This window comes from Bifidobacterium porcinum (assembly GCF_055378475.1).
In genome coordinates this window covers 978727-1094069 of sequence record NZ_AP029603.1, presented here as the reverse complement: position 1 = coordinate 1094069, position 115343 = coordinate 978727, and the positions used below count along the sequence as shown (strand labels likewise).

Genomic DNA, 115343 nt, shown 5'->3' with positions numbered 1-115343 from the left:
CGGCGAGTTTGGTCGTCACCCCGTTGTTGAGATTGGCCTCTGGATCAATGCCGAATCCGTCATGATGTGGTCTCCTTCTATATCGTCATGCAGTCCGCAGCGCAGCGTTCCATGCGGCGCATCTCCTCTCGGTTGGCATCCAGCCGTGTTTGCTTTCGATAACTTCACCGTAGGACTTCAAGTGCACTTGAAGTCAAAGCGCGACACGCCGAGGATGAGAGAAGTAGGCGGAAAAGGGAAAGCGGGGAGAAAGAGAGGAGATACGGGAAAGGAGATGACAAGAGATAGCGAAAAGGAATGAAATACAATGGAAAGCGAAGAAAAAGGGAAAGCTCGCCAACAATCGATACACATGGTGGCATGAGCTGCATCACCGCTGACGCTACGCATAGAACGCGACCCGCGGCACGCAAGACTGCCCAAGGGCAATCCGCCACAGACAACCGCTGAAGGACGATCCATGATGAATGAACTCCAGTCCGGGGACCCGCAAGACAACCGACACGATCCTCATTCAACAGGTGGCGCTACCGAAGCTGACACCGACACCACCAGCACCGCCACCGCAACCGGCGCTTCAACCGATGCCAAAACCACAACCACCGAATCCGCCAATGACACCGCCGCGACCGCCACCAACCCAGCCGCTTCGCACATTCACTTCCCTCTGCGTCAGGTGGCGACGGCGATTGTGAGCATCGGCGCGCTCGCCAGCCTGTGGTACGCCCGTGCGGTCTACAACACGCACACAGGCACGTCATTCTGGCTGTTCTGGGTGGCTTTTGCGCTCGCCCTCGGCGTGTGGGCTGCGGCGATCTGGTTCCATTGGTGGCGAGCGCTGCCCAATGCGGTGCGCATTCCCATCGGCATCGTGCTATGCGTCGCACTGTGCGGTTTTGGCGTGTCGCAAGCCGCCATTGCTTCTCATATGCGCGACGAAGGCGACCGGAACCTTGATTACATCATTGTGCTGGGCGCTCAGGTCCACCAAGGCTCCCCCAGCCTCGTGCTACGCTATCGCCTTGACAGGGCCGCCGAATACTTGCGTGCAAACCCTGACACGACGTGCATCGTCTCGGGCGGGCAGGGTCCCAATGAACCGTATACGGAGGCGCGGGGAATGGCGGATTATCTTGAGCATGACGCCGGCATCGATGCGTCGCGCATCATCGAGGAGCCCGATTCCACCACGACTGTGGAGAACCTGCGCAACAGCCGCATGATCATCGACCGCGCCAGCAACACAGGCAGCGCCGGAAGCGCCGCGTCCGAACCATCCATCGGCATCGTCACCAACGATTTCCACGTATTCCGCTCCCTGCACATCGCCCATGACCAGGGGTACACGGATGTGCACGGCATCGCGGCGGGCTCCCCGCGCGACATGCTTCTGAACAACATGGTGCGCGAGTCCTTCGCGGAAGCCAAATATCTGATCAAGCGCTGACCGGCCGGCCCGCCGTCTTCACCCGCCTCGCCGGCATCACCCGCCACCAGCCGCCAGTTTTGCCTTGCCAGCCGTGCCCCGCCTCAGAGGAACCTGCCGGTGAGGCTGTCGGGATTGCGGCGGATATCGTCCGGTGTGCCTTGGGCGACGATACGCCCGCCTTGCACACCTCCGAGCGGACCCATGTCGATGATCCAGTCGGCGTTGCGCATCACATCGAGGTCGTGTTCGATGACGATGACGGTGGCACCGTGGTCAATGAGCGTCTGAAACACGTCCAGCAGCGTGAGCACATCCTTGGGATGCAGACCGATCGTCGGCTCGTCGAACACGAACAGCGAATCGTCCTGGGCGCGCCCCATCTCGCTGGCGAGCTTGAGACGCTGCGCCTCGCCGCCGGAGAGTCCGGGCGTCTGCTCGCCGATCGTGAGATAGCCCAACCCCAGGTCATGCAGCGTCTGCAGGCGCTGGCGCAACAGCTTGAGCCCCCGGCCGGAATCGAACGCTTCGAGTGCTTCATCCACGCTCATGCGCATGAGTTGCGGCAGGCTGTATTCAACCGCGCCGTCCTTGGCTGCGCCGCCGAACGGGCGTCGTATCGCATCGGCCTGCTTGCCGTAGCGCGACCCATGGCAATCGGGGCAATCCACCTGCACATCGGGCAGGAACTGCACATCGAGCGAAATCTGGCCAGTGCCGTCACATGTGGGGCACCGCAGCTTCCCGGTGTTGTATGAGAAGTCCCCTGCCTTGAATCCCAGCCGTTTCGCATCATCTGTGCGTGCGAACGCCTTGCGCAGCTCGTCGTGGATGCCCGCGTAGGTGGCGACGGTGGAACGCACGTTGATGCCGATCGGCGTGGCGTCGATGAGCTTGGCATGCCGGATTCCCGGCGCCGAGATGCTCTGCACATGCGCAGGCAACATCACATCGGCCGGATCCGCTGCATCCGCGATCGCTTGGAGTGCCGGTACCAGACTTTCGAGCACCATCGTCGTCTTGCCGGACCCGGACACGCCGGTCACGACGGTGAGCCTGCCCTTGGGTATGCGCACGTCCAACGGATGCACGGTGTGAATGGCGCGGGTATGCATGGCTATCGTGCCCAGATCGAACACCATGTCCTCGGGCACCACTGGGCGCACGCGTTCCGCCGCCACGTCTGCACCGCCAGCCGCTGCACGCTCCCCGTCTCTGAATCCGACTTGCCGCGCGAGGAACGGGCCAATCACCGACCGGGCATCTCCCGCCAAGTCTTGCACCGTGCCCTGCGCGATCACCCTGCCGCCGTCCGCACCGGCGCCCGGCCCCATCTCGACGATCCAATCGGCATGCCCCAGCACCTGCGTGTCATGGTCCACCAGCACTACGGAATTGCCGTCGGCAACCAGATCGTCCATCACACCCACCAATCCCTGCAGATTGTAGGGATGCAAGCCGATGGACGGCTCGTCCAGCACGTACAGCACCCCGGTCGTGCGGTTGCGCACAGCACGGGCGAGTTGCACGCGCTGGCGTTCGCCGGTCGACAATGTGGAGCCTGCGCGGTCGAGCGACAGGTAGCCCAGACCCAGGTCCATCAAGCGGCGTGCCGTGTCGAGGAACGAATCGTCGATGTTCTTTGCCATCGGGCGCATCTTGGCGGGCAGCGAATCCGGCACGCCCTTGACCCACTCGATGGCATCGCTCAGCGTCATCGCCGTGGCGTCCGCCAACCCGATGCCCCGCAACCTCGGCGCCCGGGCCGCCTCGCTCAGACGCGTGCCCTTGCAATCGGGGCACGTGCCGTCCTTTAAATACTTGGCGACGCGTTTCATGCCACGCTCGTCCTTGACTTTGGACAGCGCGTTCTTGACGGTGTTGACGGCGCTGTAGTAGGTGAAGTCGAGCTCCCCGTCCTGCTGCGCGTTTTTGCTGACGTAATGGATGTGCTTCTTGACCATCGGCCCGTGGTAGACGATCTCTTTCTCGCGGTCGGTCAGGTCGCGGAACGGCACGTCGGTGCGCACGCCCATCTCGCGGCACACGTCCGTCATGAGCGACCAGATGAGGCTGCCCCATACGACGACGGCGCCTTCGTCGATGGTCTTCGACTGGTCGGGCACGAGGGTGGATTCATCGACGATGTGCGCGATGCCGGTGCCTTGGCAGGTCGGGCAGGCGCCGCGACTGTTGAAGGCGAGGTCCTCGGCCCCGGGCGCCTCGACCTGTGCCCCGCATTCGGGGCAGACAATCGGCTGCATGGCGGCGACGGCGAGGGTGGGCTCGACGTAATGCCCGTTGGGGCACCGGTGGCTTGCCAGGCGCGAAAACATGAGGCGCAGGCTGTTGAGCAGTTCGCTCATCGTGCCGAAGGTGCTGCGGATGCCGGGCACGCCGGGGCGCTGGTGCAATGCGAGCGCGGCGGGCACGTAGCGCACGTCGTCCACGTCCGCCCGTTCGGCCTGCGTCATGCGCCGGCGCGTGTAGGTGGAAAGGGATTCGAGGTAGCGGCGTGAACCTTCCGCGTACAGCACGCCGAGCGCGAGCGATGATTTGCCTGATCCGGAGACGCCGGCGATGCCCACGATTGTGCCGAGCGGCACGTCCACGTTGATGTTGCGCAGGTTGTGGACGCGCGCCCCGCGCACTTCGATGACGGCGGGCTTTCGGGATGGGGTGTGGGCCCACGTTTGGGCGCTCGTGGGATGTGCGGGGAACGACTTGTGGTTATCCGACGATGACGGCATCCGGTGTTTGTTCACAGTTACCTCCATGATTGCCGGTTCCATCCTTGCATGGCACCGTGACCGTCCGGAATGATTCAGTGATACGCTCAGCGATATGCTGAACACCGTGAACACAGCGCGAGCCGAATGCATCACTGCGGGCGGCGCTCGTGATAACGCGATGAGACGGGATTGATCATGGAACGGTTGACAGCGCAGCAGGTCTACGACAGACTGGTCGAAGGCTACGGCAAGCCGCGATGGTGGCCGGGCACGCCATACGAAATCATGGTCAGCGCCGTCCTCGTGCAGAACACGGCGTGGACGCAGGTGGAGAAGGCGCTTACCGCATGGGATAAACCGGAGCCCTCCACCGTGCTGACGATGCCTGTCGAGCAGCTGCAGGAGACGATTCGCCCGTGCGGTTTCATGAAGGCGAAGGCGGCGACGATCCGTGGCGTCACCGAATGGTATCGCGGGTATGGCTTCGACATCGAACAGGCGCGAACAGCAGACCAGCATCGGCTACGGCGCGAACTGCTGGGTTTGAAGGGTATCGGTGCGGAAACCGCGGACGCGATGCTCGTGTTCGCGCTGCACAAGCCGTCGTTCGTCATCGACGCCTACACGCGCCGCTTCCTTGACCGCATGGGGTACAGGTTCAGCGATGACCGGCAAATCCGCCGCTTCTTCGAATCCGGCCTGCCCGCCGATTACCGGGTCTACGGGTGGTACCACTGGCTGCTGCTCGAACATGGCAAGAACCATTGCCGCAAGCAGCCGGTGTGCGAAGGCTGCGTGTTCAGCGAGGTATGCCCTGGACGGGCTCTCTGAGCATGCCATCGGCGAAGCCTGAATGGCGTCTCGATTTCCGTGTCACCGGGCGGTATACGGCAGTTGCGCCTTCTATCGGCGCGTCACAGGTAATCGAACAGATGTTCGATGATGAGGTCGTTCAACAACCGGCCGCGTAGCGTGGGCACGGCGATGCACCCTTGACCGGCACGCGGACCGGGCGCCAATGTGATCAGCCCTTCGGATTGCAAAGAGACCCACGCTTCATCGGGAATGATGCCCGCGAAACGCGACGTGTCGAAGCCTTCTCGCAAGCGCAACCCCAGCATGAGCGTCTCCTCGCGGTCTTCCTGGGCCGTGATGCCTTCGCAGCCACCCCATGGCACGGTGCCGGCGTTGATCGCATGCGCCCAAGCGCGTGGATGGGCAATGTCCCAAGCGCGCAAGCCGACGGCACCGGCTGCCACCGATATGCTTGAGGTGCCGGGGGCGGCCGCCGCGGTCTTGCGGAACCCGGCATCATCATGACGCGCAACCGCATCATCTGCACCAAGATCCTTTGGCTTGGGATTGTCGCCAACCCCGCTTTCCAGGCTGCTGCTCGCCACCCCGGCAGCTTCCCCGCCCAACCGGTAATGCGAATGTGCGCCGGGCCCTATACCAGCCCAATCGACGTTACGCCAATACCCCAAGTTGTGGCGCGACTCGTAGCCAGGCCGCGCCCAATTGCTGATCTCATACCAGTGCAACCCGGCGTCGGCGAAAGCCTCATCGGCGATTTCGTATTTCGCCGCCTCATCATCATCACTGGGTTGGGGAAGAGCGCCGGCGGCGATCATCCTGCCCATCTTGGTGTGTGGGGCGATGGTCAGCGCATATGCGGAAACATGATTCACGCCAAAATCTATCGCCGTGCGCACGGATGTGCGCCAATCCTCCAAGCTCTCCCCCGGAGCCCCATAAATCAGATCCACACTGGAACGCAGCCCGCACGCATCGGCCGCCCGCAAGCCCGCCTCCACATTCGCTGGGGTATGCCGTCGGTCAAGGGTGGCGAGCACATGGGGCACGGCGGACTGCATGCCGAACGAAATCCTCGTGAACCCGCCGTCGGCAAGCCGTTTGATATAGTCGGCGTCGACAGTGTCCGGATTCGCCTCGGTCGTGATTTCCGCGTCAGGCTCAATCCCCCAGATGCGACGTACCGCGTCGAGCATGGCGACCAAGTCAGCGGCGGGAAGAATCGTGGGCGTGCCGCCGCCGAAAAACACCGTAGCCGCCTTCTGCTCACGGATGTCATGCGCTGCCTGCCGCGCACGCACCAGCTCCATCTCGCGAACCGCCATCCGCGCGTAATTGCCGCGAGACGCCCCCTCGCCCAAATCACGAGCTGTATAGGTGTTGAAATCGCAGTACCCGCAGCGCCTCATACAAAAAGGCACGTGGATGTACACCTCGAACGTCATACCATACCACAATCCACATCATGCCGTCGATCGATTCGTCTCATAGGCGAATCAGACGGCGCTCCCCCAGGCCCGCCGTGTCTGCGGGCCTGCCGTCTACTCAGTTATCCGCCTTCTGCGCAGCGCGGATCTTGTCTTTCGTATCGCGGTCATTGCCAGCCTCACCGGTGGAAAGCGCCGCGATGAACGCCTCTTGCGGCACTTCCACGTGGCCGAGCATCTTCATGCGCTTCTTGCCGGCTTTCTGCTTCTCCAGCAGCTTACGCTTACGCGTGATGTCGCCGCCATAGCACTTTGCCAGCACGTCCTTGCGCAAAGCCCTGATATTCTCGCGCGCGATGATCCTCGAACCGATTGCCGCCTGAATCGGGATTTCGAACTGCTGGCGGGGAATAAGCTCGCGCAGTTTCTTGGTCATCATGACGCCGTAGGAATACGCCTTGTCCCGGTGCACGATGGCGCTGAACGCATCGACCTTCTCGCCCTGAATCAGGATATCGACCTTGACCAAATCAGCCGCCTGTTCGCCGTCCTCATGGTAATCGAGCGAAGCATAGCCCTTGGTGCGGCTCTTGAGCTGGTCGAAGAAATCGAACACGATTTCGGCCAGTGGAATACGGTAATGCATCTCAACACGCTCAGGGCTCAGATATTCCATATCGCCCATCTCCCCGCGATGCTCCTGGCACAAATCCATCACCGAACCGATGAATTCCTTCGGCGTGATGATATCCGCGGCGACCATGGGCTCGACGATTTTCTTGATTTTGCCTTCGGGGAATTCGCTCGGATTCGTGACGTGATGCACGGTGCCGTCTTCAGCGGTGACCTCATACGGCACGCTCGGGGCGGTTGAGATGAGATCAAGCCCGAATTCACGTTCGAGGCGCTCGCAGACGATTTCCATATGCAGCAGGCCGAGGAAACCGCAACGGAAGCCGAATCCCAAGGCGACCGAGGTCTCGGGTTCGTAAATCAGCGCAGCGTCGTTGAGCTTGAGTTTGTCGAGCGCGTCTCTCAACTCCGGGAATTGCGCGTTGTCGATCGGGAACAGACCGGCATACACCATGGGTTTGGGGTCGCGGTATCCGGGCAACGGCTCGCTCGCCGGTTTGATAGCGGATGTGATGGTGTCGCCGACTTTCGACTGGCTGACATCCTTCGCTCCGGTGATCACATAGCCGACTTCCCCGGCGCCCAGCGCTTTCGTGGGAGTCATATCGGGGCTGATCACGCCGATCTCGATGGGATCGTGGGTCATGCCGATGCCCATCATGTGAAGCTTCTCGCGTGATTTCAGCTCGCCGTCCACCATACGGATGTACGTGACGATGCCGCGGTAGGAGTCGTAGACGGAATCGAAGATGAGTGCTCGGGCTGGCGCCTTGGGGTCGCCATGTGGTGCGGGCACATCCATGACGATGGTGTCGAGCAGATCGGCGACGCCCTCGCCGGTCTTGCCGGACACCCTGAGCACATCCTGGGGCTTGCACCCGATGAGGCCGGCGATTTCCTCGGCGTGTTTATCGGGTTCCGCGCTGGGCAAGTCAATCTTGTTGAGCACGGGGATGATGGTCAAGTCATGGTCAATCGCCATATAAAGGTTGGACAAGGTCTGCGCTTCGATGCCCTGCGTGGCATCCACCAGCAGTACCGCGCCCTCACAAGCCGCCAGAGCGCGCGAAACCTCATAGGTGAAATCCACATGGCCGGGCGTGTCGATCATGCCGAGGGTGTATTCCGTGCCGTCGACGGTCCACGGCACGCGGACGGCCTGTGACTTGATGGTGATGCCGCGTTCCTGCTCGATATCCATGCGGTCGAGGAAACGGTCGTGCATTTCACGTTGCGGGACGATGCCGGACAGTTGGAGGATTCGGTCGGCAACGGTGGATTTGCCGTGGTCGATATGCGCGATGATGCAGAAGTTGCGGATCAGCGACTGATCGGTATAGCCGGGTTTGTTCTTCGGTTCAATCACTGAGCGTTCTCCTTTTCCCGTACGTTGTGCGCCGGTTGGTTGTCGGTCGTGGGCGGTTGCCGCCCGTCTCCGCATGTCGGGGACATTCCAATTGTTCTAGTCTACCGGCTCCACACGGCAAAAGATTCCGCCGCGTTGCGCTATCGCGCGTCATTGTCGGCGCGTTATCCCGGTCCCGTGGTATCATAAACGCCTGTATGTCCTTATAGCAACCGTCGTTTGGAGTTACATTGGCAAACATCAAGTCGCAGAAGAAGCGCGTCCTGACTAATGAGAAGGCGCACAAGCGCAACGTGTCGGTGAAGTCCGGCCTGAAGACCGTCGTTCGTCGCACCCGTGAAGCCATCGCCGCTGGCGACAAGGCTCAGGCTGAAGAAGCGTACAAGCTCGCAGCTCAGAAGCTCGACAAGGCTGCCGGCGCAGGCGTGATTCACAAGAACCAGGCCGCGAACCGCAAGTCCGGTCTCGCTCGCGCTATCAACGCACTGTGACCTTTAAGCGCTTGCATCTTGTGAGCGCTGATGAGGTTTCCGAAACACGGATTCCGAACTGAGGGGTGTCCCGCATCGATCGCGGGGCACCCCTCATGTTTTCTTTCTCATCAGCAGCCATCAGGGTATCATCATGCGACTGGAACTATGCAACGGCGATGTCTCCGCATAGAAACTACTTTTTTGTTGCGCGGCTGATATTCGCTGTGTTGAGTCTGTTATTGCTGCTGCGCGTCATCGCCATGATGGTGATACGGGTGACGCATCGCTTCGGGTATGGAGACCGGGTGTTCCCTGGGTACGGCACCTGGAAGCTTGATATCGAACTTCACGGACAAGACACGCATGAGCACGACCAACACGACAATGGCCACATCGAACGCAATCTCACCGCCGTAGGTGATAATCGCATGCATTTCTAGACGATATGACAACACCGTCAACAGGCATCCCACCAACGAGGGGAAGGCATACCAGTGGCGGTCGCGGACGACCATCGGCACTTCATTGAGCAGCGTGTCACGAATCAGTCCGCCGGCCAAAGCAGTGAACATGCCAAGGAATACCGCTGCCATCCCGCTTGTACCGTACATCAGCGCCTTTTGCGTACCATTGACGGCGAAGAGCCCCAAAGCCAACGCGTCAAGGACCAGCATCAGCCATTTGAGCCGGTCCACCTCTGGGTGGATGACGGCGACAATCAGCCCTGCGGCAAGCGTGGTGAGTACCATGCCCTTATCCGAGATGCCGACCGGGGGAAGCGCTCCCAGCACCACATCGCGTACCAATCCCCCGCCCAACGCTGTCAACCATGTCGTCAGCACGATGGCGAATAGGTCGTAATGTTTGCGAACTGCGGCCAGCCCGCCCAGCAGCCCGCAACAGAACACGGCGACATATTCGATACCGAGGAAGAAGCCGTTGCTTTCAAGCGTGACGGTGACGGTCATGGTCATGCCTCCTGGTTGCACGGTGTTGTCGCAGCGGTGGGACACTGGGTGATTCGCGGGTGCTAACAAGCACGGGTTTCTTTCTATATACCGCAACAGGGCGACTCCCCCGAGGGGAATCGCCCTGTTGCTAGACTGCCGAAGCGGTATGGGTTTCGGCCAATGTGTTTGGTCTCAGCAGACCTTCCACATCCAGTTGTGCGGATCTTCAATCTCGCCAAGCTGAATGCCCAGCAGCTGGTTGCGCAGCTTCATGGTCAGTTCGCCGGAACCGCCGTCGGCGACGGTCACGTCGATGTCGTTGGACTTGAAGCGCCCGATCGGCGTGATGATCGCCGCGGTACCGCATGCGAACACCTCGGTGACTTCGCCGGACTTGATGTCCTCGACCAGCTGATCGAACTTGATCATGCCCTCAACCACATCGTGGCCGTCATCTTGCGCGAGCTGGATGATCGAACGACGGGTCACACCCGGCAGAATGTTGCCGGTGAGCGACGGGGTCTCGAGATGGCCGTCCTTGTGCACGATGAACATGTTCATGCCACCGAGCTCCTCAAGGTAGGTCTTGGTCGCGGCATCCACGAAGCACACCTGCTCGCAACCGTTCTTAATACCCGTATATTCGCCGAGCAACGAGGCGGCATAGTTGCCGCCGCACTTGGCGAAACCGGTGCCGCCGGGGCCGACGCGGAACCACTTGTCTTCGATCCAGATGCTGACCGGCTTCACGCCGCCCGGGAAGTACGGGCCGGACGGGGAGGCAATCACGCAATAATCGACTTCCTTCGGAGCACGCACGCCAAGGAACGGCTCGGAGGCGAACATGAACGGACGCATGTACAGAGTGTACTCACGGCGGGTAGGCACCCATTTGGCATCACGACGGACCAGCGCGGCTACGGAGCCGAGGAAATCGTCAATCGGCAGCTCAGGCAGATACAGACGCTTGGCGGAGTTCTGGAAACGCTCGGCGTTCGCATCCGGGCGGAACAGCCAGATCGAGCCGTCGGCGTGATGATACGCCTTGAGGCCTTCGAAGCATTCCTGGGCATAGTGCAGCACGGAAGCGCCCGGATCCATCTTGAGCGGGCCGTACGGTTCGATACGGCGATCGGACCAGCCTTCGCCGTCGGTCCACGTCATATGAGCCATGTTGTCAGAGAAAATCTGACCGAAAGCCGGCTTGTCGATCAGCTCCTGACGCTTGGCGTCCGAAGCCGGGTGATCGTTCGGCAGGACGGTGAATTCGTCGGCGAGCTTGTTGAGTTGCGCGGGATCATGATGTGATTGTTCAGTCATAATAACTTCTTCTTGAATCAACCGTTATCACGGTATTGCGTATGTTGCGCTGGTACTTGTGGCACCGGCTCTGAGATTACTCTCGCACAGGTCTGGGACGAATGTGTGAAGAGGTTCACATTATGAAAGAGCCGGAAAATGCGGAACCCCGCCATGAAGGCGGGGTCCTTGGACGGTACCGTCGCGGGCCTGGCATATGAACCGAAAGCCCCGACGGGTTCAATCACTTGTTGTCTGCTGCGGCGTCGTCAGCAGGGGCTGCGGCGTCAGCGGCAGGAGCGGCCGCAGTGGTGTCAGCAGTCTCGGCAGTGGACTCGGTGGCATCCTCAGGCACCTCGACGGTGACCACGGACTCTTCCGGATCGTCGATGTCGAGCTCGGCGCCTTCCGGCAGCTTGACGTCCTTGGCGAACACCTTGGTGCCGTCGGTCATGCCGTCAACGTCAATGACGATACGCTCAGGCAGGTTGGACACATCGGCGCGAACCTTGAGCTCCTGGATGTCGACGAATGCGACGGCAGCGCCCTTCGGGGTGCCTTCGACGAAGACTGGGACCTCGACGTCGATCTTCTCGCCGGCCTTGACCTCGTAGAAATCGACATGCTCGACGATGCGCTTGACAGGGTTGCGCTGCACGTCCTTGACGACTGCGATCTTGGATTCGCCGCCATAGTTGATGGTGAACAGCGCGTTAGTGTGACGCAGCGCCAGGGTGGTCTCCTTCATCGGGAGGGTGACGAACACCGGCTGGTTGCCACCGGCATAGATGGTGGCCGGGATCTTGTTGGCCACACGCAGACGGCGGGCGACGCCCTTGCCGAACTGGTCGCGGACTTCGCCTTCGAGGGTGATGGTGTTGGTTGCCATATGGCTCTCCTTCATAGTGATCTTCCGGAGCAAGGATTGTTCCAAGTCCGGTGTTGTTTCGGCGCGCCGACGCGCCGATTCCCGGACACCGAAAGATGCCGTGCCATCAGCCGAGTCGATAACGGAGACGTGCGCCTCCCTCGCCAAAGCGTGGCGAACAAGTCCGCCAAAGCAACTCTTCTTATATACACATGGGTATGGACGTGTTCGGCCACGATGCGACGCGCCATGGATGATTGACCCGCGGTTCGCATATATCGATTCCAGACCGTCACCATCATTAGAATAGAAGACAGTACATCGGCAAGGAACGGAGTGGACATGTCCGCGACTGAGAAGACTCACAGGTCAGCAATCAAGCATATCGGCATCGGTGCCGCTGCCACGTCGGCGGCCATAGGCGCTGGGATGTTCGCGCTTGGCGATGCGGCGTTCCGCACCGCTTGCGATGTGCGTTCGCCTTTGTTCATCAAAAGCAACAAGCGCGCGATTGAAGAGATTGGCGAGCAGCTCAAGCAGCAGGACAATGATGAACAGCGTAACGCGGTTCAGTGGTTCCAGGCGACCCGTCAGTCCCTGACTACTTACAGCGAAGACGGATTGCGTCTGCACGCATGGGTGTTGGATCCCGACAGGCTTGATCCGAAGCCGCATCTGTACGCGATATGCTGCCATGGTTTTTGTGGGGAACCGCAGGAAATGGCGAGATACGCCTTGCGGTACGCGCGTATGGGATGCACAGTACTGCTACCCGCTTTGCGGGCACATGAGCGCAGCCAAGGAAGATATGTCGGCATGGGGTATCTTGACCGGCGTGATGTGATGCGTTGGATCAATCTTGTGGTCAGAGGCGATCCGGATGCGCAGATCATTCTGCATGGCAACTCGATGGGTGCCGCGGCGGTGATGCTCGCCGCGGGCGAGCCTGATCTTCCTGCACAGGTGAAGGCGGTGATCGAGGACAGTGGGTACTCAGGCATCAACGACGAGATGCGGTATGTGACCAAGTCGATGCTCAGGTTGCCGCGGATTGTCGGACTACCCATGTTTGGCGCCATGAGCGTCATCTGCCGTATTCATGCGGGATTTGGGCTGACTGACGGCGACTGCGTGCGTGCAACGTCGCGTATCCACGTGCCGATGCTGTGCGTGCACGGGACAGCCGACCAATTGGTGCCGCATGAATTCATGGACAGGATCGTCAGCGCCTATCACGGGCGGCATTGTCTCACGCTCAGCGTAACGGGCGCCGGACACACGTTGTCGTCGGTGAAAGACCCGGACACCTACTGGCGTATGGTGCAGTCCATCGTCGAAGAAGGGTTGCGGATAGCCTGACCCTTTGCGGCGTCGAACTTTGCGACGAAAAGAAAAGGCGGCGCGTCATGCCCGCCGTTTGAACGGACTTGCCGACACCGCCAAATCACACACACGAACCGGCTTTTGGCCAGCAGTGTTCTGGTGCGCCGTCACGCTGTCGAGCTGGACATGAAACCTACCCGGAAGCCCAAGAACTGGAGGGCTTTCCCGCAACGGACGATAACCTTGATGTTGTAATTGAGATGCTACCAACCGGCGAGAAACCACTATTCAGAATGTCCACATCATGGTTGCGATTTTGGACACTCGTCCGATGCGGAAAGCAAACGGGCTTGGATACACCGCTATGAGCAGGCGTAGCCAAGCCCGTTTTCCGAGTCGCGGTACACGCGCAACCCCGTCCACCGGAGTTTTCCCTGTCAGTGTTCCAAGGCGCGGACACACATCAGGCCAACAGCTCCTTGACGGCCGCGATCACGGCTTGCAGTCCGGCTTTCGCATCGCCGAACAGCATCTGCGTGTTGTCTTCGAAATACAGCTCGTTCTCTATGCCAGCGTACCCGCGTCCTCGTCCGCGCTTCATGACCACCACATGCTGTGCCTGGTCAACGTCGAGGATCGGCATGCCCGAAACCGGTGTCCCAGGGCGGCGGGCCGCAGGATTGGTCACGTCGTTCGCGCCGACGACCAGAGCCACATTGGCGGATGGGAACTGCGGATTGATGTCATCAAGGTCCACCAGTTCGTCATACGGGACGTTCGCCTCGGCGAGCAGCACGTTCATATGTCCCGGCATACGGCCGGCGACCGGGTGAATCGCGTAGGACACTTCCACGCCATGCTCCTTGAGCAGCTCCCCGAGGTCGGCGAGCTCGCGTTGGGCCTGCGCCTGGGCGAGGCCGAAGCCGGGGACGAAGATGACCTTCTGCGCATACACGAGCTGGACGGCGACATCGTCTGCCGTGGTCTCTTTCATGGTGCCTTCGGGGCCGTTGTCGTTGGCGGATGCGTTCGAAGCGCCTCCGAATCCGCCGGCGAGCACGCTATGCAGCGGCCTGTTCATCGCTTGGGCCATGAGAATCGACAGGGTCACGCCGGCGGCACCCACGAGGGCGCCGGCGACGATGAGCGCGACGTTGTCAATGGCCAAGCCACTCATCGCTACAGCGGTACCCGTGCACGCGTTGAGCACGGAGATGACCACCGGCATGTCGGCGCCACCGATCGGGATGACGAAGACCAGACCGTACACCAGTGCGAACACTGTGGTGAGCACCGCCCACAGCAAGCGTTGCCCAGGCTGCACGCATAGCATCACGAAGGACGCGATGGTCAGCACGATGAACAGCACGTTGAGGAAGCCTTTGCCGGGCAACGTCAGCTTGCGCAGGAACTTCACGCCTTGCAACTTGCCTGCCGCGATCAATGAACCGGTGAAGGTGACCGAGCCGATAACCACGCCGAGCCCGGCGGTGATCAACACCACCAGCCCTGGCACCTTGGCGGGGGTGAGAATGTCGTTGAGCGCGACCAGTGCGGCTGCTCCGCCACCGACGGTATTGAAAATCGACACCAGCTGCGGCATGTCGGTCATTTTCACCTTTTTCGCGCTGACGACACCGGCGACCGCGCCGATCGCAATACCCAGCAGCAACAGGATGATCGCGATACTAGAACGGTATCCAGTGGCGAACAAGTGTACGAAAGCCATGATTACGGCGATCACCATGCCGACGGCGGAGATCTGGTTGCCGCGACGGGCGGTTTTCGGTGAATTCATGAAGTGCAGGCCGATGACGAACATCACGGCCGAGAGCAGATATACGAACCAGGCTACGGTATCGATGGCGTTCACTTGCCGGCCTCCTCGTCAGCGTCGGAATCATCCGCGGATTTCGTGGGTTTGGAGCTCTTGAACATCTCGAGCATGCGATCGGTGACCACATATCCGCCGACGACGTTCATCGTGCCCAGTACCGCGGCGAGGAACACGAACACGTATGCAAGCGGCGAATTCGCCTGCGCAGCGACGATGACCACGCCTACAATTACGATGCCATGAATCGAATTCGCGCCTGACATCAGCGGCGTGTGCAGCGTCGCCGGCACTTTGCCGATGACTTCGACGCCGATGAGCAACGCCAGGACGAACAACGTGATGGATACAACAAGCGGATCCATGGGTCACTCCCCTTTCTTTCCTGATTCTTCGGTTTCGGACGCTTCGAGCCCGGCGACCACAAGGGCGTCGTCCAGCTCGTCCCCGGCGACCGTTCTCAGACGCCCGTCGCGCACGAAGTGGGACAGCACGTCAGCCACATTGCGCGACAGCAGGTTCGAAGCTGTGTTCGCGACATCAGATGCCAGATATGGTGCTCCGATGATGGTGACACCGCCTTCGGTGACTTGCGTGCCGACCACAGAGCCTTCGACATTGCCGCCAAGGTCGCTCGCAGCGCAATCGACGATAACCGCTCCGCGATGCAACGCCTTGACGCCGGCCGCCGTGAGCAGCATCGGCGGCTTGCGGCCGGGAACTTTCGCGGTGGTGATCACGATGTCGAACTGGGCTGCCTTCTCATCAACCGCAGCCTGCTGCGCCGCCTGCTCCTCCTTGGTGAGCTGACGTGCGTAGCCGCCCTGCCCTTGGCCGGCTGAGAAATCAAGACCGAGATCGAGGAATTTTGCGCCCAGGGACTCGACTTCGCCTTTGGACGCCGGACGGACATCATACGCAGTGACGACCGCGCCGAGTCGACGGGCGGTGCCGATTGCTTGGAGCCCGGCGATGCCAGCGCCCAACACCAGCACCTTCGCAGGACGGATGGTGCCCGCTGCGGTGGTCATCATGGGAAGGAAGGACTGGTAGGCGTTTGCTGCGACGAGTGCCGCCTTGTAGCCCATGACGGAATTCTGCGAGGTCATCTCGTCCATGGATTGCGCCGCGCTCAGCTGCCTGGGCAGGCGTTCTATGGCGACGGCGGTCAGTCCGGCCTGCGCAAGAGACGCGATATACGCGTCATCGGTGAAGGATCCGAGCATGCCGATAACCCATTGCCCCGGACGCATCGCGGTAACCAGCGTGGCATCCGGCCGGGATACGAATCCGAAGGCGTCACACGTGGCAAGCACCGTTTGCCGGTCGCACACGCGAGCGCCGGCACGTTCGTAATCGGCATCCGTATATTGCGCGGCAAGTCCCGCTCCCTGTTCGATCAGACATCCGACGCCTTTTTTGCGCAGCCTTGCGACAGTGTCAGGCGTCAGTGCCACACGCCGTTCATGCTCGGTCGTCTCGTTGAAGACACCGAACTGCACGCCGGCTTCTGGTTGTTCAGCCATAGCAGCCCTTTCTAGCTTCATTACTATTGCGTACGTGGGGTACGGGCACAGTCTACCCTATTTCTCCGGTGTTGATGCCGGTCCTTCCGTCTGCCGGCCCTGCGGCCGCTTCAGCTACGCAACCGTAAGGTGACGGGGGGGATTTTTTCGACTATCATGACAAGGTTGATAGCTGAAGTGAATGCCAAGGAGCGAGACGTGTCCCTACTCAATTCCATCAAGGACCAAACGATGAGAGTCACCCGTAAGGCGCTGCGCCTTGGCGGGGATTTCACCCATCCGGTCAGTGACGACCAGCCGGGCGATCCTGACTACATCGATCCGCAGGATATCGAAGTCGCGGATATGCCGGTCAATCTGCCAAACAGCGCCGAATGGGGGCCGGGGTATCCCACAACCACGTTCATCGACCAGAAGACGGGTTGTCTGACAGCCTCCACCGCCGGCAATCCTCCACTGGACGACGGTTGGAGCATCTACGATATCTATGCCGACCGCGCCAAGCGCATGGGCGACAAGCCGCTGTACACATTCAAGGTCAACGGCGAATGGACGACGAAAACCGCCAACGAATTCCTTCATGAGGTGCGCGTGACGGCCAAGGGCCTCATGCATTATGGGCTGAAGAAGGGCGACGGCGTCGCGTTCATGTGCCGCACCTCTTATGAGTGGGATGTGTTCGACGCGGCGGTGATGGCGTGCGGCGGCGTGTTGGCCACCATCTATGACACTGATTCTGCGGAGCAGATCCGCAATATCGTGGATAATTCCGATGCACGCTTCTTGGTCGTACAGACCACTGACATGCGTGACAAGGCTGACGGCGCGATGGAGGAATGCCCCACGCTCGAGCAGATCTTCTGCTTCGAAACCGGCGGCCTGTACGAGCTGCAGGCGTATGCGGACGCGGTCAGCGATGAGGAGCTTGACGCCCGCATCGATTCGGTGAAGAAAACCGATCTGTGCTCAATCGTGTATACGTCCGGTTCGACCGCCGCGCCGAAGGGCGTGGAGATGACGCATGAGGATTATTGTGCGACCGCGCTCAACCTGCCGGACTACATGCCTGACCTGTTGCACGACGAAAAGAACACGATTCTGTTGTTCCTTCCGCAGGCGCATTCTTTCGCCCGTGCAATCAACTACATCTGCGTGGCGAGCCAGCTGCATATCTACATCGCCGAAGGCATCAAGACCATGATCAGCGATTTGCAGGTTTCCCGTCCGTCGGTGATGATCGTGGTGCCGCGTGTCCTCGAGAAGATTTACAACGCCGCTTCGCAGAAGGCTGGTCATGGCGCTAAGGGTGTCATGTTCGCCGCTTCGGTGGTCACCGCGCAGAAGTTCATGAAGGAGATCAGCGATCAAGGCAAGGCTTCGACGCTCACGCGTGTGGAGCGTGCTGCCTACGACCCGCTGGTGTACAAGTCCTTGCGAGAGGTGCTCGGCGGCCGCGCCAAGTGGATTGTCACCGGCGGCGCCCCGCTGGATCCGGATTTGCTCGCCTTCTTCCGCGGCGCTGGTATCCCGGTGTATGAAGGCTACGGTCTGACCGAAACCACCGCCCCCTGCGCATTCAATCCGTTGGGTGTTCCGTTCCATGAAGGTTCCGTTGGTATCCCGTTCCCAGGCTTCTCAATTCGTCTCGCTGACGACAATGAGATTCAGGTCAAGGGCGCGTCGGTGTTCCACGCCTATCACAAGAACGAGGAAGCGACGGAAACGTCCTTCACCCAGGATGGTTGGTATGCGACCGGCGATTTGGGTCATCTCGACGATAATGGATTCCTGTACATCATCGGCCGCAAGAAGGATCTGATTATCACCGCCGGTGGCAAGAACGTCTCCCCCGGCCCGATCGAGGAAACCATCCAGCGGTGCGAATTTGTTTCGCAGGCCCTGGTGCTCGGCGACAAGCGTCCGTTCATTTCGGCGCTTATCACGCTTGACGAGGATTCCCTGCGTCCTTGGCTCAAATCCAAGGGGCTCAACGCCGACATGTCGATGCAGGAGGCGGCCGGAAACGCCGTGGTCCGCGCCGAAGTCCAGAAATATGTCGATCTGGCCAACGAAGGCGTCTCCCGCGCTGAATCCGTACGCAAGTTCATTATCCTGCCCGAGGAATTCACCCAGGGGAACGGCCTGCTCACCGCTTCGATGAAGGTGATTCGCCCGAAGGTCATCAAGCGGTATGCGACCCTGCTCAACACGCAGATGTACACCAAGCGCAAGCAGCAGTAAGTAAGAGCAGCCTCGCGACGGTTATGATGATGGCCCGGTCCCCGCTATTGGGGCCGGGCCATCATCGTTGTTGTACGCGTTCAGCGCTTGACTTCGTGCTCACGGCAGGATCTTTAAGACCTCTTGCCACGCAAGCGTGCAGACGGATCCGGGACTCGACTGGAGTCCCGGATCAGAATCCAAGTCGTTCGAGCTTCTTCGGGTCGGACTGCCAGTCCTTGGCGACCTTGACATGCAGGTCGAGTTTCGCTTTCTGACCGACGATACGATTGACTGGCGTACGCAGTTTCTTGCGCACCTTGACCAGATGCTCGGCCTTGTGACCGATGATTATCGGCTTCTGCGAGTCGCGTTCGACATAAATCGAAACCAGAACATGGGCTTTGCCGTCGCTCTCGGGGTCATCGGGGTCGGGGTACTCGATGCTGTCCACGACGACCGCGAGCGAATGGGGCAGTTCGTCGTCAAGCTCCTCAAGGAAAGCCCAACGCACAAGTTCGGCGATAGTTGATTCGGGCTTTTCCTCGGTCAGCTGTTCCGCCGGGTACATTTGCGGGCCTTCGGGCATGTTCTCGATCAAGACGTCCCGCACTTCAGACACATTGTCGTGCTCAAGGGCGCTGACGGGGACGATATCCGTAAAATCGGCGAATTCATTGACCTGGATGAGTTTCTCGATCAGCTCCTGACGATTGAGCTCATCGATTTTCGTGACAATTGCAATCAGCGGAATCTTCCATGCGAAGCTGCCGTCATCGCGTTTTTTGGCGAATTGAGAGCGCAACCGGCTGAGGATACGTTTGTCGCCGGGACCGATTTCCTGGTCGGCGGGAAGCAGGAACGCGATTTCGTCGACATCGGCGAGGGATTCCTCAACGACATCATTGAGCCGCTGACCGAGCAAAGTCCGCGGGCGGTGGATACCAGGCGTATCGACCAACACCAGCTGGGCGTTATCGGTTGTGACGATGCCGCGTATTGCTTTTCGGGTCGTTTCCGGCCTTGATGAGGCAATGGCAATCTGTGTGCCGACCAAAGCGTTCATCAACGTGGATTTGCCGACATTCGGCCGTCCTACGACCGCGACGAATCCCGACCGGTAGACGTCGTGACCCTTGACGGGCTCGTGTTGGGCCGGTTCGTGTCCGGTACTGGTATCGCTTTCGCTCATGCTGCTCCTTGTTCGTGGCGGTTGGCGGTGTTGTCCTGTCCGTCTTGGGATGGATGGCCGTCCTGCTCCGTGTCATGTCGGTCATTGACGTGCTGACCGCCGATTTGCTGTTGTCCACCAGTGTCCTCGCCGGGCTCGACGTGTGCCGGTTCGACGACGATTGTCGAGACCTTTTTGCGTCTTCCTGCCGAATCCACTGCGGTCAGGCGCAGTCCACGGGTGACCGCCGAAGCGCCGACAATCGGGACACGACCAAGCAGTTTGGTGAGCAACCCGTAGACCGTATCGACATCGTCCTCGTCGATATCGACCTCGAAAATATCCTCCAGATCGGCGATTGGCGTCCTCGCGGGCATACGCCAGGTATGTTCGCCGATTTGCTCAGGTTCGCTGTGCTGGGTGCGGTCGTGCTCATCCTCAAGTTCGCCGACGATCTGCTCGATGGTGTCCTCGATGGTGACCATGCCGGCGATGCCGCCGTATTCGTCCACCACGATTGCGACATGCTGCCGGGTACGTTGCATTTCGTGGAACAGGTCATCGACCGGCTTGGATTCCGGAACAAGCATAGGATTTCGGATGATGCTTTCCACATCGCGGGTCATCGCATCAGGATTAAAGGCCGTGGCGCGTACGGCATCCTTGAGGTAGGCCATACCGACCAGATCGTCAACGTCGTCGCCGATGACCGGGACCCGGGAGAACCCGGATCTGGAGCACAATTGCAGGAAATCCTGAAGATTTTGGCCGCGTTCGATGCAGATCATATCGGTGCGCGGCACCATGATTTCGCGGGTCAGCGTCTCAGACAAGGTCAGTACATTGCGCAACATCTCGGAGACTTCCGGGTCGAAATCATTGGCTTCGACCAGCCGATCAATGGTTGCGCGCCCCTGTTCGAGCTGCAACTTCTCCAGTTCCTCGTCGTCGGACAGTTCGGATTGCTCATAGTGATGCCGTTTGTTGACTTTGTCGCCGCCAACCTTGGCGAACGGGGTCAACGCCACAGCCAATCCCACGACACGCACGTGCCTGAGCATGATATCGACCGGTTTGACGGCACCCGCGGAACGAGGACGGACAAGGATGGAGACCACACCGATAAACACGCCCGCCACGATGCCGCTGACCAGCTGCACCCACAGCACACCACCGCACAAAGACACGATGCTCGCCACCAGTACGCCGTCGAACACGTTGCACACGATACGGAAGAAAGCACATGATCCCGATGTGGCGAACCGGTCGGCGATAAGCCCCTGCACCTTGTGAATCTTATCGATTTTCTTCATGCGTGAGAACTGCGTGAGTTCCTGGTCGGTCTGGACTTCCAAAATCCGATTGTTCAGACTGGCTCGAGTGACGCGTGACACCGCGCCTTCCGCCGCCGCCATCGACAAAGACAGCCATACCAGAAGCGCCGCTACCACGGCCAGCAACGCAATCAAGACAATCGTAGTCATATCAGGCATTTCATTCCCCCTGAACCAAACTGGCCATCGGCGTCACGCCAACAGTCTTACTGTAATACATATCAGCTACACAGTCACTGATGATGCGCATCATCCGTTCGGCCTGCAGCCCCAGACCGAGCATGTCCGGCATCATATTCCGCAAGCATGTCACGCGCCCCGGAAGGCAGGGTCGCCGGCGGGACGTCCACTTGACGAACCGCCATATAGGTGAGCAGCAACTGGCGCTGCAAACCGAACATCTGACGTTCCTGTTCAGGGGTCACATGGTCGTATCCAAGAAGGTGGAGGATGCCGTGGATGGTCAGCAGCATCATTTCCTGCATGGTGCTATGGCCTGCGGCAAGGGCCTGTTGCCTCGCCACCCACGGGCATATGACGATGTCGCCGAGCACTCCCTCCATTTCGGTTGATCCGTCGCCCGGACGTAATTCATCCATCGGGAAGCTCATCACATCGGTCGGACCTTGCAGATTCATCCAGCGTTCATGCAACTGTGCGATGGGGTCGGGATCGACGAACAGGATCGTCAGATCCGATTGGATGCTCACGCGCATCTGGCTCATCACCCACACACCGAGCTGGGAGAAGACCTCCGGGTCGATGTTCCACACAGTTTCATTGGTTACATCAACGCTCATACGTTGTTATGCTCCTCATGATCGGAAAGGTTGTGGGTTTTGCTGTCAGCTGCGCCGAGGTTCTCATCGCCGTCTTGGGCGTTCTGTCTGTCGGCTTCGCTGTTGTGCTCTTCCGTACGTCCGGCCGGGCCACGCGGCGTATCGTTCTTGCGATGCCTGCGTCTGCCATGGTCCCCGGCGATGGCGGCATGCCGATCATACGCCTGGACGATTTTTCCGACGAGCGCGTGACGTACCACGTCTTCGGAAGCCAAGTGTGCGAAAGCGATACCGTTGATGCCATGCAGAATGTCTTCGATTGTTGCGAGGCCGGAACGCGGCACGGTCAAATCGACCTGCGTAATATCGCCCGTGATGATCATCTTGGTGTTGAACCCCAGACGGGTCAGGAACATCTTCATCTGCTGTTCGGTCGTGTTCTGTGCCTCGTCGAGGATGACGAAAGCGTCGTTGAGCGTACGGCCGCGCATATATGCAAGCGGGGCCACCTCGATCGTGCCGTCATCCATAAGCCGGTGCAACTGTTCTGCGCCGAGCATATCGGAGAGCGCATCATACAACGGCCGCAGGTATGGATCGACCTTCTCGCTCAACGTGCCGGGCAGGAAGCCGAGATTCTCCCCCGCCTCGACCGCAGGACGCGTGAGGATGATTCGACGGACTTCACCGTCCTGGAAGGCCCTGACGGCCTTCGCCACGGCGAGATAGGTCTTTCCAGTGCCGGCAGGGCCGATGGCGAAGGTGATCGTATTGGATTCAATCGTATTGACATAGGCGATCTGCCCCGGGGTTTTGGGACGGACCGGAACACCGGCGGCGAAAGTGATGACACCCGGCACATGGGCACGGCGGCGGTCCTGGTCGATTCGGCTACCCGACTCGACCATGGCATTCCGAGGCACCGCGGCAGCGGCTCCGAATTTACGGACATCATCCATACGCTGCGATCGTGCTCCATTGCGTAGCACGCGGCGGTCAAGCAGACGGCGTACCGTGTCAGCATCCATAGGCGCGGTATACGCCTCGTCGATCAAGGTGTGCATGACCTCTTCGGCTTGTGCGGCCTGGGCTTCGGTCTGCTTCGATCTGGATACGATTGCGACCCGATTGCCGCGCACGAGAATGGTCAGCTCCGGAAACGCCTGCTCAACTACGCGAATGACTTCGTCAATCGGGCCGAACACGGCGACAGGATCAAGCTCGGGGGGAACCGTAACAACGCGGGTAGTGGTAGCCACTTGCCGAAACCTACTCCTCGAACTTCTGGCCGGTCAGGACATGGGCATGGACGTGGAAGACCGATTGGCCAGCGTCTTTACCGGTATTGAACACCAAGCGATAGGCGCCGTGGAAAGCATCATCGGCAATATGCTGGGCGACTTCGACAATATGGGCGAGTGTCTTGGGGTCAGCCTTGGCAAGTTCAGCGGCATTCGCGTAATGCTTGCGTGGCACGATCAGAACATGCACCTTGGCTTTCGGCGCGATGTCCTTGAACGCGTACACCGTGTCGTCCTCGTACACCTTGGTGCTCGGAATTTCCCCCGCAATGATCTTGCAGAACAGGCAATCATCGGACTGGCTCATACACACTCCTTACCGAATGGGTCGTTGTACATGCTGTACACCGTCAGCTCCCATACTATTGAACCGTTCGGATAAGCGATGACATTCACGCCGATAACAAAAAAGGCTTCCTTTCGGAAGCCTTGCTTGTGTCCGGAGCGGGACTTGAACCCGCACGCCCGTTTAAAAATAGGCACTAGCACCTCAAGCTAGCGCGTCTACCATTCCGCCACCCGGACATGTGCCTTTAAGCAACAGAAAGAAACTATAGCACGACGCAAGCCTGACGCAAATCAGACCCCTCTTGGGCGTGTCGTTTTCCTGAGTAGCGACAATCTGCCCTGTGTCGCCTGCACATTCCAACAGAATGACAAACATGGCCACACCGCGCACAAGCTGCGGAACCTGACCCAGTGATAGCCTTGCAACCATGACTGATCCGCTGTTTCTGCTGCACCCCGAATCCGACGACGCGCCGGTGAACACCGACTCGCTGCGTGAAGGATGGAACATCACGCTACCCAAGTCCATCAGACGCCACGCCATCCAAGCCATGCGCCTGCACGACGGTGACACACTCCAGCTGTCTGACGGCCATGGACTGCGCATCCACACCACACTGGTCGACGCCGAACAGGGACAAGCGCAAGTCAGCGCGTTCAGCAAAGAGGAGCCGCCTGTCACCCGACTCGCGCTCATCCAGGCGCTCGCAAAAACCGGACATGACGAGCAGGCAATCGACATGGCCACCCAGATCGGGGTCGATACGGTTATCCCTTGGCAGGCGGACCGCTCCATCGCCAAATGGAAACGCGGACGGAGCGATCGCAAATGGTCACAAACCATCGATGCCGCAACAGAACAGTCACGCCGGGCATGGCGGCCGCAGCTTGACGATTGCATCTCCAGCAAGCAGCTCGTGGCCGTCTGCCGCCGGGCGATGGTATTCGGCGATATCGTCATCGTCCTGCACCAGGATGCGACCGCCAACTGGGAGCAGATCGAACAGGCGGTCGCGCATATGGAACAACGCTGCATTGAAGACGGTCGTACCCGCACGGTCAATGTCGTCGTCGGGCCAGAAGGCGGAATCAGTGAGCAGGAAGCGCGTCAATTCGCCGATGCTGGAGCCATGTGCACGTTGCTCGGGCATAATATCCTGCGCGCGTCCACCGCAGGGCCGGTCGCGTTGTCGCTGCTGTCACGGGCCATGGGACGATACGCCTGACATCGCACGGCCAAGGCGCCCGCATACTATGATGCAATAAAGGAAACGACGCGCCACGCCTTCGGAACACACCGCGATACACAGGCGAACCGGCACGCCATCACTATCGAGACAAGGGAGATCCTGTTTTCATGCGGCTGATTCATGTGGACAACATCGACGACGAGCGCATCGCCGCCTACACCAATCTCACCGAACTCCAGCTCCGCAACCGCCTTGAACCCGCAAAGGGGTTGTTCATCGCCGAATCCCCCAAAGTCATCGACCGTGCGCTCGCCGCAGGCCGTGAACCAATCTCCCTGCTGGTGGAAGAGCCATGGATCGCTGGCATGAGCGACGAGTTCGAATACATCGACCAGAATTGGGGGCCGGATATCCCCGTATATGTAGCCAGCCCCGAACAACTCAAACGGCTGACCGGATACCGTCTGCACCGCGGTGCGCTGTCGGCGATGAAACGTTGGCCACTGCCGAGCGTCGAAGAGGTCTGCCGTGGCGCTCGCCGCATCGCCGTCATGGAAAACATCGTCGATCACACCAATGTCGGGGCTCTGATGCGTTCAGCCGCTGCGCTTGACGTGGATGCGGTGCTCGTGACGCCCTCGTGCGGCGATCCGCTCTACCGCAGGGCGGCCCGTGTGTCCATGGGCACGGTGTTTCAGGTGCCGTGGACGCGCATCGGCGGCGATGACACGCATTTCTGGCCGGTCCAAGGTCTCGCCCAGCTCCGTGAGCTGGGGTTCGCTACGGCGGCAATGGCTTTGGATGACGATTCCATCAGTCTTGATGAGCTTGTCCGTCGGCTCGACAATGATCCAGCGTCCCCCGACCATATCGACAAGCTCGCCTTGATTTTCGGCACAGAAGGCGACGGGTTGTCCCATCGCACAATCTCCCATGCGGATCTCACCGTGAAAATCCCGATGAGCCACGGCGTGGACAGCCTCAATGTGGCAGCTTCCAGCGCGGTCGCGTTCTATGCGACACGGGTCAAGCACTGACGTACGCGATACAGAATACAGCGCTGCAAACAGTAATGCTTCCCGCTGCCTGATGAAAGGCGGCAAGGAAGCATATCAGCACCGGGTTCGTATACGGCGTGCGCCTTATGACGATCAATATTGCGGCATGGCATCGAGATTGAACCCGATGGCCGCAAGCTGTTCACGCCCCTCAGGGGTGATTTTGTCCACGGTCCAGCGCGGCTGCCATGTCCAGTCGATGCGGAATTCCTCGACGAGCCCGGCGAGCGTGCTCGCGCATTCGTCTTCGATGAGTTCCGTCAGCGGGCACGCCGGCGTGGTAAGGGTCATCGTGATGATTGCGCGTCCAAGATTATCGATTTCGATGCCGTACACCAAGCCGAGGTCGATGACATCAATGCCGAGTTCGGGATCAATGACTTGGTGCAGTGCTTCTTTCACGTCCGCGGCGGTTGCACGGCCAATATCGTCCACAGCGACCAGCGGGACATCATCCTCGTTGTCCGTCTCGTCCCTGTGCTTGCATTCCTGCTTGCTGTGCTTGCCACACGCGCAACGGTCGCCTTCGGATGCTGTGTCATTCCCCGGCTTGGTATCGGACGTGCTGTCGGTCTGGGCATCCAACGCGCCTAGCAGCTGCGGATTGGCCATGACCTTGCGCGCGGCGTTGTCATTGCCCAAAGCTTGGGAAACGGTATCGAAAATCGTGGATTGTGGTTCGGGGACCAGATTGCCCTGATCTGTCATCTTGCTCCTTATCGGCTCAGTCGGCTTCGCCGGCAGGTGTCTTGTCTTGCGAGGCCAAGGCCTTGGCGACGGCATCTTTCATGCCTTCCCAGCCGAGCAACGCACATTTGATACGCATAGGATACTTCGAAACGCCTTGGAACACCACAGCATCCTCAAGCTGTTCGTTCTCGGCGTCATCGGCAAGCCCCTTGCCTCGGGATTCCATGAGTTTGTGGAATGTGGCGCCCAGGTTCATGGCCTCATCGACGGTTTTGCCTTCGACCAGATCGGTCATCACCGACAGGCTCGCCTGGGAAATCGAACAGCCGTGGCCATCCCACTCGAGCTGTTCGATGCGATGCGGCTCGTCCTGCGAGACTTCGACACGGATGGTCGCCTCATCCCCACACGTCGGGTTGAATTGGTGGGATTGCCCTGTTTCGCAGTATTCGTGGTTCTGGCGTACGCTCGCCTCACCTTGGTCAAGCGAGGACTGGCCGGTCGCGGTGTCGTTCTCTTGGGCCAAATCCGGCGCGAAATGCGCTTTCCCGTGCGGATCGCGAGCCGCTTCGAGAATGACCTCCTGATACATCTGCTCGAGGTCATCGCCGCTCATGCCGAAATCATCACTCATGCCTGTTCCCTACTCTCGCTTACATGCTTGCGGGGGCATATCATACCCCCGCAGAGGCGTTACCACCATACCTGATAAGGGATACACCCAAAGCGCATTCATCGACTGCGAATTGGGCGTACCCGTCAGACCGGTCGGGCACGCATGTAACATGCTTCGAATGTCCACCAGCCTTGGCATCAGACCTTGAAGAACGGCCTGACCTTAGAAACCGCTTCGACTAGGGCCTGCGCATCCTCAACGCTGTTGTACACGCCGGTGGATGCACGGTTGGAGGCATACAGCCCGAAGTGACGGTGCACCGGCTGGGCACAATGATGGCCGACGCGGATTGCGATACCCAGCGAATCGATGAACTGGCCGACATCATGCGGGTGGACGCCCTGGACATCAAATGCCACGGTACCGATACGATCGACATTTTCACGCGGTCCCAAGATCCGGACCCCATCAATATCGCCGAGTTTCAGCAGTTCGCCGGCGATGGCCTTCTCATGCGCTTCGATGTTCTCCATGCCAATCGAACGCATCCAGTCGGCGGCAACGCCGGCTGCCACCACCTGGGCGACGGGCTGGGTCCCGGCTTCAAAACGTGCAGGCGGGGCCATATATTCTGCCGGCTTGTCCATCCACGCCAATTCGACCATGGATCCACCGAAATTGGCCGGCGGCAGGGCCTCCAGCAACTCACGCTTGCCATACAGGAAGCCCACGCCGGTCGGGCCATACATCTTGTGGGCGCTCCACGCGGCGAAATCAACATCCATCGCATGGAAATCAACCTTGAGATGCGGTACGGACTGGCAGGCGTCGAGAATGAAGACCGCCCCCACTTCATGGGCGCGGCGGACAATCGGCACGATATCCGTAATGGCGCCCGTGGTGTTGCCCACATGGGTGATTGCGACGACCTTCGTGCGTTCGGTGATGACCTGATCGGCGGTATCGGAACGGATGCGTCCGTCCTCGGTCAGATCGAACCATTTGAGGGTTGCTCCGGTACGGTAGGCGAGCTCCTGGAACGGCAGCAGCACCGAATGGTGTTCTGCTTTGGAGACCACAATCTCATCGCCGGGCTTCAAAGCGAATCGTTGGGCCGCCTTGCCGCCGCGGCCGAGGATCGCATTGCCGAACGCGGTCGCCAGTAGGTTCAATCCCGCGGTCGCACCTGCGGTGACAACGATTTCCTCCTCGCCTTCCTCGCTGTTGGCACCGACCAAGCGTGCGACCTTGGCACGCGCCTCTTCGAACGCCATCGTGCTGCGAGCAGCCAACTCGTGGGCACCGCGGTGGACACCTGCGTTGATGGTGCGGTAGAACTCGCTTTCGGCGTCGATCACGCACTGCGGCTTCTGCGATGTCGCAGCGGAGTCCAGATAGACCAGCGGATGACCGTGGATCTCTTGGTCAAGAATCGGGAACTGCTGCCTGATTGCAGCGAAATCAACATCTGCCATTGTGATCCTTGTCTTTCAGATTGTTCAGGCCAACGCCGATTCCGTACTGCCTTCCGGCAAGTACTCGTCATAGCCGTTCTCCTCCAGCTCGTCGGCAAGCTCCGGGCCTCCGGTCTTGACAAAATGACCGTCGGCAAAGACATGGACGATATCCGGCTTGATGTACTTGAGGATACGCGTGTAGTGGGTGACCATGAGAATGCCCAGATCGGTGTTCTCCTTGGCACGGTTCACGCCTTCGGACACAATGCGCAAGGCGTCGACGTCCAAGCCGGAATCGGTTTCGTCGAGGATGGCGAACTTCGGCTTGAGCAGTTCGAGCTGCAACACCTCAGCGCGCTTCTTCTCACCGCCGGAGAACCCTTCATTGACGGAGCGCATCGCGAACTTCGGGTCCATGCGCAGCCGCTTCATCGCCTCGTTGAGTTCCTTGGTCCATGTGCGGATTGACGGCGCTTTGCCGTCGACTTCCGTTTTCGCGGTGCGCAGGAAGTTGGTCATGGACACGCCCGGCACTTCGACCGGGTACTGCATGGCGAGGAACAGGCCTTCCTTGGCTCGCTCATCCGGCGTCTGCTTGAGGATGTCCACGCCGTCGAGCAACACCTGGCCGGAATCGACTTCGTACTTCGGGTGACCTGCCAGCGTGTAGGCGAGGGTGGACTTGCCGGAGCCGTTGGGGCCCATGATCGCATGGGTCTCCCCCGAATGGACAGTCAGATTGACCCCCTTGAGGATCTGCTTGCGTCCCTCCTTGGTTTCTACAGAGGCGTAGAGGTCCTTGATTTCGAGAGTATGCTGCATGTTACTTTTCCTCCAATACGGCTTGCATGGCCGCGTTCTCGCCTCGTGCCAGGCGACGGTCGATCACATTCATCAGGTGCTGTGCGATGGCGGGAACGCCGATTTCCTCGACGAGTTCCGCGAAGAATCCTTGGACCACCAGTTTGCGCGCCTCGGTTTCGCTGATGCCCCTGGATTCGAGATAGAACAGTTCCTCATCATCGAATCGGCCGACCGAGCTGGCATGGCCTGCACCGACGATGTTGCCGTTCTCGATTTCCAAGTTCGGTTCGGAATCCGCGATGGCACCCGGGGTAAGCACCAGATTCCTGTTGAGCTCGTAGGAGTCCGTGCCCGGGGCGGTCGGCTCAATCAGCGCGTTGCCAACCCATGTGGAATGCGCGCCCTTGCCGCTCAACGCACCCTTGTACACGACGCGGGACTTGCACTCAGGATAGTTGTGCACGACCATCGTCCGATGCTCGATATGCTCGCCCGGGTCGGCGAAATAGATGCCGAGCATGTTGAGATCGCCTTGGGCGCCGCCGAAATCTTGATCCATGCGGATACGCACGACGTCACCGCCGAGCGTCACCACGGAATGCCGCAACGAGGCTCCCGCCCCGACACGGATGCGGTGGTTGCCCACATGTTTGGAGCCTTTATCCCATTCCTGCACGAAGGTCGTGGAGATATGAGAATCCGCGCCCGTGGAGATTTCCACGCCTTCAGCGATACGGGCGAGACCGTCATGTTCGACGATGACATCGCCATGCGCACGATCCTCTGCGACGATGACCAGATGGACCGCATCAAGGTCATTGCCGCCGCCATGGATATGCACGAGCACCGGCGTGTCGATTTCGCCGCGCAAGCGTACCACAGTAGCCGCCTTGCCGCTGGCCCATTCAACCGCGGAAACCCGGTCGTTCGGCATCATCACGGTTCCTGAGGGCTGCTCCCCCATCGCGACCTGCGTCACATCAACATGCCCGGCATCGACGGGACGTCCCTCGGTGTCGGTGACTTCGATGCTCGTTTTGCCGCTCGGCTCGAACACGTCGAAGAATTCCTCGATGCGTTCAATCGGCGTGTATCGCCAATCCTCTTGTTTTCGGGTCGGCTGCTTGAAGTCGTCCACCTCGAAGGACCGCGGTTCACGGTCCGCACTCGACGGCATGGCCGCGGGGAACGCATACGGGTCATGCGGGTCGGCTTGCGGGACCTTGATTTCCGTATCCTTCGGCTGGGTTTGCGATTGTACGTCCTGTACGTTCTGCATTGTGTTCTGCTCTTGTTCTGCCATGGATCAGCCTACCGATCCTTCCATCTGCAATTCGACGAGCCTGTTGAGCTCAAGCGCGTATTCCATCGGCAGCTCGCGGCTGATCGGCTCGACGAAGCCGCGGACGATCATGCCCATGGCCTCCTTCTCTTCGAGACCACGGCTCATGAGATAGAACAGCTGGTCTTCGGAAACCTTGGAAACAGTCGCCTCATGGGCCATGGATACGTCATCCTCGCGCACATCGACATGCGGATACGTGTCGGAGCGAGAGAAATCATCAACCAGCAGGGCATCGCACACGACCGACGAGCTCGAGCCTTCGGCTCCGTCGACGATTTTCACGAGTCCACGATAAGCAGAACGACCGCCGCCGCGTGAAATGGACTTCGCCACAATCGTGGAGCTGGTGTGGGGGGCGAGATGAATCATCTTCGCGCCCGTATCCTGATACTGCCCCTTGCCGGCGAAACCGAGGGACATGGTGGATGCCTTGGCATACGGCTCGGCGAGGATGCATGCCGGGTACTTCATGGTTGCCTTGGATCCGATGTTGCCATCGACCCATTCCATTGTGCCGCCTTCACGCACGTATGCGCGCTGAGTGACGAGATTGTACACATTGTTCGACCAGTTCTGCACTGTCGTGTAGCGTACGCGGGCATGCTTCTCGACGACTATTTCGACGATGGCGGCATGCAGCGAGTCCGTGGAGTATATCGGCGCGGTACACCCTTCAACGTAATGCACGTAGGAGCCTTCGTCGGCGATGATGAGCGTGCGCTCGAACTGGCCCATATTCGGCGTGTTGATGCGGAAATAGGCCTGGAGTGGAATATCGACATGCACGCCCTTCGGCACGTAGACGAAGGAGCCGCCCGACCATGCCGCCGTGTTCAGTGCGCCGAACTTGTTGTCCTCCGGCGGCACGACCTTGCCGAAATACTTCCGGACCAAATCAGGGTATTCGCGGACCGCGGTATCGGTATCGACGAAGATTACGCCCTGTTTCTTCAGATCATCGCGAATCGAATTGTAGATGACCTCGGATTCGTACTGCGCCGCGACTCCGGAGACCAGACGCTTCTTCTCCGCTTCCGGGATGCCAAGCTTGTCGTAGGTATTGCGGATATCGTCGGGAAGATCCTCCCAACGCTTCGCCTGCTCCTTGATCGGCTTGACATAGTACTTGAAATCGTCGGCGTTGAAGCCGCTCAGATCAACGCCCCACGAGGGCATCGGCTTGTCGACGAAAGCCTTGTAGCCGCGCAGACGCATGTCAAGCATCCATTGCGGCTCGTGCTTGTCGGCGGAGATGGCCCTTACGACGTTCTCGTCGATGCCTTTCTTCGCCGCTTCGCCGGCTGCGTCGGAATCATGCCAGCCGTAGTTGTAGTCACCGAACTGGCTGATGATCTCGTCATCCTGCTTGATCTTGTCCTCGTTGACGCGGGAACGGTCAGCCACATACTGGCTCATCTCCACGTCTTCCGCGGCGTTTGGTGTGTGTTCGCTCGCCACCGTACGCTGCCTCCATTCATTCGTTGTTCCATCGCTAACCTAACAGACAGGGACGGAAAAAACTAGGGGTTGTCCGAACTACGCCTCATGCGAAATCGGATGGTGACACGTGTAGGCGTGTCGAAATGAATGCGCCTGCACAACTTTGGATGTGCAGGCGCATTCGTGGTTCCGGTCAATGATGCCGGCTGTTTCGCACGTCAGTCACAGTCAGTCTTGGTCGGCCGCCTGATGATCCAGGGCCGCCTTGACCAGACCCGCGAACAGCGGATGCGGGCGGGTCGGGCGGGACTTGAACTCCGGGTGAGCCTGGGTGCCCACGTAGAACGGGTGGACATCCTGCGGAAGCTCCACGAACTCGGTGAGTTCGCCGTCCGGGCTTTCGCCGGAAATCCGCAGGCCGCCGTCACGCAGCTGCTGCTTGTAGTTGACGTTGACTTCATAACGGTGACGATGACGCTCGGTCACGTGGGTGCTGCCATAGAGCTGGGCGACCAAGGAATCCTCCTCGAGGTTCGCCGGGTAGGAGCCCAGGCGCATGGTGTGGCCCATATCGCCGTGGCCGGCGACGATGTCCTTCTGCTCTTCCATTGTGGCGATGACAGGGTTCTTGCAATCGGGCTCGAATTCAGTGGAGTTGGCATCCTCAAGGCCGAGCACGTCGCGCGCATACTCGATGACCATGGACTGGAGTCCAAGGCACAGGCCGAGCGCCGGAAGGCCAGTCTCGCGGGCGAACTTCAGCGCGCCGATCTTGCCTTCGATGCCGCGAATACCGAAACCGCCAGGGATCACGATGCCGTCGACGTTGTTGAGCGCCGCCTTCGCACCTTCCCAGGTCTCGCACAGGTCGGCCGCGACCCACTTGACGTTGACCTTGGCGTAGTTGGCGAAACCGCCGGCCTTGATCGCCTCGGTGACGGACAGGTAGGCATCCGGCAGATCGATGTACTTGCCGACGATGGCGACGTTCACCTCATGCTTGGGGTGGTGCACGCGCTCGAGCAGATCCTCCCACTCGGCCCAATCCACATCGTGGAACGGCAGGCCGAGTTCGCGCACGACGTAGGCGTCCAGTCCCTCGTCGAACAGAATCTTCGGCACGTCGTAGATGCTCGGGGCGTCCACGCAGTTGACCACGCCTTCAGGATCGACATCGCACATGAGCGAAATCTTGTCCTTGATGGACTGGTTGAGCGTGCGGTCGGAACGCAGCACGAGCGCGTCCGGGGTGATGCCCAGCTGGCGCAGCATCATCACGGAATGCTGGGTCGGCTTGGTTTTCAGTTCATGCGCGGCGGAGATGTACGGCACCAGGGAGACGTGCACGAACATGCAGTTCTCCGGACCGAGTTCGCGGCGCACCTGGCGTGCGGCCTCGAGGAACGGCTGGGATTCGATGTCACCGACCGTGCCGCCGATTTCGGTGATGATCACGTCAACGTCGTCCGCGGCCTGGGCGCGCATACGGCTCTTGATTTCGTTGGTGATGTGCGGAATCACCTGCACGCACTGGCCGAGATACTCGCCGGCTCGCTCCTTGCGCAGCACGGACTGGTAGATCTGACCAGTGGTGACGTTCGCCTTCTGGCTGAGGAAGACATCGAGGAAACGCTCATAGTGGCCGATGTCGAGATCGGTTTCGGCGCCGTCCTCGGTGACATAGACCTCACCGTGCTGGAACGGGTTCATCGTGCCAGGATCGACATTGATGTAGGGATCGAGTTTCTGCTGCAGGACGCGGATGCCGCGGCTGCGCAGCAGACGGCCCAAGGACGAAGCAGTCAGTCCTTTACCGAGGGAGGAAACCACGCCTCCGGTGACGAAAATATGCTTGGTGACGTGTTCCGATGCATTGCCATGTTGTCTTCTTGCCATGGAACTCCAATCTATCATCTCGCCATGACCCGGCGTGTTATGTTGCTGCGAGGAGAAAGACAGCTCAGTGAAAATCTCAATTTCTCGACCATAAGCCGATATTCTGCGAGATTTTGAGAAGAAAGTCTTCAAATCTCGCGTCAGCAGGCGTTTCCCAAGAGACATTGAGATTCCGCTGTGTTTGTGACGAAATGCACCGGTGCCGAAATGCTTGGAATTCAACGAATCTCAGCTTCGTTGAATTCCAGATATCACCCCAGGAATCCAATAATCTCCCGAAATGTACCTTGGGACGGATATATTGAGACATTTCTCTCAATTTCTCGATGAATTCGGCACATCGACGAGATATTCAGAACATTGCTGTGATATTGCCGGTGCCATCGCCAACATGCGTTGACCAACTGACAAAATCCGTGAAAGCAAGCAAATCAGTTTCCGTACCAATCTGGGTCGGAGGCGTCGCGGGCGGCGGTGCCGTGCCAGGTGGAGGGCGTGGCGGCCACGTGGATGGCGATTGCTGAACCGGCGGGCACGGTCGCGTTGAGTTTGCCGTCGATGCCGATATGCACTTTCGACGAGCAGTCGCCGCTGGCGTAGACATTGCAGTAGTCGCCTGCGGGCATCGACGTGGAATACGACATGGTGGCGTCGTTCTCGCCGTTGTTGATCACGATGTAGGCCCGGGCGCCACGGCCGAAGCCGATCACGTTATCGCCGTCGTCATGCCAGTCGGTCATACGTGCGGACCCGGCGACATTGTGCCAGCCGATCATGCCGCGAATCGCCGTCCACCGCTGCGTGCACGTCCAATCCGAGCCTGTGCCGCATGTGGTGTCGGGAACGGATGTCTTGGTCGCCCCTGGGGCTCCGTCGTCAGATTTCTCGTATTCGTAGCCGGAGAAGATGTTCGGCGTGCTGTACGGGTAGGCGAGCATGAAGGCGTTGGCCAGCAGATAGGAGTTTTCGTCTCGGTATGTCAGGGTCATGCCGTTGCGTTCGGTATCCCAATTGGTGACGAATATCGCCGCGTCACCGCTGGGCACCAGATTGCTCGTGATGTCTTTGATTGATTTGGTGCCACCGACCAGCGAATTCGAGAAGAAGGTCTTGAGCTGGTAGGCGTACTGGAATTCGGACACCTGCCCGGAACGCGTGTAGTTCTTCGGCTGGATGGCTGCGGCCTCGCTGACATTGCCGATGACCTCCTGCATCCACCAGATGTCGCTCAGGGAACGTCCGGTCTTCTGCGCCACGAGTTTCTTGATGGCGAGGACATCAGTATTGGAGATGTGTTTGACCGCGTCCACCCTGAAGCCGGCGACGCCGTATTTCAAGAGTTTGGCGAAATACGAAGCGAGCGTGTCACGCACATGGGCGGATGATGTGTCAAGGTCCTGCAATCCGGAGACACGGCAATCCTGCACGTTCTCCTGGTCGGTGTAGTTGATGACATCCGTGTCGCAGGTGTGGAAGTCCTTCGCGGTGTATCCGATGGCGGGGAAATCGCCCTTCGCGTCGAAGGAGCTGCCGCCGGTACCGGTGCCGCTACCCTGGTCGACGCCGGTTGTGTGGTTGATAACGGCGTCGGTGATGACGCCGACCCCTGCGGCCTTGCAGGTGGCGACCATGGATTTGAACTCCTGTTCGGTTCCTTCCTTGGAGTTCAAGTTGTAGCTCACCGGCTGATAGGACGTCCACCATTGAGTGCCTTTGATGGATTCCTGCGGCGGAGAGACCTGAACGTACGCCACACCTTCAGGTCCGAGGGTATCCGTACATTCCTTGGCGACTGACTTCCAGTTGGCTTGGAACATAGTCACGATGACATCGCTGCGGTAGCTTGCCGGATCGAAATCAGCGGGGACACCGGTCGGTGTGCGGAATGTCGCTACGGTAAGGCCTGCGCTGACGGCGATGCACAGCACGGCGACCACAATGGTTCTGATGCGTTGTTTCATGGTTCCTCCGTTGGATGGGCTGACAGCATTCTATGACGGGCGGCTCGGTCCTGCAAACGTTCGCAGTCGGCGGTGGACGATAACACCTTGCGGGAGCGCAAACGAGTCGATGAAAACGACAACGGGTGACGAACGTTGTCTTACGTTCGTCACCCGTTGGTGGGACGCGTCTGACACGAGGTCGGACTATGCGCCGTAGACCAGGCTAGTCACGGTATGCGCCGTGCTTGGCTCTGCGCTCCCCTGCCAGTGACATTGCACCAGCCAAGGCCAGTGCGAGGCACACGAGGATGGCACCGGCAACGGAAGCGCCGGTCTTGGCGAGATCCGCCGGCTGGTTCGCGGCTTGCGCCGCGGACTTGCCGTCCTGGGGCTTCGCAGCGGTGTTGCCGTTGTCGTTTTTCTGCGACGGCACATCGCCCTTATTGTCTGAATCGCCAGGTTTCTGGGCATTGGCATCGTCAGCCTTGTCGCCAGGCGTATCCGTCTTGGTCGACGGCACGAAGGCGAGCACAGTGGCTGACAGCGCCGGAGCGGTGTAGCCGGCGTCGGTGACCGCGGCAGTCTTGGCCTTGGATGCATCGGTGGCAACCGTGCCGTCCGAGACCAGCAGCTTGTAGTCGCCAGCAGTCAAGCCGGATACCGTGGAATCGGCATCATTGGCGTTGAGGATGACCACGTACGTGCCGTCATCATCCTTGACCTGATATGCGACTACCCCATCCTTGGCCTGCAAGACCTTGGTGTTGTTCGCAATCTGGTCATAGTCGGACATGCGGAATGCCGCAACCTTCTTGCGCAGGGCGATCAGCCCCTTGACGTACTCGGCATTGGCGCCATAGTTGGCATCGTCGAGCCGATGCCAATCGATGGCGTTGACCGAATCACCGGACTTGTAGCTGTTGCCTTCACCGTTCTTGGTGCGCTGGAATTCCTGGCCGAGTTGAATCTCGGAGATGCCCTGCGACAGGAACACCACGGCGTCGGCGAGTTCGGCGCGCTTGGTGCGCGTCGCCTCGTCGTCGTTCGGCACCGACTTGACGAGCTTGTCGTACAAGGTCATGTTGTCGTGAATCTCCGCATACTGGACCACCTGGGAGGCGGTCTGGTAATGATCCTGTGCATTGCCGTTCCAGCAGGTGGTGGCGCCCTCGCTCGTATCGTACGGGCAGCCGAGCATGTTGTGCAGGATCAGCTTCTCCTGATCCTTCTTGCCGGAGATGAAACCGGTGTCGGTGTCGGAGAACACGGAGCCCTTGAGCCCATCGCGGATGGAATCGTTGAAGAACGAGACAGTCGAGCCGGTCTTCGTGCCGTTGGAGCCGGTGTTGTCCAGCTCATACGCGTTCGGCTGGATGGACATCTTGGACTTGTCCATCGTGGTGTTCATATCCCAGCCTTCGCCGACGATGATGATACCCGGATCGATCTTGTCGAGGGCCGCGCGCACTTCCTTCATGGTTTCGAGATCCTCGAGGCCCATGAGGTCGAAGCGGAAGCCGTCGACATTGTAGTTCTTCGCCCAATACGTGACCGAGTCGACGATGTATTTGCGCATCATCGCACGCTCGGAGGCGGTATCGTTGCCGCAACCGGAGTTGTTGACCATGGAACCGTCCGCGTTGTACCGGAAGTAATATCCCGGAACCGTGAGATTGAACGGGTTCGTGGAAGCGTCGGCAACATGGTTGTACACCACGTCCATGATGACGCGCAGACCGTTCTTATGCAGTCCGTTGATCATCTCCTTGGCTTCGACGATACGCGTGGACGGATTGCTCGCGTTCGAGGAATACGAGCCTTCCGGCACGTTGTAGTTCTCCGGGTCATACCCCCAGTTGTAGTTGTTATCGTCCAATGTCTTGGTCTCGTCAACGCTCGCGTAGTCGAACATCGGCTGGATTTGCACGTGGGTGATGCCCAACTGCTTGAGGTAGTCAAGACCGGTCGCCTTGCCTTGGGGGTTGGTGGTGCCTTCCTCCACAACACCCAGGTACTTGCCGCGATTGGCTTCGGACACGCCGGAATTGGCGTTCATCGTCAGATCACGGATATGGGTTTCTGCGATCACCGCGTTGGACGACGAACCGAAGGACGGCATGCGGTGGAAGTCTTTGATGGACTTCTCCGCGTCGGACAGCACCACGGAACGCTTGCCGTTGACTACGGCCGCGGTCGCATACGGATCCGGCGAATAGTTCACCGTGCCGTCGGCGAAGGTGAGGCGATACTGGTAGGCGGTATCCTTGAGATCCCCGTCCACCGCGACGCTCCACACGCCCTTGTCACCCTTGGTCATCTGCGAGGTATAGTCCTGCTCGGCGTCCGCGCTCGTGTCGGACTTGTAGACGACCAGGTCCACGCCGGTGGCGGTCGGAGCCCACACCTTGAAGGTGGTCTTGGCCTTGGTCCACGTGGCTCCAAGATCATCACCGTCGTAGGCGTAGTTCTTGTCGAAGTCGTCGGTGCGCACGATGGCACCAGCAACCGCAGTCGCCGAACCGATCTTGTCACCCTTGTCGTTGTTGATGGTCACGGTGTACGCGCCGTCCACAGCGAGAGCGTCCTTCGTGGTCACGGTTACGGTTGCCTTGTCGGCCTTCACATCAGCGACTTCGACGGTCTTGCCGTTGGCGTCGGTCACCGTAGCCGTCACGTCGCCGGAAGGCTCGCCGCTGAGTTTGACGGCGATCTTCTTGGCATCGGCGATTTCCGCGCTGCGCACCGATACGGTCAGGGACGGTTGCGCGGTGTAGACGGTTGGGTCGCCGGCGACCAGCCAGACCTCAGCCTTGCCGGTCTTGGTGGCGGAGTCGAACACCAGGGAGTCGGCCGGGATGAAGTGGTTTTCGCCATCAGGTTCCTTGATCCAGGCATCGCCACCGTAGCGGCGCAGCAAGCCGATGTCACTGGCTCCAGATGACGTGTCGGTGGGATACTTGTAGTTTTTCAGCGTCCACGTGCTGATTTCACCCCAGTCATCATGACTGGTGAGGCTCTGCTGCGAATTAACGCTGCCGGCACCTGACCATGTCCACAGGTCCCACTGCGGAGTCTTGTTCGTCGTGTCGCCGGCGTTGAAATACAGGCCGTCGTCTCGGTAGTAGTGCACCGTAATGTTCACGTCATACCCTTTGCAGGAGCTGACGTAGTCGGCAGGGGCAACGGTGAGCGTCTGCTCGAGATCCGAGGCGGTGCCGTCCACCCAGATCTCTGCGGTGCCGTCCGCTGCGACCTTCACATTACGGTCGTTCTGGCCGACCTTGTCCCAGTCATCCTTGCCCTTGATAATGACACCGAAATCGGTGTACGTACCGTCGAAGGTGACAGTGGCGACTTCGCCCCAGCAATCGGTGCCGGAGAACTCGATCTGCTGTCCGTCAAGTTTCGCTGAGGTGTTGGAATTCGATCCCCACACCCACAGGGCGCGTGCCTTGTCACCCGCAGGCGCCTTGTAATGGACGACCAAACGAGTCTTGCCGTTCTGGTGGTATGTTTTCGGCGAACCGACCGTGCTGGCATGATCGGTGACGGTCTGCTGGACGATGCCCTTGGCGGCTTCGTAATTGCCACCGCCGTTCGGATTGTCCCAGCTGTTGCTGCCGTCGTTGAACACGTATTGCACGGCATTGCCGCCGGTTTCGATGGTGTACTTCCAGTAGCCGCTCGTCTTGTCGTAGGTCATCGCCTTGCCGGGAACGTCGGTCCAGGTTTCGCCGACACCGTAGTGGATGTACGGCTGCTTGTATCCGTTGTCGTTCTTGTAGTACACGGTGAGCGTGGTGTCCGTGGGCTTGACGGCCTCGTCCTTGATTTCGACCTTCGGGTCGGACGGGTCGGTGGTCGCCGAGGCCGCCGGATGGCTGGCCTTGGTGGCGCCGCCGTACAGGGCGATTGCCGAACGGGCCGGGATGGTGGTCTTGACCTTGCCGCCGGAGACGGTCACGGTCTGGGAGCAATCCTGGGTGGAGAACACATTGCAGTATTCGCCGTCCGGAAGCGTCGTGTCGTAAGTGACGTCAAGCGCCTTGGTGCCGTTGTTGAGCGCCAGGAAGCCCTTGGTGCCGCGCGAGAAGGCGATGCTGTCGTTGCCGTTGGACTGCCAGTCTTTGACCGGTGAGGTCGCGGTATCGCCGACGTATTTGTGGAAGGCGATCATGCCGCGCGTGGAGGTCCAGCGCTGCTCGCAGTTCCAGTCGCCCGTGTTGGTGGAGCAGGCCTTGTTCATGTCAACATCCGGGACCGTCGTGTCGGTGGCTCCTGGCGCACCGGCATCCCTGTTGTCAAACTTGTATCCTGACATCAGGCGCGGTGTACCGTAGCCGTAGGCCAGCATGAACGCGTTGGCGAGCTGGTACTTGCCGCTGTCCTTGTACGTAATGGTGCCGTTGTCGCGCTCGGTGTCCCAGTTGGTGACGAATACGTTCGCATCGTTGCTTGATAGGTCGCCGCTCAGTCGCTTGGCCAAGTCCTTGAGCGAAGTGACGTTGTTGTTGAACGCTTGGCTCATCTCGCTCTTGAATCCGAATTCGGTCACCGTACCGTTCTGTGTATAATGCGGCGGCTGGATGCCGGCGGCTTCGGAAGCATTGCCGATGACCTCCTGGATCCAGTAGATATCGGATGCGTTCTTGCCGATCTTCTGCGCAAGTTTGGCTTTCAGCGCGTGGAGGCTGTCGGTGTTGATGTGTTTGGCGGCGTCGATACGGAAGCCGAGCACGCCGTAGTTGTACATGCGGGCCATGTAGTCCGCTTCGATATCCTGGACCTTCTCGGATTCAGAATCGAAGTCGAGCATACCCAGCAGACGGCACTGCTGGACCTCCTCCTGATTCTTATAATCCGCAACCTCCTTGGTGCACGTGTGGAAGTCCGCAGCAGTCAAACCGTCAGGATACGTGGATGTCGCGAATCCGGGGAACGAGCCGGTATCGGGTGTGTACTCGCTGCCGTTCGTGCCGGTGTATGTAGTGGTCTTGCCGTCCGTACTTGGGGCAGCGGTGTTGTTCATGACCACATCGGCGATGATGCCCACGCCCTGCGCTTTACAGACGGTGATCATGTTCTTGAATTCAGCTTCGGTGCCAAGCTTCGAATCAAGCTTGTAGCTCACCGGCTGGTATGAGGTCGACCAGGAGCTTCCTTTGATGGACTCCTGAGGCGGGGACACTTCGACGTAGCCTACGCCTTCGGGGCCGTAGGTGTCCTTGCATTCCTTGGCGATGGTGTTCCAGGTCTGCTGGAACGCAATGACCTGGACATCGCTGTTGACCCAATCCGCCGCATTTGCTGCGGAGACATTGGATGATGCGGTGGTGCTGGAGCCGGAGGAAGCTGATGTATCTCCGGCCTGGGCGATGGACGGCAGGACGAGAGCGCCTGAGCCGAGGATCACCGCCGCGCAGACAGCGGCGCCGAAGGCCCGCTTGGCTGCTGAACTGAATCGTTGTATGGCCATATATCCTTCCAATTCTCAACTGTGAGATGCCCGTACAGGAAATCGCGCCGGATTGCGCGTACCCTGCCGTGGCTGTATCGCATGCCCTCCGGCCGTGTGACCACGACCACCTGGGGAGGTCCGTCATCGGATTGCATACGTTTGTATCAGGTATTTTCATGATATCGGGATTGTTCCGCAACACCAATGCAACGGTGCGATTGTTGAAAGTCCGCCATTCTTCAACACTGTTTGACATTGTTTCATGAGACGGCGGTCAGTGTCTTCTGAATCGCTTCCCACAAACGTTGTCATGCCGGTTGTCAACCCGTTGCCGTGCCGGTTCGTGGCGACTCACGCGCGCAATCCTCTGCTGCTATGCGCATGAAACACAACAAGCCCCGACGATCCAACAATCGTCAGGGCTAAGCTGATGGATTCGGGGTGGAATTCAGGCTTCTTGGCCGATGATGTGGGCCACCGCCTCGAGGGCGAGACGATACCCGAAGAATCCCATGCCGGTGATGGTTCCAGTAGCCACCGGTGAAATAACACTGCGCTTGCGGAACTCGTCGCGTGCAGCGGGATTCGAGATATGCACCTCCATCAGAGGCACGCCGGCATCACCAACCATATGCGCCGCGTCGGCGAGGCCGTAGCTGTAATGCGTGAACGCCGCCGGGTTCATGACGACCGGAATGGCGCCATCCGCGGCCTCATGCATCCAGTGGATCATCTCCGCCTCGTCATCGGTCTGCCGAACTTCCACATCCAGACCAAGTTCGTGCCCCCACTGCGTGCAATCCTTGCGCAGCGTTTCAAGGTCCTGATGCCCATACACATCGGGCTGGCGGACGCCAAGACGCCCGAGATTGGGTCCATTGACCACAAGAACATGTCGTGCCATTGCTGTCCTTTCGCTTGTTACCGAATCCTTGGCAATCGCAGGAGGCGTTCAGTGCGCGGAGCGGATCCGCTCGAACGCCTCATGCACTGCCTCGATAGGCGGATCGTCCAGATGGATCGGGTGGCCGACACCTTCGAGCACCACGAAACGCAGGGTGTTGCCGCGCGCCTTCTTGTCGCGGTGCATGAGTGCGAGCACGCTGTCCCAATCGCCGCCCGACCATGAAATCGGCAGGCCGAGCGAACCGAGCAGTTGACGATGATAGTCAACGAGATCCTGATCGATATACCCGAGGATATTGGACAGTTCCGCCGCGAACACGCACCCGACAGCAACCGCATTGCCATGCCGCCACTTGAAATGCTCAATCTGTTCGATGGCGTGACCGAGCGTGTGCCCGTAGTTGAGGAATTCACGTAACCCGGCTTCGCGCAGGTCGTTGGACACGTGATAGGCTTTGACCTTCACCGTACGCTCAATCAGTTCTGCGACAACATCCTCGAGCGGAGAGCCGAGGAAGGTGGAGCCGTTGAATTCACGCAATTGCTGTGCATGGTTCTCCAGAATGCTGAGAATCTCAGGGTCGCGGATGAATCCGGATTTGGCGACTTCGCCCAGGCCTTCGATGAAGATATCGTTGGGCAGGGTCTCCAGGGCTCGCATATCTGCGAGCACTCCCGCAGGCGTGTAGAACGAACCGACGAGATTCTTGCCTTGCGGCGTGTTGATACCGGTTTTCCCGCCGGTTGAGGCATCCACCATCGCCAGCAGGGATGTCGGGCAGTTCACGTAGCGGATGCCGCGCATCCAAGTCGCCGCGACGAATCCGGCAAGATCGGTCGCCGCGCCGCCACCCAAGCCGACCACGGCGTCCGAACGGGTGAATCCCTCGTTACCGAGCCGCTGCCAGATGCCGTTGGCGACCTCGATGGTCTTGCCGGCCTCGGCGTCCGGAATCAGCACATCGCTGACCTCGTACCCGGCCTGGCGCAACAGCGCGCGCGCACGATCCGAATGCCGCTGTACGGGCGCCGTATGGATCAGGGCGATTTTCACCGGCCGGTCGCCCAGCACTTCAGCGAGATGATTCGATGTCCCGACTCCGATGCGCACATCGTACGGCGTGATTGACGCGCCTGTGACATGCACGTCATGTTCCATGACCATATCCATCACCTTCCTTGCCGCATGTTGCGGCGACGACCCACGGGTATGCACATGCACATTCGCGACGGCGTCGAATACTGGGTCGCGCTCCTCGTACAAGGCACGCCAACGGGCGTCGGCATCACCGGCGAGCATCGGCCTGTTGCCGCCCCGGCGCGCCCGCTCCATCGCTTCCTGCGGATCGGCTTGCAAATAGACAACCTTGCCGCCTTGCGAGATATACTTCTGCAGATTGCGTCGGACGGACTCGGTCATGGGCGCTCCCCCGCCGAGCGAGACGATACCATCGGCCGTGTGCAACAAATCGGCGATGACCTGCGATTCCAGCTCGCGGAACTTCGGCTCGCCGTATTCGCTGAAATACTCGGTGATACGCATGCCAGCACGCTGCTCGATCACCTCGTCCGAATCAGTGAACCGAACTCCCAGCATCTGCGCGACTTCGCCGCCCACACGTGTTTTTCCAGCTCCAGGCATGCCGATGAGCACCGCCATCGGCGGCTCAGCTATACGAGGCATGTTCCGTGATTTGCCTGACCGACGACGTTGACCATGATGGCGATTGCCGTGGCCGCCATGACGATGCTCAGTCATACCATCCTCACTCTGTAATCAGTGAAATTCCTACCGATGTATGCGAACTTGCCACTGGGCGACGCTCAGCGCAGATGCTCGGGCCAGGAGGCGAGATAGTTCTCGGCGTTTCTACGTGTTTCAGCGATATTGTCACCGCCGAATTTCTCAAGGACGAACTGCGCCAAGGTCAGCCGCACCATCGCTTCGGCGACGACCGATGCCGCCGGGACTGCGGTGTTGTCGGACCGCTGATTGATGGCCTGCGCCGGCTCGCCCGTCAGCACGTCGATGGTGCGCAAGGCCTTCGGAATCGACGGAATCGGCTTCATCGCAGCCCTCACGCGGATGGGCTCGCCGTTGGACATACCACCTTCGATACCGCCGGCACGATTGCTCAGACGACTGATACGGCCGTCATCATTCACCACAATCTCATCATGGGCGAGGGAGCCGGGACGGTCTGCTTCCTTGAATCCATCGCCGATTTCGACGCCCTTAATCGCCTGGATGCCCATCAGGGCACCGGCCAGCGCCGCATCGAGACGACGGTCTGATTCGACGTACGTACCCAGTCCTGCGGGAACGCCGTACGCGATGACCTCGATGACACCGCCAAGTGTATCGGCAGACGCTTTCGCCTCGTCTATGCGTTCCATCATGCGCTGTTCGGCGTCTTTATCCAGGGTTCTGACTGGTGACGCATCGAGGGCGTCGAGGTCATCCGGGACCGGCAACGGGGCATCCTCGTCAATGCCGACACCGCCGATGGAGATGACGTGTGCAACCGTACGAATGGACAGCGCCTGTTCGAGGAAATTCGCGGCAACTGCGCCCAAAGCCACGCGGGAGGCTGTTTCGCGGGCGCTGGACCTTTCCAGAATGGGGCGGGCGTCGGTGAAACCGTATTTGCGCATGCCGGTCAGGTCCGCGTGTCCGGGGCGGGGACGACTCAGCGGAGCATTGCGGCCAGTGTCAGGCAATTCGTGGTCAAGCGGGTCGGCGCTCATGACTTCGGTCCATTTGGGCCATTCGGTGTTGCCGATTTCGATGGAGATCGGCGAGCCCAAGGTGGAGCCGTGGCGGACACCGGTCAGCAGGCGCACCTGATCCTGCTCGAATTTCATTCGCGCGCCACGCCCATAGCCGAGACGACGCCGGGCAAGAGCCGCAGAGATATCCTTCGTGCAGACCCGCACGCCGGCAGGCAACCCTTCCATCATCGCGACGAGCGCTTCACCATGCGATTCCCCTGCGGTCTGCCAACGCAACATGTCGTCTCCTTTGCTCAAATGCCGGCTTGTCTGTCGTTTTCGGTATATCCGCCTGCTGCATGACAGGAATGCGTGATTCCGCTCGTGCCATGCAGCTGGCGCAGCTTCTCGAATGATAGCGTCAACCCGCCCCACGCGTGCATCCGCGTCTTCTATATGGACACGAAAGACGCCGCTGGGCGCGTACTGTCTGCTCAGTTCGCGTTGTCGTTCGAACTCTTGTATTCGTCACGCAGCTTCCAGAACTCATCCTCGGTGGTGGCGAATTTCGTCTCACCGGTGGTGAGATTCACGGTGACGAAGTACAGCCAATCCCCCTCGGGAGGATTCATGGCGGCTTTGATTGCTGATTCGCCCGGATTGCTGATCGGCGTAGGCGGCAAGCCAGTATTGACACGCGTGTTATACGGGTTCGATGCATCCTGAAGCATGGCGTCGGTGAGTTTGTCGGCGGTTGTTCCCAGACCGTAGGCGACGGTCGAGTCCATGCCGAGCGGCATGTTCTTGGCCTGCCGGTTGAGGATGACGCGCACCACTTTGCCGTAGTATTCGTCAGCATTGACTTCAGATTCGGCGATTGAAGCGATGATCAGCATCTTCTCGCGGTCCGCCCCTGTGGGCGCCCCCAGCGAATCAAGCTTTTCAACGCGCTTGTCAACCATCTCTTTAATGATGTCGCTAGCTGAATTGCGGTTTTTCACGTTATAGGTGCCCGGCTCGAACCAGCCTTCGAATTTGCCGCCGGCTTCCGCGGGGAGAATCCCGGCGCCGCCGCCATTGATGACCGCATTGAAGTCGTCGGCGCTGATGCCCGACAGTTGAGCGGCGTCGGCGATGACCTGCGAAACCCGTTCTCCTGCCTTGACTTGCAGGAATCCAGTGGCCTTGGACTGGTCGGAAAGAATCGCGATGACATCGGCGCAGGCCATGTGTTTCTTCAGTTCGTACGTGCCGGGATACAACGTGCTGTTGTTGGCGGCCACGGCGCTGGTGAATGCGGCCTGGGATTTGACGACATCGGCCTTGACCAGATTATTCCCGATTTCTGCCGGCCCTTCGCCGCTCTCCACCGTGAATTCCACTTTGCCGGTACCTGGCCCCGGATAATCGGCGGTCAACGCCTGGGATGCGCGTTCACGGGCATCATGCCAAGACTTGAGTTTGGAATAGCCGAATACCAGCAATCCGACAACCATGGCCGCAACGACCACAATCGCCACGATGCGAATGATCTGCTGGTTGCGACGCTTCTCGTGTGATTTGCGCAATTGGCGTCGCGACAAAGGCATCTCGTTCTCGGCATCGCTGTGCTCGGCGGCACCTTCAGGATGCGTATGGTCTCCAGCGTCATCGGTATCGGTCCATTGCGTACGCTCCTCGAAGAACTCGCGGAAATCATCTGGCATGGTCTCATCTCTTCCTTTCGCCGGCCTACGCAGCCTCGTTGCTGGGTATGGCATCGGCATGACGGGCGTCCAACGCTGATTGAAGAATCAGCACCGCCGATTGCTGATCGACCATCGGACGGTGGTCACGTGTTGAAATCTGGGTATCGCTCAGCTGGCGGTGGGCTGTGACGGTGGTCAACCGTTCGTCTTGCAGCTCTACAATCGGCACATCGTTGAGCTGGATTTGCCCGGTGTTACGGTATTCCAACAGCCGCGACATGAGTTCGCGCGTCCAGCCTTGCGCTTTGCGCGCGCTTTCTCCCTGTTTGCCACTGAGCAGCAGGGGGACGCCCACGATGACGCGTCCCACCTGCTCTCGTTCGATGATGTCGATGACATCCTCGATGGCGTCCATGGCATTGCCGTGGACTTTGATATTGCCTATCGGGTGTGCGAAGGTGAGCTCGGGGTCGGACAATGCGAGTCCGACCCTGGCTTCACCGAGATCGACACCAAGCCACACCATCGTGTGGTCAGCCTCTCATCGCCTCGTCGGCGAGAGAACTCAACGCAGCATCGATCTTGCTCGCGTCGGCGCCGCCGCCTTGGGCAAAATCGGGCTTGCCGCCACCGCCGCCACCAAGCATCTTGGACGCACCGCGCACGAGGTCACCCGCCTTGATGCCGAGTTTGCGTGCGGATTCATTGGTTGCCACGGCGACCATCGGCTTGTCGTCGCCGCTGATGCCGGCAAGGGCCACCACAACCGGCTTGTCGTCACCAAGCCGGCCACGAATATCGAGGACGGTCTTGCGCAGCGCGTCGAAGGAACCGAAATGACCCACATTCTTCGAGGCTACCGTAACAGGCGCGTTCGAAGCCTGGGCGTTCTTCACAAGCTCAGGGACGGCAGCTGCAAGCTGGGCCTCGTACATAGAGGACAGGCGACGATCGGATTCCTTGAGCTTGGCGAGCAGCGTATTGACACGATCTGCGAGCTCGTCCGGACGTGCGTTGAGCTTGTCGGACAGCTGCGAGACCAACGCATGCTCACGAGCGTTGAATTCGTAAGCGCCTTGGCCGACAACCGCATCGACACGGCGGACGCCGGAACCGATGGAAGCTTCGGACATGATGCTGATCTGGCCGATCTTGCCGACATGGTCGACGTGGGTACCACCACACAGCTCACGGCTCCAGCCGTCCTCGCCGATGGACACGACACGCACGATATCGCCGTACTTCTCACCGAACAGATGCATCGCGCCGAGCGCAATAGCGTCGTCGAACTTCATTTCCTTGGTTGTGACGACAAGGTTGTCGCGCAGACGGTCGTTGACTCGCGCCTCCACAGCGTCCATGACGGTCTTGCTCGGGGCCTTGGACCACTGGAAATCGAAGCGCAGACGGTTCGGGGCATCTTCGGAGCCACGCTGGGTAGCCTGCGGGCCGAGCTCTTCGCGCAGAGCCTTATGCACCATGTGGGTCGCGGTGTGAGCGCGAGCGATGGCGCCACGACGCTGCAGGTCGATATTCGCGTTGACCGCGGCACCGACCACGAGCGTGCCCTCGGTCAGACGGCACTGATGGACGATCAGATCCTTGATGGGCTTCTGCACGTCGTCGACTTCAAGCACCGCGCCATCATCGGAGATAATCTCACCCTGGTCGGCGAGCTGACCGCCAGCCTGGGCGTAGAAGGGGGTGCGGTCGAGGATGACCTCGACGTTCGCCGGGCCTGTCACCGCAGGCACCGAACCCTTGCCTTCCTGCATGATGCCGAGCACGGTGGAACGGCTCGAAAAATCGGTGTATCCGAGGAAGTCGATCGGCTTGGCGAGCGTCTTCTTGAAATCGTCGTAGACACTCAGATCAACGTTGTGGCGCTTCTTGAGCGCGTCGGCGCGTGCACGGGACTTCTGTTCGTGCATGAGCTCGCGGAACTTCGCCTCGTCGACCTTAACGCCCTGCTCCTGGGCCATCTCAAGGGTGAGCTCAATCGGGAAACCGTAGGTATCGTGGAGCTTGAAGGCGTCCTCACCGGAGACTTCGCCGTGATTACGCTTGGCCTGATCGACCGCGACGTCAAGAATCGTGGTGCCGCTTTCCAGCGTCCTCAGGAAGGCGTCTTCCTCACCGTATGCGGATTCCGAAACCTCATGGAAGGTGTCCTTGAGTTCCGGATAATTCGGTTCCATTGCCGCTTCGGAGACCGGGAAGAGTGTGGGCAGCACGTGGTCGCGCACACCGAGCATACGCATGGAGCGCACGGTTCGGCGCAGCAGACGACGCAGCACGTAGCCACGACCGACGTTGCTCGGACGCACGCCGTCGGACATGATCATGAGGGCGGAACGCACATGATCGGCCACGACGCGGAAGCGCACATCCGCGTCGGCGTCCTCACCGTAGGTACGACCGGAGAGCTTCTCCGCGGCCTCGATGACCGGGAAGACCTCATCGGTCTCGTAGATGTTTTGCTTACCCTGCATGAGGTACGCGAGACGTTCCAGACCGGCGCCGGTATCGATGTTCTTGTGCTCCAGCTCGCCGACGATATGCAGGTCGGTCTTGGACTTGACGTTGTCGACTTCGTAGTTTTCGAAGACGAGATCCCAGATTTCGATGAACCTGTTCTCGTCAGCCGCGGGGCCGCCGTCACGGCCGTATTCCGGGCCGCGATCCACGTAAATCTCGGAGCAGGGGCCGCCGGGGCCGGGGCCGCCGGTGGTCCAGAAGTTGTCTTCCATGCCGAACACCTGCATATGTTCGGGGTCGAAGCCTTCGTTCTTCCAGATCGAGCGCGCTTCCTCATCGTCAGTGAAGGTGGTCACCCAAAGCTTTTCGGGGTCGAAACCGTAGCCGCCTTGGTCCTGCGGGGTAGTCAGCAGCTCCCACGCGTAATGGATGGCCTCCTCCTTGAAGTAATCACCGAAGGAGAAGTTGCCCAACATCTGGAAGAAGGTGCCGTGGCGGGTGGTTTTTCCGACCTCGTCGATATCGAGCGTACGCACGCACTTCTGGTTCGAGGTCACGCGCGTGGCGGGCGGCGTCTGCTCACCGAGCAGGTACGGGATGAACGGCACCATGCCTGCAATGGTGAACAGGGTTGTCGGGTTCGGCGAGATGAGCGAAGCCGACGGCATGACCAAATGGCCATGCTTCTGGAAATACGTGAGGTAACGCTTTGCGATGTCTGCTGTGCGCATAAGCGGGATGACTCCTTGTGTTGTGTGCGGCTCGCGGTTGCGGCGTGGGCCTGCGTTATTGATGCCAGACTGGTGCGGCACCTGTTACTTTGAAATACCTGAATACTGTGTGTTTAACTCCGCTTCGCGCGCTTTGCGGGTCGTGTTGAAATCCTCGATGAGACCGGCGAGCGTGCGTTGCAGGACATTGTCCTGATCGGGGCCGAGCAGGAACTGCCTTGCGTTATCAGGGGTGTTGGCCTTGACATAAGCCTGGGCTTTGGCGACGGCCACCACACCTATGACCACGCCTACTGCCACCCAGAACGTTCTTTTCATGATGCTCCTTGTCTGCCTGCCCGGTTACTTCGTTTGGGCCTTCGCCCGCGTCTTGGCGTCAGCCGGCTTGGTGGGCACGACCTGCTTGCGTGCGGTTTTCTTAGAGAAGAATTGCTGAGCCGTCGACTTGAGCGCATACACCGTAGATGTAGCTTTGATGACCGGCTTGCCGAGGAATGAACCGTACAAATCAGTCAGTGCGGTGATGTTGTTTACCGTGGTGGATGCGGAATCGGAGATGCGATTGACATCAGCCAGGGACTTGTTGACCTGCTTGACTGTGGTGACCCCCTCGTCAATGGCGGGGATGGCGTGGTCACCCGACTCCTTGACGGTGATGGCGATCTGGTCGAACAGCTTGCCCAGCCGAATCAACGGGTAGATAAGGAAGCCGACAAGAATCGCGAATGCGATTGCCGCAATCAGCCCGGCGATGTCTCCAACACCCATGCGAACCTCTTTCTGCTCACGCGCGTACAGCGCTACGATACCGGGTTAAGCCTAGTAGGCGGGCGAGACGCGCGCCTTGTTGACGAATGTATCGCCCCTGGGCGCGCAGGTCAATTGTTGTAGGAAATTACGCTCAGCGCCGTATCGAATGGGGCTTCGGTGTCAAAGTCAAGCTGTGTCACACTGCCGTTGCCCGGTCGTTCGGACAGGTCATAGCCGTCCGGGGCGAAACGATGCATGAGGCTGAGCAGGGTGTTGCCGTGAGAGATCTGCAACACGCGGTCACCGTCATGGAGCATGTGATTGGACGCGATGAGCCGGTACCCGCCTTCGATCCGGTTCCAGTATTCCTCGTCTGATTCCGCATCATGGAAGGGATCGGCTTGTTTGAGGAAATCACGGGTCGCGGAGAGCCCATACTGCGAGACGATCTTCTGATAGGTTCCGGCGCCATGAGGAGCCCCCGCCGCCCACCAGGAGGCGGACATATCCTGTCCTTCGAAATACCCGTAGTATTGTTCGCGGAAATGCAAGTCGGCGATCAGTGTCGGGCGCTTATGACCGTGGCTTTCGTTCACGTCGAGGATCATGCGCGCCGTCTGTTCCGCGCGCGTGGTGTCAGAACAGTAAGCGGCGGCGAACTGGATTCCTTCGAGCTTGCGGGCGGCGCGTTCAGCGTCGGCGAGCCCCTGTTCGGTCAGCGGGGAATTTGACCAGCCTTGCAGCCGGTTGTAGCGGTTGAAATAGGTCTGGCCATGGCGGACCAGATACAGATGCAACTTCATGACACCCATGCTATAGCCGCGTGTCCGTAGGTGCGCATGTCGCACCGGCGTGTCGTTTTTGGATACGTCTGTAGCGGTTTGTACAAATGTCTAACGCATCGAACGCGAGGAAGGGAACCATGGCAAGTCAAGCCGGTATCAGCGAACACCAGTCGCACGAAGACATGTCTGTGCATGCCGGCGGTCGATACCGTGGTATCGATGGGTTGCGCGCCCTTGCGATTGTGTCAGTCGTGCTGTTTCATACGCGTCCGTCCATGCTCTCCGGCGGTTTCCTCGGCGTGACGGTCTTCTTTGTCATCACCGGTTTCTTGAGTACCCGTAGCATTGAGCGCGCGATCGGACGCGGTGGCTTCCGGTACGGTTCATACGTGCTCAAACGGTTCAAACGGCTGTGGCCGATGGTCTTGGCATCCATCGCGCTGACCATTCCGCTCGTGTACCTGTTCTCCCCTTCGCTGCTTCTCAAGGCGCGGGCGGACGCGTTGCCTGCGGCGGCATTCGTGATCAACTGGGTGTATATCTTCCGCAAACTGCCGTATTTCGCCACGGCTGGCCTGCCTTCTCCCCTGACCCCGCTGTGGTTTGTGGCGATTGTCATGCAGTTCGCTGTGCTGTGGCCTGCGATCCTGCTGCTGCTGCACCGCATCTGCCGTACCCGCTGGATGATGCACGCGGCGGTGCTGTTCCTGATTCTTGGTTCATCCGTCGCCATGGGGGCGCTTTCCTTCAACGGGAACGATACCGCGCACCTGTATTACGGTCTTGATACGCGCGCGGCCGAGCTGCTGGTCGGCGCCGAGCTCGCACTGTTGCTCGCGGACCGTGCCGCGGCGCCTGTGTCAAAAGATACCAAGCCATGGCTTCGTGCGGCCGCCGACGACCCCGCGAACGACGGAACCGGACGGCGGGTTCCGGCACGGGCGTGGGTGAACCGGTTGGTCAAGAGTATGACTGCTCGCACCAGTGTAGGCGGCGTGACCATTGGCATGTCCGACATATTTGCGTTGATCGCGCTGCTCGCCCTGGCAGCCGGCGTCGCAGTTGTCGATGGCGAGGCCATATGGATGTACCGCGGCGGCTATCTGGTGGCGGCCATCTTGGCGGCGTTGCTGGTCGCTGCCTGCACAGTACGCGGGTCTATCACTGCGGCGATTCTGGGGTGCCAGCCGTTGGTCGTCGCGGGGGCTCGGGCGTTTGCGGTGTACATCATCCATTTCCCGCTGCTGGAGATCATGAATCCGGCGACACGCACGACCACGATGCCGTGGTGGGGCTGGCTGTTGCAGTTCGCGGTGATTGCGGGCGCGGCGGAACTCATCCACCGATTCATCGAAGTCCCGGTGCAGCGGGGCATCACGGCCGGAACCACTTCCGAGGCGACGGAAAAAGGCGCGAAGTCAGTTGCCGGCGGCAACGATGGTCGCGCGAGTCAGCCCAACGATAACAACGCGGAGTCGAAGGCCATGACAGGCCTGCGGCCGGTGGTGACAGGCGCCGAGCGTACCGTGCGCACATATCTAGCGGATGTGCAGCCGGCGGCGAAGGTGATGGCTGCGGCTGGTTTGGTCGCTGTCATCATCGTCGGGTGCCTGCCGTTCGACTGGGACGGCATCGTTGAACAGCGTTCAATCGAGCTACGGCCGGAAATCGCAGGCGAAGCCAGCCTCGCAGGGAAAAAGGCCCTCGCTGGTGTCCCCGGTTCGTCACCGTCCGCGGGAGCGTCCAAGGCACCAGATTCCGCTGGACACGCCGCTTCCCCATCGTCTAAGTCCTCGGCTTCAGGCTCGTCCAAGAACACCCAGCAAACTCCTTCGAAGGCCCCCGCCACGCCGAAGATGAACGCGCATGCCGAAAAAGTGCCGACAGGCGTCCCGCTGTCGTCGTGGACTTTCGATGCGGCGACCGGTGTGTGTAGCGCCGACCCATTGATCATCGGGGATTCCGTGGCTTTGGGAGCCGCGGATATCATCCAGCAAATCATGCCCAAAGCCGTCATTGATGCGCAGGTCAGCCGGCAGATCACCACAGCGCCGGGAATCTACGCCCAACATGCCGGGGCAGGGCAAGGCGGCAGCGTGGTCGTAGTCGCGCTCGGCGACAACGGCCCGATTCGCGACGAGGCCGAATTGCAAAGCATCGTCGATGCGATGGATGGCAAGCCGGTGTACTTCCTCACCTTGCGCGTTCCGGTCTCGTGGCAAGACCAGAACAACGCGATTCTGCGTTCCTTCGCGGCGAGCCACCGCAATGTCGGCATCATCGACTGGTACGGCACCAGCGAAGGGCACAGCGAATACCTGTACGACGACGGCACGCATCTGACGCCGCAAGGCCGCCCGGTGTACGCCACCATGCTCCGCCAGGCATTCTGCGGCCAGTGACGCCCGGATTCCTTCTGATATCTGATCGTGTGCTGTAGACTGACGGCATGAAACGCTTTCTCATCAATTGGCTGATCTTGACTATCGCGGCCGGTGTCATGGTGGCGGTGCTGCCCGGCATGCAGGCGAAAGGTGAACCTCCGATCCTGGGCATCGCCGCGTTCTCTCTGTTCATGGCGTTGATCAATGCGTCGATCAAACCGGTCGTGCACCTTCTGGCACTCCCCTTCTCGCTGCTGAGTTTCGGATTCGTTGCGCTGGTGATCAACTGGCTGTTCATGGAGCTCGCCTCGTGGCTCGCCTTCTCGTTCTTCGACGTGGGCGTGGTCATCGACGGGTTCTGGTGGTCGGTACTCGGCTCGCTCATCATGTCCATCGTGTCGTCGATTGTTTCAGGCGTGTTCGGCAAGTAAGCTGCCCCCCCCCCGCAGGTGTCCGCGGATCTTCATTGACCCGCGGACCGTACAGGCTCCGGTTGCCGTTGAAGAATATCGAAGTTTGGTGAATCCTGCGGCGACAGATCCCATGCAATGTCTGTTCCATGCAGCGTCTGTTCAGAGAAGAGTTGCAGATAGCAGAAGACCCCGCCAAAAGCGGGGCCTTGTGCTGTATGTCCTTGAAAAATGGAATGGATCCAGGTCAGCGAGCGTAGAACTCGACGACGTACTGGATGTTCACCTGCACCGGGATCTCTTCCGGAACGGGCTTGCGGGTCAGGGTCGCCTTCAGGGAAGCGAGGTTGACATCGAGATACGGCGGAACAGCCGGAAGCACGTCACGGTGGACACCTTCGGCAGCAGCCTGGAACGGCACCATGGTCTGGCTCTTCGGCTTGACCTGGATGGTCTGGCCGGGCTTGACGCGGTAGGACGGACGATCGACGATGTTGCCGTCAACCATGATGTGACGGTGCACCACGAACTGACGGGCCTGGGCGGTCGTGCGGGCGAAGCCGGCACGCAGCACGAGGGCGTCGAGACGGGTCTCAAGATCGGTGAGCATAGCAGCACCGGTCTGGCCAGCGGTACGGGTGCCCTTGACGTAAGCGGCGCGAAGCTGCTTCTCGGAGATGCCGTACTGGGCGCGCAGACGCTGCTTCTCACGCAGACGCACCGCGTAATCGGATTCGGTGCGACGACGGGTGCGGCCGTGCTCGCCAGGAGCGTACGGACGCTTTTCGAACAGGCGCTGGGCCTTCGGGGTCAGTGCAATGCCGAGGGCGCGCGAAAGACGCACCTGACGGCGGGAACGCTGAGCGTTAGTCATATTGTTCCTTTTCTGTCGTTATCTGAACGGAACGCGAAGGACATTCCCTCGCGCTGAGCCAGCCTCTCCAGTGCTTCATCGTGCCATGCACGAACGGAGGACCGCTTTGTACGGACCGCCGCCGACCCACTGACGGGCTAAGACTCCAGATAGTGCGTGCGGTTGCACACACGAGTCACTAACATACACCACACCTGCGACCTCACTCCCGGCTCCCTAGCGACGGCGTGCCGGGAGCGTCATGCAAGGCTGCGATAGGTGACAGCAACGCATGCGCTCAGAGCTTCTCAATCGGTGCCGCGCGAAGCATGAGCCGCTTGACGCCGTCGGATCCGAAGTCCACGGTGATCACGGAGTTGCGGCCCTTGTCCTGAGTTTCCAGCACAGTACCGAGGCCATACTTGTCGTGTGTGATTTTGTCGCCGACCTTGAAATCGGAGATGTTCAAGCCGTTGTCCTTGCCCACCTGCGATGTGCCGGATGCCGCGCTCTTCTTGTGTGAAACGGCTGAGGTGTGCCGAGTGGTCACTTTCCCGGAACGCCCCGAACCTGATGACGAACCATAGCCGTACGAGCCGTGGGAACCATACGAGGAGCCCGAACGCGACCCGTAGCCGCGCGACGAGGACGAGCCGGACCGCGATCCGTAGGATGAACCGCCATACGAAGACCCGCCGTAGGAGGAGCCGTATGTCGAGTCGCCGGAACGCCGGGACGATGAGGAGCGTCCCGAACCATACGAACCATACGAGCTGCGTGAGCCATATGATCCGAAGGTCGAGCCGCCGAAGCTGGTCGAGCCGAAATCGTCGTCATCGCCCCAGCCGCCGAATTCATCGTCATCGAGACCACCGGACTTCCAGCCGCCGCCCATGCGTTCGGTACTTGCCTCACGCCGCTTCCAGTCGATAAGTTCATCAGGAATCTCATCAAGGAACTGGCTGGGCATCATGTCGTCGGCACGCCCCCACTGTGAGCGGACCGCGGCGCGCGTCAGGTACAGGCGCTGCTTGGCGCGGGTGATGCCCACGTAGGCGAGCCGGCGTTCCTCCGCCAGTTCGCTGGTGTCTTCGAGCGAGCGGGAATGCGGGAACGTGCCCTGTTCCATGCCGGTGAGGAACACGACCGGGTACTCGAGGCCTTTGGCGGTGTGCAGGGTCATAAGCGTGACCTTGCCACTGTCCTCGTTCTCGCCGGGCAGCTGGTCGGAATCCGCAACGAGCGCGGTCGTCTCGAGGAAGCTTTCGAGGGTCGCGTCAGGCGTATTCTGCTCAAATTCGGCTGCAACCGATTGCAACTGCGAGAGGTTCTCCACACGGGAGGCGTCCTGCGGGTCTTCGGAGCGTTGCAGTTCCTCGAGCAGACCGGACTTGTCAAGCACTTCAGCGACGATGTCCGACGGCTGGTTCGCATGGTCGCGCGCGAAGGCGGCAAGATGCTGCATGGTGTCGCGAAATGCGCCGAGCAATTTCGCGGTGCGCGTGGGCAGCCCCTCGATCTGTTCCATATTGGCTATTCCTTGCCAGAACGGTACGGCATGCGCATCGGCATACGAGGCGACAAGCGCTTCGGCACGCGCCCCGAGACCACGCTTGGGCACGTTGAGGATGCGCCGCATATTCACGCTGTCAGCCGGGTTGACAATCGCCTGAAGATAGGCGATGGCGTCTTTGATTTCCTGGCGCTCATAGAACTTGGTGCCGCCGATGAGCTGGTACGGGATACCCGCATTGATCAAGGCCTCTTCAAGGGAGCGCGACTGGGCGTTCGCCCGGTACATGACGGAGACATCGGAGTACTTGTAGCCGTCTTCGGCGACGAGACGGGCGATTTCGGTGGCGATCCACAAGGCTTCCTGCTGCGCGTTGTCCGCCGCGTAGCCTGTAATTGGCGCACCCTTGCCTGCGGCGGTCCACAGCTTCTTGGGCTTGCGCCCTTCGTTGTGGGAGATGACTGCGTTGGCCGCGTCGAGAATCGTCTGCGTCGAACGGTAGTTCTGCTCGAGCATGATGGTCTTCGCGTCCAGGAAATCCTTCTCGAAATCCTGGATATTGCTGATATCCGCGCCACGGAACGCGTAAATCGACTGGTCGGAATCGCCGACGACCGTCACCCACGCCGGGCCTACTCTGCCAGCGCCAATCGTCGAGGGGTCAGGCAGCTCATTGGCGTCGATGCCCGCAAGCTCGCGGATCAGCACGTATTGCGCGTGGTTGGTGTCCTGGTACTCGTCGACGAGAATATAGCGGAACTTATGCCGGTAGTAATCGGCGACATCAGGCTGGGTTCGCAGCAGTTCGACGGTACGCATGATCAGGTCGTCGAAATCGACGGCATTCGCCGCGGCGAGACGATGCTGGTATTCCGCGTAGACCACGGCATACAGCTGTTCCTCATTGCCGTACCGGCCCAGCTGGTAGCCGCGCTGGCCGGGACGGTAATCCGGGGCGAACTGCTTGAGCTGACCCTGCCACGTTTGCAGATTGTTCTTGTAATCCGAAATCCTGGCGAGCATCGCGCGCGGGGTGTAGCGCTTGATATCGATGTTCAAGTCGGTGGCGATGAGCTTGACCAGCCGCTGGCAGTCCTGGGTGTCGTAGATGGAGAAACCGGAGTTCAAGCCGATGGCCTGCCCGTCACGGCGAAGGATACGCACGCATGCCGAATGGAAGGTGGACACCCACATACGCTGGGCGACCGGCCCGATAAGCGTGGTCAGCCGCTCGCGCATTTCGGCGGCAGCCTTGTTGGTGAAGGTGATGGCGAGGATCTGGCTCGGCCAGGCGTTGAACTGGGTGAGAATCCACGCGATGCGACGGGTGAGCACACGCGTCTTGCCGGAACCGGCGCCCGCGCCAATCAGCAGTGCCGGCCCCTGATACTGGACTGCCTGCGCCTGCTGCGGATTGAGCCCGCCAAGCAGCTCCTGCGCGCTACGAGCGAGAACTGGGGAATCATTGTCAAACACTGTCACCCTCCGAATCATGCCATCGCCGACTGTACGGCGCCCATAATTTCTACCACAGCCACAGGTCAGCACGACGCGCGCCTACTGCCGGGCGGATGTGCGGCGCTCGCGGTATGCTCGCTCCATTACACCCGTCCCGGCCAGGCTCGTCGCGCATGTCATCATGCGCCCACGAACCATATCAAACACATGGCCGCGAGGGTGGCCAGACAAGCCGGGGCCAAGGCTCCACAAGAGAACACGAGGCAGGTCAATGAAAGAACTCGAAGAGCGCATCCGTCGTGACGGTATCGTCAAGCCGGGGAACGTCCTCAAAGTGGACGCGTTTCTGAACCATCAATGCGATGTCAAGTTGTTCGACCAGATGGGCCGGGAATGGGCACGGCTGTTCGCCGGCAAGCAGATCGACAAGATCTTGACCATTGAGGCTTCAGGTATCGGCATCGCCTGTGTCGCGGCGCGTCATTTCGGCGACGTGCCGGTCGTGTTCGCCAAGAAAGCGCAGTCCATCAATCTTGACGGCGACCAGTATGTCACGAAGGTGTACTCGTTCACCAAGCAGCGCGAATTCCCGGTCATCGTGTCCAAGCGCTTCCTGAACCCCGGCGAGCATGTGCTGCTCATTGATGATTTCCTCGCCAATGGCAAGGCGATGGAGGGGCTGATCGAGCTGTGCCACGAGGCAGGCGTGGTGGTCGAAGGCATCGGCATCGCCATCGAGAAGGGCTTCCAGGACGGCGGCGCGAAGCTGCGCGAGGCCGGCTATGACCTGCAATCGTTGGCAATTGTGGACTCGATGGATCCGGACACCGGTGCAATCACGTTCCGCGAAGCCTGACGGGTTGCGCACAGGAAATACGTAGACAGCAGAGAGACCAAGAAAAAAGACAGGCAGGAGCTATATGGGCAACCCCATCGAAACGCCGTCGGAGCATGACAAGACGGCAGCCGAGGAGAATGTGACAACGACAGCACAGACAACGGCAACAACAACTCAGGACAACGCGACGCAAGGCAAACCTGTACAAGGCAACACCGTGCAAGACACCGCCACGAAGAAGAACACGCCGGAGACCACGGCCGCCGCCGCATCAGCCGGAACGGAGAAAGCCGCAACATCCAACCCGCTGACCAAACTTGACGGCAAAATCTCCTTCTGGAAAGGCATCCCCTTCGGCCTGCAGCATGTGATGGCGATGTTCGTGGCGAATCTCGCCCCGATTTTCCTTGTGACGGCGGCCGCGAAGATGAGCCCGGAACAGTCCGCGATGATCATCCAGAACGGCCTGCTGGTCGCCGGCCTCGGCACGTGCCTTCAGCTGTACCCGTTGTGGCGTATCGGCAGCCGTCTGCCCATGGTCACCGGTATTTCCTTCACGTACGTGGCAGCGGCCATCGCCGTGGTCAGCGACAAAGGGTATGGCGCGGTTGTCGGCGCGGTGATGGTCGGCGGTCTGCTTGAACTCGTGCTCGGCCTGACCGCACAGTTCTGGCGCCGTTTCGTCCCGCCGATCGTCTCGGCAATCGTGGTCACCTCGATCGGTTTCTCGCTGCTCAGCGTCGGCGCGACATCATTCGGCGGCGGCTCCGGCGCCAAGGATTTCGGCAGCTGGCAGAATCTGACCCTCGGTCTGGTCTCCCTGGTTGCCTGCCTGGCGTTCCAGCTGCTGATGAAGGGCACCGCCAAGCAGCTGTCAGTGCTCTTCGGCCTCGTGGTGGGCTACGTGGTGGCCTTGTTCATGGGCAAGGTCGATTTCTCGGGGTTCCAGAACTTGGCAGTGCTCAGCGCACCGCATGTCATGCCGTTCAAGGTGCAGTTCGACGCGGGCGCGATCATCTCCTTCGCCCTGTTGTACGTGGTGTCCTCGGTCGAAGTGCTTGGCGACACCGCCGCCTTGGCGAAGGTCGGTCTCAACCGTGCGCCTTCCGAGCGTGAAACCGCCGGCGCAATCGCCGGTGACGGCCTGATTTCCAGCGTCTCCGGCCTGTTCGGCTGCCTGCCGCTGACATCGTTTGCACAGAATATCGGGCTTGTGGCGATGACCAAGGTCGTTAACCGCAAGGTGATTCTCTCCGGCGGCCTGATCCTGGTGCTCGCAAGCTTCGTCCCCGGCATCGCCGCAGTGTTCAACTCATTGCCACAGGCGGTGCTTGGCGGCTGCACCATCATGATGTTCGGCACGATCGTGCTCTCCGGCTTCCAGATGATCGCCGAAGCGGGCTTCACACAGCGCAATATCGCCATCGCAGCACTCAGCTTGACCATCGGCATCGGCTTCACACAGGTGCAGGGCATATTCTCCCAGTTCCCCTCCCTGTTCCAGTCGATTTTCGCGAGCAACTGCATCGCGCTGGCCTTCGTGGTCGCGGTCATTCTTAACGCGGTACTGCCCAGCGAAGAGCATTTCCTTGCGTCGAACGGCGCAGTTAACGAAAAGCGCTGAATCTCATAGACGTTCGTAGACGTTCCAAAGCGGCGACACCGGAAGAAACCATCTCTCCTGGTGTCGCCGTTTTCGTTAGCGTATTTCCCGTCTGTAATACCGAATCACCTGGATTTGTGAGACAATGATGGTACCTGGGTACACCCGGCGGCGAAGGGAAGCCTTATGGACCGTTACACGAGCACGATGACCGAGCTCATCGGTCTGATGCGCATCATCGGCAATGACACCCAGCAGTGCGAGGTCAAGGAATGCAAGCGCAAGATGTCCTCGACCATCACCGAGACGCTGTCCGCGTTCTCCAATGGTTCCGGCGGCTGGATCATTCTCGGCTTGTCGGAGAAGAACGGGTTCACGCCGGTCGAGGGGTTCAACGCGCGCGCCATGCAGGAGGCGCTCAGCCAGGCGTGCGAGCGGCTCACCCCGGTGGTGCGCCCGGTAATCGTCACCTGCCCGTTCGAGGGAACCAACCTGGTGTTCGCGCGGGTAGACGAGATGCAGCCGCGGCTCAAACCGTGTTTCATCACCGCGCTCGGCCCGCATGATGGGTCGTTCATCCGTACAGGTGACGGGGACCGGCATATGACCGCCTATGAGGTCGACCGGCTTATCGAGGAGCACAACCAGCCCACGTATGATCTCGATCTTGTTCCGCGAGCGACTATCGATGACCTCGATCCGGACTTGGTCCAAGCGGTGACCGGCAATGCGCGCGAACGGCACCCGCATGTGTTCACCGACCGCAGTGACGAACAGGTGCTGTGCGATTTGCAGGCGTTACGCCACGACGACAGTGACGCCTCCCGGGTCGGCGGCGTGCTGCGCCCCACACTCGCCGGTTTGCTTGCGCTCGGCAGGTACCCGCAGAAATACTATCCGCGGCTCGGCGTGTCGGTCGCGGTGTTTCCCGGCACCAACGCCGATGACGTGTTCCGCGGCGACGAATCGCTGATTGCGACACAGCATGTGGTCGGCTCCATTCCGGTGATGATTGAGGACACCACGGAATCGCTGATGCGCTGGATCGGCGCGCGCAAACCCGAATACCCGCCGGACGCCTTGCGCGAGGCGATTGCGAACGCGCTCATCCACCGCGACTACTCCCCCGACGCGCAAGGCACGCCCGTGCATGTCAACGTGTTCACCGACCGCATCACCATCACGAATCCCGGCGGATTGTACGGCACCGTCACGCAGGAGGTGCTTTCCAAACGTCCCCAGGGCGACGGGCCGACGATGACATCCACGCGTAACCAGTTCCTGTTTACGCTGCTCGAACTCACGCCGTCACCGCGCGGCGGCATGGTCGTGGCCTCCGAAGGCGACGGGTTCCGGCAGATCTTCTCCCAGTTGCGTGAGGCGGGTATCGAACCGGCGGCGGCACGCAACGAGCATGGCATGTTCACGATGACATTCACGAAACGCAAGCTCCATACCGTTGACTCGCCATCCGAGGTTTCCCGGGCGATTCTGGACCTGTTGGAACGCCATTCGGCGATGAGTGCGAAGGAAATCATCCGCGAACTGCATCTGACGCCGCTCGCCGTGGCATCCGGGTTGCGCGAGCTCGTGCGCGCCGGGGAGGTCGCTCAGGCGCATCCGGCGGCCGAGGACGGGACCAAACGCTACCGGCTGCGCGGGCGGTGAGAAGGCATTGCCGAATTGACGAATCGACCGCAACGGGCTTGGAAAGACAGCGTTGTAAGCACGTTTGGCATCGGCTGCAACCGTGTGCAAAGCATCAAGGCTTGCGGACGAATCGCTCCCACTGACGTACGCGCTCCCGCATGCCGTTAAGGTCGAGCACGCCGCATGCGAAGCCCTTGCGCACCAGTTGCGGCGGCAGGAAGCGGTCATACTTGTTGAAATCCGGGATCTCGTCGGGGTACATGAGCGTCAGTGGGTCGGTAAGTTCGCGGGCGGCCTGCGTAACCGCCGCGTAGAACGCCTGCGCGTTGGCGTCCATGGTGAAGGTCATGTAGTAGGGCGAGAAGGCCTCCAAGCCCTTGAGCCCGAGGCTTGGCGCGCACCGCAGAAGCAGCAGGCGCTTAAGCGCAAGGAACGCGTATGTGCCGAGCCAAGGGAACAGCGCCCACATGTTGCCGCCCAGGTGGCGCAACGGCTGGTCGGCGAGCCCCATGACCGCCGCGTCAACGTGCGCCTGTTGCAATCTGGCCGCGGCGTTGCGCATGAGATACGGGTAGGTGGTTTCCGGCGGCTCCAGAAGCACCTGCCGCATGCGTTCGAGGATCACTGTGTTGATATCCCCGGGCACGTCGCCGAAATAGGCAGGCACTTTGCCTTTGACCATGGTGCAGTACACGATATGCCGTTTGCGGTCCACCTCGTCGACCACCCATACGTGCCCGGCGATGGCGATTTTCTCGCCGGCGGGAGGCGGAGCCACCAGTGTGCCGATCTCCTGCGATTCGCTGCGTACGCTGTACTCCTCGTTCTCTTGGAATACCGCGTAGAACTTGAAGTTGCTGGTGATGCGCTCCCCTGCCACGCCGACGATCAGACCGCCGCGTTCAGTGGTCTCGATATGGTCGATTCCAATCAGGTGGCGCAGGAGGATCCGGTAATCGTCCTGCGTGACGCGTTTGAACACGGCGAGCGAAAGCACCTGGGACGCCAGTTGCGCAGGCGTCATCTCACCTGAAGAGGCGAGCGTGCTCATGGTCTGGTGGTACAGGAGACTGTAGGGCAGGCCGTCAAGCCGGGGCGGCTCCACCCAGCGGCGTTCCACATACAGCTGGATGAGCGCGATGCCTTGGATGAGTTTCCACGGGATGATATCCGGCGCCATGTCGCGCGATTGCGGCGGATCCTCACGCATGACGAACCACATTTCCTGCGGCTGGTCGCGTCTGCCGGTGCGTCCCATGCGTTGGAGGAACGAGGAGACGGTGAATGGCGCGTCGATTTGGAACGCGCGTTCGAGCCGGCCGATGTCGATGCCCAGTTCGAGGGTCGCGGTCGTGACGGTGGTCATGCAGCTGTTCTCGTCCTTCATTTCCTCTTCGGCGCTCTGCCTGATGGGCGCCGAAAGGTTGCCGTGGTGGATGAGGAAGCGGTCCGCCTCATGCCGTACCTCGCAGTACTGGCGCAAGGTGGTGGTCACGGCTTCGGCTTCCTCGCGGGAATTGCAGAATACGAGGCATTTGCGGCCACGCGTGTGTTCGAAGATGTAGCCGATGCCAGGGTCAGCGGACTGCGGGGCGGAGTCCGAGGCGGGTTCGGATTGGGCGATCGGGCCGGTAAGTGACTTGTCTTGCCGTTCGCGCGGGGATTCAAGCGGGGATTCCATAGAGGATTCAGGTTGGGTTTCACCGGTAAGCGTTGCTTCCGTCTGTTCCAACAATGGTCGGGTTTCGCCGTCAACCGCATGAGGGTTGCTTGCAAATGCCGGCATGCGTAGTCCCCTCTGCGAAGCTTGCGGGCCGCTATTGAAGAAATGCTCCATGGACAGCCGCCAGGTCTGGCCACTGGCGCCGATATTCGGTACAACCGTGCCCTTGCCGGTTCCTGCGCTCAGGAATTGCGCTGCCTGCTTCGGGTCGCCGATGGTGGCGGACAGCCCGATGCGGCGCGGGTTGACGCCCGCCATGCGGGACAACCGTTCAATCAGGCACAAGGTCTGCCCACCACGATCGCCGCGCATCAACGCGTGCAGTTCGTCAATCACGATGAACCGCAGGTCGCCGAACAGCGCGGGTATGGCCGCATGCCGGTGCAGGAGCATCGCCTCAAGCGATTCGGGCGTGATCTGCAAAATCCCCGAGGGGTGTTTCATGAGTTTGCGCTTGTGGGATTGCGAAACGTCGCCATGCCAATGCCATACAGGGATATCGCCTTGCGCGCACACTTCGTTGAGCCGGTCGAATTGGTCGTTGATCAGGGCTTTGAGCGGGGCAATATACAACGCACCGACCGATGCCGGAGGGTCTTCGGCCATGAGGGTGAGGATTGGGTAGAACGCGGCCTCCGTTTTGCCGGATGCGGTCGAGGCGCTGAGCAGCACGTTCTGGTCGGTGCCGAAAATCGCCTCACCCGCCGCGACCTGCACGCCGCGCAGGCTCTGCCATCCGTGCTCGTAAATCGTGTCCTGGATGAACGGCGCGTACCGGTTGAACACGTCCATGCGCGGCTCTCCTTTGCTCATTGCTTCATCGCCTTATTGCCTTACCGACGACAACCTACTGTATATCTGTTCTCCATATCAGTTACACACCAGCCTTGCCAAGGTGTGAGAAGTTCAGATCGTGAACTGGGCGTACTGTCCGCCCGCTTGCGGGCTCATCCCGTCGGACGGGTCGCCCTGCGCGTAGGAGAATTCGTCGGATGCCAGCAAATCGGCGGGTTTCTTGTCGGGATGCTGGTAGAGGATGTCCAACAGCTCGATGAAATCACGGATCACCTCGCGCGGTGTAATATGCGAATCCGCTCCAACCCGCTCATATTCCACGCGTATGAACATCGCGAGGTCGTCATCGCCCAATACCGGCTCATACCCGTAGAGCCGGGCGTGAATATCGGCGAGCTTGCCCGCGAGCACGAGCATCTCCTCTGGTCCCAGCGGGTCGAGGTGAATGACCGGGGCCAACAGGTCGCGTGACCCCTCCTTGGAAAACCGCCCGTCGGCGAGCCGGCTACGCAGCGCCTCATAGCTGTAGATGCCGCGATGTCGGTCCTCCACGCACTGCGGGGTGCCGCACATAATGATGCCCAAGTGATGCACCTTGCCCTGCATGGTGTCGTTGTACATGGTGAGCATCTTCTCGTAGTTGTTCTGCCGACTGATGGCGTTCGGGATTTTGTAGATGTTGACCAGTTCATCGATCATGACGATCAGCCCGCGATAACCGGCCTTGACGAGGAAGTCGGCGAACAACTTGAGATAGTCGTACCAGTTGTCGTCGCCGATGATGACGCCGACGCCCAGCTCGCCGCGCGCCTCGGTCTTGGTCGCGTATTCGCCGCGGAACCATTTGAGGACGCGCCCCACGGTCTCATCATCGCCTTGTTGGCTGGCATGGTAGTACATGGTCAGCAGGCGCGCGAAATCGAAGCCGTGGACCATGTCCTGCATGGATGCGATGGTCTCGGCGATGGTTTGGTCCACGCGGGCTGCGAATTCAGGGTCGTCAGGGCCGGGCATAGCACCGGTTTCGCCGGCGAGCGCGGCGGCGGTGTCAGTTTGTACGGTGGCGATCCACCGGTCGAGGATGAGCGGGAGTGCCCCGCCTTCCGGCCGTGTTTTGGTGGACATGTTGCGCATGAGTTCACGGTAGGTGGCCAGGCCTTGCCCTTTGGTGCCTTGCAGGCGGCGTTCCGGGGAGAGGTCGGCGTCGACAACGACGAAGCCGCGGTCCATGACGTGGGTGCGGACGGCTTGTAGGAGGAAGCTTTTGCCGCTGCCGTAGCGGCCTTCGATGAAGCGGAATGCTGCTCCCCCGCCTTCGATGATGTCGACGTCGTGGAGGATCGCTTCGATTTCGTGGCGGCGGCCGACGGTGATGTAGGGCAGGCCGATGCGGGGTACGACGCCGCCTTTGAGGGAGTTGATGATGACTCCGGCGATGCGTTTGGGGACTTGTCGGCGTGGCGTAGTCTGCCCTGCTTCCGCACTGTCAGGGGTGTTGGCTGCCGATTCGGTATGGTCCATGTGCGCGTCCTTCACGTTGGTATGGTGGCGTGCGGCTAGCGTGCCAGCCATTGCCGCAGGTCGTCTTCGTAGTCTTCGATGATAACGGGCCGGTCGCCGTCGAATTCGATGACGGTGTCGCCGATCTCGTCCATCATGCGTTCGTTGATCCGGTCTACCAGCATACTCAGGCTTTCGTGCCGGCGGCGCAGCTCGTCCTCGTATGGTTCGTCGTTGAGCAGTGAGCGAACAAGGAAGTGTTCGGGGTCCGTGGTGTCGTCTTGCGGTACCGGCTTGTGCACGGGCGCGGGAGCCGGGGGCGTTGCCGGTTCGTCTGCTGGAGTCACGGCGGGAGCCGGTGTCGGTATGGACTCGGGAACGGGTACGGGCACAGGCGTTTTTTCGGTTGCCGGATGTTCCGCCTGTTCAGCCTGCTGCATTGCGGATGCCTGTTTTTCTGGCGGTTTCATGCGGTTTTTCGGTGTCGGTTCGGTCGGCGTGTCTTGGTCGTCGACGATGAGCGCGTCCCGGGTGAGGTCGGCGTCGTGGCGGATGCTGGCGAGCGCCTGCATGTCGATGGTGATATGTGGCCGGGCGGCTTCTTCGCGTTCGTGTTCAATGGTCTCGATTGTCCGGGTGATGACCGGTGTCAGGCTTGCGGCGAGACTGCCTGATGCGGGCGCTTTCATGGGGTGGCCGAAGTGGTGGTACAGGCGTAGTTGCCTGTCGATTTCGCGGGTGATGTCGCCGAATGTGCGATTTATGGAGCCGTTCAGGTTGTAGGCGTGCAGGTGCCAGCCGTCCTCGGGGGTCCACTGGTAGTAGCGGATGGGGTCGATGGTCACGGTTTGTGGTTCATGCCTGGTCAGGCGCATGAGCCCGTAGTCGGGCTGCGGCTGGTAGCGCTGCGCGTCAAGGTAGATTGCATCCCAAAACAGGGATGTGCTTTCTTGCGGCAGTGGGCCGAAGCAGGTGTCGGCAAGGCTGGAGGCGCGGGTTTTCAAGTGTTCGTCAATGGCTATGCAGATACGGCGCAGGGAGTAGCGCATGATGTCGGCGTGGCGTTTGACGAATGCCGAGGTGTTCAAGTGGTATCCGGACAGGTGTGTGACCGCGTTGAGGTAGTCTTCGTCGCTGGCGGACTCGGGGTGCGTGAGGGTGTCGATCATCTCGTCGTAGGCGATGACTGGGAAGGTGTCCTCGCTGATGTATGCGGTGAGGTTGCGGTCGATGAGGTAGTCGCGAATCCACATGTCGATGGTTTCCGCGTAGCGGCGGTCCTGCCAGGCGTAGTCGTGGGTGATGCGGGCGAGTTGGCGGAAGCCTTGGTCGGCGTCGGGTGCGATGCCGCAGATGATTTCGTAGGCGCGGACTTTGGAGAACGCCATGCACGTGTCGTACCAGTCGCGTTCGCGCGGGGTGGGGCCGGCGTCGCCGTCGATTCTGGTCCGGTCCGGGTGGTCTGCCTGGTCGGTGCGGTCAAGGAACCGGGTGCGCCAGGCGAAATATCCGCGCAGCTGGTGGTTGTCCATATCCCGGTAGGTGGGGTGCTGCCAGCGGAAGATGCCGTGCCAGTCGTAGTCGTCGCGGTAGTCGGCCACGGATGCGCCTTGCAGATAGAAGTCGAGGGCGCGGCCGAGCGTCACGTCGCGGAAAGTGTAGTGGGCGCGGATGGCTCGCATGCGGCGCAGGCGGGCGGGTAGGATGCTTTGCCGGGAGTTGCTTTGCCGTGTGGTAGTCGGGCGGGCCGGGCGCAGAGGGCGCACTGGGCGAGACGGGCGTGCGGCGAGGTCTGATTCCTCGGGCATGATGATGGGCTGGTCGCGGTACGGCCGTGGTATGGCTCGCCCCGCGGGCTGGTTCGGGTGTGCGGGCTGGGTTGTTTCGGATGCGATGGAGTCGTTGCGCCCGTAGACCGTTCCGGTATCTGCGGAATCGGGATACGGTTCGTAGCCGCCGGGCTGGATGCCCGGACGGCGGTGAGTGTTGGCAGGCTGGCTACCGGCATCCTCGACACGCCCGAAAACGCCGGGCGCAACGGTCCTGTCCAATGCGGGAGCGCCCGATGCGGCGGGTTTTATGGGGATAGGCGTGTCAGTGTACACCGTGTCATGCATTCGCACCCGCGTCGAGGTGGCATCATCCGTCGAGACGGATTGCTGCGATGGGTCTTCCAGCGTCGCTATAGGGTTCGTTTTCGTTTCGGGCGCCGAGAATCGCGTTGCTTGCACGGAGGCACCCTCTGCGGGCAGGGATGCCATCGCGTAGGATGACGTCAGATAGTCGGCCATGGTTGGCAGATCAACCGTCCCATCAAGTTTGATGAACATCCACGTGTCATGGTCGGCCTTGATGGTCGGCCCAAACCCCGGAAGGGTGAGCAACGACGCGATATGCGATGACTCGCAGCGCACGACGAGATCATGCCCGCCGATCAGCATGGCGTATCTCCTGCCGGTCGCCGGGTGGTCGAAAACCAGGCTTCCCGGCACTCGCCCGCCCGGGCGGGGTTGGGTATGCAGCCGCTGTAGCGCAAACCGTGCAATCTCCTGCACGGAATCCCGTGTTCCGCCCGTTAATGCCATACCGCCGAGTCTAGCGTGGACGCCTCACCGTGTGAGACGGGCGTTGTAGCAGCCGCATCACAGCCGATACGATACCGGTATGAGAATCGCGCTGGCACAAATGGGCATGACCCGCAGCATCGAAGACAATCTCAAGACAAGCCTTGCGATGATTGCCGACGCTGCCCGCAGCCATGCCGATATGGTCGTCTTCCCGGAAATCCAGTTCTCCCCGTTCTTCCCGCAATACCCGGCATCGTCTTCTCCCCTCGACGCGGGCGGGTACACGATGCGGCTCGACGACCCTGCGATCGAAGCGATCCGCAAGGCGTGTTCGGACAGGCGGATCATGGCATGCCCGAACGCGTATCTTATGGAGCCAGACGGCCGCAGGATCGACACCACGCTCGTCATCGGCGCCGACGGCAGCCTGCTCGGCCGGCAAGGCATGGTGCATGTCGCGCAGGCGGAATGCTTCTACGAGCAGGATTATTACGCGCCGGATGATACGATCCGCGTCATCGACACGCCGTTCGGCACGATTGGCGTCTGCGTGTGTTTCGACCGCCACTACCCCGAGACGATCCGCACGCTCGCCTTGCGCGGTGCCGGCCTCGTGGTCATCCCCACTGCCAACACGAGCGCCGAACCAGAGGAGATGTTCCTTCAAGAGGTGCGCGTGCAGGCGTTCCAGAACAGTGTCAATATCGCGATGTGCAACCGTGTCGGCGTCGAGGATGCGATGCGTTTCGACGGGCGGAGCGTCATCGTCGGGCCAGACGGCAAAGTGTTGGCGCTCGCCGGCGAGAAGCCTTGCCTGCTGGCCTCCGACATCAATCTTGACGCGGCCAAGGCGATGCGGAACGCCAAGCCGTACACGAGTCTGCGGCGGCCGGGATTGTACGCCTGAACGCACTTTCATGCGTGAGGAAACGTCTGATCTAAACAGTGGAAACGTTTGCGTACGCTGAATCACGTTTGAAAACGTTTGCGACCGTTCTATGAGGCACGAGGCTGGAGACTCGAGGCTCGAGGCTCAAGGCTGTATGCCGGCGGCTGAGGTTCGCGGTTCGGCGGATGCTGGCGTCAGGCCTCGTGTCGCAGTAGCCGGCTGCGTAGATTACGGATATCGCGTTCGATTTCACGGATCGTGGCGGTGAAGGCGGCGTCATCCTTGCCGGTCGGGTCTTCGAGCCCCCAGTCTTCACGCGAGCTGGCGGACAGCACCGGGCAGGCGACACCGCAACCCATGGTGACCACGACATCGATCGGCGGCAGCTGGTCGAGTGTCTTAGGATGCTGCCCGTTCGCCAGCATATCGATGCCGTACAGGCTGCGCATGAGTCGCACGGCGTCCGGGTTGATTTCGGATTTGATGCTGGTGCCGGCGGAACATGATTCGAACGCGTCTGCGGCGAGCGCCCTGCCCAATGCTTCGGCAATCTGGCTGCGGCAAGAGTTGTGAGTGCAGATGAATGCGACTTTGGGCAGTGTCATCGGTTCCTTGGCTTTCTGGCTTCTTGACGGTTGATGATGAGTGATGAGTGATTAGTGATTAGCAATTAGCAATCGTGCGTGGTCTGTCGCAGTGGTGTCGGTGCTGTTTGATTGCGGTGCGCGGTGTTGCCGCCGGTTACCTGTCGGCCGGCACAGGCAGGACCGCAGCTCAGAAGGTCAGGCGCATCTCATGCCAGGGCACTCCCCCGTGTGTGGATGTGGACATGCCTTCGTCTTGGAAACCGAAGGCTGCGTAAAACTGTACGAGCCGATCCTTGCAGGTGAGGACCACTCCGCGACGGCCTTGCTCGCGTGCGGTTTCGATTGCGTGGCGCAACACGCGTCCCGCATAGCCGTGACGTCGGTAATCCGGGTGAGTGTCCACGCCGAAGATCATCTGCCACGCGCCTTGGGGATCGTGCATGCCGGCATCGTCGTACATCTCGTCGAGCAGATGCGGCTGGTCAGTGACCATGCCGTTGACGAAGCTCACGAGCCGTGTGCCGCCGTCAAGGCCGTGTTGGGCTTCCAACAGCCAGAAATGGTCGGGGAATACCGCGAGCCGGCTGCTGATTGACGCGCGACTGGCCGCCTCCGCCGGCGGAAAGCATATCTGTTCGAGCCGGTCGAGGGCGTCAAGATCCTGCACGGTTGCCGTGCGGATCGGCAGCAGGGTGAACGATGGCGTCAGTGTGCTCATGCGGCCAATGGTATCGCGCCTTGGGGTCATGGCAGTCCCACTGTCATTTTCGTCTTGCGGCGAACCGCGAGACAGCCAGGCCCGCCACGATGAACGCGAGCGCGAACAATGCCATGAGACCGGTTGCGGCAGCCCACCGGCTCATGTCGGGTGTGCCGGTCATGGCACTGCCTTGCCCGCCGAACGCGTCATACACGCCGTCCACGTACCACCAGCCGGGCAGTAGGCGTGCAAACGCTTGCAACGATGAGGGCATGAGCCATTGCGGCAGCCACGCGTCGGACAGGAACGCGGAGGCGAGCGTCACGGTGTTGACGATGCCGTTCATCGCGGCGGTGGAAACCCGGCATTGGCCGATGAGGAACCCCAGTGCGCTGACCGTCAAGGAGAATACGAACGTGCCGATAAGCGAGAACAACAATGGCCGCCACCCGATGCCGGCAAGGCCGCCCTGGCAGACTGCGGAGCAGGCGATGGCGACACCGATGCAGCACAGCCATACCACGGCGGATGCGCCGCAGCAGACGAGCAACACCTGTGCCCAGATGGCATGGCCGGGTTCGGCTGACACGCCGACCCTGCGCATGGTGGTCGGCTTGTTGAACGCGGTGATGATGACAATCATGATGAACGCGATGTTGAGCATCAGCGGGTACAGCATGGTAGCGAGGGTCGCGGCGAAGACCCGGCCGCTCGGAGTGAGACTTCCTGCGGCTGACGAGCCATGCGCGTGGCTTGGGGCAGCCGCAGCCACTTGGACGGACTGGCCGCTTTCCGCGCGCGCCTTGGCCACGGTGGCGGCTGCTTGGGCGAGCGATGCGTCTTGGCCGGCAAGCATGGCTGATTTCAGTGATCCGAGGAACCCGTTGATTTGGATGGTGAGCATCCGCGCCGCCGCAGAACCGTTGGAATCAGTGCCATTCCCTGCACCCGCCAGGCTCAGCGCGGGCAGAGTGCCCTGCGTTCGCGCCGCCTTGGTGAACGATGCCGTATAGCCTTGCGGGACGATGATAATCACATCAACATAGTCCGTGGCGATGGCATCTTGGATGGCCTGCGTAGTGTCCTCGATGTCAACGATGTCTGCCGAGGACGAGAGATACGAACGCAGTGCGGCGCCTGTGGCGTGACCGCCGGCGCTGTCACGGTCAATAATCGCCAGGGATGCTGCGGGCGGCTCATAGGCGCTGGTCTGATCGTCGTCGGAGGCGAGTCCGATGCCGATACTGAGCATGGCGGCCATGACCCCGGTCGCCAGCAGGTAGACCAGTAGTTGGAACATGTTTGCGCGCAGAACCAGCCATGCTGCTTTACAGGTGGTCATAGCTCACCTTCCTCAGTTCGAATGCGGCCGCCCCCAACGCGATCGCCGACATGGCGGCGAGCACTCCTACAGTGCGGGCGAACGGGACGAGACTGTCGTAATACAGCAGGTCGTAAAACAGGTTGGTCACCTGTTTGGCGGGATTGAGGTATTGCAGGGCCGGCACGGCGCGTTGCACACTGTCCGCGAAGGCCATGTTGCCGTACAGTCCGGTGAAAATCGACAGGACCAGGGAGAAAGCGACACTGATACCGCTTTTCACACCGAGCGAGATGACCGGGATTGCACCGAGCGCCAGACCAAGACAATTGGCCATGCAGGAGCCGAGCGCGATGGCGAGGATCGCGAGCTCTTCCCTTCCCGGGAAAGACACGCCCAAGACCACGCGCATATACGCGTAGACGATAAGCATGGATAGGAAAGTCGCCAGCCATGAGGACAGCATGACCGCGCCGATGCGCGCGAGACGCGACAACGGGGATACGCTGACCCTCGCTCCCAAAGGCGAGAGATTGGCTTGCAGAGCGCTGAGCATGTTGCAGGTCATGGTCATGGCCATAAGGATGCTCATCGCGAGGATTGCGACATGGTAGCGCACCATGCCGTCGGCATGCCTGATGCCGGATGCCTGTCGGGTGATCTCTTCAAAGTTTGCTCCCGCCAGAGCGGCGATCCACGCGCTGTCCGTCAGTTTCGACGGGTCATTGGCGGCCGCCTGCACGATTGCCTGTGTGACAATGCGCGAACGTTCGTTGTACTGTTCGACCAGCGTGCCGAGGGTGATCAGTGACCATGCCTGCCCGTCGGAGCCGCCGGACTTGGTCTGGGCGATATCCGTGGCGGCTCTTTGCGAGAGCGTGAGTCTCAAATCACCGGAATCCTGCATTGACAGGTAGGCGAGCACCTCGCCTTGACGCAGGAGCGTTGTGGCTTCGGCCACGTTTGCGGCGTCGATCCGCTTGAACAGTGCGATACCACTGTTCTTGCCGGTGACGGTCGATGAGCCCGAAGATGTTGACGATTCACTTGCTGACGCCGAGAACGCGTTGACGAACGTGTTCGCGCCACGGCTGGTGTTCCAAGCCGTGTCTGAGACCACGGCCACGGGTGCCGGCTCGAGGGTGACGTCGCCGGAGGCGATGGTGCCGAATACGCCTTGGATGAGCGTGGCAAGGATGACAGGGAACGCAATCATCCAGAACAGGACGGCGGGTGTGCGCAGTGAGCTTTTCAGCTCCATGACGAAGGTATGCCACATGACGATCCCCCTTAGTCGCGCAGCGCTGTACCAGTCAGCTCAAGGAACACATCGTTGAGTGTCGGCGGCTGTGAGGTGACGCGCCCGGGACGGATGTCCCCACGCCGCAGCACGTCAAGCACGTCGACCAGATTGTGTTCGCCATGCTTGCAACGGATGTCCAGCGTATCGCCACTCGCTTTCACTTCGAGGACGAATGGAAGGTTACGGATTCCTTCGGGCACGCTCCCGCGCAGACCGGCGGCCTCGATGATGATGCGCTCGCCGGTGGCGATCTGGGCTTTGAGCTCGTCCGCAGTACCGAGCGCCAAATGCCGGCCGTGGTCCATAATCAGGATGCGGTCGCAAATCAGTTCGACCTCCTCCATGTAATGGCTCGTGTAAACGACGGTCGCGCCCTGGCGGTTGAGGCGTTTGATGCCTTCGAGAATCGCATTGCGGCTTTGCGGGTCTACGGCCACGGTCGGCTCGTCGAAGAAGATGAGTTCCGGCCGGTGGGCAATCCCGCAGGCGATGTTGAGCCGGCGAAGCAGACCTCCGGAGAGTTTCTTCGGCCGATAGCGCCTGAATTCCGTGAGCCCGACGACCCCGATCGCCTCGTCGACCAACTGCTTGCGACGCTTGCGGTCCTTGACATACAGGGAGCAGAAGTAATCGATGTTCTCCTCGACGCTCAGCTCGTCGAATACGGCGACCTCTTGAGGCACGATGCCAATCCGGCGGCGAAGCTCATAGGCGGACGGGGTCATCTGCTCGCCCAGCACACGGATGTCGCCCGCCTCGAAATCCAGCAATCCCAGAATGCAGCTGATCGCCGTGGTCTTGCCTGAGCCGTTCGGCCCGAGCAGCCCGAAAATCTCGCCTCGACGCACCTGAAGGTCGAAGCCGTCAAGCGCGAGCATATCCCCGTAGCGTTTGACCAAGTGCCTGACGTTCAAGGCGGTGTCGTTCGTATCGTTCATGATTTCATTGTGTCATGCCGACACGCCGAACACGGGGAAATTAGGCGAGGGTTCGCGAGCCTGTCAGTTGCCGTCCATATCAAGGAAGACGATGGTGGCAGCCGACGCGTACGCGCCGGACGAAAGGAAGCAGCATGGCACGGATCTGCGACGAAATCGACGACGAGAACGGCAACGGGAACGCATTCCCCATGGAATTGCTCACCCAAGGCGCCGACCATGCGGCCGCCGCCCTGCTCGGCTGCCTGCTGGTACGCGACTGGCCCGACGGCACCCATAGCGCTGTCCGCATCGTGGAAACAGAGGCCTACGACCAGAACGACCCGGCAAGCCACACCTATCACGGGCGTAGCGAACGCAACCGCGCGATGTTCGGCCCGGCCGGCCACGCCTACGTGTATTTCACGTACGGCATGCACTACTGCGTCAACGTGACCGCCGGCGCGGACGGCTTCGGATGCGGCGTGCTCATCCGCGCGGGCGAACCGATCGAAGGCGTCGAACATATGACGCAACTACGTGGCGGACGCACGGGCGCCCAACTGACCAACGGGCCGGCAAAACTCTGTCAGGCGCTCGCCATTGACAAATCCTTGTACGGCCATGATTTGCGCATGCCACCGCTGCGGTTGGTACGGGCGTCGCTCAGGGAAGGCGAGCGGATTGGCTGCACGCCCCGCATCGGTATCAGCAAGGCGGCGGACCGGCCAAGACGCCTGATTATCATGGGCAATCCGTATGTGTCGAAAAGCCCGTTGAATGCGAAAGCCGTGCCGCTGGACGCTGCCGGGCCGATGCATGGGACACAAGCGAAAGGGACACAAGCGATGCAAACGATGCAGACAAGGCAAACGGTTGCAGACGACAACGGCGGCAACGGCGACAGCGACGGCAACGCCAGCTGCGATGTGAGAATCCGCCGTGTATACGAGGAACCGTCCGCGGACGACGGGCTGCGCGTGCTGGTCGACCGGCTGTGGCCGCGCGGCAGGTCCAAGCAAAGCGCGCACGTGGACGTGTGGCTCAAGGACATCGCCCCGTCCAAGGATCTGCGCACCTGGTTCGGGCATATCCCCGAACGGTTCGACGGGTTCGCGGCACGCTACCGCGCCGAGCTTGACGCCAACCCGGAAGCGGTCGGCCGCCTGCGCGGGCTCATCGCCGGCCATTCCCGAGTCACGCTCCTGTATGGCGCCAAAGACAGCGAACACAACAACGCGGTCGTCCTGCGCGAATACCTGCTCGGCGAGTGCGACCGCCACACGGATAAGGCCTAGCCGACCTGCATATTCGGGTATCGCGAGCGCATGAACGCGTCATCGAACACACGGTCCACCCAACGGCAGTACGGGTTGTCGAAGTAGACGCCGTGCGCGCGCTGCCCGTAGCGGACAATCGCGGGCACCATGAGCGACAGGTCGATCAGCATGATCACAGCGAGCACTACCGCGATGGTATGCCGGGCGTGTTCCGGAATACGGTGGACCAGTCTGAGGGCCGGCGGGAACAGCCAGCACATGCAGGCCATGCACAACAGGCCCCACACCAGCATGTAAGGTATGGTCGTGCGGCCGCCGATATTGAGTAATTTGCCGGAATAATCCCATGAGCGCGTGCCCAGCAGATACTGTTGGATCAGGCTTAACGTGAATTCCACGGCACCGCCGAGCAGCGCGCCGTAGGCGATGTACTGCCAAGGCCGGTTCGCGCGTTGCAAGGCGAGGAACATGATGACCGCGCCCATGCCGTACACCCAGTTGACGGTTGTGATGATCGACCCGCTGCGGTTCTCGAACACGCCGTGGGTCAGAGCGATCAGTACTTCCTCATACACGGTGCCGACCGTACCGGCGATGGCGAACAAGTAGACCATGTCGTAGGCGTCCCAGCGGGGCATGGTCCGCGGCTTGTCCAGCCATTGGGCACAGGCGTGGCTTCTTTGGTTCATGGTCTGGATGAGATCCTTCACACGTGCTCCTTTCGACCATCCCACTGTAACCCCATCCCACTGTAGCCCGGCACGGCAACGGACGAAGACTTGACACGTTGACCGGGTGAATCAGTGACTGCGGGACGCCCGATGCCACAGTCCCGCGCGTGGGGACGGGTCTGCTTCCTGTGCCGACCTGTGGCGGCGCAGTTGGACGGGTTTAAGCGGACAGCCCGCGCATAGCGGCGAATCCGGGTCGGGCGTGCAGCCGCCCGTGGCGCAGCCGTGCGAGCCGCGCCACGTAACCAGATCAATTGCACCCTCAGCTTCCAGACTTTCGGCGACCTGTCGGACAAAATCCACAGGCATGCCAAGTACGCGAGCACACGCGGCGATATCAAGCCCCTGCCTAATCATCACCGCAACCCTGCCGCGGACACCGGTAGGCATGCGGCGAACGGTGTGTTTGGCGCTTTCTGCGGCAGTATCCATACCAGCACTCATTCACATCACCAGCCTGAGCAGTTGGAATGCGACCACCGCAAGCACGTACGCAACCGCCAGCCCCAGCGCGACACTGCCGGCGGCGACACGCCCGCCGAACTGGCGTTTCAACTCGGCCACCGTTGCCAGGCACGGGGTGTAGGCGAGCACGAACAACAGGAACGAGATCGCCGCGGCACGCCCATGTCCGTCTGAAGATTCATCGAAGGATTCGCGCAGCTTGCTGCCGAGCGCACCCTGCCCCTGCTGTTGTTCGGACTGGTCGTCCGTGCCGGAGATGCTGTAGGACTGGGACATCGAGCCGACCACTACCTCCTTGGCGACGAACCCGGTGAGCAAGGCGGCCGAGGCATGCCAGTCGTCGAATCCGGCGGGCGCGAACACCGGCGCCACCGCGTCGGCGACCACACCGTAGGCCGAATCATGTACATCCTCGACGTTTCCGAAGCTCCCCGCACCCGCCGTAGCCGGAACGGAGGCGAGCAACCATAGCACAATGATCACGCTGATGATGATCGAGCTCGCCCCGCGCAGGAAGCCCCACAGCCGGATGAGCACGGACCTGACCAGTGCCACGGCTTTCGGCCACTGGTAGGGCGGCAGCACCATGGCAAACGGTTCAGGCTTCAAATCACGGAATACAGTGTGACGCAACAGCACGCCAATCGCCAGAATCAGCACAATCGAGATGACATACATGAGGAAGACGACCAAGCCCGCCGTGGAGCGGAAGAACGCGTACGCGAGCACGAGATACACGGACAGCCGTGCAGAACATGAGGCGAACGGTATGAGCATGCCGACCATAACGCGCTGCCGTGAATCAGTGAGCGTACGGGTGGCCGCAAGTCCCGGCAGATTGCACCCGAAACCGACAACAATCGGCAGGAACGCACGCCCGTCAAGTCCCAGGGCACGCATCAGACGGTCCATGACGAACGCGGCACGCGCCAGATACCCGCAATCCTCCAGCAAGGACAGCATGATGAACATGATGCCCATCGGCGGGATGAACGTAGCCACGGTGATGACGCCGTCGAGCAGACCGTCCACGATCAGTCCGTGCACCCAACCGCTCGTGGCGCCCGGACCGAATAGTGACATGACCGCGTCAATCCCGTCGGTCAGCCATCCGCGTACGGTCACGTCAAACCAGTCTTGCATCGGACCGGCAAGCGTGGTGGTCGCCTGGAACACGAGATACATGACCGCGAGGAACACCGGCACGCCCAGCCACGGGTTGAGCAGGACGCGATCGATGCGGTCGGACACCGTCTCCCTCCCGGCATGGTCCAGACCGAGCCGGTGGATGATGCCGGCAGCCCAGTCGAAGCGGCGGTCGGCGCCCTCACGAACCATGGTTGCAAGTTCTTCGTCGTTGCCGGCGTGCATCAGCTGCAAACCGCGCGGCAGCGGGGTCCCATCGAAATTTCCGGCGACCGTGCGCATAAGCGAATCGGTTCCCTCGCCGGTACGCGGATCGATCGCGATCACCGGCACGCCGTCAAGCGCCTGTGACAACGTTTGCGGATCGATTTCGTCGCCTTGGCGGCGGGCCAGATCGTTCATCGACAGCGCGACGACGACGGGCCGGCCCAGTTCGAGCACGCCTGCGAGAAAGTACAGGGACCGGACAAGATTGGTGGCGTCCAGTACGGCCACCAGCGCATCAGGCGTCGGCATGCCGTCAATCCCGGCGGCGGCCTGCGCGGCAACCCGTTCGTCCGGCGACTGCGGGAGCAGCGAGTAGGTGCCGGGCGTGTCGATGATGTCCCAGATGCCCGCGGACGATTCGGGAATGCCTGGTTTGCCGGTCATGTCAAGCCGCCCGCGCTCGACAAGCACCGTGGTGCCCGGCGCGTTCATCACACGCGCGCCAGCACCCAGCAGCGCGTTGAACAGTGTGGATTTGCCGACGTTGGGGTTGCCGACGAAGACCACACGTCGTGCGGTTTCGCCGGTCAACGTATGCCCGCCGCCGGAACCATGGTGGCAGTCCGCATCCGCGTCGGCACTGGGCGCGCGGCCGAATCGAATGGCGTCGAACAGCCGTTCGAGCCGCCCGCGGGTGGGGCGTCCCTGCTGCATGTCGTCGTGTCCGCAGCGCTGTCCGTCATGCTGCCCGCCGTGCTGAGCATGCCCGCAATGCACGCAATGCCCGTTATGCCCGTCGGGCCCAGTATCCCCGGTATGAGCAGGTTTGGATTCGCTGTCGCCATGCCCGCAATACGCGGCGCATCCGGCGGTATTCGTCGATTCTTCAGGCTTGATATCCGCGCTCATGATTGTTCTCCATGCGTGTTGGGTTCCGCTGGCCGGACGGTGATGGATTGGGCGGTGGCCGCGTCGATGGCGATTCTGCCCGTGCCGATGGCGATGACACGTCCACCGAAATTCGACCGCTGGGTGACACGCACCAAGCCGCCCGCCCTGATGCCGAGTTCCAGCATGCGCAGCATATGCCGTTCATCCATGCGTACGCCGGTGACCCGCATATCCTGCCCTACCGGGCATTCTTCCAACGTCCACTCGCAGGCGGCACCGAAGCCAATGCCAGAGCCAGTGCCGTTACCAGGCTGGGAACCGTTTCCGCCGCCGGGTTCACCATCGGAATTGAAACCGGTATCATGTGCCGGTTTTCCCGCATGTGAAGCTACTGCTGGGTCATATGGGTTTGGGCTGTGTGCGCCTGGTTCTCGTTTCATCACGTACCGACAATAACCGGCATGACACCGATTGCACAAGACTGTTTAGGAAAATAGCGTATTTTTACGTTCGCCCCTTTTCTGCGAAAGCCACCGATGTCACCTACTGCCGGCGCTCATCCGCCCCCGACGCCGTCCACCCCCGGTGCGTAGAGTATGACCGTCTTCCGCGCTGGATGAGGTGACGCACCACGCCCCATGGGATCGGCGACGAAAACATGCCCCACTCGTAGCGCCCAAGCTAACGCAGCGCCCAGAGCGCCAGTGGCACCGCCGACAACGTCTGCACCCGCGCAAACCGCGCCTTCTGCAAACCCGATACCGGCCGGCATGCGCGAGCGGGCAAGTCGCCGCACAACAGACGACACATGACAGCGCATAGCAACGTATCGGTCCGGACACGGCTCACGACCTATGACGGCAACCGACTATGCACGATGGCAAACGATGGCAAACGACGACAAATGACGACAACGCCATGACAAGGAGCACGATGCCCGAAAGCACACAGCAACAACCGAAACCCGCAGGCAGCACGGAGCACAATCCCGACCCGCGCCCCGCAAACCGCAACACAGCCGACTCCCCTGTCCCTTGGCGCACGCGCGCGGCCATCGCGTCCATCGGCATGCTCTCCTTCGTCGGGATCCTCACCGAAACCTCGATGACCGTGGACTTCCCGGTGCTCATCCGCAGCATGCATGTACCACTGACCACCGTGCAATGGCTCACCACCGGGTATCTGCTGCTGGTGACTATCGTCATGGGCAGCACCGCATACTTGCTCAAACGGTTCAATCCCCGCGCACTGTTCTTCTTCGCGCTCGCCACGAGCATCATCGGCTCGCTCATCTGCCTGGTTGCCCCCGGATTCGCCCTGCTGCTGTTCGGGCGCATGCTCCAGGCAATCGCCACAGGCATCGCCACACCACTGATGTTCCAGACGATTTTCACCCAAGTACCCGTACGCAAGCTCGGCGTGTACACCGGCTTCGCCGCCGTAATCATCTCCTTGGCGCCGGCGCTCGGACCCTCGTATGGCGGCATTATGACCAGCGTATGGTCTTGGCGCGCGATTTTCGTAGGCGTCCTCCCCCTGCTCGTATGCATCGGCATCGCCGGCTCGTTCAGCATCCACGGTACTGCGCCGGGTGTCGCCGGCCAACGCTTTGACGTCATCGGGCTCACGGTCTTGTCCTGCGTGTTCTTGGGATTGCTTGTCGCATTCAACGAGGCCGGACGGGGCGGCTGGCTGTCCCCGCGGTTCTGGATCGGTCTGCTCGTCGTCCTGGCGTTGATCGCCGTCATGGTGTGGCATGCCCGTCATGGCGCGCGCAGGCTGTTCGATTATTCGATTCTGGACAACCGGATGGTGAGACTGCGTCTGTTCTCGTATTTCGGCATGCAGTTCATCAATATCGGCATTTCGATTGTGTTCCCGCTTTACGTGCAGGATGTGCTCGGCGATTCCGCGATGACAGCGGGTCTTATGCTGCTGCCGGGTTCGCTGATCGGTTCGATTGCCGCGCCCTTCGCCGGACAGGCCTACGACCGTTCCGGTTTGCGCCGGCCGATCACCGTCAGCATCACGCTCATGGTACTGGCATTGGGATTGCTCACGGGGTTCGCCGAATCGCTGACCGTTGTGCTGACCGGCATCTTCTATACGCTGCTCAGAATCGGTTTCAATATCGGATTCGGCATCACGATGTCCGACGCAAGTAAATATGTCGCGCCTCGGCAAAAATCCGATCAGAACTCCTTGTTCTCGATGATGCAGCAGTTCGCCGGGTCGCTCGGCACCGCAGTCATGAGTGCGGTGATCGCCGCGCAGACCCTGCACATGCCTGTAAGTTCTGCGACCATAAGCGGCAGCCGAATCGATTTCATCATCCTGCTGGTGTTGGCGCTGGCGATTGGCGCTTGTGTCGCCATCTCCTTCCACGCGCGGAGGGAAGCGTAAGCAGGCGGATGCAACAACGGCCGGGCAAACCGCCCTCCTCGTCGGATCCTGCCTGCATGCACCGGACTGGTACAACGGAATACCGCTCGCACCGCCATCTGCGGTATCTGTAGTACCTGCTCAGAGCTATCTCGTCTATTTGTGTGCGTCATCGCCTGATATCGCGAGTAGCATCGTTGATATTCCGCGGCCGATACTTGCGATATCGACTTTCATGAACACAGATAGAGCAGATGCGCTTCGGGAAGTACTACAGAAAGGCGAGATGCTCGCCGGAAGTACCGCAGATAAGCGAAGTATCGTGCTACCAACCACCGCGGCCCCGTCACTCACCTACACATGCACCATAAGCCTGATGCATTAGCTGCAGCTGAGGAAAATATCTATAAGCTCGACGAACTACTGTTCGACGGAACAGCACAATGGGAAGCATTTTGCTGCTTACATATTTTCAGCGCTGTATCACAAAAGTTATTCAGCGCTCCACTCGATGAAAGATGTCAAATATTCTATGATATTCTCTCCGAGCAGGGAATCCCCATCGCCACACGATTCGGATTGGATCACCCGCGCAATGACCAAGCACTCGAAGCGGGTGCCAGAGTATATCTGCGAATAAACGGGGAATTGAGCCAGAATGAAATAGATCTTTGGCACATTGTTTTCCGCAGCTCACCGACTCGCCGACCGATATCCAAGAGCCAAGTGCGTTTTATGCACGGACCATGGCATATTTGCCAAGACTGCTGAAAGCGTATCAACGGGTGGTTAATGTCTTCAAGAGCCAGCCACTTGACAATCACCGGATTTCTGAATAGGTAAGGTCGCAGTCCAAACTAGAAAACAGGGACGCTCGGCGTGAAAAAGAACCACGTGGGCTATTACACCGATAGCGGGAAGGCACTGCACATTGTTATCAAGGCACTTCCCAGCTCCACAAGCCTCGGCATTGGCCTCAACGCAACTATGGACGACCTTGACGATCCGAACGGCTACGCGCAGGACAAGCGACCGCACGGATTCGAGGCGGGATGCCTGACACGGGTGGATCTGCGAAGCGCCGAAGATATTCCTCAGGTGATGAAGCTGATTAATCAGTGCTGATTGAAGGTTGTGCTACAGCAGCAAGTAGGCTGCTCGCGGTAGCAGCACAACCGGTTCCGCGTCCTGTGATTTGCCATGCCATCACAAGACGCGGAACCGGAAAAATCAACACAGTGGGCTACTCAAACTCAGGACAGCGTTTGCAGTTCGTTCTCCGCACTTTCATCATCCGCTGATGCCACACTACGTTCCGCTTCGTATATCTTCACCATACGCTTCCATTGTGCAAGATTCTTGGCATCCTGCTCTTTTCTTTCCTGAAGATAGCCTTGGTATTCCTCCAACAGCTTGTCCCTCAACTGCTTATCAACTGCAAAGATGTACAACCCATGCACACCGCGCTTCATCAGGACATTGAACTGGTTGCGGATATTGCGAATTCGGTCCTCCTGTGATGCCTTCTTCTCCTTGGCGTACTGGTCGCAACTGGCATCAGGATCATATATCACCTTGCCGTCACGGTACTTGACAGACGGTCCAATGATGACACCGGCGATATTGAGATCGAATCCCTGAATGGTATAGGTCGAGCCCACTTCGAAAACCGTGTGCTCCTCTTCAGCCCATGAACGCTCTTCGGCAACACGGTGTTTCGTTGAAGACCAGCGGTCCGAAAGCGATGCCAACGATTCGGTAACACTTTTTGGAGTCTGCTGATATATGCCTCGTTTTTTATGTGATGTATCGGTGCCTGACTGCGTCTTTCCCGATGTGTTGTTACCGAGGGACCCAGTATATTTCGTGAATTCCATATTCCATGGCATGCAGAATCGATCATCAGGCATGGACGAGATAACGTCATCACCCGGGACATCCACATTCTTCGCCCCAATGCCGAAAGTCTCGACCAATGCACTTCCCATAGACTGCGCGCATGCATGAACAGTACTGTCAATCTCCTGCTTCATGTCTTCAGAAAGACCGGACTGCCAATCCCCGTTTTCATCACGGTACATTTCGACATTCCAAAAGCCGCATGGATCGTTTTCATTTACTTTGCCTGACGTGTAAGGCCAGTCATATGTAGCTATAACCCTTGATAGACCACCTTCGTGCCTGCTGAGGTTATTCGGTCTTGCCTTTGCATAGATTGCCTGGAACAGTTCCACAGGGGATTCGAACACCTTGATTTCATACGGTTGCCGCACCCATTCAATCGTCGATGCCTTCGGCTCCGAATACGAACCATCGATATTCCTGTAATTTTCCTCCTGCGGTTCACGCATTTCGCCTGGATCAGCTGGGATGTGACCGATAACGCCGCATGCTGATGCGCGATTATCATCCTGATGTTCGGCGATGAAATCGTCAATCCAGTTGATGGTTGCATCATCCGCGCATACACGCATCTGCGCTTTCAGGACGATATTCGTCACATCGACGGTAAGCGGTTTCCTGTCGATTTTCTCGGGTTGCTCCGGCTGAACCATCTTGAGTTTCTTACGAGCCCAATAATCGATATCGGGTGTTTTCATCTGGATGATCGGCAAGTCCACGCTCCGCGACTTGTTGTTCGCAGCGTCTGCGGCATTCTTCCGAAATGGGTCGGCAACTGCGAATTCCGCGGAGGCAAGGTCACGCCATCCTTCGGGGAATAGGCGCGCAATGAGGTCAGGACTCCAGTCGCAACGTTCCTGAATAATCTGGCTGGGATCAAAAACAGCGACCGTGACCTTGGATCGCAGGATGATATCGTACAGTTGGTTGCCACCCTGGTATGACTGGCTTGATCTTGTCTGAAGCAGGTGTGCCTCGTCAACAAGCGCCACGTCGGCAATTTCAGCCGGCTTATCGTAGTCGTAAAGCGTTACTTTCGCATCATCCTGATATTTTTTGTCTTCCTCGATTTCGACTTTCGAACTCTTAGCGTTGATGAACCCAATCGCCTTGGTCACTTCAGCCACGGTTTTCCTGCCCGTGACGCTGGAAGTATTGACCTTATCCATCCCAAGTTTCTTTGCGATATTCCGGTAGACGGTAAGTTGCTGGTCGTGGTTGACGATGAGGTCCACTTCGCTTTTGTCACGAGCGCCCCGCATATCGCCGAGTTCCTCGTTCAGCCGGTAGAACAGATGGCTGAGCAGTACAGTCTTGCCTGTTCCAGCGGCCCCAGCGACCAGAATCAGCGAATGCGCAGGATCGCCACCGGATTTTTCTGACTGCGAGAATGCCCGCAGCTTGGTTTCGACAACATCCATGATGAGTCGCGCAGCTTTCCGCTGCTCATCGGTGAGGTTATGGAACGGGGATGCTTTGAACAGCGCCGAGTCGAAAATGACCTGTTCATCGGGAAACAGCTCGGGGCTATCCGGGTGCTTTTCGCTCCAGAAATTGCCGAGTCCGCGCCAGATGTCATGGAATATCTGGGTGGTCATTTCGGACTGATGGTAGTTGCTCTGCGGATTGCGCCGGCGATTCATCAGTTTCTTGACGTCCGGGACACCGACCATATAGTCGATGAGACGGTCTTCGATGTCTTCCGTCATCGACTTCGTGAAAAACTGATCACAGATGAGCACCTGCTTGTAGGAGCCAGGTTTTTCGGTGAGTCTTTTCGCGACTTCAGCCCAATCAGATCTGCTCAAAGGATCCGAGTTCAGATGTTCCCTAACACGACGAGCGATGTCATTGGTCTCCCCCACGTACACGGTATAGCCGCGCTTCCACTTATAACGGTCCCCATCAACGCCTTTCGGTAAGCTCCGAGAATCCTTCTCTTGCGAATCCTCTGTAATCTTAGAATGTTCACGGCTTTCAAGAGAATCCTCGATATCGCTGCTATCGGGATCAGATGAGGCAACGTATCGCCGAACAGCATCGGCGTCCTCACTGTCTGGATTGAACCAGATTTTCTTGCCATCGACAGTATCGTATTTCAGCGTAACATCGTACGCGCCGGTCTCCTCGTTGCCGTAGACGATATACACGACTGGATAATCAACTGTTTCAATACGCCGACGGTTGAGATATTTCCGGGAAGCAGCAGAAAACGACTGGCCTTTCGTGTCTTCTTTCAAATGCTGAACAGCGCGATTGGCGAATGCCAGCGAAGCTGACTCAACAACGGAATGATCAAGAAGTTCCGCATCGCCAGCTTGCTCTTGAACAGCGTGCTGATACCCCTCTGCGAAGAAATGAAGCAGCTCCGTCTCTAGCTCCGCCTTTAACGGCTGTTCGTATTCTCCGACATCTACACAGCGGTCATAATCCATTTGGATGAACGATGGCGTCTGGTCATCACGTTTGCCGGTGTGCCTGTTGAGGAGATGCTTCAGTTGGTTCTCAAGTTCTCCAGCAAGCTCGGATTCATTGATAGTCGGCAGTTTTTCGGCACGCATCGAATCAGACTGAAAGTCGCAAGACACGTTCATCCCCTCCTCGCAGCCTCCGGTTTCGCATCAACATACTAGATTACTCCGGGAGGGGGTATCGGGCAAAATGCACGAGCTGTCAGTCGGAAACAAATAACCGCATCATTCCTCGTCGCATGAGTTCCAAGTTCGCTGAACGGCAGACTGGATAAGGCCTCGCAATCGTCCATCATGAAGAGTTTCCTAGTTAGCAGATATCAAATCAACGACCGGAGAACAGATGGAGTCTCAAGATACAGAATCCATGATCAACCATTTACAAGCCAACTGGGACCTGTTTACCAAGAACCGAATCATTCCCGCCTACCATTACATCGGGGCAGCAATTCGCTCCTACGAAGAAGCGACAGCATGTGCCAACCGTATCCAGTGGACCATTGAGCAAGCACAGAACAACTATCAAAGAACGTTCTCGGGTTCTAGAGAGGTGATTTTTACCAAAGACTCCACCTTCTTGCCCGACATCGAAATCGCCGGGCAACACCAGAAGGGCATTGAATTCATTCGGGAGCAGCGGAACAATTACTTCCATTATCTGCGTATGACATATGACAGGCTGGCGTTTGCAGCATATCAGAGCTTCCTACGCGGGAAAATCAAGGATTCGCATCCGGCGGTCAGCGAGATTGTAAAGCAAATCAAGAACACCCCGGGAATCACACAAGGTGCGGATAGAAATCCAGAAACAATGGTAGTTATCAGTACAAAGAGATGGTTTGCAAACGTAACCGAAGAACGCGGCGAACAGTCGAAATCTCTGCTAGATTACATCACTGACTTCGATAATAGGATGAAACATGAATTTCCACTCGCAACGCCATATCACTGTTCATTTACTTTAGACGACGCGATCGTTTATACGATGCCCATCCCGGGATTCAAGAAGAAAAACCGCATACATCAAGAGCAAGATTTGCTCAAGGCAATCCCGGGATTCAGCATTTTCATGAGAAATGCAATCCAGCAGTTCATTGATGCTGTTATCTCTGATCAGGAAAAAAGTTCTCCATACAAGAATGCCTTCAATGGAGTCATCCTACAACCAATCAATCACGAAGGTGTTGTGCCCGGAGTATACATCGATAGCTCCGTTTATGATGCACCCGAGACAATCTACGTACTTGGATCGGCTCGCAGCCATGAAGAAATGGAGCAGTTGCGAAAGAATCCAACATTGCTGAATCATGTTTATTTATCGATGAGTGAAGGCAGATATATTCGATATCGTTTGAACACTCCCGACAAGAACGAATACAATATCGTAGACTTGTCAATTCCTACATACAACCTTTATACAAGAGAAAAATAGGCCCTTCGGGCATTCTTGCGGGTCGGCAATGAGGTTACGCGCGGGGTCTTACGACAATAGGTTCCCCTTGGGCCCCTTCTCAAATCAGCGTCTCAAAATATCACGTTCCCCAGCCTGAGATATCGTCCGATTAGCTTGAAGACATTTCCGATCAGCAATGCCTCGATAGCCATCCCCTAACACTAGCCGGCCTCCTCAGAAAAATCAGTCTTAGAGCAACAGCCAACGCTTTGCGCGAGGACTCTGTCACATTCATGATCAAATCCGCAACAGTTCCATCAGCAGACTTCATTTTCCCCGACCGGATCATGTTGGAAATCGCCAGCAGCAACAACGTGACCGTTGTCAAACGTTGTTGCCCGTCGATGATGTGATACTCGATCTTGCTGCCATCCGGCACAATCTGGGAGACCATGCTCCCGAAGAAATGATGGCTTCTTCCATCACGAATGGCCCTCTCCAAATCCGCATACAGTTGGCGACAATTGTCAACCTTCCAGTCATACTTTCTCTGGTACACCGGAATGACATACCGCTTGTCAGTGCCCTCCATCAGCCCAAGCAGCTGAGTTTCAGAACCCTTCATATTGCCTCCACTCACGTGACCCGGGTGCTGCTCGCTACGCAGCGAGATGGGTGGCACGCGGGCTAATGCCGATAATGGTTAGTGTATTCGTGGCTGTGAATGCGAGAAGGCAGTTCAGCTTCCTCTTCAACGTACTAACACCACATAGACGAATCTCGAATAGAACTACAGTGTAGCTATGAGTGAAAATGATATCGACGAGCAAGATATGGCTTTCTGCCATGCATACGCTAATCTCTTCTTCAACGGTGCATATCAGCACTGCAAACAAGCAATGCAGCTCAATGAAACAATGGGGACAAAACTCAGCTATCAAGAAGCCATTGAATACTGCACACATGCGGGTTCGGCAGCAGAAATGCTGGTTTACGGCAATCTCGCTGAACATGGAAACCTGGAATCACTGTGGGAGAACGCTCCGAGTACAGGTCATTATTTTTCGCTACCTTTTACAGCAGTAGACAGCCCAAACATCCAGGCGATTATGGGGCATAAAACAAGAAGCATCGCAAGAATCTACGATGATATGAGAAACGGGAAAATCGCACTGATGCCAGAACATCCGCTAAGCAAGCATCATATTGATCTCCTGAACCAGCTCAGATACCTGCGGAATAAAGCGGTACACGAGAATATCCTGCTGAGCGATTTTGATACTGTCGAATGTACATTTGGGGCATTCCACAGCTATATTTTGACAACATTCAACCCAACCGACAAGGAATACCAAGCGTTCGCTACGACTTCGGAAGATTCACCATTCAAAGACGCAGAGACGGATCTCTTCCGGCAATGGGTATTTGCCGCACGGAGACGTTATGCAAACCAACCGAAGGAGACTAAAGAAAGTGAAAATCATCGACTTCTCGAGGAACAGAGAAGAATTGACGAACGGTGGCATAAATTTCTCGGAAAACAAGGCTATCAAGACCATTGCATCAGAGAGAAGAAAATAATCTCTTGTCCAATTTGCGGACGTTGTACGTTCAAGTCAACATTTACAGGATCACCAATCACATTCTGGAATGGCATTCCAGACAATAGCCCTTCCACACTTTTCTGGTCCGAGAATACATATCTTGAATCCTCTTGCTGTGTGGCAAACGATAGCGAGGCTATGCACTGGACCGATTTCGAAATCGCCTTGTACAACAAGACATTCGTTGGAATGGAATGAATATCATGCTCGAACAGCCCATCATCACATTCATCGCAACTCTGTCAGCACTCATGTGACATCAACATTCCCATTCCCCGCTTTCACCTCATGACGAATGCTTCGACGACACCATCGCGAATATTGATTTCACCTCATCCGGAGATGTATCAAACCACTCATCTCCTGGTGCATCTCCGATTTTCCGGTTCCACAACTCAAGAATCCCGTGCAACACTTTCTCCATACTCCGCGCATTTTCACAATTCATCTGCAACGCAACATGTGGTCTTTCAGGATATGCAGTAGTAGCCTGCCCATAAATACGATCTGTCAAATCAACATCCGTCATGCCCACCTTACATGGCCAGTGGTCCTTGCCTTGAAGTTCAGCAAACTGTCTGTATGTATCGTAGTAATACACATATACGACGCCCGGCCCCTCGCCCAGAGTCTTATCCGCTTTCAGTCCCGCAGCCCTGGCTCTGTCTGTCTGTTCAACAACATGGTTCTCCAGCTCATCGTCACTAGGCACCTCTTCATATCGCAAACGCCATATCCCATAACTTGGGTGTGTTGCATAAGGGCTCAAATATTGAATAGCCTTTTTAAATACATTTGCCGGCTGTGACTGTACAGGTAATCCATTGTTCTTTTCATGGAATTTCAACACACATTGAATCGCTTGTTTTCGCCTAACCTGGCTCATATTGAAAAGCGCTATCAGATCTTCGGCGAAAATCTGAGGAATCATTGGCTGACCCGCATATTTATATGTTTCGCCCCGACCAACGTTCCCTATCTCTGGGTCATATTTCCATGTCGTTTTTGCTCGCCGTCGTTCCATTAGAGATTCCTCCTTATATGGCGTCCATTGTAAATCCATTGTTGGAGGACACGAAGCTACCGGAACACACAATGAAAACCTCATCATCCGGTCAGTAATTCGGCTTCACCTCACACGCACGACCGTCGCCATCCGCATCCAAGTCACGCGAATACCCCGGATCGCTGGTAATGTAACCCACGAAGACAGCTGAGATCAACGAGACAAGATTGCGTCCGCCCTCAAGAAGACACATGAGGAACAATAATGCATCCAATAATATTGTGCTTGGTCAGCTCTGGTATCCGGTTAACATACACCTACCGGCGCGAACACGTGAACATACTCTGGTTACTTGCTCTGCATCCCAAGAATCAAGCATCGTATGCGATACCAACATACGCAGCTTCACAGCTAGAAGTGCCACGTGCATGTGACGGAAAGCGGATGTCTTTTCACTCGACACACAGCCATGCCGCTGTGAACAGACAATCTGAGCTTTCTCAAGTAGTGGGGCTTTAACCCGATTCCGTCCATCAGACAATATGCTCCCGGGAGAACTCGCGGATTTCGGGATTTGGCGATGATCTCCCTAATGAGAATGTTGGAATTTCGCGGTTTTGAGAATCGCGTCGATTTCGCCGCTGGGAGATTATCCGCCGAACGTCCCATCCGCGGTAAAGTCCCACAAAAACGCGGGACTTTACCAGCCAAATGGTCAGATTGCGATAATCTCCCGCATCCGCGCATGCAGACACGGGAAATTATCGTCAATCAGCTTCCCACGGAATGAAGTCCCGCGCACGCCCATGCCGCCATGCAACACCACCGCGAGACATCTCGTAACCCAGCCCAGCCATCCAGCCGCACCGCTCCGCCCTACATCGATGCCGCCGTAGGATCAGCATCCAGCTCTGCCCGCAGCTTCGCGATCTCCTTCTGCACACCGTCCAAGTGTTGTGCCGTACTGTAATACGGTGTGTCACGCCGCCCGTGTGCCAGATCACGGTAGTGGATAATCTCCAGCTTTTCATAATATTCGAGCGCCTTGAGCGGACTGCGCTTGACTCCCCTGCCGTCACGGTACGCGAGCGCGAGCCGGCGGTACAGTGATTCCTCATTCTCCGCGAACCACTGTTGATTGTCATCATCGGTAACCTGGTCGAGAATCTCAAGATACGCATGTACGGCCACGGTTTCGTTGCGCGGCACACCATACCCGTTGAAGAACATGTCGGCCATCTTGTAGCGCGCTTCAGGGTTGGTGGGGTCAGCGAGATACGCCACGCTGTAGCAAGTGCAAGCCTTCGCATCATCACGCATGGTCCCGTGGGCGTACTGGTAGCAGTACCCCAGATTGAGCGTGGCACGTATGCCGCCACGTTCCGCGGCCTCCTTGTAGTATTCGAACGCCTTAGTGTAATCCTGTTCGCCGAGCACACCATCGTAATAGTACGAACCAAGCAAGGTCATGGCGCCGGTGACGCTCAGCGACACATCAGGCAGGTCATCGCCGGAATCAGGTGTGATACGGATTACTTCTTCCAATGTGGAACGCACGAAACTCGCCGCCCGCTCGCCGATCACACTGCCGGCATCCTGCATGATGCGGTGTGCGGTCGGCACGAACAGGTTCTGGACGACCGCTCACACGGGCACCCCACCCTGCTCGTTGATCTGTCGTTCGATGTTCTGCAGCGTTTCAACGGTCACCGGCCCCATCTCGTCATGGCTCAGCGACTCTTCGAAGGACATGTCCTCATCATCGTCGAAATCGTCCATGGTGTTCCCTTTCCTGATGTTGCGGTTCCCGCACCGGTAGGATGCCGCGCCTGTTGCGGCATCCCGGTATCCACTCACTCTACGCGATGCGTGGCAAGGATTCCAAAACACTGAAAGTATTGTGCATACTGCAAAGGGATGCCAGACCATCACTTACCGTGCAACAGAAAACCGCTGTTCACTCACCTGTCATCCAAACGAGTGAACAGCGGTCATCATGCTTCAGGTCCGCAAAAGTGACGGTTATGCCCGGGCGAATGGCGCAAGCAATCCGGTGATCGGTTTTGCCGGAGGCTCGGCGAATTCCCCGCATTTTGCCGTGCCCGCACCCATGCGTACCAGTCCTTCGACCAAGGTCACCCCTGCCGCCACCCCATCGATGACCGGCCGATGCAAGGTGTTGCATAGCCGCTTGCACATGCCTGCCATGCCGGCGCATCCCAAGACAATGACGTCGGGATCGCAATCCTTGATGGTTGACTCGCATTCTGCGAGCAACGCGCGGTATGCGCCGTCCGGGTCGGAATCCAGACCGAGGACCGGCACGTCGCAGGCGCGGTACGCTACGCATTGGCGTTCGAACCCGTATTCGAGCACCAGGTCTCGTGCACGTCCCAGCGTGCGTGACAGCGTGGTGACGATGGCGAAGGAGCGTCCCAGCAGGCTCGCCGCATGGAAGGCCGCCTGCGCGATGCCGACAACCGGTCCCGACGCGAGTTCCTGCGCGGCGTGAAGTCCGGGATCGCCGAAACACGCGAGCACATACCCGTCGGCGCCTTCCTGTTCGCCTTGCCTGACTTCGTCAAGCACACCCACCGAGGCGAGGGCTTCATCGTAATGGGATTCGATGGAGACCGGTCCCATGCTGGGGTTGGTGGCCACGATGCGGGTGTCGGGCCCGGCGACCGCCTGTGCGGCTTCACGAATGGTGTCAGTCATGCTGGCGGTCGTGTTCGGGTTGATAACTCGGATGGTAATCATCAGCGTGCCGCCTCACTGTCACGGGAATTGCCGTCATTGACATCCGGATCGTCGGCGTCAAGCTGGACGATGTACGGATGGCGGCGTTCCAGAAGCGTGAAGACCGCAAAGCCGAGCCCTGCGCCGATGAACCAGCTGAAGTTGGACAACGCGGTGAGATTCACGATGCCGGCTTGGGCGAGCGGACTGGGCAGAATCGCGCACGCGATAGCGGGGATGCCTGCGAGAATGATCGCTTTGACGGCGTTGGGATTGAACCCGTTGCGATACCAGTACCGGCCGGACGGGTCCATGGTGAACAGGTCATCGACGGCGATACGCTGGTGGGCGACCACGAAGTATCCGGCGATGAGGATGCCGAACAGCGGGCCGATCAACGAACCGAGCAGATCAAGCGTGTAATGGATGGCCTGGTCGTTGGAATACCAGTTCCATGGGGTGATGAGCACGGAACCGACCGCAGCGATCATGCCGCCGGTCCTCCAGCTGATTTTGCGCGGGTTGACATGTGAGAAATCGAAGGCCGGGGAGACGAAGTTCGCGACGATGTTAATGCCGACGGTCGCGGTGACGAATGTCAGGCCACCGAGCAGGATGGCGAACGGCGTATCGATGTGTTCCACGGTCTGGATCGGGTCGGTAATCAGTTCGCCGAACACAGGCACGGTGGCGGACGCGCATATGACAGTCAGCAGCGAGAACACCAGGAAGTTGACCGGCAGACCCCAGAAATTGCCGGTTTTCACGCTACGATAGGTGCCGCAGTATCGGGAGAAATCACCGAAGTTCAGCATCGGGCCGGAGAAGTAGGAGACGATGAGCGCCACAGCGGTGATCATCACGGGAATGGATTGCGTGAGCCCCATCGGCTTGCCGGATGACAGGTTGAGGTCAAGCGCGCCAAGGCCGCCGGCGCGGACAACCAGATAGATGGCGAGCGCAAGCATGACCACGTAGACCATGGGGCCGGCGAAGTCGGTGAATTTGCGGATGGTGTCCATGCCTTTCCAGAACACGCAGGCTTGGGCGACCCACAGGATCCCGTAGGACAGCCAGCCCAAGGCGGACAGGCCCAGGAATGAGGTCTCGGCGAGGGCGTGGGTTGCGGGGATGAATTTGAGGAAGATGATGTTGAGGGATTCGGAGGCGAGGAAGGTCTGCACGCCGTACCATGCGACGGCGATGATGCCGCGGATGATGGCGGGGATGTTGGCGCCTTTGACGCCGAAGACGAAGCGCATGGTGACGGGGAACGGCACGCCGGTACGCTGGCTTGGCTTGGCGACCAGGTTGACGAGCGCCTGGACGATGATGATGCCGACAATCAGGCAGATGAACACCTGCCAGCTGGCGATGCCGAGCGCGAACAGGCTGCCTGCGGTGACATACCCGCCGACGGAGTGGACATCGGACATCCAGAACGCGAAGATGTTGTACCAGCTCCAGCTTTGTTTGCGCAGCGGCGCGAGGTCCTTGTTGGCGAGCCGTGGATCGTACCCCGGTTTGATCAGGGTATCGTCGTCGTTCTCGCGAGCGGTCACTCGACTGCTTGAGGGGATCATGGTCTCCTGCCCTATCGTTGCGGTGCTCATCGTTGCTCCTTACCGTTGTGTTGGATTGCCCGTCTGGCTGATGACACCATTAACCGAAATTTTTATTTCCATAACCGGGATTGAGAGTTTTCCGATTCGTTGCGCAATCCCGAAATCCGTAACATCGCGGACATATTTCATGATTCGACTGGGGAATATCAACGATTTCGCCGTGCAACACGTAACATTGAGGCAACATTGCCATCAAAGAGAACGAATATTTATTTTCATTCACGTGCGGCGACGCTCCGACAAAGTGGCGCTCCGGCAAGTCAGCGTCCGTCCGTCTCGCACGGTCAGCACGCACGCGGATCGTATCCGACAGTCCCCCGATCCCCTCACCCCCAGATCCCCGACACGCCAAAAGGGCCGCCGGATCGCGACAACGGTCCGACGGCCCCTACCCCAACACCGAGCATCAACCATACCGGTCACAGTCTCCGGCACAACTCCTTGGCGAACGTCACCAGCGCTTTATCGCTGCCGGCAGGACCGATCAGGCATACGCCACACGGCAAACCCTGCTCGGTGGTAATCGGCATGGTCAGGGCAGGCAATCCGCCGACACCCGCCAACGAAGTCAACCGCATCGTACGCGTGCGAGTACGCGCCGCGGTTTCAGCATCATCCTGCTCCCCCAAGGTCGGAGCCACCGTGGCGGCGGTTGGCATGAGCAGCACCTTGCCGCCGACCAGTGAGCGGATCATCGCGCGGGAACGCTCCAACCGTTCCAATCCACGGCGGTACGCCGCCTCGTCAATGAGTGTATCCCGGCGGAACCGTTCGGCGATATCCGGGGCGAGCGCATCCATATGCCCCGCGACCCAACCACCGTTGGCCCGCCATGCCTCATAGCCACGGACCGTGGAGAACGCGTCAAGGAACCCGTCGAACATGCCGGCATCCAACGTGACCTCGCCCCACGGGTCCGCCTGCCCGCGCACGCCAGCCAAGGCGGCGTCGTGCATCGCGTCGCAGCTGCGGGAGAATGCTTGCGCGACATCCGCGTCAACCATCTGCCCCGGCAACGCACATACCGCCACTTCACCCGACAGCCTCGCCGTATCCCGGTCAGGAAGCATGGCTTGTGTCACAAAATCCATAGTCTGTGCGTCGCGCGTCATCCAGCCGACCGTGTCAAAGGATTCAGACAACGGATGTACGCCTTCACGACTGACCCGATCGTGCGTGGTACGCAACCCCCACAATCCCTGATATGCAGAAGGAATACGAATCGAACCCGCCGTATCCGTGCCCAAGCCGATCGCCGCCTGCCCGGAAGCGACCGCGCTCGCCGGACCCGATGACGATCCGCCGGGCACGCACCCCACAGCCTTGGGATTCGGCGGCGTGCCGTAATGCGCATTGACGCCGGCCAGCGAATACGCGAACTCGTCGGTTCGGGCGATGCCGACGATATTCGCCCCGGCGTCAAGCAGCCGCTGAACTGCAGGAGCCGAATGCTCTTGCACCGGCGCTTCGGCCAGGTAGGCGGGATTGCCGGCGCCTACACGCTGCCCGGCGACCGCATACAAGTCCTTGACCGCCACCCCCATACCCGACAACGGGCCGGGATGCGTGGCCTCCACAAGCGGCGTGCCGGCGACACGCCAGATCGTCGAATCGATTGCGGGCGCCGGATAGGTCAGGTGCGCGGCGACGATCCTCCACACGTCATCGCAGCGTTGCCACACCTGGGTTTGGATGACTATGCCGCCGCTCGCTTTTTCGAATCGTGACACCACGCATGCCGCGGTATCGCCGAGCCGGCGGGCGACACGGGAAATCAGGCGTCTTGTCGGAGCGTTCTTACGCGCTTTGCGGAACGCACCGATGGCGTTGTGCCCGACAATCATGCCTTTGGCATCCGACCGGACAACAGGGATACCACCCGGATCGTCAGCGAACATCGCAGACAGCCGTTTGGCGTCGTTGTCCATCAACGCCGCCTCATACCGGCCGATTGCCGCTACCAGGTCGGGGTCCAGCACCTCGATATTGTCGTGTACGGCCTGTCTGTCCCGGCGGTGCGGCTCATGTTCGGATGGTTGTGTCATTTCATTCCTTCCATTCAGCGCTGCAAGTTATCGTATGCCTGTCCTGTCAAGGGCGCGTGACGAGGTTGTCCGCACATACTTGAGGAGCATGCCCGGCGATGAACGTGCGTGTGACCACCCCATTGAGCGTCATGCCATCGAACGCGCTGATGGGATTGCGGCTCAGCAGTTGTCTGGCGTCGACAGTGAACTGCGCATCCGGGCGGAGAACAGCCAGGTCGGCGCGTTTGCCTTCGGCGATTGCACCGCGGTCGGCTAATCCGGCGAAGCGGGCGGTATTGCCTGACATCCAGCGCACGGCGTCGGCCAGGCCCAATCCGCGGCGGCGCGCACCGGTCAACACCGCGCGGAACCCGACCTGCAGGCTTGACACGCCGCCCCACGCGGTGGCGAGGCTTCCGGATTTCATGGCCGCATCCGCCGGCGAATGATCGGTCGCGATGAAATCAAGTGTTCCATCCGTCAACCCCTGCCACAGCGCATCCTGCTCGTCAAGGTCGCGAATCGGCGGGCAGCATTTGAATGCGGTCGCGTTATCGGGGATATGATCGCAATCCAACGTGAGGTAATGCGGGCAGGTTTCAGCGGTGACCGGCAGGCCCTCGGCTTTGGCCCGTCGGATGACGTCAACCGTCATGCCGCTGGAAACGTGGAGAATATGGGTGCGGCACCCGGTCTCGCGCACCGCCTCGATGACCTTCGCCACCGCTTGGGCCTCACAGGAGGCCGGCCGTGAATCCGCAAAGCTGCGGTACGACGAACCGACTGACCCGGCACCGCGGGAAAGCTCCTCCGGATCCTCGGCATGGCAGATGAGCCTGCCGCCGAATCCGGCGATTTCGCGCATCGCGTCACGCAACTGCGTGTAGGTGAGCGAACCGTATTCGTCGACGCCACTGGGCGACAGGAAGCATTTGAATCCGAACACGCCGGCCTCCCACAACTCGTGCAGATGGCCGAGATTGCTGGCGTCCACGCCGCCCCAGAACCCGATCTGGACGCGCGCCTTGTTGCGGGCGCACGAACGCTTGAGCTCCAACGCCTGGACGGACAGCGTCGGCGGGTTCGAATTGAGCGGCATATCCAGCACGGTGGTCACCCCTCCGGCGGCCGCCGCGGCCGTGGCGCAGTCGAAGCCCTCCCAGTGGGTGCGTCCCGGTTCGTTGATGTGGACATGCGTGTCGACAATGCCGGGAATGAGTACTTCGTCCGGGGCGAGCCGCACGTATTCGCGTGCCGCAACGGGGTATACGTCCGGACGCGATACCCCGGTGATGATCCCGTTGTCCACGCTGACCCGGCTGCGCACTTCCACGCCTGCGACCAAGGCGGTGCCGTCGATGACCAGATCATGCATGGCGATAGCGCCCTTAGCCTGTGTCGTGTCCCCGCTCATGCCAGCACTTCCTCCCGCTCATGTGACGGCATGGCGATACTGCCGTCGTGTATTGTCTGTGCCACATTGAGTACTGCGTGTTCGAACGCGTCCGCGCCGTAGGCGACATCGTCGGCCCGCACGGACTCCAACGGGCTGTGGCTGATACCGCCCTTGCAGCGCACATACAGCATGGCGATGGGCAGCAGATTGGCTACGGCCATGCCATCATGGCCCGGATAGCTCACCAATCCGAACGCCTCCTTGCCTTCCGCTTGCTCTATACCCTGCTCGATGCACCCGCGCAGGGTGGGGTCGCAGCGCACGGCGTCCGCGGTGTGGATGCGCGTATGCGTCACACTGACACGCCTGTCCGCCGCGATGGTATCCGCAGCCTGCCAGATGCGTTCGAACACCTTGTCACGCAAGGCGTTATCGGCGGCACGCACGTCGAGGCTGAACGTGGCCTCGCCTGCGATGACGTTGACCCCACCCGGCAGCGCGCTGATTTCGCCCACGTTGGCACGGGTGCCTTCCTCCTGGCTGATGGCGTCGACGGCCTCGATGATCTGCGCGGCGGCCGTCAACGCGTCATGCCGCAGGTCATAGGGTGTCGCGATATGGCAGGATCGCCCCTTGACCGTCACCATGTACCGGCTTGCCGCCGCGATCGAGGTGACCGAGGACAAGGCACGGTCACGCTGCTCAAGTATCGGCCCCTGTTCGATGTGGAATTCCAGGTATCCGATGTAGTCCTCACGTTTGCGCGCCGCCTCATGGACATCATCCGGGTCGAGACCGAAATCACGGAAGGCCTGCCGCATGGTGACCCCATGCGCGTCCCGGCGGTCGAGCCATTCATCACGCCATCCGCCGCCGAACGCGTATGAACCGAGCAACGTAGCACCGAAGCGGGCGCCTTCCTCGTCGCCAAAGCCGAGTACTTCGATGGCGAACGGGAGGGTGTCGCTAATACCGGTGTCATGCAGGTGCGTCGCGACCGATACGGCGGTGATTACGCCGAGAATGCCATCATATTTGCCGGCATCAGGCACGGAATCGAGATGCGAACCGAGTACCAGCGCCGGCAAACCCGGTTCACGGCCTTCAAGCCTGCCGACCAGGTTGCCTGCCTGATCGATATGCGTGCTCATGCCGCCTTGCCGCATCCAGCCGGCGACAAGCCGGTATGCCTGCGCCATCTGTGGCGACAGGTAGTCCCGTTCGATGCCGTGCTCCATGCTGGTGAGCCCGGCAAGCTCGTCGCATCGGGCGAGAATCGTCTCCGACGCTTTCACGGCCCATTGTTGTGTACTCATTGAAGTTTTCCCTTCATACTTGTCTTGTTCGCGTGACGCCGGACATCAGCCGGCATTGGGAAGACGGTCAGTCCTGGCCTGCTTGCGCGTACACGTCGAGCGCAGCCTGAATGCCGCGGGATGTGTCCACGGTCACACCGTTGCGTTCGAGCACGCTGCCGAGCGCCGCGACGCACGTGAGGACAGCGTCCTTGCGGGCGTTGCATCCCATGACACCGATGCGCCAGATCTTGCCTTGCAGCGGGCCGAAGGAGGATGCGATCTCAACGGAGAAATCAGCGAGCAGCTGAGAGCGCACGGCGGAGTCATCGACACCGTCGGGGATGACCACGCCGATTACGTCGTTCATGCGGTATCGCTGGTCACCGAACAGGCTCAGCCCCATACCTTCGATGGCGGCCGCCATGGCGGCGCCGTTGAGCCGGTGACGTTCGATGACCTGGTCGATGCCCTCCTCGACGATGATGCGCGCCGCTTCATGCGCAGCATAGAGCATGTGCGTGGCCTCGGTGTGATGGTTGAGATGGCGCGGGCCCCAATAGTCGAAGATCTGCGGCAGGTCGAAGTAATTGCTGCGGATGCGTTTCGCGGCGATCTCACCGGGGGCGGCGACGCCGGCCTCGATGCTCTTGCGACGTTCCATCACCGCGACCGCACGGTCGGACACCGTAATCGGGGCCATGCCGGACGGGCCTCCGAAGCATTTCTGCAGACCGGTGGTGGCGATGTCGACACCCCACTCGTCGACGCGCAGGTCGTTGCCCACCATCGAGGCGGTCGCGTCGGTGTAGAGCAGAGCACCGTGGCGGTGGCAGATCTCGCCGAGCCCCTCGAGCGGCTGGCACATGGTGGTCGACGTGTCGCCCTGCACGGTGGCGACCAGAACAGGCTTGGTTTCAACAATCGCCTGCTCGATTTCCTTGAGGTCGAAGACCTCGCCCCACGGTCGTTCGATGACATGGACGTCGGCGTCGCAGCGTTCGGCGATTTCCTTGAGCAGCATGCCGAAACGGCCCGCACAGCAGACCAGCACGGGGTCGCCCGGGCTGATTACCGAAACGAACGCCGCTTCGATGGCCGAACGCGACGTGCCATCAACAACCATGGTCTGTTCGTTGCCGGTCTTGAAGATTGTGCGCAGCATGGCCTGGACTTCGTCCATGACACGGAACATGTAGGGGTCGAACTGGCCGACCGTCGGCTTGGACATCGCGGCGAGGACACGCGGATCGACATTGGTCGGCCCCGGGGCCATCAGCAGACGGTGTGGTGGATCCAACGGCTCGATGGTCTTGATTTCTTCTTGCGCCATGACAATCATCTCCAGTGTCGCGGACGGCATGTATGCCACCCGACGTGGTATTTATTTTTCATACATAGTGAATCGCTGAAAGTTTTCATTCTTGTAAACGCAGGCGGAGCTTCGACACGTGCGCGAAACAATCGATATCCCCGCGAAACACCGGCGATATTGCCTTGGAATACGTTCAAGGGCGACAATGGCAGGCATGAATAAAGAAAAGAATCTTTCACCGAGCATCCCTGACGAGGACCCTGCCGCACGCATCGAGCGCTGCTACCCGTCACTGACGGCGACCGAACAGGAAGCCGCACGGTACATCCTGGGACACCTCACCGATGTATTGCTGTCGAATTCCACCGAACTCTCCCAGCTCAGCGGCGTATCACAGCCTACGCTGAGCCGGTTGTACCGCAAACTCGGCTATGCGAACGCCGGCGAGTTCCGTCGCAGCGTGCGCGCCATCCACCGGCCCGGCGCCCCCGAGACCGAGACGAAACAGGACCTGCCGGACAACCCGGTCATCGAGCATATGCGTCGCGACGAGGCGAGCCTCGAACGCACCATCGGCAATCTCGATCCCGCGGCACTTGCCTCGCTATGCTCCGCCATGGCCAGCGCCCGGCGCATCTGTCTCTTCGGCGCGAGGAACAGCTACCCCATCGCCCTGCACTTGCGCGAACAGCTGCTCCAGTTGCGTGACGGCATCGAGCTGCTCCCCCAGCCCGGGCAGAGCATCGCCGAGGAGATCGTCGGCCTCGACGGGCGTGACGTCGCCATCATCGTGGCGGTACGCCGCAGAACCGCTCTGTTCCTTCCCCTAGTCGACGCACTTGATGCAAGGGGCGTCCGGATCGCCGTCATCAGTGATTCCTCAGCACGTACCAGGCTGCTCGGCCGCAACGTGGACATCCTCGAGGCGGACCTCAGCTCACGCATGCTGACCAGCTACACTTCCGCCTTTGCCATCGCCGCCCTCATCACCGATATGCTTTCCGACACCCTCAGCCATATGCAAGGGCACGACCCGGCAGGCAGGATCAAGGCGATCAACACCGCATTCGACCAACTCGGCGAGCTCGGGGAGTGACATCACGCATGCCGGCGAGCCGTTTTCATGATTGCCGGCAACCCATTGCCGGCTCCCGCAGTCACTGCCCAGCCGTCCAATACCCCACACGCAACACCAGCGCCATCAAGTATGGATAGGGCTCGGAAACCGATTCGCCGACGGTTTCCGAGCCCTATCTATTTCCGGCGATCGCAAGCGACTCGCTTCGTCACCACCACGACGCCGGCATCACTCCCATTCGATGGTTGCCGGCGGCTTGCTGGTCACGTCAAGCACCACGCGGTTGATGCCACGGCATTCGTTGGTGATGCGCGTGGAGATGGTGGCGAGCACGTCGTACGGAACGCGCGACCAATCGGCGGTCATCGCGTCCTCCGAGCTGACCGGGCGCAGCACGATCGGTGAGCCATACGTGCGTTCGTCACCCTGTACGCCCACGGAATGCACGTCGGCAAGCAGAACGACCGGGCACTGCCAGATATCGCGGTCAAGACCAGCCTTCGACAGCTCCTCGCGCGCGATCGCATCGGCCTCGCGCAGCAAATCAAGCCGCTCGCGGGTGATTTCGCCGATGATACGGATGCCGAGGCCCGGACCGGGGAACGGCTGACGCCAAACGATATCGTCCGGCAGACCGAGCTTGGTGCCGATGGCACGCACCTCGTCCTTAAACAGCGTACGCAGCGGTTCAATCAGCTTGAACTTGATGTCCTTGGGCAGGCCGCCGACATTGTGGTGGCTCTTGATATTGGCCGCGCCGTCACCGCCGCCGGACTCGACGACATCCGGGTACAGGGTACCCTGCACGAGGTACTTCACTTCGGCGCCGTTCTTGCCGGCTTCTTCAATGACCTGGCGCTGGGCCTTCTCAAAAGTACGGATGAACTTCTCGCCGATGATCTTGCGCTTGCGTTCCGGCTCGGAGACACCCTTGAGCGCGGTGAGGAAGTCCTCGGAAGCGTCGACGGCGATGAGCTTGATGCCGGTCGCCTTGACGAAATCATGCTTGACCTGCTCGGCCTCGCCCTTGCGCAGCAGGCCGTGGTCGACGAACACGCAGGTCAGCTGGTCGCCAATCGCCTTGTGCACGAGGGCCGCAGCAACAGCGGAATCCACGCCGCCGGACAGGCCGCAAATCACCTGGGCGTCCCCAACTTCCTCGCGGATCTTCTTGACCTGGTCTTCAATGATGTTTGATGCATCCCAATCGCGATCGAGACCGGCGCACTTGTGCAGGAAGGTCTCGATAAGCTCCTGGCCGCGCGGGGTGTGCTTGACCTCAGGATGCCACTGCACGCCGTAGAGTTTGCGGGATTCATCCTCCATCGCGGCAACGGGAGCGCCCTCCGTGTGGGCAAGCACCTTGAAGCCCTCAGGGGCCTTCTCCACAGCCACACCGTGGCTCATCCACGTGGTCTGCTCGGCAGGGGAACCAGCGAGGATGCCTTCGGCGTCGTCAATGCTGGTTTCGGTCTTGCCATACTCGCCGAGCGCCGCCTTGTCGACGGTGCCGCCAAGCTCGTATGCCATAACCTGGAAGCCATAGCAGATGCCGAGCACCGGAACTCCAGCTTCGAACACCTTCTTGTCGATGCCGGGGGCTCCGGGCTCGAACACGGAGGCCGGGCCGCCGGACAGGATGATGGCCTTAGGATCCTTGGCAAGCATCTCATCGGCTGACATGGAATGGGGCACAAGCTCGGAATACACGTTGGCTTCGCGCACGCGACGCGCGATAAGCTGGGCGTACTGCGCGCCGAAATCGACGACGAGCACTGGACCTTTCGCCATAGGTGACTCTCCCTATCTATACAATCGACTGGTCACAACAACATACCTATTGTTGCGTGGCAAGCCGACAACGCCGCGGTGGATATGTGGCAAACTCACAAACTCATACTGGACATGTGGGCAAAAAGCGGCATCCCAGTCGCTCCGCGACATGTGACCCCCAACACCAGATCCCAAAGTCGTGTAAACCAACCCGCCGTGTGGCAATCCGGTCACACCCCGCACCGCTACTCCCAGGAACCGACCACACCAGCAAACGAACATGAACAGAACACGCCACGCGTCAACACGCCGCCATGTTTTTCGCCGAAATGAACGTCCAAAATGTTCAGCAACTACTATATTCCTTGACATTCCGCGGTTTTGGAGGCAATGTCATCTTGCATTCACCTTCACATCTCCACCGTCTCAATCTCACAATACATCAAAATTTGACAACAGTTTCGAACACACATGCAAAAAAACGTGCAAAAGTCGTGTGCTCCACGTACGATGGTTCGCGACAGGGAGAGAAGTCCATGGACCGCAAGGCCTGAGGTCTTCTTGCCCGAATGTAAACAACCAATCGCACGAACAGTGCAGGAGTACAGGAGTACACATGACGAATCCTGTTATTGGCACCCCTTGGAAGAAGCTTGACGCTCCGGTTTCCGAGGAAGCCCTCGAAGGTGTTGACAAGTACTGGCGCACCGCCAACTACCTGTCCATCGGCCAGATCTATCTTCGCAGCAACCCTCTGATGAAGGAGCCGTTCACCCGCGAAGACGTGAAGCATCGTCTCGTCGGTCACTGGGGCACCACCCCGGGCCTGAACTTCCTCATCGGCCACATCAACCGTCTCATCGCCGATCACCAGCAGAACACTGTGATCATCATGGGCCCGGGCCACGGCGGCCCGGCCGGTACCGCTCAGTCCTACCTGGACGGCACCTACACCGAGTACTACCCGAACATCACCAAGGATGAGGCTGGCCTGCAGAAGTTCTTCCGCCAGTTCTCCTATCCGGGTGGCATCCCGTCCCACTTCGCTCCGGAGACCCCGGGCTCCATCCACGAGGGTGGCGAGCTTGGTTATGCTCTGTCCCACGCTTACGGCGCTGTGATGAACAACCCGAGCCTGTTCGTGCCGGCCATCGTCGGCGACGGCGAAGCCGAGACCGGCCCGCTGGCCACCGGCTGGCAGTCCAACAAGCTCATCAACCCGCGCACCGATGGTATCGTGCTGCCGATCCTGCACCTCAACGGCTACAAGATCGCCAACCCGACCATCCTCTCCCGCATCTCCGACGAAGAGCTGCACGAGTTCTTCCACGGCATGGGCTATGAGCCGTACGAGTTCGTCGCCGGCTTCGACGATGAGGACCACATGTCCATCCACCGTCGCTTCGCCGACCTGTTCGAGTCCGTCTTCGACGAGATCTGCGACATCAAGGCCGCGGCTCAGACCGACGACATGACCCGTCCGTTCTACCCGATGATCATCTTCCGCACCCCGAAGGGCTGGACCTGCCCGAAGTTCATCGACGGCAAGAAGACCGAGGGCTCTTGGCGCGCTCACCAGGTGCCGCTGGCTTCCGCTCGCGATACCGAAGAGCACTTCCAGGTGCTCAAGAACTGGCTCGAGTCCTACAAGCCGGAAGAGCTGTTCGATGACAAGGGCGCTGTGCGTCCGGAAGTCACCGCCTTCATGCCGAAGGGCGAGCTGCGCATCGGCCAGAACCCGAACGCCAACGGCGGCCGCATCCGCGAGGAGCTCAACCTGCCGAAGCTCGAGGACTACGAGGTCAAGGAAGTCTCCGAGTACGGACACGGCTGGGGTCAGCTCGAGGCCACCCGTCGTCTTGGCGTCTACTGCCGCGACATCATCAAGAACAACCCGGATTCGTTCCGTATCTTCGGACCGGACGAGACCGCTTCCAACCGTCTTGCGGCCGCTTACGAAGTGACCAACAAGCAGTGGGATGCCGGCTACCTGTCCGCCCAGGTTGACGAGCACATGGCCGTCACCGGCCAGGTCACCGAGCAGCTTTCCGAGCACCAGATGGAAGGCTTCCTCGAGGGCTACCTGCTCACCGGCCGTCACGGCATCTGGAGCTCCTACGAGTCCTTCGTGCACGTGATTGACTCCATGCTCAACCAGCACGCCAAGTGGCTCGAGGCAACGGTTCGTGAGATCCCGTGGCGCAAGCCGATCTCCTCCATGAACCTGCTGGTCTCCTCCCATGTGTGGCGCCAGGATCACAACGGCTTCTCCCATCAGGATCCGGGTGTGACCTCCGTGCTGCTGAATAAGTGCTTCAACAACGACCACGTGATCGGCATCTACTTCCCGGTTGATGCCAACATGCTGCTGGCCGTCGCCGAGAAGTGCTTCAAGTCCACCAACATGATCAACGCGATCATCGCCGGCAAGCAGCCGGCCGCCACCTGGCTGTCCCTCGACGAGGCTCGTGCCGAGCTCGAGAAGGGTGCTGCCGAGTGGAAGTGGGCTTCCAACGTCAAGTCCAACGATGAGGCCGATATCGTCCTCGCCTCCGTCGGCGACGTTCCGACCCAGGAGATCATGGCTGCTGCCGACAAGCTCAACAAGCTCGGCATCAAGTTCAAGGTCGTCAACGTGGTGGATCTGGTCAAGCTCCAGTCCGCCAAGGAGAACAACGAGGCGCTCACCGACGAGGAGTTCGCCGACCTGTTCACCACCGACAAGCCTGTCCTGTTCGCCTACCACTCCTATGCCCGCGACGTGCGCGGCCTGATCTACGATCGCCCGAACCACGACAACTTCAACGTTCACGGCTACGAAGAGCAGGGCTCCACCACCACGCCGTACGACATGGTGCGCGTCAACAACATCGACCGCTACGAGCTGACCGCTGAGGCTCTGCGCATGGTTGATGCCGACAAGTACGCTGCCGAGATCGACAAGCTGGAGGCCTTCCGTGGCGAAGCCTTCCAGTTCGCGGTCGACAACGGCTACGATCATCCGGATTACACCGACTGGGTGTGGCCGGGCGTGAACACCTCCAAGCAGGGTGCTGTCACCGCCACCGCCGCAACCGCTGGCGACAACGAGTGATTGACGCGTCGCAAGACGCATAAGGCATAAGCCTTAACCGTTCAGGAGGGACATCGGGAGCAATCCCGGTGCCCCTCCTGCCGTTTTGTTGTGGATTCGCAAGCAATATCGGAGAATATGAACCGATGCTACCCGTCTTCAGAGGTTCACCGTGTTGCGTATGCCGGGGCATACATAAGATACCGGACGCACAATGCCAAGCAACTCTCCCCACGATATCCGTCGTGTTGTGAATGCCGTAACATGCACAACTCATCAAAACACTGAAATGTCAACAGCGTCTCTCTGCGCCTGCCATGCCGAGCATACCCGGACATGCGTCAGCCGATAATGACATGACGGATGGCAGACCCCAGCATCTGCACGGTTATGCATGTCCCGACATGCGCCGCACGACAGAACATCCTTTGAAGTCCCTTCATCGCGATTTCTTTCATTCCGCGGTAACGCGAATCGTTCTTTGCAACAGCGACACAGTGATATACCGCGAAACGTAACGACCGTACAATAGAACGGAACAGTTCACGTCCAAGCCGTGTGCATAGACGCGCGACGGCCTGAATCAAGGAGCAGTATGTCGGAACGAGTGATTTATATCGCCAGTCCAGAAGGCGGCAACGGCCGCAACGTCGTGGCGTATGGGGTGCTTGACGCTCTGACCGCCGTGGCACGCACCGGGGTGTTCCGCCCGATCGCATGTCGAAAAAGCCCCATCACGCAGTCCCTTGTCGAAGCGTCGAATGCGGGTCAGGGTCTTGACGATGTGCGCGGAGTATGCCCCAAGTATGCACGCGAGCACCCGCAGTGCGTCCGCCCCGACATCGTCTCCGCATACTACGACACTGTGAAAGCCAGCGGTGCCGAGGCCATGGTCATCGTCGGCACCGACGCCTCCCACGTGTTCAACCCGCACAGCTTCGAACTTGACGTCGATATCGCCGCCGACCTCAAATCCCCGGTGTTCCTGGCGGTGTGCACGATGCGACGCAATGGCGAGGAAGTGCTCGCAACCGTCGAATCCTGCCGTCAGGCGATCGAACACGGCGGCTCGGCTGTCGTCGGCGTGTTCGTGACCGGCTGCACGCCCGAGAAAGCCGCCGACGCCCGTCAGGCCTTGTCCGGGCTTGATATTCCGGTGTGGACGATTCCCGCGGTCGATTTCCCCGATCCTGAGCATGACGATGCCGCCGAACGCGCGCTCAAAGCTTTCCGCGACAACGCTCCTGCCAACGAGGTCCGGGTGGCAATCGACACCCCCTTCTGCCCCGCCACCACGCCGTACGCGTTCCAGAACAAGCTGCTGCATGGCGCCAAGGAGTCCGGCGCGACCATCGTGCTGCCGGAAGGCGAGGAAGGCCGTATTCTCGAAGCCGCGGATTATCTGCTCGAACGCGAGGTCGTCGACCTGCTGATTCTCGGCGAACGCGATGACATCCTCAAACATGGCGACGAACTCGGACTCAAGCACCTGTCCGAGGCACGCTTCCAGAGCATGAACGATGAAACCGTTCTCGCTCCGATGATTGACAAGCTGTGCGAGCTGAGGGCCAAGAAAGGCATGACGCCTGACAAGGCGCGCGAGCAGCTCAAAGATCCGAGCTACTTCGGCACGATGCTCGTCGTGCTCGGCAAGGCGGACGGGCTGGTATCCGGCTCGGTCAACTCCACGGCGAACACCGTGCGGCCAGCCTTGCAGGTCATCAAGACCAAGCCGGGCAATTCGCTGGTGTCCGGCGCGTTCCTCATGTGTTTCAAGACGCATGTCGCAGTCTTTGCGGACGTGGCAATCACACCGAATCCGGATGCTCGTCAACTCGCCGAAATCGCGATCGAATCGGCGCGCACGGCCAAGAGTCTCGGCATCGATCCGCGGGTGGGCATGCTGTCGTATTCGACGCTCGGCTCGGGCAAGGGGCCGGACGTCGACTTGGTCGAGGAAGCCACCGCATTGGTGCATGAACAGCAGCCGGATTTGCCCCTGGTCGGGCCGATCCAGTTCGATGCCGCGTGGGAGCCGGAGGTGGCTGCAACCAAGGCGCCAGGTAACCCGGTCGCCGGGCATGTCAATGTCTTCGTCTTCCCGGACCTGAGCGCCGGCAATATCGGGTACAAGGCAGTCCAGCGTGCGTCGGGCGCCCGCGCAATCGGGCCGGTGCTGCAGGGCCTCAACCGACCGGTCAACGATCTGTCTCGCGGCGCGACCGTCCAGGATATCATCAACACCATCGCATTGACGGCATTGCAGACGAAAGAAGACTGACCGAGGGCGGGCTGGTCCGAAGCCGGAGCTGCCGGGCAAGCCCTGTGACGAGGGGCGTACGCTCATGGATTCGCCATGGTGTACGCCCCGATTTGTAGCCGCTCACGAGTAAAGTCAGCAATGGTAGCCGTGCAAAACCGCACGGATCGTACACAACAATGGAGGATGCCCACTATGGCGAAAACCGTCCTTGTCATCAATTCGGGTTCCAGCTCGATCAAGTACCAGCTGGTCGACCTCGAGACCGGTGAAGGTCTCGCTTCCGGCCTCGTCGAGAAGATCGGCGAGCCGACCGACGGCCATTACAAGCACGAGTACAACGGTGAGAAGCATGAGCTCGAAGAGCCCATCCACGATCATGAGCAGGGCCTGAAGCGTGTGCTCGGCTTCTTCGAGCAGTACGGCCCGAAGCTGTCCGAGGCTGGCATCGTGGCTGTCGGTCACCGCGTGGTCCAGGGCGGCTACATCTTCCCGAAGCCGGCGCTCGTCACCGACAAGACCATCAACCAGGTCAAGGATCTCGCCGTGCTCGCCCCGCTGCACAACGGCCCGGAGGCCAAGGGCGCTGAAGTCATGCGTCAGCTGCTGCCTGACGTGCCGCAGGTCTTCGTGTTCGATTCCTCCTTCTTCTTCCAGCTGCCGGCCGAGGCCAGCACCTACGCGCTGAACAAGGACATCGCCGAGCAGTACCACATCCGCCGCTACGGCGCTCACGGCACCTCCCACGAGTATGTCGGCTCCGTCGTCCCGGGCATCATCGGCAAGCCCGCTGAAGGCCTCAAGCAGATCGTCCTGCACATCGGCAACGGCGCTTCTGCCTCTGCCCAGATCTCCGGCAAGCCGATCGACACCTCCATGGGTCTGACCCCGCTCGAGGGCCTCATGATGGGCGGCCGTACCGGCGATATCGACCCGGCTGCCGTCTTCCACCTGATTCGCAACGCCCACATGAGCGTGGACGAGCTGGACACCCTGTTCAACAAGCGTTCCGGCCTGACCGGCATGTGCGGCCACGCCGATATGCGTGAGGTCCACAAGCTTGTCGCTGCCGGCGACAAGGATGCCAAGCTCGCGCTCGACGTGTATGTGCACCGCATCATCAAGTACGTGGGCGACTTCACCGCTCAGATGGGTGGCGTCGACGTGATCACCTTCACCGCCGGTGTCGGCGAGAACGACGAGATTGTACGCAAGATGGTGTGCGATCGTCTCGCCCCGTTCGGTGTCAAGCTCGACGAGGAGAAGAACAATACGCGTTCCAAGCAGCCGCGCGTCATCTCCACGCCGGACAGCTCCGTGGTCATCGCCGTCGTGCCGACCAACGAGGAGCTCGCCATCGCCCGCAAGTCCGCGACCATCGCCGCGGAAGGCAAGGACTCCTACGGCAACGAGTTCACCCGCTGAATACGTCACTCAGTTTTACCGGCTGGTCGATGACACAGTCGGTAACCGCTGAACGTTGGCACAGCTGAGGGGCTGTGAGGATGCGCAGAAACATCCTCACAGCCCCTCAGCTGTATATACCTGCGTGTCACAATCAGGTGCGCGGTACCTTCCTTTGCGCCCAGCGGCTCCCATCTCTGTTTCTGCCGACGCTGAGCGGATTGTCAGCGTCGGCAGAAACAGAGATGGGAGCAATCACAAGCAATACAGCGCGATCGCGCAATCCCAGTTGCCACAACAGCGATGACGCGAATCAGCGTTGCGCAAGCATATCCGCCCACATGCCGGGGAAATCGGGAATCGTCTTGCGGGTGGTCGCGATGTTGCGAATTTCGATGCCTGGCACGGCGAGCCCGATCATGGCGGCGAACGTAGCCATACGGTGGTCGGCGTAGCTTTCCATGACCGCAGCGTGCAGTGAAGCGCGCGGGACAGGTTCGATTGTCAGCCCGTCAGGCAGCTCCTCGGCTTTCCCGCCGATCCGCTTGATTTCAGTGACCAACGCGGCCAAACGATTGGTCTCATGGCCGCGCAGATGCCCGATGCCATGCAGCGCTGACGGCGTGTCGGCGAGCGCTGCGGCGGCGGCGATACTCGGTGCGATCTCCCCCGCGGCGGACATGTCGTAATCTCCAAGCCCGTGGATGGTGCCGTTGCTGGTCAAAGTCAGCGTTCCCGACCGGTGGGTGTACGCGTGTGGTTGGGTTTGGGCTTGACGCATGGCTTCGTCGAATGGTGTGCCGTCGAGGGTGATGCTCGCGCCCATATGTTGCAGGATTCCGGGCAGCAGTCCCCCAGGCTGGGTGGTGATATACGGCCAGTTCGGTATGGACACGCTGCCGGAAGCGATCATCGCCGCCTCGAGGAAGGGCGCGGCATTGGACAGGTCGGGTTCGACGATGACGTCTGCGGGTAGTTCGAGCGACGCAGGTTCCACAATCCAGTGACCCTGCTCGGGCATGCTGATATGCCCACCCGCGGCTTCGACATCATGCATGGTCATGCGGATATGTGGCATGCTGGGCAGGTGTTCGCCGGTGTGGGTGAGATCAAGCCCACCGGAGAGCCGCGAACCGATCAGCAGCAGCCCGGAAATGAACTGGGATGATGACGACGAGTCGATGGCGACATGCCGACGCAGGCCGTCGATATGCACATGCAGTGGCGGGGTGATGGTGAACGGCAATCGTCCGGTCTCCCCCTCGTAGGCGATGGTCGCGCCGAGTTGCTCGAGACCGTCGAGAATCGGTCCCATCGGCCGCTGGTAGGCTTGCTCGTCCCCGTCGAAGCGGATTGGACCGTCGGCGAACAAGACGAGGCCGGGGACGAAACGCATCACCGTGCCGGCGAGCCCGCAATACACGGTATCCGAACCGTGGAAATGTCCGTCGGCCGGAGGAGTCACGGTCACTGTGGTCTCGGCGTTAGAAACGGTCTCGCAATGCACACCGAGCGTACGCAGCGCGTCGATCATCAACTCGGTATCGCGCGAACGCAGCAATCCGCGCAACGTAACCGGCTTCGTGCCGAGCGCGGCGAGGATGAGGAAACGGTTGGACAGGGATTTGCTGCCCGGAATGGTCACAGTCGCGTTAAGCGGGCGGCTCGCTGTCGGTGCGGGCCAAGGGTCGGGATATGCGTGTTCGGTCATGGTCACCATAGTATCCGAAACGCCGCATCTGGCGACGCCTCATCACAGCATATGGGAGAAAAATCTGCGAGACAAGCCAGTGCAGACAGAACGGAGGGCGGCGGGAATGACAATGCAATAATGGCGGAACTCCGGCGAAATGGCGATGGAATAACAGTGTCGTGTCGTACTCGTCTTGGCTTTAGGTATAATGGGTGACTGTGCCGTTTGACACATCGGGCTGTAGCGCAGTTTGGTAGCGCGCCTGCTTTGGGAGCAGGATGTCGCAGGTTCAAATCCTGTCAGCCCGACCACAAAAGCCAAATCGTTGGGGGTCCAATGATTTGGTTTCTTTTTCCTTTCCAAGACTCACCATGACATGTCACCGTGGCATGACGTTGCAAGTGACCGTAGCACAATGACGAATACCGATTCACGAAAGGCAAGGATATGCACGGATGACGCTCCCACCTGGATGCTCCATACGACGAGGACGACACGGCCCCGACACCGGCTGGCATGGATTCATCATCGTGCCATGATTCAGCTTTTCCCTTCGAAGAATCGTCGGCCGACACATCCGCGGATCAGGAGCTCGATATCTTTTCCAAGAAGACATCGCCGTTTGCTGCATTGCAGCCCTCGTCGTGTATCGCCGCAGTTGTCGTCATCATCGTGGCGCTTATCGCGGCTTCGCTTATCTTGCCTCGGGTTAAGGCGCCGCGTGAACTGGTTGCCTCGTATGTCCGTGCCGTTGCGAATGGCGATTTCGAACATACTACACAACTCGCCAACCCAAATGTGCCGCAATCCGCGCGTGTACTGTTCGCCCACGGCGTGCTGGACGCCAATCATCGCATCACATCGTATGACATCGATTTCAAGCACGAATCTTTCTCACCGTTGCGATACTCGGTTCATCTGTTCTACACTCTGGGCAATACGCAAGGGGAACAATATCGTGGTTCAAGCATGCTCCATCTGCACATGAAGCCCAATGGCTCATGGGCGTTTGATCAAAGCCTGCTCAACGTGATGAAACTGCCACGGTCCGAACGATTCACGGTGAATGGTGTGCCAGTGTCCGATACCGGTTTCAACCTGAACTCGATATGTCCTACATCGAAGAAATACTGCAAGAGCAAGTTAATGCTTGACATCGACGACGATGATTTCTATGTTCCCGCATACCCAGGCATCTATGCGGTCAGCACGCCTCTACCTGCGGACAATCCGAAACTGTTCACCGTTGTCCAACGAGATATCTTCATTCCGTATGGTTCCTCCAATACGCGCGTTCCTGAAACATCCGGAACCGATGGTGACAACACTGCCGGCAGCGCCGACAGTTCCGGCAATACGGATGGTTCCGACGCCACCAGTACTGACGATACCGAATCAGACCGTTATCGCTACGGTGAAACACGTTCCGACGACGGCACATGGGTTGCCGTCGTCAATGCGAGTTTGCCATATTCCTTCTCCATTGACTATGATTTCACCGATCAAGCCAAGACTTCGATGTTGCGACAGTTGGACGTTCATACGCGCAGCTGCGTCAGCAAGCTCAATGCGCGTGACCTGTCAGACAACACGTGCACGTTCATCTCGAAATACCTCGATCCGCAAGTCTATTCCGCGTGGACGGTCGCGTACACACCAGGCAAGCTCAGCAGCGACTCACTGTCCATAGGCCAGTGCAAACCACAGAACAACGGAACAATCGCGTGCAATATATACGACTTCGTAGGCGGCAAGCTTACGCTGAATCTCACAACCAGCGGCGGCAATTCCGACCACTTCCAGTATGGTTCCTGGCACTCCTTCGATGACACCATGGTTGTCGACAAAGATTGCGTAGCACCTGTTTTCGCCACACATTGACATGGACACAGAAATCCATGCACACGCCTAAATGCGACACCGCCTCCATCCTGCTGTTCAATCGTAGCGGCTTTGACTGAAAAGCCCGCATCACCGCCCCTCTATCGCTGGCGATACAATGGCTGCTGCAAGGCAATGAGAGGAGAACGACGTGGGACGTAACCAGCGGGCTGAATCGTCGGGGCTGATTTCCTGTGTCGTCTGTGCGGTCATCGGGTACTTCGCGATGACCATGTTCCGCGCCTACGCGCCCGCAATCTGGCAGCTGACCCAGCGCACATTCACCGCATGTTCAGGTATCGCCGCGGGATGCGCCGTCGTTTCGTTCATCATCGGGTATACGCACTTCTCCAGGTCGTTGCGAGAGAAACACCATTGGTATCTCGTCGTCCGGCGTCTGTTTGAGGTGCTCGCATTATCGGTTGTGTACGGATCGACGATATTCCTCACGTCGTTCATGTTCCTCGACATGATCAATTCGCTCATGGGCAAGACGATGACCGGGTACCTTCCTGCGATTTGCGCCGCATTCTCAGGAATCGTCGGCTATCTGACTTTCGTGCAGGCAGAACTCATGAACGCGAAAACACTGGCGTTCCTGCTGCCGTTCTTCATCATCGCAGGCGTCAGCACCGCGGGCTCGACCAGCGACGACCCGTATTGGGCAAACAACAATTTCTCCCAGCTAGGCGACCGCACCACGTTCGCGGCACGCATGTTCAATTCCACACTCATGCTCGGCGGCATTTGCATCATCATCATCAGCTACTTCGCCATCTCCGAGCTCGTAGCGAATTACCGGCAACGTCTGCGCTGGCATGGCGACGAGACAAAACTGGGTTCGGGTCCTATCCCCCATTTCATTCCGCGCACCGTCATTCTCGGGATTCTGCTCACGCTCGCCGGTATCGAGTTCTTCGGCATCGGCATGTTCCGTTACACCCCGCATCCGGTATTGCACAACGTGTTCGCACGTAGTCTGCCCGGAGTCATGGGTATTCTGATGCTCGCCCTGCCATGGTTGGCGCCGCAGCTGTCGAAAGCGGTGTATGTAATCTCTGATCTCGCGATCGTCGTGTGCGCTTATACTGGCATCATCTGGTTAGAAGGCGAGAATACGCTGACGAATGTCGAGGCGTTCGCCGGACTGCTCTTCCTCGGATGGTTCGTGGTGTTCACCAGGCAGATTGCGGCGATTGAAACCGACCGTGTCCAGGCCCAGCTTCTGCACGCCCAGTATGATGTCGCCGCAAGCGGCAACGACGCTGATGCGATGCGGACCGTGCCAATTCCGGTCAACGTGCCGGTGACGAGAGCATCCAAAGACGATGTGGAAGCTGCCAAGACAGCCGGTTCAGGCGCCACCGACGACCATCATTCGAAATCCGGTCGCCACCATTGGTTGCGCTGGTTGCCTTCCCGGCATCGCTCGACAATCGAGACGAAACCGGTTGATTCGTCGCTGGAGTCGCGGCTCGCATCCGATCAGTAATCGGGCACAGCAGCACGACATTCGGCGGTCGGCAGTACCGACCAGTCTGCCCGTACAAGCTGGCGACGCTAGCGGCTGGCCTAGCGTCACCAG

At 59.7% G+C, this 115343-nt stretch carries 83 protein-coding genes, 2 tRNA genes and 1 pseudogene; 26 read left to right on the top strand and 60 right to left on the bottom strand.

Features of this window, described 5'->3' with window-relative positions:
• The first annotated feature begins 460 nt into the window (after window positions 1-460).
• On the top strand, window positions 461-1447 hold the full coding sequence (locus ACZ41G_RS04230; protein ID WP_464144642.1) for a YdcF family protein: 987 nt from the start codon (window positions 461-463) through the stop codon (window positions 1445-1447).
• 83 nt (window positions 1448-1530) lie between these two features.
• Here the strand turns inward: ACZ41G_RS04230 and ACZ41G_RS04225 are convergent, their stop codons facing one another.
• Window positions 1531-4203 carry an excinuclease ABC subunit UvrA gene (locus tag ACZ41G_RS04225; protein WP_464144641.1) on the bottom strand — a complete coding sequence of 891 codons (2673 nt, stop codon included), beginning with the start codon at window positions 4201-4203 and terminating at the stop codon, window positions 1531-1533.
• Window positions 4204-4353: 150 nt separating this feature from the next.
• On the opposite strand from ACZ41G_RS04225, the gene ACZ41G_RS04220 reads away from it, so the two are divergent.
• Window positions 4354-4989 carry a hypothetical protein gene (locus tag ACZ41G_RS04220; protein WP_464144639.1) on the top strand — a complete coding sequence of 212 codons (636 nt, stop codon included), beginning with the start codon at window positions 4354-4356 and terminating at the stop codon, window positions 4987-4989.
• 83 nt (window positions 4990-5072) lie between these two features.
• Here the strand turns inward: ACZ41G_RS04220 and hemW are convergent, their stop codons facing one another.
• Together hemW and lepA are read right to left on the bottom strand one after the other, a co-directional pair.
• On the bottom strand, window positions 5073-6416 hold the full coding sequence (gene hemW / locus ACZ41G_RS04215; protein ID WP_464144637.1) for a radical SAM family heme chaperone HemW: 1344 nt from the start codon (window positions 6414-6416) through the stop codon (window positions 5073-5075).
• A 100-nt stretch (window positions 6417-6516) separates the two neighbouring features.
• Window positions 6517-8397 (bottom strand): translation elongation factor 4, encoded by a 1881-nt coding sequence (gene lepA / locus ACZ41G_RS04210; protein ID WP_404439522.1) that lies wholly within the window; start codon window positions 8395-8397, stop codon window positions 6517-6519.
• A gap of 230 nt (window positions 8398-8627) precedes the next feature.
• Between lepA and rpsT the strand changes: the two genes are divergently transcribed.
• Window positions 8628-8888 carry a 30S ribosomal protein S20 gene (gene rpsT / locus ACZ41G_RS04205; protein WP_015450517.1) on the top strand — a complete coding sequence of 87 codons (261 nt, stop codon included), beginning with the start codon at window positions 8628-8630 and terminating at the stop codon, window positions 8886-8888.
• Window positions 8889-9106: 218 nt separating this feature from the next.
• Here the strand turns inward: rpsT and ACZ41G_RS04200 are convergent, their stop codons facing one another.
• The 3 genes from ACZ41G_RS04200 to ACZ41G_RS04190 all read right to left on the bottom strand — a co-directional run bounded on the left by ACZ41G_RS04200 (window position 9107) and on the right by ACZ41G_RS04190 (window position 12008).
• On the bottom strand, window positions 9107-9844 hold the full coding sequence (locus tag ACZ41G_RS04200) for a trimeric intracellular cation channel family protein (RefSeq protein ID WP_464144635.1): 738 nt from the start codon (window positions 9842-9844) through the stop codon (window positions 9107-9109).
• A 168-nt stretch (window positions 9845-10012) separates the two neighbouring features.
• Window positions 10013-11140, bottom strand: coding sequence for a branched-chain amino acid aminotransferase (locus tag ACZ41G_RS04195; protein WP_033505550.1), 1128 nt, complete (start codon window positions 11138-11140; stop codon window positions 10013-10015).
• 223 nt (window positions 11141-11363) lie between these two features.
• A complete protein-coding gene (locus tag ACZ41G_RS04190; RefSeq protein WP_033505547.1) occupies window positions 11364-12008 on the bottom strand; it encodes a 50S ribosomal protein L25/general stress protein Ctc in 645 nt (214 codons plus the stop codon).
• 321 nt (window positions 12009-12329) lie between these two features.
• Here ACZ41G_RS04190 and ACZ41G_RS04185 point away from each other — a divergent pair, with 321 nt between their 5' ends.
• Window positions 12330-13346, top strand: coding sequence for an alpha/beta hydrolase (locus ACZ41G_RS04185; protein WP_464144634.1), 1017 nt, complete (start codon window positions 12330-12332; stop codon window positions 13344-13346).
• Window positions 13347-13773: 427 nt separating this feature from the next.
• Here ACZ41G_RS04185 and ACZ41G_RS04180 read toward each other — a convergent pair whose 3' ends face one another.
• From ACZ41G_RS04180 to ACZ41G_RS04170, 3 genes are read right to left on the bottom strand one after another with little or no spacing between them, the layout of a single operon-like run.
• On the bottom strand, window positions 13774-15183 hold the full coding sequence (locus ACZ41G_RS04180) for an NAD(P)(+) transhydrogenase (Re/Si-specific) subunit beta (protein ID WP_441481961.1): 1410 nt from the start codon (window positions 15181-15183) through the stop codon (window positions 13774-13776).
• Window positions 15180-15509, bottom strand: coding sequence for an NAD(P) transhydrogenase subunit alpha part 2 (locus ACZ41G_RS04175; protein WP_033505539.1), 330 nt, complete (start codon window positions 15507-15509; stop codon window positions 15180-15182). Before ACZ41G_RS04175 ends, ACZ41G_RS04180 begins: the two co-directional genes overlap by 4 nt.
• A gap of 3 nt (window positions 15510-15512) precedes the next feature.
• On the bottom strand, window positions 15513-16670 hold the full coding sequence (locus tag ACZ41G_RS04170) for an NAD(P) transhydrogenase subunit alpha (protein WP_441481960.1): 1158 nt from the start codon (window positions 16668-16670) through the stop codon (window positions 15513-15515).
• 231 nt (window positions 16671-16901) lie between these two features.
• On the opposite strand from ACZ41G_RS04170, the gene ACZ41G_RS04165 reads away from it, so the two are divergent.
• Window positions 16902-18911, top strand: coding sequence for an AMP-dependent synthetase/ligase (locus ACZ41G_RS04165; RefSeq protein ID WP_464146217.1), 2010 nt, complete (start codon window positions 16902-16904; stop codon window positions 18909-18911).
• Between the two features lie 172 nt (window positions 18912-19083).
• On the opposite strand, the gene era is transcribed toward ACZ41G_RS04165, so the two are convergent.
• The 6 genes from era to ACZ41G_RS04135 all read right to left on the bottom strand — a co-directional run bounded on the left by era (window position 19084) and on the right by ACZ41G_RS04135 (window position 24000).
• Window positions 19084-20082 carry a GTPase Era gene (gene era, locus ACZ41G_RS04160; protein ID WP_033505532.1) on the bottom strand — a complete coding sequence of 333 codons (999 nt, stop codon included), beginning with the start codon at window positions 20080-20082 and terminating at the stop codon, window positions 19084-19086.
• Window positions 20079-21554, bottom strand: coding sequence for a hemolysin family protein (locus ACZ41G_RS04155; protein ID WP_464144630.1), 1476 nt, complete (start codon window positions 21552-21554; stop codon window positions 20079-20081). The genes era and ACZ41G_RS04155 overlap by 4 nt, the downstream gene beginning before the upstream one ends.
• Before the next feature lie 74 nt (window positions 21555-21628).
• On the bottom strand, window positions 21629-22195 hold the full coding sequence (gene ybeY, locus ACZ41G_RS04150) for an rRNA maturation RNase YbeY (RefSeq protein WP_033505528.1): 567 nt from the start codon (window positions 22193-22195) through the stop codon (window positions 21629-21631).
• Window positions 22192-23433 carry a PhoH family protein gene (locus tag ACZ41G_RS04145; RefSeq protein ID WP_464144628.1) on the bottom strand — a complete coding sequence of 414 codons (1242 nt, stop codon included), beginning with the start codon at window positions 23431-23433 and terminating at the stop codon, window positions 22192-22194. The genes ybeY and ACZ41G_RS04145 overlap by 4 nt, the downstream gene beginning before the upstream one ends.
• Before the next feature lie 10 nt (window positions 23434-23443).
• Complete coding sequence (locus tag ACZ41G_RS04140) at window positions 23444-23782, bottom strand: histidine triad nucleotide-binding protein (RefSeq protein ID WP_033505523.1); 339 nt, start codon at window positions 23780-23782, stop codon at window positions 23444-23446.
• Window positions 23783-23911: 129 nt separating this feature from the next.
• Window positions 23912-24000 (bottom strand) — tRNA-Leu (locus tag ACZ41G_RS04135).
• A 191-nt stretch (window positions 24001-24191) separates the two neighbouring features.
• Between ACZ41G_RS04135 and ACZ41G_RS04130 the strand changes: the two genes are divergently transcribed.
• Both ACZ41G_RS04130 and ACZ41G_RS04125 read left to right on the top strand, forming a co-directional pair.
• Window positions 24192-24989 (top strand): 16S rRNA (uracil(1498)-N(3))-methyltransferase, encoded by a 798-nt coding sequence (locus tag ACZ41G_RS04130; protein ID WP_033505521.1) that lies wholly within the window; start codon window positions 24192-24194, stop codon window positions 24987-24989.
• Window positions 24990-25120: 131 nt separating this feature from the next.
• Window positions 25121-25990: a TrmH family RNA methyltransferase gene (locus ACZ41G_RS04125; RefSeq protein WP_464144625.1), complete on the top strand. Its 870-nt coding sequence runs from the start codon at window positions 25121-25123 to the stop codon at window positions 25988-25990.
• A gap of 114 nt (window positions 25991-26104) precedes the next feature.
• Here the strand turns inward: ACZ41G_RS04125 and ACZ41G_RS04120 are convergent, their stop codons facing one another.
• The 18 genes from ACZ41G_RS04120 to ACZ41G_RS04035 all read right to left on the bottom strand — a co-directional run bounded on the left by ACZ41G_RS04120 (window position 26105) and on the right by ACZ41G_RS04035 (window position 51728).
• Entirely contained in the window at window positions 26105-26719 is a 615-nt protein-coding gene (locus ACZ41G_RS04120; RefSeq protein WP_464144623.1) for a metal-sulfur cluster assembly factor, read from the bottom strand.
• A gap of 16 nt (window positions 26720-26735) precedes the next feature.
• On the bottom strand, window positions 26736-27335 hold the full coding sequence (gene sufU / locus ACZ41G_RS04115) for a Fe-S cluster assembly sulfur transfer protein SufU (protein ID WP_033505515.1): 600 nt from the start codon (window positions 27333-27335) through the stop codon (window positions 26736-26738).
• A 179-nt stretch (window positions 27336-27514) separates the two neighbouring features.
• Window positions 27515-28792: a cysteine desulfurase gene (locus tag ACZ41G_RS04110; protein WP_464144621.1), complete on the bottom strand. Its 1278-nt coding sequence runs from the start codon at window positions 28790-28792 to the stop codon at window positions 27515-27517.
• Between the two features lie 24 nt (window positions 28793-28816).
• Window positions 28817-29596 carry a Fe-S cluster assembly ATPase SufC gene (gene sufC, locus ACZ41G_RS04105; protein ID WP_033505511.1) on the bottom strand — a complete coding sequence of 260 codons (780 nt, stop codon included), beginning with the start codon at window positions 29594-29596 and terminating at the stop codon, window positions 28817-28819.
• A gap of 1 nt (window position 29597) precedes the next feature.
• A complete protein-coding gene (gene sufD, locus ACZ41G_RS04100; RefSeq protein ID WP_412170428.1) occupies window positions 29598-30857 on the bottom strand; it encodes a Fe-S cluster assembly protein SufD in 1260 nt (419 codons plus the stop codon).
• A gap of 27 nt (window positions 30858-30884) precedes the next feature.
• Window positions 30885-32339 (bottom strand): Fe-S cluster assembly protein SufB, encoded by a 1455-nt coding sequence (gene sufB / locus ACZ41G_RS04095; protein ID WP_044086142.1) that lies wholly within the window; start codon window positions 32337-32339, stop codon window positions 30885-30887.
• Between the two features lie 252 nt (window positions 32340-32591).
• Window positions 32592-34259 (bottom strand): CTP synthase, encoded by a 1668-nt coding sequence (locus tag ACZ41G_RS04090; RefSeq protein WP_015450495.1) that lies wholly within the window; start codon window positions 34257-34259, stop codon window positions 32592-32594.
• A gap of 431 nt (window positions 34260-34690) precedes the next feature.
• Window positions 34691-36220: an alpha-amylase gene (locus ACZ41G_RS04085; RefSeq protein WP_464144618.1), complete on the bottom strand. Its 1530-nt coding sequence runs from the start codon at window positions 36218-36220 to the stop codon at window positions 34691-34693.
• 205 nt (window positions 36221-36425) lie between these two features.
• Window positions 36426-41678, bottom strand: a complete 5253-nt coding sequence (gene pulA, locus ACZ41G_RS04080) for a type I pullulanase (protein WP_464144617.1) — start codon at window positions 41676-41678, stop codon at window positions 36426-36428.
• Window positions 41679-42108: 430 nt separating this feature from the next.
• Window positions 42109-42564 carry a type II 3-dehydroquinate dehydratase gene (locus ACZ41G_RS04075; RefSeq protein WP_015450492.1) on the bottom strand — a complete coding sequence of 152 codons (456 nt, stop codon included), beginning with the start codon at window positions 42562-42564 and terminating at the stop codon, window positions 42109-42111.
• A gap of 48 nt (window positions 42565-42612) precedes the next feature.
• Window positions 42613-44250 carry a bifunctional shikimate kinase/3-dehydroquinate synthase gene (locus tag ACZ41G_RS04070; protein ID WP_464144614.1) on the bottom strand — a complete coding sequence of 546 codons (1638 nt, stop codon included), beginning with the start codon at window positions 44248-44250 and terminating at the stop codon, window positions 42613-42615.
• Between the two features lie 140 nt (window positions 44251-44390).
• Window positions 44391-45578 (bottom strand): chorismate synthase, encoded by a 1188-nt coding sequence (gene aroC / locus ACZ41G_RS04065; protein ID WP_015450490.1) that lies wholly within the window; start codon window positions 45576-45578, stop codon window positions 44391-44393.
• A 194-nt stretch (window positions 45579-45772) separates the two neighbouring features.
• On the bottom strand, window positions 45773-46984 hold the full coding sequence (gene mltG, locus ACZ41G_RS04060) for an endolytic transglycosylase MltG (RefSeq protein ID WP_464144612.1): 1212 nt from the start codon (window positions 46982-46984) through the stop codon (window positions 45773-45775).
• A 25-nt stretch (window positions 46985-47009) separates the two neighbouring features.
• Window positions 47010-47492: a Holliday junction resolvase RuvX gene (gene ruvX / locus ACZ41G_RS04055; RefSeq protein ID WP_033505498.1), complete on the bottom strand. Its 483-nt coding sequence runs from the start codon at window positions 47490-47492 to the stop codon at window positions 47010-47012.
• Window positions 47493-47499: 7 nt separating this feature from the next.
• On the bottom strand, window positions 47500-50175 hold the full coding sequence (alaS, locus tag ACZ41G_RS04050) for an alanine--tRNA ligase (RefSeq protein ID WP_321046260.1): 2676 nt from the start codon (window positions 50173-50175) through the stop codon (window positions 47500-47502).
• A gap of 84 nt (window positions 50176-50259) precedes the next feature.
• Window positions 50260-50496, bottom strand: coding sequence for a hypothetical protein (locus ACZ41G_RS04045; protein WP_464146215.1), 237 nt, complete (start codon window positions 50494-50496; stop codon window positions 50260-50262).
• Between the two features lie 21 nt (window positions 50497-50517).
• On the bottom strand, window positions 50518-50943 hold the full coding sequence (locus ACZ41G_RS04040; RefSeq protein ID WP_464144609.1) for a DUF948 domain-containing protein: 426 nt from the start codon (window positions 50941-50943) through the stop codon (window positions 50518-50520).
• Window positions 50944-51053: 110 nt separating this feature from the next.
• A complete protein-coding gene (locus ACZ41G_RS04035; protein ID WP_321046259.1) occupies window positions 51054-51728 on the bottom strand; it encodes a histidine phosphatase family protein in 675 nt (224 codons plus the stop codon).
• A gap of 119 nt (window positions 51729-51847) precedes the next feature.
• On the opposite strand from ACZ41G_RS04035, the gene ACZ41G_RS04030 reads away from it, so the two are divergent.
• Together ACZ41G_RS04030 and ACZ41G_RS04025 are read left to right on the top strand one after the other, a co-directional pair.
• On the top strand, window positions 51848-54112 hold the full coding sequence (locus ACZ41G_RS04030; RefSeq protein ID WP_464144607.1) for an acyltransferase family protein: 2265 nt from the start codon (window positions 51848-51850) through the stop codon (window positions 54110-54112).
• 47 nt (window positions 54113-54159) lie between these two features.
• Window positions 54160-54525, top strand: a complete 366-nt coding sequence (locus tag ACZ41G_RS04025) for a phage holin family protein (protein ID WP_168984156.1) — start codon at window positions 54160-54162, stop codon at window positions 54523-54525.
• 226 nt (window positions 54526-54751) lie between these two features.
• Here the strand turns inward: ACZ41G_RS04025 and rpsD are convergent, their stop codons facing one another.
• Both rpsD and ACZ41G_RS04015 read right to left on the bottom strand, forming a co-directional pair.
• Complete coding sequence (gene rpsD / locus ACZ41G_RS04020) at window positions 54752-55378, bottom strand: 30S ribosomal protein S4 (protein ID WP_015450480.1); 627 nt, start codon at window positions 55376-55378, stop codon at window positions 54752-54754.
• Between the two features lie 277 nt (window positions 55379-55655).
• A complete protein-coding gene (locus ACZ41G_RS04015; protein ID WP_464146138.1) occupies window positions 55656-58364 on the bottom strand; it encodes a UvrD-helicase domain-containing protein in 2709 nt (902 codons plus the stop codon).
• A 235-nt stretch (window positions 58365-58599) separates the two neighbouring features.
• Here ACZ41G_RS04015 and ACZ41G_RS04010 point away from each other — a divergent pair, with 235 nt between their 5' ends.
• The 3 genes from ACZ41G_RS04010 to ACZ41G_RS04000 all read left to right on the top strand — a co-directional run bounded on the left by ACZ41G_RS04010 (window position 58600) and on the right by ACZ41G_RS04000 (window position 62437).
• Window positions 58600-59184: a xanthine phosphoribosyltransferase gene (locus ACZ41G_RS04010; protein WP_033505489.1), complete on the top strand. Its 585-nt coding sequence runs from the start codon at window positions 58600-58602 to the stop codon at window positions 59182-59184.
• A gap of 64 nt (window positions 59185-59248) precedes the next feature.
• Window positions 59249-60790 carry a nucleobase:cation symporter-2 family protein gene (locus ACZ41G_RS04005; protein WP_464146135.1) on the top strand — a complete coding sequence of 514 codons (1542 nt, stop codon included), beginning with the start codon at window positions 59249-59251 and terminating at the stop codon, window positions 60788-60790.
• Window positions 60791-60955: 165 nt separating this feature from the next.
• Window positions 60956-62437 carry an ATP-binding protein gene (locus ACZ41G_RS04000; protein ID WP_464146133.1) on the top strand — a complete coding sequence of 494 codons (1482 nt, stop codon included), beginning with the start codon at window positions 60956-60958 and terminating at the stop codon, window positions 62435-62437.
• A 94-nt stretch (window positions 62438-62531) separates the two neighbouring features.
• Here ACZ41G_RS04000 and ACZ41G_RS03995 read toward each other — a convergent pair whose 3' ends face one another.
• The 3 genes from ACZ41G_RS03995 to ACZ41G_RS03985 form a co-directional block, all read right to left on the bottom strand.
• Window positions 62532-64955 carry a DEAD/DEAH box helicase gene (locus tag ACZ41G_RS03995; RefSeq protein ID WP_464146131.1) on the bottom strand — a complete coding sequence of 808 codons (2424 nt, stop codon included), beginning with the start codon at window positions 64953-64955 and terminating at the stop codon, window positions 62532-62534.
• A 93-nt stretch (window positions 64956-65048) separates the two neighbouring features.
• Window positions 65049-66509 carry an ATP-binding protein gene (locus ACZ41G_RS03990; RefSeq protein ID WP_464146129.1) on the bottom strand — a complete coding sequence of 487 codons (1461 nt, stop codon included), beginning with the start codon at window positions 66507-66509 and terminating at the stop codon, window positions 65049-65051.
• Window positions 66494-69022, bottom strand: a complete 2529-nt coding sequence (locus ACZ41G_RS03985) for a TerB N-terminal domain-containing protein (protein ID WP_464146127.1) — start codon at window positions 69020-69022, stop codon at window positions 66494-66496. The genes ACZ41G_RS03990 and ACZ41G_RS03985 overlap by 16 nt, the downstream gene beginning before the upstream one ends.
• Window positions 69023-69101: 79 nt before the next feature.
• On the opposite strand from ACZ41G_RS03985, the gene ACZ41G_RS03980 reads away from it, so the two are divergent.
• Window positions 69102-69911 carry a carbon-nitrogen hydrolase family protein gene (locus ACZ41G_RS03980; RefSeq protein ID WP_464146125.1) on the top strand — a complete coding sequence of 270 codons (810 nt, stop codon included), beginning with the start codon at window positions 69102-69104 and terminating at the stop codon, window positions 69909-69911.
• Between the two features lie 176 nt (window positions 69912-70087).
• Here the strand turns inward: ACZ41G_RS03980 and ACZ41G_RS03975 are convergent, their stop codons facing one another.
• The 5 genes from ACZ41G_RS03975 to ACZ41G_RS03955 all read right to left on the bottom strand — a co-directional run bounded on the left by ACZ41G_RS03975 (window position 70088) and on the right by ACZ41G_RS03955 (window position 74742).
• Complete coding sequence (locus ACZ41G_RS03975) at window positions 70088-70498, bottom strand: arsenate reductase ArsC (protein WP_464146123.1); 411 nt, start codon at window positions 70496-70498, stop codon at window positions 70088-70090.
• 169 nt (window positions 70499-70667) lie between these two features.
• Complete coding sequence (locus tag ACZ41G_RS03970) at window positions 70668-71198, bottom strand: GNAT family N-acetyltransferase (RefSeq protein ID WP_464146121.1); 531 nt, start codon at window positions 71196-71198, stop codon at window positions 70668-70670.
• A 43-nt stretch (window positions 71199-71241) separates the two neighbouring features.
• On the bottom strand, window positions 71242-72522 hold the full coding sequence (locus tag ACZ41G_RS03965) for an ABC transporter permease (protein WP_464146119.1): 1281 nt from the start codon (window positions 72520-72522) through the stop codon (window positions 71242-71244).
• Window positions 72509-73780 (bottom strand): ABC transporter permease, encoded by a 1272-nt coding sequence (locus ACZ41G_RS03960; RefSeq protein WP_464146117.1) that lies wholly within the window; start codon window positions 73778-73780, stop codon window positions 72509-72511. The genes ACZ41G_RS03965 and ACZ41G_RS03960 overlap by 14 nt, the downstream gene beginning before the upstream one ends.
• A gap of 11 nt (window positions 73781-73791) precedes the next feature.
• Window positions 73792-74742, bottom strand: coding sequence for an ABC transporter ATP-binding protein (locus ACZ41G_RS03955; RefSeq protein WP_464146115.1), 951 nt, complete (start codon window positions 74740-74742; stop codon window positions 73792-73794).
• A gap of 134 nt (window positions 74743-74876) precedes the next feature.
• Between ACZ41G_RS03955 and ACZ41G_RS03950 the strand changes: the two are divergent.
• Window positions 74877-75482, top strand: a pseudogene (locus tag ACZ41G_RS03950) (DNA-3-methyladenine glycosylase); the annotation flags it as partial.
• 168 nt (window positions 75483-75650) lie between these two features.
• Window positions 75651-76019 (top strand): DUF488 domain-containing protein, encoded by a 369-nt coding sequence (locus tag ACZ41G_RS03945; protein ID WP_464146213.1) that lies wholly within the window; start codon window positions 75651-75653, stop codon window positions 76017-76019.
• Here the strand turns inward: ACZ41G_RS03945 and ACZ41G_RS03940 are convergent.
• The 3 genes from ACZ41G_RS03940 to ACZ41G_RS03930 all read right to left on the bottom strand — a co-directional run bounded on the left by ACZ41G_RS03940 (window position 76016) and on the right by ACZ41G_RS03930 (window position 79881).
• Window positions 76016-76711: a putative ABC transporter permease gene (locus ACZ41G_RS03940; RefSeq protein WP_464146113.1), complete on the bottom strand. Its 696-nt coding sequence runs from the start codon at window positions 76709-76711 to the stop codon at window positions 76016-76018. The two genes, ACZ41G_RS03945 and ACZ41G_RS03940, sit on opposite strands and share 4 nt — an antisense overlap.
• 465 nt (window positions 76712-77176) lie before the next feature.
• Entirely contained in the window at window positions 77177-79459 is a 2283-nt protein-coding gene (gene feoB, locus ACZ41G_RS03935) for a ferrous iron transport protein B (protein ID WP_464146112.1), read from the bottom strand.
• The gene (locus tag ACZ41G_RS03930) at window positions 79456-79881 is read right to left on the bottom strand and encodes a ferrous iron transport protein A (protein ID WP_464146111.1); all 426 of its coding nucleotides are present in this window, start codon (window positions 79879-79881) and stop codon (window positions 79456-79458) included. The genes feoB and ACZ41G_RS03930 overlap by 4 nt, the downstream gene beginning before the upstream one ends.
• Before the next feature lie 493 nt (window positions 79882-80374).
• Here ACZ41G_RS03930 and ACZ41G_RS03925 point away from each other — a divergent pair, with 493 nt between their 5' ends.
• Both ACZ41G_RS03925 and ACZ41G_RS03920 read left to right on the top strand, forming a co-directional pair.
• Window positions 80375-81844, top strand: coding sequence for an MFS transporter (locus ACZ41G_RS03925; protein WP_464146109.1), 1470 nt, complete (start codon window positions 80375-80377; stop codon window positions 81842-81844).
• An 858-nt stretch (window positions 81845-82702) separates the two neighbouring features.
• Complete coding sequence (locus ACZ41G_RS03920; protein WP_464146107.1) at window positions 82703-82948, top strand: hypothetical protein; 246 nt, start codon at window positions 82703-82705, stop codon at window positions 82946-82948.
• Window positions 82949-83076: 128 nt separating this feature from the next.
• Here the strand turns inward: ACZ41G_RS03920 and ACZ41G_RS03915 are convergent, their stop codons facing one another.
• The gene (locus tag ACZ41G_RS03915; protein ID WP_464146105.1) at window positions 83077-86319 is read right to left on the bottom strand and encodes a DNA/RNA helicase domain-containing protein; all 3243 of its coding nucleotides are present in this window, start codon (window positions 86317-86319) and stop codon (window positions 83077-83079) included.
• A gap of 244 nt (window positions 86320-86563) precedes the next feature.
• On the opposite strand from ACZ41G_RS03915, the gene ACZ41G_RS03910 reads away from it, so the two are divergent.
• The gene (locus ACZ41G_RS03910) at window positions 86564-87628 is read left to right on the top strand and encodes a hypothetical protein (protein ID WP_464146103.1); all 1065 of its coding nucleotides are present in this window, start codon (window positions 86564-86566) and stop codon (window positions 87626-87628) included.
• 151 nt (window positions 87629-87779) lie between these two features.
• Here ACZ41G_RS03910 and ACZ41G_RS03905 read toward each other — a convergent pair whose 3' ends face one another.
• A complete protein-coding gene (locus ACZ41G_RS03905) occupies window positions 87780-88214 on the bottom strand; it encodes a DUF262 domain-containing protein (protein ID WP_235341193.1) in 435 nt (144 codons plus the stop codon).
• A 178-nt stretch (window positions 88215-88392) separates the two neighbouring features.
• Here ACZ41G_RS03905 and ACZ41G_RS03900 point away from each other — a divergent pair, with 178 nt between their 5' ends.
• Window positions 88393-89391: a hypothetical protein gene (locus ACZ41G_RS03900; protein ID WP_464146101.1), complete on the top strand. Its 999-nt coding sequence runs from the start codon at window positions 88393-88395 to the stop codon at window positions 89389-89391.
• Window positions 89392-89479: 88 nt separating this feature from the next.
• On the opposite strand, the gene ACZ41G_RS03895 is transcribed toward ACZ41G_RS03900, so the two are convergent.
• From ACZ41G_RS03895 to ACZ41G_RS03850, 10 genes are all read right to left on the bottom strand, one after another.
• Window positions 89480-90217, bottom strand: coding sequence for a GIY-YIG nuclease family protein (locus ACZ41G_RS03895; protein WP_464146099.1), 738 nt, complete (start codon window positions 90215-90217; stop codon window positions 89480-89482).
• Between the two features lie 91 nt (window positions 90218-90308).
• Window positions 90309-90452, bottom strand: coding sequence for an excalibur calcium-binding domain-containing protein (locus ACZ41G_RS03890; RefSeq protein WP_464146097.1), 144 nt, complete (start codon window positions 90450-90452; stop codon window positions 90309-90311).
• 623 nt (window positions 90453-91075) lie between these two features.
• Window positions 91076-91822: a tetratricopeptide repeat protein gene (locus ACZ41G_RS03885; RefSeq protein WP_464146095.1), complete on the bottom strand. Its 747-nt coding sequence runs from the start codon at window positions 91820-91822 to the stop codon at window positions 91076-91078.
• Window positions 91823-91843: 21 nt separating this feature from the next.
• Entirely contained in the window at window positions 91844-91978 is a 135-nt protein-coding gene (locus ACZ41G_RS03880; RefSeq protein WP_464146093.1) for a hypothetical protein, read from the bottom strand.
• Window positions 91979-92221: 243 nt separating this feature from the next.
• Window positions 92222-92959 carry an aspartate/glutamate racemase family protein gene (locus ACZ41G_RS03875; protein ID WP_464146091.1) on the bottom strand — a complete coding sequence of 246 codons (738 nt, stop codon included), beginning with the start codon at window positions 92957-92959 and terminating at the stop codon, window positions 92222-92224.
• Window positions 92959-94551 carry an NCS1 family nucleobase:cation symporter-1 gene (locus tag ACZ41G_RS03870; RefSeq protein WP_464146089.1) on the bottom strand — a complete coding sequence of 531 codons (1593 nt, stop codon included), beginning with the start codon at window positions 94549-94551 and terminating at the stop codon, window positions 92959-92961. Before ACZ41G_RS03870 ends, ACZ41G_RS03875 begins: the two co-directional genes overlap by 1 nt.
• Before the next feature lie 431 nt (window positions 94552-94982).
• A complete protein-coding gene (locus ACZ41G_RS03865; RefSeq protein WP_464146087.1) occupies window positions 94983-96608 on the bottom strand; it encodes an AtzH-like domain-containing protein in 1626 nt (541 codons plus the stop codon).
• A 46-nt stretch (window positions 96609-96654) separates the two neighbouring features.
• Window positions 96655-98004, bottom strand: a complete 1350-nt coding sequence (allB, locus tag ACZ41G_RS03860) for an allantoinase AllB (RefSeq protein WP_464146085.1) — start codon at window positions 98002-98004, stop codon at window positions 96655-96657.
• Window positions 98001-99302, bottom strand: a complete 1302-nt coding sequence (locus tag ACZ41G_RS03855; RefSeq protein ID WP_464146083.1) for an allantoate amidohydrolase — start codon at window positions 99300-99302, stop codon at window positions 98001-98003. The genes allB and ACZ41G_RS03855 overlap by 4 nt, the downstream gene beginning before the upstream one ends.
• 67 nt (window positions 99303-99369) lie before the next feature.
• Window positions 99370-100614: a pyridoxal-phosphate-dependent aminotransferase family protein gene (locus ACZ41G_RS03850; protein ID WP_321046623.1), complete on the bottom strand. Its 1245-nt coding sequence runs from the start codon at window positions 100612-100614 to the stop codon at window positions 99370-99372.
• 196 nt (window positions 100615-100810) lie between these two features.
• Here ACZ41G_RS03850 and ACZ41G_RS03845 point away from each other — a divergent pair, with 196 nt between their 5' ends.
• Window positions 100811-101692 (top strand): MurR/RpiR family transcriptional regulator, encoded by an 882-nt coding sequence (locus tag ACZ41G_RS03845; protein ID WP_464146080.1) that lies wholly within the window; start codon window positions 100811-100813, stop codon window positions 101690-101692.
• Window positions 101693-101902: 210 nt separating this feature from the next.
• On the opposite strand, the gene guaA is transcribed toward ACZ41G_RS03845, so the two are convergent.
• A complete protein-coding gene (guaA, locus tag ACZ41G_RS03840) occupies window positions 101903-103465 on the bottom strand; it encodes a glutamine-hydrolyzing GMP synthase (RefSeq protein WP_464146078.1) in 1563 nt (520 codons plus the stop codon).
• 598 nt (window positions 103466-104063) lie between these two features.
• On the opposite strand from guaA, the gene ACZ41G_RS03835 reads away from it, so the two are divergent.
• The 3 genes from ACZ41G_RS03835 (at window position 104064) to ACZ41G_RS03825 (ending at window position 110205) form a co-directional block, all read left to right on the top strand.
• Window positions 104064-106541: a phosphoketolase gene (locus tag ACZ41G_RS03835; protein WP_412170265.1), complete on the top strand. Its 2478-nt coding sequence runs from the start codon at window positions 104064-104066 to the stop codon at window positions 106539-106541.
• Window positions 106542-107115: 574 nt separating this feature from the next.
• Complete coding sequence (gene pta / locus ACZ41G_RS03830) at window positions 107116-108801, top strand: phosphate acetyltransferase (RefSeq protein ID WP_464146076.1); 1686 nt, start codon at window positions 107116-107118, stop codon at window positions 108799-108801.
• A gap of 174 nt (window positions 108802-108975) precedes the next feature.
• Window positions 108976-110205, top strand: coding sequence for an acetate/propionate family kinase (locus ACZ41G_RS03825; protein ID WP_029576309.1), 1230 nt, complete (start codon window positions 108976-108978; stop codon window positions 110203-110205).
• Window positions 110206-110497: 292 nt separating this feature from the next.
• On the opposite strand, the gene aroA is transcribed toward ACZ41G_RS03825, so the two are convergent.
• Window positions 110498-111895, bottom strand: coding sequence for a 3-phosphoshikimate 1-carboxyvinyltransferase (aroA, locus tag ACZ41G_RS03820; RefSeq protein ID WP_464146073.1), 1398 nt, complete (start codon window positions 111893-111895; stop codon window positions 110498-110500).
• Window positions 111896-112111: 216 nt separating this feature from the next.
• Here aroA and ACZ41G_RS03815 point away from each other — a divergent pair.
• The 3 genes from ACZ41G_RS03815 (at window position 112112) to ACZ41G_RS03805 (ending at window position 115250) form a co-directional block, all read left to right on the top strand.
• A tRNA-Pro gene (locus ACZ41G_RS03815) sits at window positions 112112-112188 on the top strand.
• 205 nt (window positions 112189-112393) lie between these two features.
• Window positions 112394-113758, top strand: a complete 1365-nt coding sequence (locus tag ACZ41G_RS03810) for a hypothetical protein (protein WP_464146071.1) — start codon at window positions 112394-112396, stop codon at window positions 113756-113758.
• Window positions 113759-113909: 151 nt separating this feature from the next.
• Window positions 113910-115250, top strand: a complete 1341-nt coding sequence (locus ACZ41G_RS03805; RefSeq protein ID WP_412170262.1) for an ABC transporter permease — start codon at window positions 113910-113912, stop codon at window positions 115248-115250.
• Window positions 115251-115343: the final 93 nt, after the last annotated feature.

Coding starts and splice junctions, on each gene's coding strand:
- ACZ41G_RS04230 (WP_464144642.1), top strand. CDS start 461: ATGATGAATGAACTCCAGTCCGGGGACCCGCAAGACAACCGACACGAT.
- ACZ41G_RS04225 (WP_464144641.1), bottom strand. CDS start 4,203: ATGGAGGTAACTGTGAACAAACACCGGATGCCGTCATCGTCGGATAAC.
- ACZ41G_RS04220 (WP_464144639.1), top strand. CDS start 4,354: ATGGAACGGTTGACAGCGCAGCAGGTCTACGACAGACTGGTCGAAGGC.
- hemW (WP_464144637.1), bottom strand. CDS start 6,416: ATGACGTTCGAGGTGTACATCCACGTGCCTTTTTGTATGAGGCGCTGC.
- ACZ41G_RS04200 (WP_464144635.1), bottom strand. CDS start 9,844: ATGACCATGACCGTCACCGTCACGCTTGAAAGCAACGGCTTCTTCCTC.
- ACZ41G_RS04195 (WP_033505550.1), bottom strand. CDS start 11,140: ATGACTGAACAATCACATCATGATCCCGCGCAACTCAACAAGCTCGCC.
- ACZ41G_RS04190 (WP_033505547.1), bottom strand. CDS start 12,008: ATGGCAACCAACACCATCACCCTCGAAGGCGAAGTCCGCGACCAGTTC.
- ACZ41G_RS04185 (WP_464144634.1), top strand. CDS start 12,330: ATGTCCGCGACTGAGAAGACTCACAGGTCAGCAATCAAGCATATCGGC.
- ACZ41G_RS04175 (WP_033505539.1), bottom strand. CDS start 15,509: ATGGATCCGCTTGTTGTATCCATCACGTTGTTCGTCCTGGCGTTGCTC.
- ACZ41G_RS04170 (WP_441481960.1), bottom strand. CDS start 16,670: ATGGCTGAACAACCAGAAGCCGGCGTGCAGTTCGGTGTCTTCAACGAG.
- ACZ41G_RS04165 (WP_464146217.1), top strand. CDS start 16,902: ATGAGAGTCACCCGTAAGGCGCTGCGCCTTGGCGGGGATTTCACCCAT.
- era (WP_033505532.1), bottom strand. CDS start 20,082: ATGAGCGAAAGCGATACCAGTACCGGACACGAACCGGCCCAACACGAG.
- ACZ41G_RS04155 (WP_464144630.1), bottom strand. CDS start 21,554: ATGCCTGATATGACTACGATTGTCTTGATTGCGTTGCTGGCCGTGGTA.
- ybeY (WP_033505528.1), bottom strand. CDS start 22,195: ATGAGCGTTGATGTAACCAATGAAACTGTGTGGAACATCGACCCGGAG.
- ACZ41G_RS04140 (WP_033505523.1), bottom strand. CDS start 23,782: ATGAGCCAGTCCGATGATTGCCTGTTCTGCAAGATCATTGCGGGGGAA.
- ACZ41G_RS04130 (WP_033505521.1), top strand. CDS start 24,192: ATGACTGATCCGCTGTTTCTGCTGCACCCCGAATCCGACGACGCGCCG.
- ACZ41G_RS04125 (WP_464144625.1), top strand. CDS start 25,121: ATGCGGCTGATTCATGTGGACAACATCGACGACGAGCGCATCGCCGCC.
- ACZ41G_RS04120 (WP_464144623.1), bottom strand. CDS start 26,719: ATGACAGATCAGGGCAATCTGGTCCCCGAACCACAATCCACGATTTTC.
- sufU (WP_033505515.1), bottom strand. CDS start 27,335: ATGAGTGATGATTTCGGCATGAGCGGCGATGACCTCGAGCAGATGTAT.
- ACZ41G_RS04110 (WP_464144621.1), bottom strand. CDS start 28,792: ATGGCAGATGTTGATTTCGCTGCAATCAGGCAGCAGTTCCCGATTCTT.
- sufC (WP_033505511.1), bottom strand. CDS start 29,596: ATGCAGCATACTCTCGAAATCAAGGACCTCTACGCCTCTGTAGAAACC.
- sufD (WP_412170428.1), bottom strand. CDS start 30,857: ATGCAGAACGTACAGGACGTACAATCGCAAACCCAGCCGAAGGATACG.
- sufB (WP_044086142.1), bottom strand. CDS start 32,339: ATGAGCCAGTATGTGGCTGACCGTTCCCGCGTCAACGAGGACAAGATC.
- ACZ41G_RS04090 (WP_015450495.1), bottom strand. CDS start 34,259: ATGGCAAGAAGACAACATGGCAATGCATCGGAACACGTCACCAAGCAT.
- ACZ41G_RS04085 (WP_464144618.1), bottom strand. CDS start 36,220: ATGAAACAACGCATCAGAACCATTGTGGTCGCCGTGCTGTGCATCGCC.
- pulA (WP_464144617.1), bottom strand. CDS start 41,678: ATGGCCATACAACGATTCAGTTCAGCAGCCAAGCGGGCCTTCGGCGCC.
- ACZ41G_RS04075 (WP_015450492.1), bottom strand. CDS start 42,564: ATGGCACGACATGTTCTTGTGGTCAATGGACCCAATCTCGGGCGTCTT.
- ACZ41G_RS04070 (WP_464144614.1), bottom strand. CDS start 44,250: ATGCCTCGTATAGCTGAGCCGCCGATGGCGGTGCTCATCGGCATGCCT.
- aroC (WP_015450490.1), bottom strand. CDS start 45,578: ATGTTGCGTTGGCAGACCGCAGGGGAATCGCATGGTGAAGCGCTCGTC.
- mltG (WP_464144612.1), bottom strand. CDS start 46,984: ATGCCAGATGATTTCCGCGAGTTCTTCGAGGAGCGTACGCAATGGACC.
- ruvX (WP_033505498.1), bottom strand. CDS start 47,492: ATGGTGTGGCTTGGTGTCGATCTCGGTGAAGCCAGGGTCGGACTCGCA.
- alaS (WP_321046260.1), bottom strand. CDS start 50,175: ATGCGCACAGCAGACATCGCAAAGCGTTACCTCACGTATTTCCAGAAG.
- ACZ41G_RS04040 (WP_464144609.1), bottom strand. CDS start 50,943: ATGGGTGTTGGAGACATCGCCGGGCTGATTGCGGCAATCGCATTCGCG.
- ACZ41G_RS04035 (WP_321046259.1), bottom strand. CDS start 51,728: ATGAAGTTGCATCTGTATCTGGTCCGCCATGGCCAGACCTATTTCAAC.
- ACZ41G_RS04030 (WP_464144607.1), top strand. CDS start 51,848: ATGGCAAGTCAAGCCGGTATCAGCGAACACCAGTCGCACGAAGACATG.
- ACZ41G_RS04025 (WP_168984156.1), top strand. CDS start 54,160: ATGAAACGCTTTCTCATCAATTGGCTGATCTTGACTATCGCGGCCGGT.
- rpsD (WP_015450480.1), bottom strand. CDS start 55,378: ATGACTAACGCTCAGCGTTCCCGCCGTCAGGTGCGTCTTTCGCGCGCC.
- ACZ41G_RS04015 (WP_464146138.1), bottom strand. CDS start 58,364: ATGATTCGGAGGGTGACAGTGTTTGACAATGATTCCCCAGTTCTCGCT.
- ACZ41G_RS04010 (WP_033505489.1), top strand. CDS start 58,600: ATGAAAGAACTCGAAGAGCGCATCCGTCGTGACGGTATCGTCAAGCCG.
- ACZ41G_RS04005 (WP_464146135.1), top strand. CDS start 59,249: ATGGGCAACCCCATCGAAACGCCGTCGGAGCATGACAAGACGGCAGCC.
- ACZ41G_RS04000 (WP_464146133.1), top strand. CDS start 60,956: ATGGACCGTTACACGAGCACGATGACCGAGCTCATCGGTCTGATGCGC.
- ACZ41G_RS03995 (WP_464146131.1), bottom strand. CDS start 64,955: ATGAGCAAAGGAGAGCCGCGCATGGACGTGTTCAACCGGTACGCGCCG.
- ACZ41G_RS03990 (WP_464146129.1), bottom strand. CDS start 66,509: ATGGCTGGCACGCTAGCCGCACGCCACCATACCAACGTGAAGGACGCG.
- ACZ41G_RS03985 (WP_464146127.1), bottom strand. CDS start 69,022: ATGGCATTAACGGGCGGAACACGGGATTCCGTGCAGGAGATTGCACGG.
- ACZ41G_RS03980 (WP_464146125.1), top strand. CDS start 69,102: ATGAGAATCGCGCTGGCACAAATGGGCATGACCCGCAGCATCGAAGAC.
- ACZ41G_RS03975 (WP_464146123.1), bottom strand. CDS start 70,498: ATGACACTGCCCAAAGTCGCATTCATCTGCACTCACAACTCTTGCCGC.
- ACZ41G_RS03970 (WP_464146121.1), bottom strand. CDS start 71,198: ATGAGCACACTGACGCCATCGTTCACCCTGCTGCCGATCCGCACGGCA.
- ACZ41G_RS03965 (WP_464146119.1), bottom strand. CDS start 72,522: ATGACCACCTGTAAAGCAGCATGGCTGGTTCTGCGCGCAAACATGTTC.
- ACZ41G_RS03960 (WP_464146117.1), bottom strand. CDS start 73,780: ATGTGGCATACCTTCGTCATGGAGCTGAAAAGCTCACTGCGCACACCC.
- ACZ41G_RS03955 (WP_464146115.1), bottom strand. CDS start 74,742: ATGAACGATACGAACGACACCGCCTTGAACGTCAGGCACTTGGTCAAA.
- feoB (WP_464146112.1), bottom strand. CDS start 79,459: ATGAGCGCGGATATCAAGCCTGAAGAATCGACGAATACCGCCGGATGC.
- ACZ41G_RS03930 (WP_464146111.1), bottom strand. CDS start 79,881: ATGAAACGAGAACCAGGCGCACACAGCCCAAACCCATATGACCCAGCA.
- ACZ41G_RS03925 (WP_464146109.1), top strand. CDS start 80,375: ATGCCCGAAAGCACACAGCAACAACCGAAACCCGCAGGCAGCACGGAG.
- ACZ41G_RS03915 (WP_464146105.1), bottom strand. CDS start 86,319: ATGAACGTGTCTTGCGACTTTCAGTCTGATTCGATGCGTGCCGAAAAA.
- ACZ41G_RS03910 (WP_464146103.1), top strand. CDS start 86,564: ATGATCAACCATTTACAAGCCAACTGGGACCTGTTTACCAAGAACCGA.
- ACZ41G_RS03905 (WP_235341193.1), bottom strand. CDS start 88,214: ATGAAGGGTTCTGAAACTCAGCTGCTTGGGCTGATGGAGGGCACTGAC.
- ACZ41G_RS03900 (WP_464146101.1), top strand. CDS start 88,393: ATGAGTGAAAATGATATCGACGAGCAAGATATGGCTTTCTGCCATGCA.
- ACZ41G_RS03895 (WP_464146099.1), bottom strand. CDS start 90,217: ATGGAACGACGGCGAGCAAAAACGACATGGAAATATGACCCAGAGATA.
- ACZ41G_RS03890 (WP_464146097.1), bottom strand. CDS start 90,452: ATGTGTCTTCTTGAGGGCGGACGCAATCTTGTCTCGTTGATCTCAGCT.
- ACZ41G_RS03880 (WP_464146093.1), bottom strand. CDS start 91,978: ATGGACGATTTCGACGATGATGAGGACATGTCCTTCGAAGAGTCGCTG.
- ACZ41G_RS03875 (WP_464146091.1), bottom strand. CDS start 92,959: ATGATTACCATCCGAGTTATCAACCCGAACACGACCGCCAGCATGACT.
- ACZ41G_RS03870 (WP_464146089.1), bottom strand. CDS start 94,551: ATGAGCACCGCAACGATAGGGCAGGAGACCATGATCCCCTCAAGCAGT.
- ACZ41G_RS03865 (WP_464146087.1), bottom strand. CDS start 96,608: ATGACACAACCATCCGAACATGAGCCGCACCGCCGGGACAGACAGGCC.
- allB (WP_464146085.1), bottom strand. CDS start 98,004: ATGAGCGGGGACACGACACAGGCTAAGGGCGCTATCGCCATGCATGAT.
- ACZ41G_RS03855 (WP_464146083.1), bottom strand. CDS start 99,302: ATGAGTACACAACAATGGGCCGTGAAAGCGTCGGAGACGATTCTCGCC.
- ACZ41G_RS03850 (WP_321046623.1), bottom strand. CDS start 100,614: ATGGCGCAAGAAGAAATCAAGACCATCGAGCCGTTGGATCCACCACAC.
- ACZ41G_RS03845 (WP_464146080.1), top strand. CDS start 100,811: ATGAATAAAGAAAAGAATCTTTCACCGAGCATCCCTGACGAGGACCCT.
- guaA (WP_464146078.1), bottom strand. CDS start 103,465: ATGGCGAAAGGTCCAGTGCTCGTCGTCGATTTCGGCGCGCAGTACGCC.
- ACZ41G_RS03835 (WP_412170265.1), top strand. CDS start 104,064: ATGACGAATCCTGTTATTGGCACCCCTTGGAAGAAGCTTGACGCTCCG.
- pta (WP_464146076.1), top strand. CDS start 107,116: ATGTCGGAACGAGTGATTTATATCGCCAGTCCAGAAGGCGGCAACGGC.
- ACZ41G_RS03825 (WP_029576309.1), top strand. CDS start 108,976: ATGGCGAAAACCGTCCTTGTCATCAATTCGGGTTCCAGCTCGATCAAG.
- aroA (WP_464146073.1), bottom strand. CDS start 111,895: ATGACCGAACACGCATATCCCGACCCTTGGCCCGCACCGACAGCGAGC.
- ACZ41G_RS03810 (WP_464146071.1), top strand. CDS start 112,394: ATGGATTCATCATCGTGCCATGATTCAGCTTTTCCCTTCGAAGAATCG.